The 111778-nt window shown below is 75.6% G+C and carries 99 protein-coding genes (2 of these 99 running past the window's edge); 43 read left to right on the plus strand and 56 right to left on the minus strand.

Annotated elements, in window-relative coordinates:
* The 3 genes from ACIP60_RS18930 to ACIP60_RS18940 form a co-directional block, all read right to left on the minus strand.
* On the minus strand, window positions 1-1059 hold the 5' portion of the coding sequence (locus ACIP60_RS18930) for a GAF domain-containing protein (RefSeq protein WP_400685737.1). Its footprint begins 627 nt before the window's first position; the window shows 1059 of its 1686 coding nt (coding positions 1-1059); its start codon is at window positions 1057-1059; its stop codon lies off the left edge, out of view.
* Between the two features lie 238 nt (window positions 1060-1297).
* Window positions 1298-1957: a RimK family alpha-L-glutamate ligase gene (locus ACIP60_RS18935; protein WP_400685739.1), complete on the minus strand. Its 660-nt coding sequence runs from the start codon at window positions 1955-1957 to the stop codon at window positions 1298-1300.
* 131 nt (window positions 1958-2088) lie between these two features.
* A complete protein-coding gene (locus tag ACIP60_RS18940) occupies window positions 2089-2970 on the minus strand; it encodes a RimK family alpha-L-glutamate ligase (RefSeq protein ID WP_100834979.1) in 882 nt (293 codons plus the stop codon).
* A 230-nt stretch (window positions 2971-3200) separates the two neighbouring features.
* Here ACIP60_RS18940 and ACIP60_RS18945 point away from each other — a divergent pair, with 230 nt between their 5' ends.
* From ACIP60_RS18945 to ACIP60_RS18955, 3 genes are all read left to right on the plus strand, one after another.
* Window positions 3201-3863, plus strand: coding sequence for an AAA family ATPase (locus tag ACIP60_RS18945; RefSeq protein WP_400685741.1), 663 nt, complete (start codon window positions 3201-3203; stop codon window positions 3861-3863).
* 872 nt (window positions 3864-4735) lie between these two features.
* Window positions 4736-5695: a hypothetical protein gene (locus ACIP60_RS18950; RefSeq protein WP_400685743.1), complete on the plus strand. Its 960-nt coding sequence runs from the start codon at window positions 4736-4738 to the stop codon at window positions 5693-5695.
* Window positions 5696-5860: 165 nt separating this feature from the next.
* On the plus strand, window positions 5861-6196 hold the full coding sequence (locus ACIP60_RS18955; protein WP_400685745.1) for a hypothetical protein: 336 nt from the start codon (window positions 5861-5863) through the stop codon (window positions 6194-6196).
* A gap of 7 nt (window positions 6197-6203) precedes the next feature.
* Here ACIP60_RS18955 and ACIP60_RS18960 read toward each other — a convergent pair whose 3' ends face one another.
* The 3 genes from ACIP60_RS18960 to ACIP60_RS18970 form a co-directional block, all read right to left on the minus strand.
* The gene (locus tag ACIP60_RS18960; RefSeq protein ID WP_100838309.1) at window positions 6204-6851 is read right to left on the minus strand and encodes a response regulator transcription factor; all 648 of its coding nucleotides are present in this window, start codon (window positions 6849-6851) and stop codon (window positions 6204-6206) included.
* Window positions 6852-6890: 39 nt separating this feature from the next.
* Entirely contained in the window at window positions 6891-8471 is a 1581-nt protein-coding gene (locus ACIP60_RS18965; RefSeq protein WP_400686372.1) for a sensor histidine kinase, read from the minus strand.
* 153 nt (window positions 8472-8624) lie between these two features.
* Window positions 8625-10136: an alpha/beta hydrolase family protein gene (locus ACIP60_RS18970; RefSeq protein WP_400685748.1), complete on the minus strand. Its 1512-nt coding sequence runs from the start codon at window positions 10134-10136 to the stop codon at window positions 8625-8627.
* Between the two features lie 242 nt (window positions 10137-10378).
* Between ACIP60_RS18970 and ACIP60_RS18975 the strand changes: the two genes are divergently transcribed.
* Both ACIP60_RS18975 and ACIP60_RS18980 read left to right on the plus strand, forming a co-directional pair.
* Window positions 10379-11725 (plus strand): sensor histidine kinase, encoded by a 1347-nt coding sequence (locus ACIP60_RS18975; RefSeq protein ID WP_400685750.1) that lies wholly within the window; start codon window positions 10379-10381, stop codon window positions 11723-11725.
* Complete coding sequence (locus tag ACIP60_RS18980; RefSeq protein WP_400685753.1) at window positions 11722-12384, plus strand: response regulator; 663 nt, start codon at window positions 11722-11724, stop codon at window positions 12382-12384. The genes ACIP60_RS18975 and ACIP60_RS18980 overlap by 4 nt, the downstream gene beginning before the upstream one ends.
* 176 nt (window positions 12385-12560) lie before the next feature.
* Here ACIP60_RS18980 and ACIP60_RS18985 read toward each other — a convergent pair whose 3' ends face one another.
* Window positions 12561-15041 (minus strand): SpoIIE family protein phosphatase, encoded by a 2481-nt coding sequence (locus ACIP60_RS18985; RefSeq protein WP_400685756.1) that lies wholly within the window; start codon window positions 15039-15041, stop codon window positions 12561-12563.
* A gap of 118 nt (window positions 15042-15159) precedes the next feature.
* Between ACIP60_RS18985 and ACIP60_RS18990 the strand changes: the two genes are divergently transcribed.
* Together ACIP60_RS18990 and ACIP60_RS18995 are read left to right on the plus strand one after the other, a co-directional pair.
* A complete protein-coding gene (locus tag ACIP60_RS18990) occupies window positions 15160-16308 on the plus strand; it encodes a polysaccharide deacetylase family protein (protein ID WP_400685758.1) in 1149 nt (382 codons plus the stop codon).
* Between the two features lie 73 nt (window positions 16309-16381).
* The gene (locus ACIP60_RS18995) at window positions 16382-16918 is read left to right on the plus strand and encodes a hypothetical protein (RefSeq protein WP_400685760.1); all 537 of its coding nucleotides are present in this window, start codon (window positions 16382-16384) and stop codon (window positions 16916-16918) included.
* Window positions 16919-16964: 46 nt separating this feature from the next.
* On the opposite strand, the gene ACIP60_RS19000 is transcribed toward ACIP60_RS18995, so the two are convergent.
* Window positions 16965-18077, minus strand: a complete 1113-nt coding sequence (locus tag ACIP60_RS19000) for a mechanosensitive ion channel family protein (protein WP_400685762.1) — start codon at window positions 18075-18077, stop codon at window positions 16965-16967.
* A gap of 122 nt (window positions 18078-18199) precedes the next feature.
* Here ACIP60_RS19000 and ACIP60_RS19005 point away from each other — a divergent pair, with 122 nt between their 5' ends.
* The 3 genes from ACIP60_RS19005 (at window position 18200) to ACIP60_RS19015 (ending at window position 20191) form a co-directional block, all read left to right on the plus strand.
* On the plus strand, window positions 18200-19327 hold the full coding sequence (locus ACIP60_RS19005) for a YhjD/YihY/BrkB family envelope integrity protein (protein ID WP_400685764.1): 1128 nt from the start codon (window positions 18200-18202) through the stop codon (window positions 19325-19327).
* Window positions 19328-19423: 96 nt separating this feature from the next.
* Window positions 19424-19777: a hypothetical protein gene (locus ACIP60_RS19010; protein ID WP_100834991.1), complete on the plus strand. Its 354-nt coding sequence runs from the start codon at window positions 19424-19426 to the stop codon at window positions 19775-19777.
* Between the two features lie 57 nt (window positions 19778-19834).
* Window positions 19835-20191, plus strand: coding sequence for an immunity 51 family protein (locus ACIP60_RS19015; protein ID WP_400685767.1), 357 nt, complete (start codon window positions 19835-19837; stop codon window positions 20189-20191).
* 116 nt (window positions 20192-20307) lie between these two features.
* Here ACIP60_RS19015 and ACIP60_RS19020 read toward each other — a convergent pair whose 3' ends face one another.
* The 4 genes from ACIP60_RS19020 to ACIP60_RS19035 form a co-directional block, all read right to left on the minus strand.
* A complete protein-coding gene (locus ACIP60_RS19020) occupies window positions 20308-21138 on the minus strand; it encodes a transglycosylase family protein (RefSeq protein ID WP_400685770.1) in 831 nt (276 codons plus the stop codon).
* 523 nt (window positions 21139-21661) lie between these two features.
* Window positions 21662-22429 carry a type I methionyl aminopeptidase gene (gene map, locus ACIP60_RS19025; protein ID WP_400685772.1) on the minus strand — a complete coding sequence of 256 codons (768 nt, stop codon included), beginning with the start codon at window positions 22427-22429 and terminating at the stop codon, window positions 21662-21664.
* 541 nt (window positions 22430-22970) lie between these two features.
* A complete protein-coding gene (locus ACIP60_RS19030) occupies window positions 22971-23141 on the minus strand; it encodes a hydrophobic protein (protein WP_100835002.1) in 171 nt (56 codons plus the stop codon).
* Window positions 23142-23268: 127 nt separating this feature from the next.
* Window positions 23269-23847 (minus strand): TetR/AcrR family transcriptional regulator, encoded by a 579-nt coding sequence (locus ACIP60_RS19035; protein WP_400685776.1) that lies wholly within the window; start codon window positions 23845-23847, stop codon window positions 23269-23271.
* 156 nt (window positions 23848-24003) lie between these two features.
* On the opposite strand from ACIP60_RS19035, the gene ACIP60_RS19040 reads away from it, so the two are divergent.
* Window positions 24004-24468, plus strand: coding sequence for a nuclear transport factor 2 family protein (locus tag ACIP60_RS19040; RefSeq protein ID WP_400685778.1), 465 nt, complete (start codon window positions 24004-24006; stop codon window positions 24466-24468).
* Window positions 24469-24527: 59 nt separating this feature from the next.
* A complete protein-coding gene (locus ACIP60_RS19045) occupies window positions 24528-24815 on the plus strand; it encodes a helix-turn-helix transcriptional regulator (protein ID WP_111552720.1) in 288 nt (95 codons plus the stop codon).
* A 45-nt stretch (window positions 24816-24860) separates the two neighbouring features.
* Here the strand turns inward: ACIP60_RS19045 and ACIP60_RS19050 are convergent, their stop codons facing one another.
* The 4 genes from ACIP60_RS19050 to ACIP60_RS19065 form a co-directional block, all read right to left on the minus strand.
* Complete coding sequence (locus ACIP60_RS19050) at window positions 24861-25358, minus strand: DinB family protein (RefSeq protein ID WP_400685781.1); 498 nt, start codon at window positions 25356-25358, stop codon at window positions 24861-24863.
* Between the two features lie 48 nt (window positions 25359-25406).
* On the minus strand, window positions 25407-26066 hold the full coding sequence (locus ACIP60_RS19055; RefSeq protein WP_400685784.1) for a class I SAM-dependent methyltransferase: 660 nt from the start codon (window positions 26064-26066) through the stop codon (window positions 25407-25409).
* A gap of 65 nt (window positions 26067-26131) precedes the next feature.
* Complete coding sequence (locus ACIP60_RS19060) at window positions 26132-26962, minus strand: LysE family transporter (protein ID WP_400685787.1); 831 nt, start codon at window positions 26960-26962, stop codon at window positions 26132-26134.
* 106 nt (window positions 26963-27068) lie between these two features.
* Window positions 27069-27398, minus strand: a complete 330-nt coding sequence (locus ACIP60_RS19065) for a hypothetical protein (RefSeq protein ID WP_400685790.1) — start codon at window positions 27396-27398, stop codon at window positions 27069-27071.
* 210 nt (window positions 27399-27608) lie between these two features.
* Here ACIP60_RS19065 and ACIP60_RS19070 point away from each other — a divergent pair, with 210 nt between their 5' ends.
* The 3 genes from ACIP60_RS19070 to ACIP60_RS19080 all read left to right on the plus strand — a co-directional run bounded on the left by ACIP60_RS19070 (window position 27609) and on the right by ACIP60_RS19080 (window position 31982).
* On the plus strand, window positions 27609-28862 hold the full coding sequence (locus ACIP60_RS19070; protein WP_400685792.1) for an SLC13 family permease: 1254 nt from the start codon (window positions 27609-27611) through the stop codon (window positions 28860-28862).
* Between the two features lie 444 nt (window positions 28863-29306).
* Window positions 29307-30032 (plus strand): transglycosylase SLT domain-containing protein, encoded by a 726-nt coding sequence (locus ACIP60_RS19075; RefSeq protein ID WP_400685795.1) that lies wholly within the window; start codon window positions 29307-29309, stop codon window positions 30030-30032.
* A 258-nt stretch (window positions 30033-30290) separates the two neighbouring features.
* Entirely contained in the window at window positions 30291-31982 is a 1692-nt protein-coding gene (locus ACIP60_RS19080; RefSeq protein WP_400685798.1) for a sigma-70 family RNA polymerase sigma factor, read from the plus strand.
* Window positions 31983-32052: 70 nt separating this feature from the next.
* On the opposite strand, the gene ACIP60_RS19085 is transcribed toward ACIP60_RS19080, so the two are convergent.
* Window positions 32053-32472: an STAS domain-containing protein gene (locus tag ACIP60_RS19085; RefSeq protein ID WP_159072992.1), complete on the minus strand. Its 420-nt coding sequence runs from the start codon at window positions 32470-32472 to the stop codon at window positions 32053-32055.
* A gap of 231 nt (window positions 32473-32703) precedes the next feature.
* Window positions 32704-34047, minus strand: a complete 1344-nt coding sequence (locus ACIP60_RS19090) for a cryptochrome/photolyase family protein (RefSeq protein WP_400685801.1) — start codon at window positions 34045-34047, stop codon at window positions 32704-32706.
* Between the two features lie 292 nt (window positions 34048-34339).
* On the opposite strand from ACIP60_RS19090, the gene ACIP60_RS19095 reads away from it, so the two are divergent.
* From ACIP60_RS19095 to ACIP60_RS19105, 3 genes are all read left to right on the plus strand, one after another.
* Window positions 34340-35305: a serine/threonine dehydratase gene (locus ACIP60_RS19095; RefSeq protein WP_400685804.1), complete on the plus strand. Its 966-nt coding sequence runs from the start codon at window positions 34340-34342 to the stop codon at window positions 35303-35305.
* Window positions 35306-35396: 91 nt separating this feature from the next.
* Complete coding sequence (locus tag ACIP60_RS19100; RefSeq protein WP_400685807.1) at window positions 35397-37754, plus strand: CRISPR-associated endonuclease Cas3''; 2358 nt, start codon at window positions 35397-35399, stop codon at window positions 37752-37754.
* 57 nt (window positions 37755-37811) lie between these two features.
* Window positions 37812-39764 (plus strand): hypothetical protein, encoded by a 1953-nt coding sequence (locus ACIP60_RS19105; protein ID WP_400685810.1) that lies wholly within the window; start codon window positions 37812-37814, stop codon window positions 39762-39764.
* A gap of 33 nt (window positions 39765-39797) precedes the next feature.
* Here ACIP60_RS19105 and ACIP60_RS19110 read toward each other — a convergent pair whose 3' ends face one another.
* The 3 genes from ACIP60_RS19110 to ACIP60_RS19120 form a co-directional block, all read right to left on the minus strand.
* Complete coding sequence (locus ACIP60_RS19110; protein WP_400685813.1) at window positions 39798-40805, minus strand: NADP-dependent oxidoreductase; 1008 nt, start codon at window positions 40803-40805, stop codon at window positions 39798-39800.
* Window positions 40806-40967: 162 nt separating this feature from the next.
* Entirely contained in the window at window positions 40968-41519 is a 552-nt protein-coding gene (locus tag ACIP60_RS19115; RefSeq protein ID WP_400685816.1) for a DUF3291 domain-containing protein, read from the minus strand.
* 32 nt (window positions 41520-41551) lie between these two features.
* Window positions 41552-42181: a helix-turn-helix domain-containing protein gene (locus tag ACIP60_RS19120; protein WP_400685819.1), complete on the minus strand. Its 630-nt coding sequence runs from the start codon at window positions 42179-42181 to the stop codon at window positions 41552-41554.
* 189 nt (window positions 42182-42370) lie between these two features.
* Here ACIP60_RS19120 and ACIP60_RS19125 point away from each other — a divergent pair, with 189 nt between their 5' ends.
* On the plus strand, window positions 42371-42622 hold the full coding sequence (locus tag ACIP60_RS19125) for a hypothetical protein (RefSeq protein WP_400685822.1): 252 nt from the start codon (window positions 42371-42373) through the stop codon (window positions 42620-42622).
* Window positions 42623-42698: 76 nt separating this feature from the next.
* Here ACIP60_RS19125 and ACIP60_RS19130 read toward each other — a convergent pair whose 3' ends face one another.
* The 3 genes from ACIP60_RS19130 to ACIP60_RS19140 all read right to left on the minus strand — a co-directional run bounded on the left by ACIP60_RS19130 (window position 42699) and on the right by ACIP60_RS19140 (window position 45901).
* A complete protein-coding gene (locus ACIP60_RS19130; RefSeq protein WP_400685825.1) occupies window positions 42699-43358 on the minus strand; it encodes a zinc ribbon domain-containing protein in 660 nt (219 codons plus the stop codon).
* A gap of 146 nt (window positions 43359-43504) precedes the next feature.
* Window positions 43505-44845 carry an NAD(P)/FAD-dependent oxidoreductase gene (locus ACIP60_RS19135; protein WP_400685828.1) on the minus strand — a complete coding sequence of 447 codons (1341 nt, stop codon included), beginning with the start codon at window positions 44843-44845 and terminating at the stop codon, window positions 43505-43507.
* A 150-nt stretch (window positions 44846-44995) separates the two neighbouring features.
* Window positions 44996-45901, minus strand: coding sequence for an alpha/beta hydrolase (locus tag ACIP60_RS19140; RefSeq protein WP_400685831.1), 906 nt, complete (start codon window positions 45899-45901; stop codon window positions 44996-44998).
* A gap of 42 nt (window positions 45902-45943) precedes the next feature.
* Between ACIP60_RS19140 and ACIP60_RS19145 the strand changes: the two genes are divergently transcribed.
* The 3 genes from ACIP60_RS19145 (at window position 45944) to ACIP60_RS19155 (ending at window position 48065) form a co-directional block, all read left to right on the plus strand.
* On the plus strand, window positions 45944-46483 hold the full coding sequence (locus ACIP60_RS19145) for a MarR family winged helix-turn-helix transcriptional regulator (RefSeq protein WP_400685834.1): 540 nt from the start codon (window positions 45944-45946) through the stop codon (window positions 46481-46483).
* A gap of 107 nt (window positions 46484-46590) precedes the next feature.
* The gene (locus ACIP60_RS19150) at window positions 46591-46917 is read left to right on the plus strand and encodes a deoxyxylulose-5-phosphate synthase (RefSeq protein ID WP_400685837.1); all 327 of its coding nucleotides are present in this window, start codon (window positions 46591-46593) and stop codon (window positions 46915-46917) included.
* Between the two features lie 215 nt (window positions 46918-47132).
* Window positions 47133-48065 carry a hypothetical protein gene (locus ACIP60_RS19155; protein ID WP_400685840.1) on the plus strand — a complete coding sequence of 311 codons (933 nt, stop codon included), beginning with the start codon at window positions 47133-47135 and terminating at the stop codon, window positions 48063-48065.
* An 80-nt stretch (window positions 48066-48145) separates the two neighbouring features.
* On the opposite strand, the gene ACIP60_RS19160 is transcribed toward ACIP60_RS19155, so the two are convergent.
* Window positions 48146-49078, minus strand: coding sequence for an aldo/keto reductase (locus ACIP60_RS19160; RefSeq protein ID WP_400685843.1), 933 nt, complete (start codon window positions 49076-49078; stop codon window positions 48146-48148).
* A gap of 95 nt (window positions 49079-49173) precedes the next feature.
* Here ACIP60_RS19160 and ACIP60_RS19165 point away from each other — a divergent pair, with 95 nt between their 5' ends.
* Window positions 49174-49803 (plus strand): TetR/AcrR family transcriptional regulator, encoded by a 630-nt coding sequence (locus ACIP60_RS19165; RefSeq protein WP_400685846.1) that lies wholly within the window; start codon window positions 49174-49176, stop codon window positions 49801-49803.
* 106 nt (window positions 49804-49909) lie between these two features.
* Here ACIP60_RS19165 and ACIP60_RS19170 read toward each other — a convergent pair whose 3' ends face one another.
* Window positions 49910-52522, minus strand: a complete 2613-nt coding sequence (locus tag ACIP60_RS19170) for a hypothetical protein (RefSeq protein ID WP_400685849.1) — start codon at window positions 52520-52522, stop codon at window positions 49910-49912.
* Between the two features lie 171 nt (window positions 52523-52693).
* Between ACIP60_RS19170 and ACIP60_RS19175 the strand changes: the two genes are divergently transcribed.
* Window positions 52694-54445, plus strand: a complete 1752-nt coding sequence (locus ACIP60_RS19175) for a sodium:proton exchanger (RefSeq protein ID WP_400685852.1) — start codon at window positions 52694-52696, stop codon at window positions 54443-54445.
* 64 nt (window positions 54446-54509) lie between these two features.
* Here ACIP60_RS19175 and ACIP60_RS19180 read toward each other — a convergent pair whose 3' ends face one another.
* From ACIP60_RS19180 to ACIP60_RS19190, 3 genes are all read right to left on the minus strand, one after another.
* Window positions 54510-55265, minus strand: a complete 756-nt coding sequence (locus ACIP60_RS19180) for a TetR/AcrR family transcriptional regulator (RefSeq protein WP_400685855.1) — start codon at window positions 55263-55265, stop codon at window positions 54510-54512.
* 236 nt (window positions 55266-55501) lie between these two features.
* Window positions 55502-57172, minus strand: a complete 1671-nt coding sequence (locus tag ACIP60_RS19185; protein ID WP_400685858.1) for a ricin-type beta-trefoil lectin domain protein — start codon at window positions 57170-57172, stop codon at window positions 55502-55504.
* 193 nt (window positions 57173-57365) lie between these two features.
* Window positions 57366-58526, minus strand: coding sequence for an FAD-dependent oxidoreductase (locus ACIP60_RS19190; protein ID WP_400685860.1), 1161 nt, complete (start codon window positions 58524-58526; stop codon window positions 57366-57368).
* Window positions 58527-58709: 183 nt separating this feature from the next.
* Here ACIP60_RS19190 and ACIP60_RS19195 point away from each other — a divergent pair, with 183 nt between their 5' ends.
* Window positions 58710-59138: a GNAT family N-acetyltransferase gene (locus ACIP60_RS19195; RefSeq protein ID WP_400685864.1), complete on the plus strand. Its 429-nt coding sequence runs from the start codon at window positions 58710-58712 to the stop codon at window positions 59136-59138.
* 98 nt (window positions 59139-59236) lie between these two features.
* Window positions 59237-59773 (plus strand): GNAT family N-acetyltransferase, encoded by a 537-nt coding sequence (locus ACIP60_RS19200; RefSeq protein ID WP_400685867.1) that lies wholly within the window; start codon window positions 59237-59239, stop codon window positions 59771-59773.
* A gap of 41 nt (window positions 59774-59814) precedes the next feature.
* Here ACIP60_RS19200 and ACIP60_RS19205 read toward each other — a convergent pair whose 3' ends face one another.
* The 3 genes from ACIP60_RS19205 to ACIP60_RS19215 form a co-directional block, all read right to left on the minus strand.
* Window positions 59815-60285: an NUDIX hydrolase gene (locus ACIP60_RS19205; protein WP_400685870.1), complete on the minus strand. Its 471-nt coding sequence runs from the start codon at window positions 60283-60285 to the stop codon at window positions 59815-59817.
* 96 nt (window positions 60286-60381) lie between these two features.
* Window positions 60382-62601, minus strand: coding sequence for an NADP-dependent isocitrate dehydrogenase (locus ACIP60_RS19210; RefSeq protein WP_400685872.1), 2220 nt, complete (start codon window positions 62599-62601; stop codon window positions 60382-60384).
* Window positions 62602-62854: 253 nt separating this feature from the next.
* Window positions 62855-63508, minus strand: a complete 654-nt coding sequence (locus ACIP60_RS19215) for a pyridoxamine 5'-phosphate oxidase family protein (RefSeq protein WP_400685874.1) — start codon at window positions 63506-63508, stop codon at window positions 62855-62857.
* 313 nt (window positions 63509-63821) lie between these two features.
* On the opposite strand from ACIP60_RS19215, the gene ACIP60_RS19220 reads away from it, so the two are divergent.
* Window positions 63822-64685: a universal stress protein gene (locus tag ACIP60_RS19220; RefSeq protein WP_400685876.1), complete on the plus strand. Its 864-nt coding sequence runs from the start codon at window positions 63822-63824 to the stop codon at window positions 64683-64685.
* A 65-nt stretch (window positions 64686-64750) separates the two neighbouring features.
* On the opposite strand, the gene ACIP60_RS19225 is transcribed toward ACIP60_RS19220, so the two are convergent.
* Both ACIP60_RS19225 and ACIP60_RS19230 read right to left on the minus strand, forming a co-directional pair.
* Window positions 64751-66442 carry a PP2C family protein-serine/threonine phosphatase gene (locus ACIP60_RS19225; RefSeq protein ID WP_400685878.1) on the minus strand — a complete coding sequence of 564 codons (1692 nt, stop codon included), beginning with the start codon at window positions 66440-66442 and terminating at the stop codon, window positions 64751-64753.
* Between the two features lie 255 nt (window positions 66443-66697).
* The gene (locus ACIP60_RS19230) at window positions 66698-68734 is read right to left on the minus strand and encodes a BTAD domain-containing putative transcriptional regulator (RefSeq protein ID WP_400685880.1); all 2037 of its coding nucleotides are present in this window, start codon (window positions 68732-68734) and stop codon (window positions 66698-66700) included.
* Window positions 68735-68913: 179 nt separating this feature from the next.
* On the opposite strand from ACIP60_RS19230, the gene ACIP60_RS19235 reads away from it, so the two are divergent.
* From ACIP60_RS19235 to ACIP60_RS19250, 4 genes are all read left to right on the plus strand, one after another.
* Window positions 68914-69861: an alpha/beta fold hydrolase gene (locus tag ACIP60_RS19235; RefSeq protein WP_400685882.1), complete on the plus strand. Its 948-nt coding sequence runs from the start codon at window positions 68914-68916 to the stop codon at window positions 69859-69861.
* Between the two features lie 219 nt (window positions 69862-70080).
* On the plus strand, window positions 70081-71160 hold the full coding sequence (locus tag ACIP60_RS19240) for a LacI family DNA-binding transcriptional regulator (protein ID WP_400685884.1): 1080 nt from the start codon (window positions 70081-70083) through the stop codon (window positions 71158-71160).
* A 284-nt stretch (window positions 71161-71444) separates the two neighbouring features.
* Window positions 71445-74300, plus strand: a complete 2856-nt coding sequence (locus ACIP60_RS19245; protein ID WP_400685886.1) for a cellulose binding domain-containing protein — start codon at window positions 71445-71447, stop codon at window positions 74298-74300.
* Between the two features lie 466 nt (window positions 74301-74766).
* Window positions 74767-75636 carry a LysR family transcriptional regulator gene (locus ACIP60_RS19250; RefSeq protein WP_400685888.1) on the plus strand — a complete coding sequence of 290 codons (870 nt, stop codon included), beginning with the start codon at window positions 74767-74769 and terminating at the stop codon, window positions 75634-75636.
* A gap of 180 nt (window positions 75637-75816) precedes the next feature.
* On the opposite strand, the gene ACIP60_RS19255 is transcribed toward ACIP60_RS19250, so the two are convergent.
* Genes ACIP60_RS19255 through ACIP60_RS19270 form a run of 4 tightly spaced genes read right to left on the minus strand, consistent with a single transcriptional unit; the run spans window position 75817 to window position 79472 of the window.
* Entirely contained in the window at window positions 75817-77151 is a 1335-nt protein-coding gene (locus tag ACIP60_RS19255; RefSeq protein ID WP_400685891.1) for an FAD-dependent oxidoreductase, read from the minus strand.
* Window positions 77148-77402 (minus strand): hypothetical protein, encoded by a 255-nt coding sequence (locus tag ACIP60_RS19260; RefSeq protein WP_400685893.1) that lies wholly within the window; start codon window positions 77400-77402, stop codon window positions 77148-77150. The genes ACIP60_RS19255 and ACIP60_RS19260 overlap by 4 nt, the downstream gene beginning before the upstream one ends.
* Complete coding sequence (locus ACIP60_RS19265; protein WP_400685895.1) at window positions 77399-78007, minus strand: VOC family protein; 609 nt, start codon at window positions 78005-78007, stop codon at window positions 77399-77401. Before ACIP60_RS19265 ends, ACIP60_RS19260 begins: the two co-directional genes overlap by 4 nt.
* Before the next feature lie 52 nt (window positions 78008-78059).
* Window positions 78060-79472, minus strand: coding sequence for an MFS transporter (locus ACIP60_RS19270; RefSeq protein WP_100835046.1), 1413 nt, complete (start codon window positions 79470-79472; stop codon window positions 78060-78062).
* A gap of 170 nt (window positions 79473-79642) precedes the next feature.
* On the opposite strand from ACIP60_RS19270, the gene ACIP60_RS19275 reads away from it, so the two are divergent.
* Window positions 79643-80518 (plus strand): LysR family transcriptional regulator, encoded by an 876-nt coding sequence (locus ACIP60_RS19275; RefSeq protein ID WP_111552683.1) that lies wholly within the window; start codon window positions 79643-79645, stop codon window positions 80516-80518.
* A gap of 107 nt (window positions 80519-80625) precedes the next feature.
* Here ACIP60_RS19275 and ACIP60_RS19280 read toward each other — a convergent pair whose 3' ends face one another.
* Window positions 80626-82383: an AMP-binding protein gene (locus ACIP60_RS19280; RefSeq protein WP_400685898.1), complete on the minus strand. Its 1758-nt coding sequence runs from the start codon at window positions 82381-82383 to the stop codon at window positions 80626-80628.
* Between the two features lie 685 nt (window positions 82384-83068).
* Here ACIP60_RS19280 and ACIP60_RS19285 point away from each other — a divergent pair.
* The 4 genes from ACIP60_RS19285 to ACIP60_RS19300 all read left to right on the plus strand — a co-directional run bounded on the left by ACIP60_RS19285 (window position 83069) and on the right by ACIP60_RS19300 (window position 86431).
* Entirely contained in the window at window positions 83069-83797 is a 729-nt protein-coding gene (locus tag ACIP60_RS19285; protein WP_400685900.1) for a hypothetical protein, read from the plus strand.
* Between the two features lie 241 nt (window positions 83798-84038).
* The gene (locus ACIP60_RS19290) at window positions 84039-84683 is read left to right on the plus strand and encodes an O-methyltransferase (protein ID WP_400686375.1); all 645 of its coding nucleotides are present in this window, start codon (window positions 84039-84041) and stop codon (window positions 84681-84683) included.
* A 38-nt stretch (window positions 84684-84721) separates the two neighbouring features.
* Window positions 84722-85960, plus strand: a complete 1239-nt coding sequence (locus tag ACIP60_RS19295) for a 3-deoxy-7-phosphoheptulonate synthase (RefSeq protein ID WP_400686378.1) — start codon at window positions 84722-84724, stop codon at window positions 85958-85960.
* Between the two features lie 114 nt (window positions 85961-86074).
* Window positions 86075-86431: a putative quinol monooxygenase gene (locus ACIP60_RS19300; protein WP_100835050.1), complete on the plus strand. Its 357-nt coding sequence runs from the start codon at window positions 86075-86077 to the stop codon at window positions 86429-86431.
* 51 nt (window positions 86432-86482) lie between these two features.
* Here ACIP60_RS19300 and ACIP60_RS19305 read toward each other — a convergent pair whose 3' ends face one another.
* The gene (locus ACIP60_RS19305) at window positions 86483-87502 is read right to left on the minus strand and encodes an LLM class flavin-dependent oxidoreductase (RefSeq protein WP_400685903.1); all 1020 of its coding nucleotides are present in this window, start codon (window positions 87500-87502) and stop codon (window positions 86483-86485) included.
* Window positions 87503-87712: 210 nt separating this feature from the next.
* Here ACIP60_RS19305 and ACIP60_RS19310 point away from each other — a divergent pair, with 210 nt between their 5' ends.
* On the plus strand, window positions 87713-88396 hold the full coding sequence (locus ACIP60_RS19310) for a hypothetical protein (protein ID WP_400685905.1): 684 nt from the start codon (window positions 87713-87715) through the stop codon (window positions 88394-88396).
* Between the two features lie 19 nt (window positions 88397-88415).
* Here the strand turns inward: ACIP60_RS19310 and ACIP60_RS19315 are convergent, their stop codons facing one another.
* The 9 genes from ACIP60_RS19315 to ACIP60_RS19355 form a co-directional block, all read right to left on the minus strand.
* Window positions 88416-89864: a dihydrolipoyl dehydrogenase family protein gene (locus tag ACIP60_RS19315; RefSeq protein ID WP_400685907.1), complete on the minus strand. Its 1449-nt coding sequence runs from the start codon at window positions 89862-89864 to the stop codon at window positions 88416-88418.
* Between the two features lie 160 nt (window positions 89865-90024).
* Complete coding sequence (locus tag ACIP60_RS19320; RefSeq protein ID WP_400685909.1) at window positions 90025-90576, minus strand: YceI family protein; 552 nt, start codon at window positions 90574-90576, stop codon at window positions 90025-90027.
* 165 nt (window positions 90577-90741) lie between these two features.
* Window positions 90742-91623, minus strand: a complete 882-nt coding sequence (locus ACIP60_RS19325) for a phosphate ABC transporter ATP-binding protein (protein ID WP_400685911.1) — start codon at window positions 91621-91623, stop codon at window positions 90742-90744.
* A 35-nt stretch (window positions 91624-91658) separates the two neighbouring features.
* The gene (locus ACIP60_RS19330; protein WP_400685913.1) at window positions 91659-92612 is read right to left on the minus strand and encodes a sortase; all 954 of its coding nucleotides are present in this window, start codon (window positions 92610-92612) and stop codon (window positions 91659-91661) included.
* Window positions 92613-92850: 238 nt separating this feature from the next.
* The gene (locus ACIP60_RS19335) at window positions 92851-94563 is read right to left on the minus strand and encodes a substrate-binding domain-containing protein (protein WP_400685915.1); all 1713 of its coding nucleotides are present in this window, start codon (window positions 94561-94563) and stop codon (window positions 92851-92853) included.
* 26 nt (window positions 94564-94589) lie between these two features.
* Window positions 94590-95897, minus strand: coding sequence for a phosphate ABC transporter permease PstA (gene pstA, locus ACIP60_RS19340; RefSeq protein ID WP_400685918.1), 1308 nt, complete (start codon window positions 95895-95897; stop codon window positions 94590-94592).
* A 13-nt stretch (window positions 95898-95910) separates the two neighbouring features.
* On the minus strand, window positions 95911-96927 hold the full coding sequence (gene pstC, locus ACIP60_RS19345; RefSeq protein ID WP_100835057.1) for a phosphate ABC transporter permease subunit PstC: 1017 nt from the start codon (window positions 96925-96927) through the stop codon (window positions 95911-95913).
* 145 nt (window positions 96928-97072) lie between these two features.
* Window positions 97073-99571, minus strand: coding sequence for a hypothetical protein (locus ACIP60_RS19350; RefSeq protein WP_400685921.1), 2499 nt, complete (start codon window positions 99569-99571; stop codon window positions 97073-97075).
* Between the two features lie 240 nt (window positions 99572-99811).
* The gene (locus tag ACIP60_RS19355; RefSeq protein ID WP_400685924.1) at window positions 99812-100408 is read right to left on the minus strand and encodes a hypothetical protein; all 597 of its coding nucleotides are present in this window, start codon (window positions 100406-100408) and stop codon (window positions 99812-99814) included.
* Between the two features lie 235 nt (window positions 100409-100643).
* On the opposite strand from ACIP60_RS19355, the gene ACIP60_RS19360 reads away from it, so the two are divergent.
* Window positions 100644-100994 (plus strand): PRC-barrel domain-containing protein, encoded by a 351-nt coding sequence (locus ACIP60_RS19360; RefSeq protein WP_111552672.1) that lies wholly within the window; start codon window positions 100644-100646, stop codon window positions 100992-100994.
* A 103-nt stretch (window positions 100995-101097) separates the two neighbouring features.
* Here the strand turns inward: ACIP60_RS19360 and ACIP60_RS19365 are convergent, their stop codons facing one another.
* From ACIP60_RS19365 to ACIP60_RS19380, 4 genes are all read right to left on the minus strand, one after another.
* On the minus strand, window positions 101098-101682 hold the full coding sequence (locus ACIP60_RS19365; RefSeq protein WP_400685928.1) for a hypothetical protein: 585 nt from the start codon (window positions 101680-101682) through the stop codon (window positions 101098-101100).
* 249 nt (window positions 101683-101931) lie between these two features.
* A complete protein-coding gene (locus ACIP60_RS19370) occupies window positions 101932-102963 on the minus strand; it encodes a substrate-binding domain-containing protein (RefSeq protein ID WP_400685931.1) in 1032 nt (343 codons plus the stop codon).
* Window positions 102964-103399: 436 nt separating this feature from the next.
* On the minus strand, window positions 103400-103813 hold the full coding sequence (locus tag ACIP60_RS19375; RefSeq protein ID WP_400685933.1) for a hypothetical protein: 414 nt from the start codon (window positions 103811-103813) through the stop codon (window positions 103400-103402).
* The gene (locus ACIP60_RS19380) at window positions 103810-104199 is read right to left on the minus strand and encodes a DUF1508 domain-containing protein (RefSeq protein WP_400685935.1); all 390 of its coding nucleotides are present in this window, start codon (window positions 104197-104199) and stop codon (window positions 103810-103812) included. Before ACIP60_RS19380 ends, ACIP60_RS19375 begins: the two co-directional genes overlap by 4 nt.
* 471 nt (window positions 104200-104670) lie before the next feature.
* On the opposite strand from ACIP60_RS19380, the gene ACIP60_RS19385 reads away from it, so the two are divergent.
* Window positions 104671-105081 carry a spore-associated protein A gene (locus tag ACIP60_RS19385; RefSeq protein WP_400685938.1) on the plus strand — a complete coding sequence of 137 codons (411 nt, stop codon included), beginning with the start codon at window positions 104671-104673 and terminating at the stop codon, window positions 105079-105081.
* A gap of 229 nt (window positions 105082-105310) precedes the next feature.
* On the opposite strand, the gene ACIP60_RS19390 is transcribed toward ACIP60_RS19385, so the two are convergent.
* The 3 genes from ACIP60_RS19390 to ACIP60_RS19400 are packed head-to-tail and all read right to left on the minus strand — an operon-like array spanning window position 105311 to window position 108104.
* Window positions 105311-106063: a transposase gene (locus ACIP60_RS19390; protein ID WP_400685941.1), complete on the minus strand. Its 753-nt coding sequence runs from the start codon at window positions 106061-106063 to the stop codon at window positions 105311-105313.
* Window positions 106060-106632, minus strand: coding sequence for a YbhB/YbcL family Raf kinase inhibitor-like protein (locus ACIP60_RS19395; RefSeq protein WP_400685944.1), 573 nt, complete (start codon window positions 106630-106632; stop codon window positions 106060-106062). Before ACIP60_RS19395 ends, ACIP60_RS19390 begins: the two co-directional genes overlap by 4 nt.
* Before the next feature lie 35 nt (window positions 106633-106667).
* Window positions 106668-108104, minus strand: coding sequence for an MFS transporter (locus ACIP60_RS19400; protein ID WP_400685947.1), 1437 nt, complete (start codon window positions 108102-108104; stop codon window positions 106668-106670).
* 88 nt (window positions 108105-108192) lie between these two features.
* Between ACIP60_RS19400 and ACIP60_RS19405 the strand changes: the two genes are divergently transcribed.
* The 4 genes from ACIP60_RS19405 to ACIP60_RS19420 all read left to right on the plus strand — a co-directional run.
* Complete coding sequence (locus ACIP60_RS19405) at window positions 108193-108666, plus strand: MarR family winged helix-turn-helix transcriptional regulator (RefSeq protein ID WP_400685950.1); 474 nt, start codon at window positions 108193-108195, stop codon at window positions 108664-108666.
* A gap of 970 nt (window positions 108667-109636) precedes the next feature.
* Window positions 109637-109786, plus strand: a complete 150-nt coding sequence (locus ACIP60_RS19410; protein ID WP_400685953.1) for a hypothetical protein — start codon at window positions 109637-109639, stop codon at window positions 109784-109786.
* Between the two features lie 181 nt (window positions 109787-109967).
* Window positions 109968-110999, plus strand: coding sequence for a LacI family DNA-binding transcriptional regulator (locus ACIP60_RS19415; protein WP_100835064.1), 1032 nt, complete (start codon window positions 109968-109970; stop codon window positions 110997-110999).
* Window positions 111000-111181: 182 nt separating this feature from the next.
* Window positions 111182-111778 carry the 5' portion of a polysaccharide deacetylase family protein gene (locus ACIP60_RS19420; protein WP_400685956.1) on the plus strand. Its footprint extends 9 nt past the window's final position, so the window shows 597 of its 606 coding nt (coding positions 1-597); the start codon lies at window positions 111182-111184; its stop codon lies beyond the right edge, outside the window.

Here is a 111778-nt window from a genome sequence, read left to right on the forward strand (position 1 = left end):
TTCGGCAAGTTCCAGGGCGAGCGCGGCCTGGTCGGCGAAGCCCAGCAGCGGGTCGGTCTCGCGCTCGGTGAACTCCGGCTCGCCACTGCCGCGCACCAGCAGCAGCACCCCCTCGGTGTGGCCCTCGGCCCGCCCCAGCGGCACCGCGACGGCCGGGCCCATGCCCTCGAAGCGCGGCACGCAGCCGGGGTAGCGCGGGTCCTGCGCCAGGTCGGGCGAGGTGACCGGGAAGCCGGTCGCGCAGGCCGCGCCGGAGATCGTGCCGTCCAGCGCCACCGCCACCCCGACCCGCCCGTTGACGTCCCCGCCGAGGGCCAGTTCGACCCGCAGGCCGCTGTCGTCGGGCAGCGCGGTCAACACCTCGGCCAGTTTCGCGCCGGAGATGTCGCAGGCCCGCTGGGCGATCAGCTCCACCACCTGGGTGCGCGAACTCCCGGACAGCAGACGGCGGTTGATCTCGGCGGTAGCGGTCAGCCAGCGCTGCCGGCGCTGCGCCTCCTCGTACAGGCGGGCGTTGTCGATGGCCACGCCCGCGGCGACCGCGAGGGTGGCGATCACCGACTCGTCGTCGTCGTCGAACCCGGCCGCGCCACGCTTGTCAGTCAGGTAGATGTTGCCGAACACCTCGTCGCGCACCCGCACCGGCAGGCCCAGGAAGGTCCGCATCTCGGGGTGGTGGGCGGGGCAGCCGGTGGACGCCGGGTGCTCCGTGAGGTTCTCCAGCCGCAGCGGCTGCGGGTGCCGGATCAGCTCGCCGAGCAGGCCCTTGCCGGTCGGGTAGGGGCCGATCCGGGCGATCTCCTCCTCGTCCAGGCCGACGGTCAGGAACTGCGAGAGGGTGTCGCCGTCGGGGCCGATGATGCCGAGCGCCGCGTACTTGGCGTCGGCGAGGACGGCCGCCGCCTCCACGATCCGGCGCAGCACCTGGGTGAGTTCCAGCTCCCGGCCGACCGACAGGACGGCCTCCAGCAGGCTGTGCACCCGGTCCCGGGTGCCCCGGGCCACGTCGATCCGGGCCTGCAGCTCGGCCAGCAGCTCGTCCAGCCTCAGCTGCGGCATCCGCGACCGCGGTCCCTCCTCGCGCACCGCGTTCCTCCCTCGTCCGTGGCTCCGCCGCGCACCGATTCTCGCAGACGCCCGGGGGCGGGTGGACCGACGGGGTGCGGATGCGGTAGGCGCTCCGCGCGCCGGGAACCGGCAGGTCACGACGGGAACGGGCGGGCCGGGCAACGGTTTCGGCGGGACGGGCGGCGGTCTCGGCGGTGGGGGCGGCTCAGCGTCCGGCGGGGCGGGCGGCTCAGCGTCCGGCGGTGCGCAGCACGAGCGCGGCGAGCGCCTCGGGGGCGCCGGCCTGGTGGCGGACGCCGGGGAAGGCGTTGACGTCGACGGCGACCGGGCCGTCCGGGCCCGGCAGCAGGTCGACGCCGTACACCTGGAGCCCGAACGCCTCCCCGGCGGCCAGGGCGACGGCGCGCTCGCCCGGGTCGGGCGTCCAGGGGCGGCGCTCCGGCCCGCCGGGCTCCAGCTCGGAGCGGCGCAGCTCGGCGAAGACCTGCCCGCCGACCACCCACAGCTTGCGGTCCCAGCCGTCGCCGGACACCGGCCGCTGGAGCAGCACCGGCTCCCCCGGCCACCGCTCGGCGAGCGCGCGCCACTGCGCAGGGGTGTCGGCCCGGGCCACCAGGTCCTCCTTGCGGCTGTGCCGGCTCTTCACCACCACCGGTCCGGGCCAGGCGAGTTCGGCGAGGACGCCGCCGCCGAGGGTGGCGGCGAACGGCAGTCCGGCGGCCCGGGCGGTGCGCTCCATCCAGGCGCGGTCCTGGCAACGGGCGGTGACGGCAGCCGAGTTGAGCACGGGCGTGCCCGCCCGCTCGTACCGCTCGGCCCGCCGCAGCGCGTGCGGATCGCGCGCCTTGAGCAGCACCACGTCCGCCGGTTCGTCCTGACCGACCGCCACGCGCCCTTCTCGCCGGAGCAGTTGAAGGGCCCCGGCGAGCAGCGGGTGGTCTGGTTCGCGGGCGATCAGGGCGATCCGCAGCGGTCGGGGCGTCGGGGCCGGCCGGGACGGTCGGGGCGGCCGGGGCGGCGTCACCGGGCGGCCCGGGCCTCGGGGACCCCGGCGTCGGTGAGCAGCGGGCCCGCGCCGGGGGTGGGCCAGGAGGAGCCGGTGCGGGCCAGCCGGACCACGGCGTCGGCCACCCGCTCGACGGCGTCCGGGACTTGGCGGAAGCTCGGGAAGTCGTTGATGTCGACGACCACCGGGCCGTCCGGGCCGATCAGCACGTCCAGCCCGTACAGGTCGAGGCCGAACACCTCGCCGACCTGCGCGGCGAGCGCGGCGACCTCGCGCGGCAGCGGGACGGGCCGCTCCACGGCGGGGCGGTTCGGGTGCAGCGGCGAGGTGCGCCGGGTGGCGAACAGCTCGCCGCCCGCGCAGTACACCTTCAGGTCGCAGCCGTCGTTGCGGACGTACGGCTGGGCGATCAGCAGTCCGCCGTCCGCGGGCGCGGCCAACTCGGCCAGCTGCTCGGGCCGTTCGACCAGGTGGACGGCGCGCCCCGAGGACCCGTCGGCGGGCTTGACGACCAGCGGGTAGCGGCGGGCGTCGATCGCGGCGAACGCGGCCGGGTCGGCGGCGGCCCAGGTCCGCGGCATCGGCAGGCCGTGCAGCGCGGCGACCACAGCGGCCTGCGCCTTGTCGCGGACCGGACGGATCGCCCGGGCGTCGTTGACGGTGGTCAGACCGGCCGCGGCGGCGGACTCCAGCAGCCCCAGACCCGGGCCGCCGGAGACGGTCTTGAGCACCCACGCGTCGTGCTCGCCCGCGCGCACCAGCTCGGCGAGGTCGAGCAGGTCGGCGCCCGGACGCAGCACGTCCACCCGGTGGCCGGTGGCCCGCAGGTGCTCGACCACGGCCAGCGGCATCCCGTCGTTGCGGTAGTGCTCCTCGACCAGGAAGCAGAACCTCATGCGCCCCACCCCATTCCCACTGTTCCCACTGTTCCCCTCCGCCCCCGTCGGACTCCCCCGGGGCGAATCGCGTCCGCCCACCCTGCCATGGATCATCCGCCGCATTTCACCCAGGGTGTCCGGGAACGGATACAGCCGCGTCACAGCCGCCCCGACGAGGGCTGGAACCGACTTCCCTGGGCATGACGTTCACATGACGCCCCCTTGGCAGACCCTTTGAGGAGGACCGTGTGTCCCCGCAGCTGCGCCCGCACGCCCGGCACGACCTGACCGGCCGTCCCGCCCCGGCCCGACTGGCCTACCCGGCGGACGACGTCCTGGTGGTCTCCGGGCTGCCCGGCAGCGGCAAGAGCACCCTGATGCGGCGCTGCGCCCGCGCCCGGGTGATCGACTCCCAGCACACCCGGGCCCGGTTCGCCCGCGCCCTGCCCGGCGTCCCGTACGCGCTCTACCGGCCGCTGGTCCGGCTCGCCCACTACCTGCGGCTGCGCGCGGCGATACGGGCCGGCGGCCCGCTGGTCGTCCACGACTGCGGCACCCTGCCCTGGGTGCGCCGCGCCCTGGCCCGCACCGCCGCCCGGCAGGGCCGCCGCCTGCACCTGCTGCTGCTCGACGCCAGCCCCGCGCAGGCCGCCGACGGACAGCGCCGCCGCGGCCGCCGGGTCTCCCGCTACGCCTTCGCCCGCCACCGCCGCGCCGCCGCCGCACTGCGCACCCTGGTCACCGCCGACGGCCCGCTGCCCCCCGGCGTGGCCTCCGCCGTCCTGCTGCCCCGCGCGTCCGCCGCCCACCTCACCACCATCGAGTTCACCCCGGCCCCGGCCCCGCAACACCCCCTCCCGGCACCCCGCACCGCCCCGGCCGCGCCCATGGCCGTCCCGGCCAACGGCTGAAGGCACCTGACGGCCCGCCAACAGGTCGAGGCCACCGGCCGACCATCCCTCGCCGCCGGACAGACCACCAACCACCCCGGCGAGCCACGCCCAACCCCTGGCTGAGGCCACCAATCGACCCAGCTCCGCCACCTGACGGCCCGCCGAGCACCCACGGCCCGGCCCGGCCTGCCGACGGGCTGAGACCACCGGCCAACCCGCACGCGCGACCTGACAGACCACCGACCGTTCCCCGCCACCACCGCCCCGACCACCGGCAGGCCCGGTTCCGCCACCTGACGGCTTGCACCGGTCGAATCGTTCACGCACCCGCACCACCCGGCGGCCCGCCGAGCACCCACGGCCCGGCCGGGTCCCGCCTGCCGACGGGCAGAAGCCACCGGCCAACCCGCACGCGCGACCTGACAGACCACCAACCGTTCCCCGCCACCACCGGCCCGACCACCGGCTGAGACCACCAGCAGACCTGCCCGCGCCGCCGAACGGACCGCCGAACGGCCACGGCCCGGCACGGCCCGCCGACAGGCTGAGGCCACCGGCCTGAGCGATCTGAGCGACCTGACAGACCGCCGACCACCCCCGGCCCGACCACCAGCAGGCCCGGTTCCGCCACCCGACGGCTTGCACCTGCCGAGTCGTTCACCCGCCCGCGCCACCCGGCGGCCCGCCGGGCACCCACGGTCGGCCCCGCCCCGGCCGAATCGCTGCCCCGCCCCCACCGGCTGAGGCCGGCGGCCGGTCGGCCCGCGCCGTCTGACGGACCGCCGACCGGCCGCGCCTCTCGCGTCGCGGGTTGCGGCGAACGGCTGAGCCGCTCCGCGCGTCGCCCGTCGGCACCGTGACCTGGGGTCGGCCGTGGCTAGTCTCCGGCCATGGTCACCCCCGAACGCACCCCGGAGCGCGCCGCCGCGCCCGCGCCCGGGTCCGCGCACAGTGCGCCGGCGGCTTCGCAGCCGCAGGCCCCGCGGCCTCCGCAGGCCCCCCGGTCCCCGTCGCACGGCCCGCTGGCCCGGCGGGTCGCCGATCGGCTGTCCGTGCAGTTCCGCGTCCCGGTCGAGCCGCAGTACGAACCGGTCGGGCAGCGCTGGACGCTGCGCTGGTACGACGGGCCGACGGTGGACGCCGTCCGGTGCGCGTTGGAGCGGCTGTTCCCGGACGGGGCGGCCGGTGCCTTCGCGGTACGCCGGGACCTGACCACCCGGGCGCTGGCGCTGGCCGCGATCCGGGAGACCCGGGCCGGGGCGATGCACCGCTCGGTGGGCAGTTGGGGCCAGCGCTACCACCTGGAGCAGTTGCTGGCCGGGCAGGAGCACCCCGACCGGCCGACCGACCCGCGCGAAGCGGCCATGCTGGAGCGGCTGTTGGCGGCGGCGACCATCGAGTCGGCGCGCGGCCCGGCGGCCCCGGACCTGTCCCGGGCGTTCGACCTGGTGGCCCGGGACGGGGTGGCCTGGCTGCTGCCCGAGCACCGGCTCGCCGGGCCCGCCGACCGGGACGCGCTCGCCCTCGCCCCGCTGGAGTACCTGACCTCCCGCTACGCCACCGGCGTGCACCGCACCGCGTGGGAGACCGCGCTGGCCGTCCTGCCGCTGCGCACCGCCGTCGCCGCCGCCCACCGCGACCCGCACCCCGACCCGGACGCCGCCCGCGCGGCCCTCGCCCTGCTGCCCGCGCTGCGCGCCCAGGTGTCCGCGGAACTCGACCTGATCGGCGAACGCCTCGCCGCCTCAACCACCCAACCAGCCGCCGAACCGGCCACCGCAACGGACGCCGACCCGGGCGCGGAATCGGACCCCGCCGTCACCGGAGCCGTCACCGCCGCCACCGCCTGAGCCCCCGCCCGGCAGCGTATCGATCCACATTCTGCCTGTTCACGGCCGTTTCCGGTAGGACCGAGCGCACGTCCGTCCTCCCTTGTCCGACCCGCCCCGCGGGCCGCAGACTCGTCCGCATTCCCCCCTTTGGACGAGATCGATGGGAGCCGTGTGTCCTCACACGTGGATCAGGAACTGGCGTTGCGGGCGCGGGTGCTGCTGGCGGGCAGCGAGCCGCCCACCCCGTGGCAGGCGTACCGGGCGCACCGCCTGCTGGCCGGGGACAACCCGGCGGTGCACCTGCCGAGGCTGGCGCTGGCGGCGATCGAACTGACCGTCCACCACCCTGTGTTGCTCCGGCCGGACCTGCAACGGGAGCTGCTGGCCGAGGCGTTGGCCGTCGCGTCGGCCATCGCGCCGGACGACCCGTACCGGCCCGAGGCGCTGCGGCGGATCCGGAAGGCGTACGTCGAGCGGGCCGAGCAGCTCGGCCTCCCGCTGCCGGAGGAGTGGGCCTGACGGTGCGTCAGAGTTCCGCGTCGCGGGCCAGCAGGGCGGCCTGCACCCGGTTCTCGCAGTCGAGTTTGGCCAGGATGCGGCTGACGTAGGTCTTCACCGTCGCCTCGCTCATGTGCAGGCGGGCGCCGGTGTCGGCGTTCGACAGCCCCTCGCCGAGCAGCTCGACCACGGCGCGTTCGCGGGCGGTGAGCACGGCCAGTCGGCGTCTGGCCTGTTCGCCGCGCGCGGCCGCCGGGCCGTCGGCGAGGCTGTCCACGATGTGCCGGGTGGCGGCCGGGGAGAGGAAGGCGTGGCCGGTGGCGGCGGCCCGGACCGCCTGGATCAGCTCGCCCGGCGCGGTGTCCTTGAGCAGGAAGCCGGCGCCGCCGGAGGTGATCGCCCGCAGGACGTTCTCCCGTTCGCCGAAGGTGGTGAGCACGATGGCCCGGGTGCCGGGCGCGGCGCGGGGCAGTTCGGCGAGCGCGCTCAGCCCGTCCAGGACCGGCATCCGGATGTCCAGCAGCAGGACGTCCGCGGCGAGTTCGCGGGCCAGCCGCAGCGCCTGCGCCCCGTCGGGGGCCTCGCCGACCACCTCGACGTCCGGGGCGGAGGTGAGGATCATCCGGATGCCGGCCCGGATCAGCGGCTCGTCGTCGGCCACCAGGACACGGATCACGACCCGTCCTCCCCTCCTGCGCCTGCGCCCGTTCTCGGCTCACACCTTGCCATGGAAGTGCTGCTTCTCCACCAGCAGGCCGTCCTCGAAGCAGAACCGGACCACGTCCTGGTCGCCGTCCAGTCCGCTCTCCCGGTCCCCGGCGAACCAGCGGCAGTGCGCGCCCGCCGGCACCGGCGGGCCGATCTTCCGGAAGTCGTGGGTGAGGAACTCGCTGCCGACCGGCAGCCGTTCGTTGACGGACTGCTCGCTCTGGCCGACCTCGATGCTGTCGTACAGCCGGGCCGGGACGGTGGCGTCCCGCATCGAGCTGACGAACATGACCGCGCCGAGCACGGCGACCGCGGCCACCACCCCGAGCACCGCGAGCGCGCCGAGCGCGCAGCCCACCGCGGGGCTCCGGCGGCGCTTCTCCGGTTCGGCCGACTCGACGGCCAGCAGGGCGAGTTCCTCGTCCTCGGGTTCGGCGGCGCGGGCCCCCTCCGCGGTGTAGGGCAGCATCCCGGCCAGCCGGAAGCCGCCGTCCGGCAGCGGCCCGCTGTGCACCATCCCGCCCAGCAGCCGGGCCCGTTCGCGCAGCCCGGTCAGGCCCTGCCCGCCGGAGACCGCCGCGGCGCCGTCCCCGCCGGGGCCGTTGACCACCTCCACCACCAGGGCGTCCGGCTCGTAGCGGACGGTCAGCTCGATCGCCGCGCCCGGGGCGTGCTTGTGCGCGTTGGTCAGGCCCTCCTGGGCGATCCGGTACGCGGCGTGGCCGGTGGGCGCGGGCAGCGGGCGGGGCGGGCCCAGGTGGCGCAGCTCGATCCGGGCGCCGGCCGCGCCGGAGGTCTCGACCAGGCGGTCGACGGCGTCGACGCCGCCGGGGGCGGTCGCGGTGTCCTCGCGCAGCAGGCCGACCACCTCGCGCAGTTCGCGCATCGCGCCGGTCGCGGCCTGCCGCAGCACGGCGACGGCCTCGCGCTGCTGCTCGCCGAGGGTGCGGTCGACCTCCAGGGCGCCGGTGTGCACGGCGATCAGGGCGAGCTGGTGGCCGAGGCTGTCGTGCATGTCCTGGGCGATCCGGTGGCGTTCGCGCAGCCGGGCCTGCCGGGCGATCATCACGCGTTCGCGCAGCAGTTGCGCGTTGTGCTCGCGCAGGCTGGCGAGCAGGGCGACGCGCTGGGCCCGGTAGCGGCCGATGACGGCGGGCAGCACGCCGATCAGCAGGTACCCGGCGACGCACAGGCCGAGCAGGACGGGCAGCGGGAAGTGGTCGCGCCGGTTCTGCAGGACGCCGACGCCGACGGTGCCCAGGAAGCCCAGCGCCAGCACCGCCGGGGCCCGCCACGGGCGGCCGATCCGGCGGCCGGCCGAGTACCCGGCGGCGACCAGCAGCGGCAGGAACCCGGTCGGCCCGCCGACCCCGGCCGCCGACGCCACCAGCACCGTTCCGGGCAGCCCGCGCCGCAGCGCGAACAGCACCGCGCACGCCCCCACCACCAGCCCGGACGGCCACCCGCCGCTGTCGCCCGCCTGCAACAGCGCCGCGAGCCCGCACACCAGCAGCCCGCCGAGCACCTCCCGGCCCGCCGCCGCCCATCCCCAGGGCCCGGGGAACGCCCGCCCGATCCACGTCCGCATCCTCACCCGCCCGACCCTAGCCACCCCGCCCCGGCCCCCGATGCCCCCGAAAGTCGCCCGCCCGCCCCGACCATCGTCGCTCCGGGCCCTCTGCGGGCGGCCGGGGCGCGGGGGCCGGGGGCGCGGGGCCGGGGGCGCGGGGGCCGGGGCCGGTCAGCCGTCCGTGCTCGGGGGGTGGACGGTGAGGTGGCCGTAGGGCGAGAGGGTGGCGGGGAGGTCGCCGGGGGCGTGTCGGAGGGTGGCGTCCAGGAAGGCGAGGGTGGTCGCGGCGACGAGGTGGGGGGCGGCGGTGCGGCCCAGGGTGCCGACGATCGAGGGGACCGGCGGCAGGTAGAGGGGGGCGTCGGTGAAGCTGAGGTGGGCGGTGTCGGGGACGGTGAGGCGGTAGCTCGTCGCGGTGTCGGCGGCGAGGGCCTCGGTGAGGCGGGGCAGGTAGCGCGGGTCGGTGCTCGGGGTGAGGTCCTGGGTGAGGGCCAGTACCGGCTGGTGCAGGGCGGGGGTCGCGGGGCCGTGCGGGAAGCCGTCCAGGTCGATGACGGCGTCGATCCGGGGGTCCCGCCGGGCCGCCTGGAGGGCGGCGGCGCCGCCCATGGAGTGGCCGGTCGCGGCGACCCGGCCGGTGTCCAGGCGGCCGGCCAGCGGGTCGGTGCCGCCGGCCCGGTCCAGGTCCTCCAGCCGGGTGAGGACGAAGCCGAGGTCGGCGGCCCGGACGGCCGTCCAGTCGGCCGCGAGCCGCTCGTCGGTGTCCCGGTCGCCGCTGGAGGCGGTCGCGGCGCGGACCGTCCGGCCGTCGTCGAGGACCACCGCCGCGGAGTCATACGGGTGGTCGACGGCGGCCACCAGGTAGCCGTGGCCGGCCAGTTCCTCGGCCCAGGCGGTGTTCTGGGTGCGCGCCCCGCCCGAGCCGGGGGAGAACAGCACCACCGGGAACCGCTCGTCCCCGCCGGCCACCGGGGCGTCGGCGACGGCCCGGGTCCGGGCGTGCGCGGCGCCGTCGAACAGGAAGCCGGGCAGCCCGACGCCGTCGGCGAGCGCGTCGGCCACGGTGCGCGCCTCCTGCGGCGTGCGCCCGAGGTACGGGGCCCGCGGTGTGCCCGCGGGGCTGGGCTGCGCGGGGTACCAGAGCTGGACGACGACCGTGCGCCGGTCGTCCGGGTCGGCGGTGAAGGTCTCCGGGCGGTCCTGGTCGGTCCACTGCACCACCCGGGTGCCGACCGCGAAGGGGCCCGACGGTTCGGGGAACACCGGCACCGGGAACGCCCAGGCGGCCACCGGCCCCGCCGCGATCAGCCCGAGGCAGGCCGCCGACCCCGGCAGCGCCAGCCACCACGGGGCCCTCCGGGCCGACCGGGCGGGGCGACGGCGCAGCCGCCGCAGCGGCGGGGCCAGGACGGACGACAGCGCGAACGGCAGCGCGACGGCGCCGCCCGCCAGCACCGGCAGCAGTTGCCAGCGGACGCCCAGCCCGCCCAGCACGGCGGCGGACAGCGCGAACACCGCCCCCGCCGCGACGGCGGCCCGGGGGCGGGCGGCCGGGGGAAGCCAGCGGGCCGCCACCAGCGCGACGGCGCTCAGGACGGCCAGGAACTCCGGGAGGGACAGCGAAAGCCCCGTGATGGTCTCGGTCACGCCGCCATCCTCGGCGCGGGCCGCCCCCCGCCACATCGCCCCCGGGTCGCCTCCGCACTGCCCCCGCGGTCGCAGCCGAACACCCCTGGCGGGCGGCCGTTCTGCGACCCCGGGAGGTACCGGGACTCCTCCTGCGGTCGTACCCCGGCCCGCCGCCCTCCGACGCCGGGTGCATGTGCGCCGCCGCCCCCGCGGCCTACCGTGGCAGCACCGCGCGACGCGACGCGGCGCACCCAGGCACCAGAGCACCAGAGCACCAGAGGACGGGAACGCGTGTGATGACCGAGGCCGCCGCAGGGCCCGGCAGGGCCCACCCCGGACCCCGCCGGGAGACCGCACGGCGGGCGGGGACGGCCCTGCGCCGCCGGATCGAGCAGCTCCAACTCCCCTCCCCCGTAAGGGAGTCGCTGCCGACGGCACTGCTCCTTTCCCTGCTGCTGCTCCACGTCGCCGCCACCCACGCGCCGCGCGAACTCCCGGTGGCCGCCGCCCTCACCACCGCGCTCGTGCTGCCGCTGCGGTGGCGGCGCCGGGCCCCGCGCGCGGTGTTCGCCGCGGTGGCCGCCGCGGCCGGCGTCCAGTGGCTGGTCGGCATCCAACTGCCGGCGGACGCCGCCCTGTTGGTGGCCCTGTACGCGGTGGCCGCGCACGCCGGACGGCCCGACCGGGCGCGACCCGACACGGCGCGACCCGATACGGCGGGGCCCGACACGGCGGTACGGCTCGACACGGCGGCGCGGCGCGACACGCTGCTCGCCTGCGCCGTCCTGACCGGCGGGGCCCTGCTGGCCTGCCTGCGCTGGACGACCGGAGGGGCGTTCCAGGCCCCCTTCCTCGCCCTGACCGCGACGGTGGTCGCCACCGCCACCCTGGGCACCAACGCGCGGACCGGCCGCGCCTACCTCGCGGTCCTGGCGGAACGGGCCGCGCGCCTGGAGCAGCAGCAGGACCAGCAGGCCCGGCTGGCCGTCGCCGAGGAGCGGACCCGGATCGCCCGGGAGGTGCACGACATCGTCACCCACAACCTGTCCGTCATGGTCGCGCTCACCGACGCCGCCGTCCACGCCCGGCACCACTCGCCCGACAAGGCCACCGCCGCGATGCTCCGGGCCGCCGAGACCGGTCGGCAGGCCCTGGCCGACATGCGGCGCTCGCTCGGCCTGCTGCGCACCGACGAACCGGACGCGCAGCGCCACCCGCTGCCCGGCATCGCCGAGCTGGCGGACCTGGCCGACCGGATGCGCGCCGCCGGGCTGCCGACCCGCGTCGACGTCCGGGGCGAGCCCGCCCGGCTGCCCGCCACCGTCCAACTGACCGTCCACCGCCTGGTGCAGGAAGCCTTGACCAACACCTTCAAGCACGCCCCCGCCGGCACCCGCGCCGAGGTCCGGATCCGCTGCACGGCCACCGCCGTCACCGTGGACGTCACCGACGACAACCCGGGCCCGCCCCCGTCCTCGGGACACGGCGCCCCCGGCCACGAGACCCCCGGCCACGGCATCGCGGGCATGCGCGAACGCGTGGCCGCCCACGGCGGGACGCTGCGGGCCGGACCGCTCCCGGGCGGCGGCTGGGCGGTCCGCGCCCGCCTCCGGCTCGACGGCGTCCCGGCGGCGTCCGCATGACGATCCGGGTCCTGATCGCCGACGACGAAGCCCTGCTCCGGCTGGCCTTCGGCACCATCCTGGACGCCCAGCCCGACCTGACCCCGGTCGGCGAGGCGGCGGACGGCGCCGAGGCCGTGCGCCTCGCCCGGGAACTGCGCCCCGACGTCGTCCTGATGGACGTCCGGATGCCCGGCACCGACGGGATCGAGGCGACCCGGCAGATCACCCGGCTCCGTCCGCGCAGCAAGGTGCTGATCCTCACCACCTTCGACCTGGACGCGTACGCCTTCGCCGGGCTCGGCGCCGGCGCCTCGGGCTTCCTGCTCAAGAACACCAGGCCCGAGGAACTGCTCACCGCGATCCGCAACGTCGCTGCGGGCGACGCCGTCCTCTCCCCCCGGATCACCCGCCGCCTGCTGGAGGACTTCCGCCCGTACCTCCCCGACGGCGCGGGCACCGACCGCGACGAACGGCTCGCCCGCCTCAGCGCCCGCGAACGCGAGGTGCTCGTCCAGGTGGGCCGCGGCCTGTCCAACGCCGAGATCGCCGCCGCCCTGCACCTCGCGGAAGCCACCGTGAAGTCCCACCTGGGCCGCGTCCTGCACAAACTCGACCTCCGCGACCGCGTCCAGGCCGTGGTCTTCGCCTACGACTGCCACCTCGTCCGCCCGACCTGACCAACCCCGGCCACCGCCCGCCAGGAGGACGTCCGGCCCGCCAGGACGCCCCGGTCAGGGCGCCCCCGCCAGCCGCGCGATCAGCACCGCGATGTCGTCCGCCCCGGCCCGTCCCTCCACTCCCCCTCTCCGCCCCTCCCTTCCCCCGGCCACCCCCGCCCTCCAGGACGCCCCGGTCAGGGCGCCCCCGCCAGCCGCGCGATCAGCACCGCGATGTCGTCCGCCCGGTGGCCGTCGTGGCGGGCCTGGCCGAGGAGGAGGTCGGCGAGTGGTTCGAGGGCGGAGGTGGGGGCGTGGGCGAGGGTGGTGCGGAGGCGGTCGATGCCCTCGGCGAGGGGGGCGGCGGCGGATTCGACCAGGCCGTCGGTGTAGAGGACGAGGGTGGCCCCCGGCGGCAGCCGGATCTCGGTGGCGGGGAAGTCGAGGCCGTCGTCGATGCCCAGCAGCGGTCCGCCGTCCAGGTCGAGGACGGTGGTGCGGCCGTCGGGTGCGCGCAGCAGCGGCGGGGGGTGACCGGCCCGGACGGCGTGCAGGGTGCGGGTGGCGGGGTCCAGGCGCAGCAGGCAGCAGGAGGCGAGCAGTCCGGCGTCGAGGTCGACGAGCAGGTGGTTGGTGCGGCGGGCGACCGTCTCGACGGGGTCGTCCCCGCTGGCGAACGCCCTCACCGCGCTGCGGAGTTGGCCCATGAGCGCGGCGGCCTTGACGCTGTGCCCCTCGACGTCGCCGATGATCAGGACGACGCCGCCGTCGGGGGTGGGCAGGACGTCGTACCAGTCGCCGCCGATCTCCATGCCGCGGGTGCCGGGCAGGTAGCGGGCGGTGATGTCGAGGCCGGGGACGGCGGGCAGCCGGTGCGGCAGCAGGGCCTGTTGGAGGCCGCGGGCGACGGCGGACTCGGCGTCGTAGAGGCGGGCGCGTTCGAGGGCCTGGGCGATCAGGCCGCCGAGGGCGGTGAGGACGGAGCGGTCCTCGGAGGTGAACACCCGGGGGCGGTCGAAGCCGAGGATGAGGCTGCCGACGGGGTGGCCGGAGGCGATCAGCGGGAGGAAGGCCCAGGCGGCCATCTCGTCGCGCGGGATGCCGGGGTAGGCGGCGGAGAGTTCGTTCCCGGACTCGAAGAAGATCGGCGCGCCGGTGGTGAACACCTCGGTGCCGGGCAGCCGGGCCCGGATCGGGGTGCCCTCGAACGGGTCGAGGAAGCCGGCGGGGTAGCCGGTCTCGGCGACCAGGTGCATCCGTCCGCCGCGGGCCAGGTAGAGGGCGAGTTCCTGGCCGCCGAAGCCGGGCAGGATCTGCTCGGCGACGGCGTCGGCGACCTCGCGGACGGTGACCGCCTCGGTGAGCGCGGAGGCGAGTTGCAGCAGGTGGTAGACGCCGCCGAGGGAGGCCGGGACGGCGGGCGGGGCCTCGGGGAGCGGGGTGTCCTCGGTGGGGGCGGCGGGCACGATCCGGCCGGTGAGGCCGTGCGCGTCGGGGTAGAGCGAGAAGGCCAGCCAGTGGCCGGGCGGGCGGCGGGCGAGGAACGCGGTGGGCTGCTGGGCGAGCATCGCGGAGCGGTAGCGGTCCTCGTAGGCGGGGTCGGCGAGCCAGGACAGCGCGTCCCAGGGGCGCCGGCCGAGCAGTTCGGCGCGGGGGGCGTGCAGCAGCAGTTCGGCGCTGTGGTTGACGTAGCCGATCCGGCCGTCCGGGTCGAGGGCGAAGACGCCGTCGCGCAGGCGTTCCACGGCGGCGGCGGTGGCCGCGGCGGCGCTCGCGTCGACCACGGCGACGACCAGCCGGGCGGAGCCGGTGACGGGGTGCCCGGACAGGTCGAGCTGCCGGGTGCCGCCGCCGGGGTCGCGCAGCCGGACCCGGTGGGTGAACGGCTGGCCCTGCCGGGCGGCCCGCCGGGCGGCTTCGCGCAGCGGGGCGACGTCCTCGGGGACGATCCGGTCCAGCAGGGCGGCGGCGCGGCCGTCGTACGGGCCGGTGCCGAGGATCTCGCGCAGCCGTTCGTCGGCGGTGAGCCGGCCCTCCGCCAGGTCCCAGTCGAGGAAGCCGAGCCGGATGCCGTCGCCGCCGGGCGCCGGCAGCGGCACCACGACGGGCGGGCGCTCCCCGCGGACCCGGTCGCCGTACGGCAGCAGGCCGGTGGCCAGGCGGTTCCCGGCGGTGCGCAGCTGGCGGCGGGTGGCGGCGGGCGGGCGGGCGCCGCCGGCGGGCCAGAAGACGGCGATCACGCCGAAGGTCCGGTCGCCGACGGTGACGGGCGTGGTGGCGGAGGCGTACGCGTACGGGAGCCCGACGGCGAGGCGGGGGTAGCGGCGCATGGTGTCGTCGGCGTCGGCGAGCACGACGGTGCGGCCGGCCCGGTAGGAGTCGGCGACCGGCAGGGGCGCGGCGACGGCGATCCGCCGGAACGGTTCGATCAGGCTGAGCGGGATGCCGACGACGGCGGCGACGGCCAGCGAGCGGCGGTCGGCGGAGTGCAGGTAGAGCACGCCCCCGTACGCGGCGGTGGCCCGGACGGCGCGCAGCAGGCCGTCGGCGAGCAGCGCCTCCGCGGCCGCGCCCCAGCGCGGGCGGGCGGCGCCGGGCGGGGGGCCGGTGCGCGTCGCCGGTTCGGGGTCGGTCCGTGGGGGCGGGCCGGACGGGTCCGCCGGGACACCCGGGCGCATGTCTCACTCTGTACGCCGCCGTCGGGGTCGAGTCAAACGGGGGACGGTGTCGCTCCGTCCGGGTGACGCTCCACGGCGTGTCGGTACGACAGGTACGGCAAGGGGATCATCTGCCGGTATGGCGATCCCCTCCACCGTGCCCTCCAGCGCTCCCGGCACCCCCGGCACCCCCGGTGCCCACGGCACCCGCACCCGCGCCCGCCGCTCCGGGCCGGGACGCCGCCACCGCCGGGGCCTGGCCGCCCTCACCGCGCTCGCCACCCTCACCGTCGGCTGCTCCGCCCTGCACGCCCAGGACCCCGCCCGCACCTCCGCCCCGGCCGCCCCGCCCGCCACCGGCGCAGCCGCCGTACAGGCCGTCCCGGCGGCCCAGGCCCAGGCCCAGGCCCAGGCGGGCCAAGCGGCGCAGGCCCAGGCAGCGCAAGCCGCCCAGGCAGCGCAGGCCGTTCTCGCCGCCCAGGCCGCGCTCGCCGCGATGCCCGCCGCCCGCCCGCAGGCCGCCGCCGGGCAGGAGCTGAACGCCCGGGTGTCCGCCGCCGAGCAGCAGGCGGGCATGCAGCAGGCCCTCGCCGCCGCCCGCCGCTGGGGCCTCGCCGCGCTCCCGCTGCGCGCCCCCGCCCCGCCCGCCGTCAAGCCCGAGCTGGCCGACGGGCCGGGCGTCAAGCGCGCCCCGGGCCTGCCGCCGGTGGTCTACCGCGTCCCGACCACCGACAAGGTGGTGTTCCTGACCGTCGACGACGGCGCCGAGAAGGACCCGCAGTTCGCCGCGATGGCCGCCGAGCTGGGCGTCCCGATGTCCGCGTTCCTCTCCGACTACCTGGCCCGCTCCGACTACGGCTACTTCCGCGCCCTCCAGGCCCACGGCGTCACGCTCAACAACCACACCCTCACCCACCCCGACCTGCGCCGCCTGGACGCCGACGCCCTCCGGCGCGAGATCTGCGACCAGCAGGACTACCTCCAGCAGGTGTCCGGCACCCGCCCCCGCCTGTTCCGGCCCCCCTACGGCGAGTACACCGAGGCCGCCCTGCGCACCGCCGCCTCCTGCGGCGTCACCGCCTTCCCGCTGTGGAACGAGGAAGCCTTCCCCGACCACCTGGAGTGGCGCTACGCCGACCAGAAGTTCCACCCCGGCGACATCGTCCTCACCCACTTCCGCGCCCCCTCCACCGACTGGAAGGGCACCATGCCCGACATGCTGCGCCGGGTCGTCGACGCCGCCACCGCCCAGGGCTTCGCCATCGCCCGCCTGGAGGACTACCTCTGAGACCCCGGCCCCGCACGGACCGCTACGATGCCGACCATTCGTCATCGGACCTGTTCCGGACCGGGGGGCCGCCATGAGGACCGAACTGCGCCTGGTGCGCGTCGTCGCTTTCCTGCGCGTCACGGGGGCGCAGCTGCTCCTGCTGTCGGTGATGGGCTCCATGCCGGCCCTCCTGTGGCGCCCGAGCCGGTACGCACCGACGACTCTCGCGGTGCTGTACCCCGCGATGTTCGCCGTCGGCCTGCTGGGCACCGCGGGGTACGGGATCGCCTTCTCCGCCAGGCGCCTGGCGAAGGAGCCGGACGACCTCCCCGCCCGGTTCGAACCGCTGCCGGAGGAGCAGGAGTCGAAGCTGATCTCGCTCCGGGCGACGTCCCTGCTGCTCCCGTTCGTGCTGGTCTTCGGCACGATCGGCGCGGCGCAGCGGTTCCCCTCCTGCCTGTTGGCGGTGGGCGGGGCCGCCGGGCTGCTCGTGGTCTCCCGGTGGACGGCGGCACGGGAGCGCGAGCGCGGCGGCCGGCTCGTCTACCTGCTCGTCCCCGGCGCGGACCACACCGGTACCCGGCTGTGGATCGACCGCACCCCGCGTCCTGACCGCCCCGCGTCCTGACCGCGCCGCGTCCTGACCGCGCCCCGGTGAGGCCCCCGTCCCGCCGTCAGGCCCGCGTCCTCGCCTCCGCCGTTTCCGCGTCCGCCACGTGTGCCGTGTCCGCCACGTGCGCCGTGTCCGTCGCGGTGGTCGGGTCCGTCCGGTCGCCGGGTGCGGGGGCGACCGCGACCCGGGGGAGGGCGTGCGGGTGGTGTTCGCGGAGGAAGCCGATCAGGTGTTCGCGCAGTTCGCAGCGGAGCTCGAAGGCGTCGCCCGCGTTGGCGGCGGTGGCCAGGGCGCGCACCACCAGGGTGGTGGGGGTGGTGTCGACGACCTGGAGGGCGCTGCCCTCGCCGTCCCAGTGCGGGTTCTTGGCCAGGTAGGTCTCGAACTCGGCGCGCAGCAGGTCGACGGGGGTGCTGTGGTCGAGGTGCAGCAGCGCGGTGCCGGTGATCCGGTCGGAGCGGCGCGACCAGTTCTCGAACGGGCGGCCGGCGAAGTACGACATCGGCATCACGATCCGCCGCTGGTCCCAGGTGGCGATCACCACCGCGGTCAGGGTGATCTCCTCGACGGTGCCCCACTCGCCGCCGACCACCACCACGTCGCCGATCCGGGCCAGGTCGCCGAAGGCCATCTGGATGCCCGCGAACAGGTTGGACAGCGCGCTCTGCGCGGCGATGCCCGCGACCACGCCGACCAGCCCGGCCGAGGCCAGCAGACTGGTGCCGACCACCCGGACCGCCGGGAAGGTCATCAGCATCCCGGCCAGCGCCAGCAGCGCGATCGCCGCCTGGAGGATCCGGCTGAGCAGCCCCACCTGGGTGCGGGCCCGCCCGGCCCAGGCGGCGTCCCGGCGCCGCACCGCGAGCCGCACCGCCCCGTCCAGCACCAGCGCGGCGGCCCGCGCGGCCAGCCAGGCGCACGAGCCGATGGTGGCGAGCACCAGCAGGTGCCCGATCCCGCCGGGCGCCCGCACCCACGGCATCGCGGCCAGCAGCAGCCCGCAGCCGGTCACGGCGAGGATCGGGCGGCGGCAGCCGCGCAGCACCCGGGGCACGTTCCCCGCCCGCACCGAGAGCCGACGCGTCGTCACCTCCACGACCCGGTCGACCCCGTACAGCACCAGGGCCACCGCCGCACCGACCACCACCAGCCGCACCGCGCTCCACCACCACACCTGCCCTGCCTCCTCACCACTCGGCTCCGGGTCCTCCGCCCGCCTTTCCGTCCCCCGTGCGTTCACACCCCCGGGCGGGGCATACGCACGAGTGCCGTCCGTCACTGTGAGGAGTCCGAGCCGTGAACCCGTTCGAACGCGCCCTGCGCGCCGTCGACCGCACCCAGCAGCGCCGCCGACCACTGGCCGTCGTGGTCGGGGTGGTCAAGAAGTACGGCGACGACCGGGGCGGGCTGCTGGCCGCGCTGATCACCTACTACGGCTTCGTCTCACTGATCCCGCTGCTGCTCCTGCTCTCCACCGTGCTCGGCTTCGTCCTGCACGGGCACCCGGACGCGCAGCAGGCCGTGGTCGACTCGGCGCTCGCCGACTTCCCGATCATCGGCGACCAACTGCGGGAGAACGTGCACTCGGTGCAGGGCAGCGGGCTGGCGCTGGTGATCGGTGCGGCGGGCCTGCTCTACGGCGCGCTCGGCATCGCGCAGGTGCTGCAGCACGCGATGGCCGAGGTGTGGAACGTCCCCAACTTCCAGCGCCCCGGCTACTGGTCCCGGCTCTGGCGCAGCCTGGCGCTGTTCGCCACGCTCGGCACCGGCCTGCTGCTGAGCACGGCCGCGGCGGCCCTGGTCGGCGCCGCGCTGGGCGGACCGGCCGCCCGGATCGGCGGGCTGCTGCTCGCGGCGGTCCTCAACACCCTGCTGTTCCTGGCCTGCCTGTGGATCCTCACCCCGAAGGAGGTCCCGGTCCGCTCGCTGTGGCCGGGCAGCTTCCTCGCCGGCCCGCTCTTCACCCTGCTCCAGGCGTTCGGCGCCGCCCTGGTGACCCACCAACTGCGGCACGCCACCGCCGTCTACGGCTTCTTCGCCACCGTGATCGGCCTGCTCTCCTGGCTGTACCTGGCCGCCCAGGTCACCGTGTACGCCGCCGAGACCAACACCGTCCTGGCCCGCCGCCTGTGGCCCCGCTCCCTGCTCCAGCCGCCGATGACCGGCCCGGACGAGCAGGTGCTGGGGGACATCGCCCGCCAGGAGGAGCGCCGCCCCGAGCAGCGCGTCGACGTCGACTTCACGGACGAACCCCGGGAGGACGGACCCCGCGAGGACGGGCCCCGGGAGGGCGCGCCCGCGAAGGACTCCCTCTCGAAGGACGCCCCCACGGAGGAGGCACCGGCGAAGGACGCTCCGGCGAAGGACGAGTCCGCCAAGAACGCCCCGACGCAGGGTCGTCGGGGCGGTTCGACCGCCGCCTGAGCACCGGCTGTCCATGATGCGGATGCCCCGGTGGACGCGGGCCCCGGCGTGGTCGACTGGGCGTCACACCCGCTGCCCGGCCCAAGGAGCCCCGCCATGCTGTCCGCGCTGCCCTCGCTCGACGGGCTGGAGTTCGCCCCGGTGTCCCGTCCCGAGCAGGGCGAGGTCGACCCCGGCACCCGGTTCGCGTACCACGAGGACGAGGGCCTGGTGTGGGCCGACTACCAGGGCGGCGAGGTGGTGCACGGGCACCTGGTCGGCACCCGCACCGGGGACACCGTCGACTTCCGGTACGTGCAGCTCAACCGGGCCGGGGAGACCAACTCCGGCCACTGCACCAGCGTCCTGACCCGGCTCGCCGACGGCCGGCTGCGGCTGGACGAGACCTGGCGGTGGGAGTCCCGCCCCGGCTCGGGCACCAGCGCGGTCGAGGAGGTCCTCCCCTACTGACGGCCCCGCTCCCCCGGCCGTCCCCGGCTGTCGGTGGCCACCGGTAGCGTCCGGGCCATGACTGATCGTGAGACCTTCGCCCCGCTGGTGTTCATCGAGTACGACCACAAGCCCGGCTCGTACGGCCTGCTGCTGACCGACGACCGGATGGTCGAGGTGGACGAGGTGTTCGAGGCGGCGGGGCAGCAGAACGGCGGCTACGGCTGGGAGGCGGTGGCCCGCTCCGCCGTCCGCTCGCGGGCGCCGCAGCTGGAGGGCCGGTTCCGGTACGACCCGGAGGCCGGCATGTTCGTCGCCTACGGGGAGGACGCGGCGGCGCTGCGCGAGCTCGGCGCGCTGCTCTCGGGGGCCTTCCACGACCGGCCGGGCCTGCGCGAGTTGATCGACGCCGCCGAGCCCGACTGGTTCGACTGACGGCCCCTGGCCGTCCCGCACGCGGGAACGCCGACGGCCGCCCCTCCCGACATGAGGGGCGGCCGTCGGCGTCGTGCGCGGGGTCCGGTCCTACCGGAGTCCGATCGGGGGTCCGATCAGACGGTCAGGACCTGGCCCGGGTAGATGACATCGGCGGAGGAGCCGATGGTCTGGGCGTTGGCGCTGAACAGCGCGTCCACGGTGGTGCCGTTGGCGGCCGCGATGGCGCCCAGGGTGTCACCGGACTTGACGGTGTAGGTGCTGCCACCGGTGGTGTTGCCGCCGCCGGTGTGGCCGCCCTTCTTCCAGGACTGGTGGCCCTGGTAGGAGGACTTGCCGCTGTCAGCGGTGGTGTTGGTGGAGGCCGAGTCGGAGTCGGTGGTGGCCGACTTCGCGGACTTGGTGCCGGTGGTGCTGCTCGCGGAGTCGCTGGTGGCGCTCGACTTGCTGCTGCCGGTGCCGGTGCTGGTGGTGCTCGACTTGCTGGTGCTGCCGGTGCTGCTGCCGGACGAGGTGTCGACCTGCGCGGCGGCGCCGCCCTGGGTCAGACCGGCCTGCACGGAGCAGACGGGCCAGGCACCCGGGCCCTGCGAGGCCAGGACCTTCTCGGCGACCGCGATCTGCTGCGCCTTGGTGGCCTGGTCGGCCTGCGGGGCGTAGGCGGTGCCACCGAAGGCGGCCCAGGTGGAGGAGGTGAACTGCAGGCCACCGTAGAAGCCGTTGCCGGTGTTGATCGACCAGTTGCCGGTCGACTCGCACTGGGCGACCTTGTCCCAGGTGGACACGTCCGCGGCCGAGGCCGAGGTCGCCGTCACGAGGCCGGCCACCGGGAGGACGGCCACCGCACTGCCCGCGACGATGGCGGCCCGGACGCGGTTGCGCTTCCGGTTGCCCCGCTCGGCGGTGGTGGCGGTCTCGGTGGCGGCAGTCTCGTTACGGAAGATCATGCGATTCCTTTCGGATGCCCCGGGCAGGCAAGGCGGAACCAGGGGCCCGACGGGCCCTGCGGTCTCTCGCGCTTGTGGATCGGACGGTGCGGTCGAGGTCCGACCTGCTCTCCGTCGCGGTCACCCTGCCCGTCGGGCGGCTCGGTTGCCGCACCGGGGCGTTGGTTTCGGGTGATCCCGGGTAGTGCGCCCTGCACTGGTTACGAAGTTACGGGCGCCCGGGCCGAACTCCAAGCATTCGAAGGTTTACGCAGGTCAGGACCCCGTTACCGCCAGTACAGCGCCCTCCGCGGCCCGGCCCGGCCGCCATTTTCCGGGCCCGGGCGGGGCGGGACCGGCGGCGGCTGTGACCGGGCTCACCGGTTCGGACCGCCTCCGGCCGGGGAACCGCACACCCTCCGTGGCCTCCCGCTGACGGCGCGCCGACTGTCCAGCGATCCGCCTATGGGACGGGCCACAGCGGCCACCCACCGTCCACCCGGCCGTCACCCGCCGTGGCCGGACCCGGCTCCGAACTCCCCCGTCAGGACAGTGCGGTGAGCACCCGCGGCCCGCCCTCGGTGACCGCCACGGTGTGCTCGGAGTGCGCCCCGCGCGAGCCGTCCGCCGAACGCAGCGTCCAGCCGTCCGCGTCCACCCGCAGCTTCGCCGAACCGGTGCACCACCACGGCTCCAGCGCCAGCGTCAGCCCGGGCCGCAGCTCCAGCCCGCGCCCGGGCCGCCCGACGTTCGCCACGTGCGGGTCCTCGTGCATGGTGCGGCCCAGGCCGTGCCCGCCGAAGTCGGTGTTGATCCGGTAGCCCGCGCCCTGGCCGACCGCCGCGATCGCCGCCGAGATGTCCCCGATCCGGTTGCCCGGCACGGCGGCCGCGATCGCCGCGTCCAGCGCGGTACGGGTCGACTCCGCCAGCCGGACGTCCCGCTCGTCCGGGGTGCCCACGATGACGGTGACCGCCGCGTCGGCCACCCAGCCGTCGATCGACACCGCGAAGTCCAGGCTCAGCACGTCGCCGTCGCCCAGCACGTAGGGGTGCGGCTGACCGTGCAGCACCGCGTCGTTCACCGACAGGCAGATCACGTTGCGGAACGGCCCGCGCCCGAAGGACGGCGCGTAGTCCCAGTAGCAGGACTCGGCCCCCCGCCGGTCCACCAGCTTCCGGGCCCGCAACTCCAGGTCCATCACGTCCCGCCCCACCTCGGCCAGCCCCGCCAGCTCGGCCAGCGTCTCGGCGACGAACCGGCCGGTGACGGCCATCTTCTCGATCGCCTGCGGAGTCTTCAGCTCGATCACGGCACCGCTCCCTGCACGACGACCACCCGGCCGCCCGGTCGAAAGAACCGCCGGTATTCAAATACCGGCAGCGGACAGCGACACGCTAGCAGCCCCCGGTATTCAAATACCGCCCACCCCCGAGAACGCCCCACGAAGGCCACCTCGGCGGAGCACCGCAGCCCACGAGCCGGCGGAGGCCCCCGACCCGCCCCGGCCCGCCGACTGCCGGGCCGGCACCGGACACGTCGGGCACCTACTGCCTTGACCGAAGCGCCACACGAGCGCAGGGAACAGTCCTGGTCGCCACCGAGGGCGGTGATCGCGCAGGGACCGTCCCCGCGCCCGCGGGGATGGTCCCGCCCCGCCGCGCGGACGCCTGAGCCGCGAACTGCCCTCCCACACTTGGGAGTCCCGTCCAGCCGGCCGGAGCGGAGGACCGTCGGCGCAGCCTCCGGTGGCGGTAGTGGTGGAGCGGGTGGGCGCACGGGAGCGGGGCCCGCGCTGATGCGCGGGCCCCGCTCGGTGTCCGGTCGCTCCGGGGTGCTGTCCTGGCCGTCGGCTACCAGCGGTACCAGCGGCCGCGGCTGCCACCGGCGTTGGTGCCGCGGGCGACGAAGCCCACCACCCACACCACCAGCACGATGATGGCCACCCACCACAGGGCCTTGAGCGCGAACCCGGCGCCGAACAGGATCAGCGCCAGCAGCAGAACCAGAAGAAGGGGAACCATGATGACCTCCACGCAGTCGGTGTCGGACCGCCGTATGCCCCTGAGCTGGCCGAATATTCACATGAATCCGTGAGGGCCGCCGGGGCACGCGGTCGCGGGCCGGCCTGCCCGGGGCGGGGGCGGGGTTTCAGCGGGCGGTGGCGTCGAGGAGTGCCTCCACGGCGGCGCGGGCCCGGGTGGCCGGGGCGGGGTCTCCGTCGATCGCGGCGGTCACGATGGCGCCCTCGGCGAGGAGTTGGACGGGGGCCGGGTCGGTGAGGCCCGCTGCGCGGGCCCAGTCGGCGAGTTGGGCGTGGAAGGCCGCCTTGTGGGCGCGCACCTCGGCGAGGACGGCCGGGGAGGTCGGGCCGAGTTCGCCGAAGGCGTTGATCCAGGCGCAGCCCCGGTATCCGGGCTCGGCGAACCAGTGGCCCAGCCAGTCGAACGCGGCGAGCAGCCGGGCGCGGGGGGTGGAGGCCGCGGTGGTCTCGACGGCGGCGGTCAGGCCGGCCCGCCAGCGCAGGTCGCGGCGGCGCAGGACGGCCACCACCAGGTCGTCCTTCGCGGGGTGCAGGCGGTAGATCCGCTTGAGCGGCAGGCCCGAGGCGGCCCGCACCTCGTCCATGCCGACGGCGCGGATGCCCTTCTCGTAGAACAGGGCTTCGGCGGCGTCGAGCAGGGCCTCGCCGTCCTGGCGGGTCTGCTCCTCGGTGCGCGGGGCGGGCATCGGCGGCTCCGGTTCGGCGGTGCTTGAGGTCGCTTGAGGTTGCTTGACTGTGCTTGACATGGAGAACGGTCGTTCCCTAGCGTAGGCCCCGGCCGGATGGGGAACGGTCGTTCTCGATCCGGCGACCGGCACGACGACGCACCCGCAGGAGGCACCATGCCCGAGGACCGCCCGCCGCTCCCCCCGTTCACCCGTGCCACCGCCCTCGCCAAGGTCCGGGCCGCCGAGGACGCCTGGAACACCCGTGACCCGGCCCGGGTCGCCCTCGCGTACACACCCGACACGGTCTGGCGCAACCGCGACACCTTCCTCACCGGCCGCGCCGAGGTCACCGCCTTCCTCGCCGCCAAGTGGCGGCGCGAGCGGGAGTACGCCCTGCGCAAGGACCTCTGGGCGTTCGAGGACGACCGGATCGCCGTCCGGTTCCAGTACGAGTGGCACGACGCGGACGGCCAGTGGTGGCGCAGCTACGGGAACGAGCTGTGGGAGTTCGACCGCCACGGCCTGATGCGGCGGCGCGAGGCCGGCATCAACGACGTCCGCATCGACGCCGCCGACCGCCGCATCCACGGCCCGCGACCGGCCGCGGAGCGGGACGGACCGGAACTGCCGCTGCGCTGAGCTGCCCGCCTGAGCTGCCCGCCTGGGCGGCGGGCCGGGCGGTTCAGTAGCGTGTCCGCATGGTGCGAGTCCCCCTGACCCCCGAGCAGATCGAGGCCGGCCGCCGCCTGGGTGCGCTGTTCCGCGAGACCCGGGCCGGTCGCGACCCCGCCACCGTCGCCCACAGCGCCGGGATCTCCCCCGAGACGCTGCGCAAGATCGAGATGGGCCGCCTGCCCAGTCCGGGCTTCGGCACCGTCGTCGGCCTCTGCGCCGCGCTCGGCCTGCCGCTCGACACCGCGGCCCACGTCTGGCTCGGCGAACCCGCGGGCTGCCCCCCGCTCAGCGGGAGCGGGGCGCACGAGTAGCCGCCCCGGGGCCCGGGGCGGCAACCGGCAACCAGGGGTGGGTGGTCAGGCGAGGACCAGGTACTGGCGGCCGTCGAGGAGTTCGCGGACGGCGTCCAGGTGGCCGGCGTGGGTGGCGGTCTCGGTGATCACGTGCAGGACGACCTCGCGCAGGGTGTCGTAGCGCCAGCCGTCGAAGAAGTCCGGCCACCAGGCGGGGGACGCGTCGAGGGAGGCGGTGGAGAGGAGGACGTCGGAGAGCGCCGCCTGCCCGCGGTAGAGGGCGAAGACCTCCTCGGCCGTCAACTCCGGAGCGGGCTGCCAGGCGTCGCCCCCGGCATCGAGGATCTCGTCGATCGCGGTCCGGTCCCCCGCCGCGACCGCGCGGAACCAGAGCTTCTCGACGTCCAGGGCGAGGTGGTGCACCAGCCCGAGGCAGCTCCAGCCGGAGGGGAGGACCGGGCGGCGCAGTGCCTCCTCGTCCAATCCCTCCAGGATGTCCAGGACGTGCTTGCGCTTGCCGTTCAAAACACCCAGCAGCGTGGTCAGTTCGGTGTCGGCCATGGGCCGGACCGTACCCCGTCCCGCCGACAGCCCGCACCCGAACGGGACTCAGACCAGGGCCAGGACCGCGTAGCGCTCGTCGTGGACCGGGCCGCCCCACAGCGCCGGGTCGGCTTCGAGGGGCTCGACCCGCAGGTCGCGGACCAGGGGGCGCAGCGCGGCGGCCAGGACGGACGCGGTGACGCCGCCCGCCCAGGGCAGGCCCTCGGTGCCCGGGGCGTAGGGCTCGACGGGCGTGTCGGCCTCGCGCCAGCGGCCCTCGACCAGCAGCAGGCGGCCGCCGGGGCGCAGCAGGTCGGTCCAGGCGCGGAGGGCGGCGTGCGGGTCGGGGAGGGTCCAGAGCAGGTGGCGGGAGAGCACCGCGTCGTACCGGCCGTCACCGGTCGGGGGGAGGCTCGCGTCACCGACCAGGAAGCGCCCGTCCCGCCCGGCGGCGGCCAGCTTGGCCCGGGCCCGGTCGACCATCGCGGGGGCGAGGTCGACGCCCGTCACCCGGTGCCCGGCCTCGGCGAGGAGCAGGGAGAGCGAACCCGTGCCGCAGCCGACGTCCAGCACGTCGAGCCCCGCACCGGGCAGCCACCCCGCGAGGCGCCGCCGCCAGGCCCGCCGGGTGACGTCGTCACGCAGGCCGTGGTCGGGCTCCCGGTCGAACGAGGGGGCGGCGGCGTTCCAGTAGGCGGCGATCGGGCCGAGCGGAGGTTCGTCCATCCGGACAAGATCCCACCCGCCGGTGACAGTCGGCGGTCTCGGCTCCCTCGGCCGTCTCTGCCGTCTCAGCCGGCCAGCACGAGACGTACCGCGAACACCGCGACCAGGCCGTACCCGGCGGCGTGGGTGAGACGGCGGGCCCGGGGGCCGAGCCGCGACCCGGCCAGTGCCCCGGCCGCGGCGAGCACCTGCTGCCAGACCAGGGAGGCCAGGAAGACGCCGACGACGAACGCGGTGGAGCCGTCACCGGCGGCGCTGCCCCGGCCGGTGATCAGGGCGGTGAAGTAGAGGGCGGTGGTCGGGTTGACGGCCGTGAGCAGCGCGAACCGGAGGAAGGAGCGGGCCACCACGGACGCCCGACCGGACGCGGCGGACGCGGCGGACGCGGCAGGCTCGGCAGGTGCGGCGGGCACGGCAGGTACGACGGGTGCGGCGGGCACGGCAGGTACGACGGGTGCGGCGGGCACGGCGGGAGCGGCGGGAGCCACGGGCCCGGCAGGCTCGGCGAGGACGGCAGGGGCGACAGACACGCCGGGCACGGCGGGAGCCACGGGCCCGGCAGGCTCGGCAGGCATGGCAGGGACGGCAGGCCCCGCAGGTGCGGTGGCGGCGGAGCGGCGTAGGCCGAGCAGTCCGTGGGCGGCGATCGCGGCGAGCAGGAGGGCGGAGGCGGCCCGTACTGCGGTCTCGTGTCCGGTCAGGAGGGTGGCGACCTGTGGTCCGGCCAGCACGGCGGCTGCCGCGTACGCGCCGTCGACGGTGGCCACGGCGGTGGCGGCGCCCGCGGCGGGGGCCCAGCCCCGGCGGCCCTCCTGGAGGAGGAGCACGCCGATCGCGCCGAGCGGCAGCGCCACTCCGAGCCCGGCCAGTGCGCCCGCGACCAGCGTCCGTGTCATTCCGACACGATGGCGCTCGCGCCCCGTCCGGCGCACCGCATTTTCTGCGGGCACCGGGCACCGGGCACCGGTCACCGGGCGCCGAACACCGACCGCCGGGTCCCGGTCAGCCGTGCCGGGTTCCGCCGTGCCGGGTTCCGCCGCGGCGGCGGTGGGCCGCGGCGACGGCCCGGACCGAGCGGTAGGAGAGCACCGCGAGGGCCGATTCGGCGGACAGCACGGAGGCGGTGCTGCGCCAGGAGCCGAGGGAGAGGACGGACAGCGCCGAGCCGACCGAGCCGATCGACAGGAAGGACCCGACCGAGCCGACGGACAGGAACGAGCCGATCGAACCGATCGAGAGGAACGAGGCGGTCGAGCCGAGCGAGAAGCCGCCGGCCGCTGCCGCGCGCAGCCGTTGCGCGCGGATCTTCGGGGTAGGTGGTCGGACGGACATGCCCCCTCCTTCTGCATCTGCTGGGCTGCTGGCCTGCTGGCCTGCTGGCCTGCTCCCTGCCCCCAGCCTTCCGCCGGGTCCCCGTCCGCGCAAAGGCGCCGGTCGCCGGGGGTGCCGGGTCGGGTGGCGGCGGGGGCGGAGCTGCTTGGATGGGGTGTTCGTCGGACCCGCCGGGTCCGGTGCGTCGGGTGTGAGGGAGGAGCGGGTCCGGTGAGTACGGTGTCCGCCGAGGTGCTGTCGTTGGTGCTGCTGGCGGCGGTGCTGGTGGGTGCGGTCCGGCGGCCGTTCGGGTGGCCGGAGGCGGTGGTGGCGGTGCCGGCGGCGGGGGTGCTGGTGGCGGTGGGGGCGGTGTCGCCGGCCGCGGCGTGGGCCGAGGTGGGGCGGCTGGCGCCGGTGGTGGGGTTCCTGGCGGCGGTGCTGGTGCTGGCGCAGCTGTGCGACGACGAGGGGCTGTTCGAGGCGTGCGGCCGCTGGATGGCGGGGGCTTCGGGCGGGCGGCCGGTGCGGCTGCTGGGGCAGGTGTTCGCGGTGGCGGCGGTGGTCACGGCGGTGCTCAGCCTGGACGCGACGGTGGTGCTGCTGACCCCGGTGGTGATCGCCACGGCGGGGACGCTGGGGGTGCGGCCCCGGCCGCACGTGTACGCGTGCGGGCACCTGGCGAATACGGCCTCGCTGCTGCTGCCGGTCTCCAACCTGACCAACCTGCTGGCGTTCACCGCCAGCGGCCTGGGGTTCGGCCGGTTCACGGCGCTGATGGCGCTGCCCTGGCTGGCCGCGGTGGGGGTCGAGTACCTGGTGCTGCGGCGGTGGTTCGCGGCCGAGCTGGCGGTGCCCGCCGAGCGGCCGGTGGCGGCGGGCGGGGTGCGGCTGCCCCGGTTCGCGCTGTGGACGGTCGCGGGGACGCTGGCGGGTTTCGTGCTGGCCTCGGCGGTCGGCGTCTCCCCGGCGTGGGCCGCGGCGGCGGGCGCGCTGGTGCTGGCGGTGCGGGCGCTGGCCGGTCGGCGCAGCACGCCGCGCCGGATCCTGTCGGCGGCGGCCGTCCCGTTCCTGGCCTTCGTGCTGGCGCTGGGCGTGGTGGTGCGGGCGGTGGTGGACAACGGGCTGGCCGACCGGCTGGCGGCGGTGGTCCCGGCGGGCGACACGCTGCCGGTGCTGTTCGCGCTGGCCGGGCTGGCGGCGGTGCTGGCCAACCTGGTCAACAACCTCCCGGCGACGCTGCTGCTGGTCCCGCTGGCCGCCCCGTCCGGTCCGGGCCCGGTGCTGGCCGTGCTGCTCGGCGTGAACCTCGGCCCGAACCTGACGTACGCGGGCTCCCTCGCCACCCTGCTGTGGCGCCGGATCACCCGGGAGCGGGAGGTCGACGACGGCGGTCCGCGGCTGTTCACCGCGCTGGGCGCGCTCACCGTGCCGACCACCCTGGCGGCGTCCGTGCTGGCCCTCTGGGTCTCGCTGCGCCTGTTCTGAGCGGTGGCGGCGGCCGTCCGGCGGCGGCCGTCCGGCGGGCCGACGCCCTGGCGCCGCCCGGACACCGCACGCACGCCGCACGCACACCGCCCGGGTGGCGGGCGAACTGACCGGGCGTCAGCTCCCGTTCGCCGGGTTTTCCGATGATCGGCGGTGTGAGATCCGCCACGGCCGGGGGAATTGCGTAGACACGGCCGGGTGAGGCAGGGTGAATCGGCGTCAGGCCCTGCGTACGGCCCCGCACACCCACCAACTCCGGTCGGCGGGCCGATGACTTGCACGACCGCGAGGCCGTACGCCGCTCGATCCACCCGCCGCTCCGGGTCCGCCCGGGGCGGCGGCCGAGTCCGCGTCTCCCGTGACCAGCGTTCGACGGAGGCCAGCGCCAGGGGCAGATAACGCGCCCGTGCGGTCACAGGACGGGCGACGCCGGAAGGAAACCATGTGACTCGGATCTCGGTCCGGGGCGTCGCTGTCGCCTCCGCCACCGCCGTGACCGCCGTCGGAGCGGTCGTGGGTGCGGCCGCCGGCAGCGAGGGCAAGGCCGTCCAGACGGTCGACGTCGCGAGCGCCACGCTGCTCGCCGACGCGCCCACCGGTGCGCAGGCCCAGAACGTCAGCGACGGCATCGGCCGGCAGGCCGACGCCCAGCAGGTGTCCGCCGACACCGCCGCCAGGAAGGCCGCCGCCGAGGCCGCCCGGCAGAAGGCCGCGGCCGACGCCCAGGCCAAGGCCGACGCGGACAAGGCCGCCGAAGCCGCCAAGGCGGCCGCGGAGAAGGCGGCCAAGGACGCCAAGGCCGCCGAGGAGGCGGAGGCGAAGCGGGCCACCGAGCAGGCGAACCGCGACTCCTCGCGCAGCGTGCTGGCCAGCGTCCCGGCCGGTTCGGTCCAGGACATCGCCCGGGGGATCATCGGCAGCGACACCCAGTTCCAGTGCTTCAGCCAGATCGTCACCCGCGAGAGCGGCTGGAACTACACGGCGAGCAACGCCTCCTCCGGCGCCTACGGCCTGGTCCAGGCGCTGCCGGGCTCCAAGATGGCCTCGGCCGGCGCGGACTGGCGCACCAACCCCGCCACCCAGATCAAGTGGGGCCTCAACTACATGAACAGCCGCTACGGCAGCCCCTGCGGCGCCTGGTCGTTCTGGCAGTCGCACCACTGGTACTGACCGGCCCCGACCGCGGCCCCGCGGTGGCGGAGCACGGCACACGACGTACGGCCCGAGGCCCGCGCGACCCCCGTGGTGGCGCGGGCCTCGCCGTTCCCGCACGTCACCTTCACCTCCCCCGTCCCGGGAGTTCCCTCCCGGCTCACTATGCTTCGCCTCTGCCGAAGGTTCCCTCCCGTTTTTGCGTTATCCGCCGCTGGCCGGTGGATCTCCAAGGGTGTGAGGGCAGGACGCGAGAACACGAGGACGGGCCGGGCTGTGGACAGTGGACGGACGGCGGCGCTGGTCGGACGGGCGCAGTGCGGTGACCGGCAGGCGGTGGCGGAGCTGGTCGGCGGGCACCTGCCGCTGGTCTACAACGTGGTGGGGCGGGCCCTGTCGGGGCACCCGGACACCGACGACGTGGTGCAGGAGACGATGCTGCGGGCCGTGGACGGCCTGGCCGGGCTGCGCGATCCGGCCGGGTTCCGGAGCTGGCTGGTGGCGATCGCGCTGAACCAGGTGCGGCGCCGGTTCCGGAACGCGGACGCGGTGGACGCGGTGCCGGACCCGGCCGCGGTGGCCGATCCGGCGGCGGACTTCGTGGGCCTGACGATCGTCCGGCTGGGCCTGTCGGAGCAGCGCCGCGAGGTCGCGGAGGCGACCCGCTGGCTGGACGACGGGGACCGCGAACTGCTGGCGCTGTGGTGGCTGGAGGCGGCGGGCGAGCTGTCGCGGACGGAGCTGGCGGCGGCGCTGGAGATATCGCCGCAGCACGCGGCGGTGCGGGTGCAGCGGATGAAGGGCCAGTTGGAGGCGGCCCGGGTGGTGGTGCGGGCGCTGGCCGCGGTGCCGGGCTGCCCGTGGCTGGCGGAGGTGACGGCCGGTTGGGACGGCGTGCCGGGCGCGCTGTGGCGCAAGCGGATCGGGCGGCACGCCCGGGAGTGCGCGGTGTGCGGGGAGCAGCGCCGCGGCCTGGTCCCGGCGGAGGGGCTGCTGGCGGGCCTGGCGCTGGTGCCGCTGCCGAACGGGGCGCGGTTCGCCCAGGAGCTCGCCGCCGCGTCCTCCCACAGCGGCAGCGACGGCACCGGCGACGGCACCGGCGGCGGGTCCGCGCCGCGGGCCGGGCGGGCGGCGCACCGGCGGGGCCCGTCCGCGAGCGGTGCGCACCGGGCGGGGGCGCGGCGCGGTCACCGGCGGGCCCGGCGGCGCGGTCCGGCCCCGGTGGTGCTGGGCGGCGGGGTGGTGGCCGCGGTGGCGGTGGTGGCCGGGCTGCTGGTGGTGGTCGGCGGGACGGACACGCCGCCGGCGGTGGGCGCGGCCGAGCAGCCGCCGCCGTCCGTGGCGGCGCTGGTGGACCCGGCGCAGGGCACCGCCCCGGCGGCCGACGGGGACGCCTCGCCGTCCGCCGCGCCGTCCGCGTCCCCGTCCGCCGCGGCCTCCCCCTCGCCGAGCGCGCCGGTCTCCTCCGCCGCCCCCTCCCCGTCCGCGTCGGCTTCCGCCAAGCCGTCCGCTCCGGCGGCGCCCGGGTCCGGGTCGGCCGCAGCGTCGGCGAACCCGGCCGCGGCCTCCGCCGCGAAGCGGTCGACGGATCTGGCGCAGCAGGTGGTGGACCTGGTCAACACGCAGCGCGCGCAGGCGGGTTGCGGGCCGGTGCGGGCCAACGCGAAGCTGGCGACGGCGGCGCTGCGGCACTCCGAGGACATGGCGGCGCGCAACTTCTTCGACCACACCAACCCGGACGGGGCCGGTCCGCAGCAGCGGATCGACGCCGTCGGGTACGCGTGGAGCGGCTGGGGCGAGAACATCGCGCGCGGGCAGAAGGACGCGGCCGCGGTGATGGAGAGCTGGATGAACAGCCCGGGCCACCGGGCGAACATCCTGAACTGCAAGTTCACCGAGCTGGGTGTGGGGGTCCACCTGGGCACGGGTGGACCCTGGTGGACGCAGGACTTCGGCACGCCGCGCTGAGGCCGGAGCCGCGGACGGCGCGGAGACCGTCGTCCCGCCCACGCCCCCGTCTCCGTCTCCGGTCGAGCGGTCAGTCGGTGGTGGCGTGGGTCCCTTCCCGCGGGCGGGGGACGGCGTCGGCGGCGTCCGCGGTCAGTACGGTCTCGCGCAGGTCGGCGAGTGCCTCGTCCACCGAGTCGTGGACGTCGAAGATCCGCTCGATCCCGAAGAGCTGGAGGATCTTGCGGGTGTGGACGTCGGGTCCGGGCAGGACCAGCCGCAGTTGTCCGTCGCGGGAGGACAGCATCCGGCGGGTGGCCACCAGGACGGCGAAACCCGTGGAGTCGCAGAAGTCGACCCGGCTGATGTCGACCACCATCCGCAGGCAGCCGTCGGTGACCAGTCGCTGGAGGCGTTCGCGGAGGGCAGCGACTCCGCTGATGTCCACCTCCCCGGCCACCTGGACCACTGTCCAGCCGTATCGCTCCCCGTAGCTCACGCTCAGTGCCACGCTGTTGCCTTTCTCTGGTGCCGCTGGGGGTATGCGGCCCCCTGCCCGTTTCCTCCGGCGGCAACCCTGTTCCAGGTGACGATTTGGCGGTCGAGCGGAGTAATTTCCGCGAAATGTCATGGCCAGGGACCGTTGAACGGTCGAATTCGCTGGCCGACCCGATGATCTGCACAGGATTTCCTCCGGTTGGCGGTACCACGGGGGCGGCCTCCCGGTGCGGACCCGGGGGGACTAGCCGGGCGTGTTCTCCCGCTCCTGGAGGACCTGGCGCATGCGCTGCCCGGTGGCGTCCGGGGCGATCAGGGGGGCCGGGTAGGAGGCGGGGCGGCGCGGGGACTGCCAGGGGCGGTGGATCTCGCGGCCGGGGAGGTCGGCGAGTTCGGGGAGCCAGCGGCGGACGTAGTCGCCGGACGGGTCGTAGCGGTCGGCCTGGGTGAGCGGGTTGAGGACGCGGTTGGGGCGGGTGTCGGTGCCGGTGCCGGCCACCCACTGCCAGTTCATCTGGTTGTTGGCGAGGTCGCCGTCGACCAGGTGGTGCAGGAAGTGCGCGGCGCCGGGCCGCCAGTCCTGGCGGAGCGACTTGGTGAGGAAGCTGGCGGTGAGCAGCCGGGCCCGGTTGTGCATCCAGCCGGTCTCGGCGAGCTGCCGCATCCCGGCGTCGATGATCGGGAAGCCGGTGCGGCCCTCCCGCCAGGCGGCCAGTTCCTCCGGGTCCTCGCGCCAGTGGCCGGGCCGGTGGCGGTAGTCGGCGCGGGCGGCGTCGGGGCGGGCGGCGAGCACCTGGTAGTGGAAGTCGCGCCAGACGAGCTGCCGGACGAAGGCGTCCGCGCCGTGGCCGCCGCGCCGTTCGGCGAGGTGGGCGAGTTCGTTGGCGGACAGGCAGCCGAAGTGCAGGTAGGGCGAGAGGTGGGAGGTGCCGTCGGCGGCGAGGTCGTCGTGCAGGGCCGCGTAGTCGTCGGTGTGCCAGCGCTGCCAGGCGCGGCGGGCGGCGGCCTCGCCGGGGTCGGGGAGGCTGCGGGCGGTGGGGGCGGCGGTGGGCAGCGGGGCGCCGGTCAGGTCCTCGGGGGTGTGCAGGGCGGACGGGGCCGGCAGCGGGGTGCGGCGGGGGGTCTGCTGCCAGGCCCGGTGGTAGGGGGTGAAGACGGCGTAGTGGTCGCGCCCGGCGGGCCGCACGGCCCCGGGCGGGACGGCGGTCAGCGACGCGTCGTGCACCCGCAGCCGTTCGCCGAGCGCGGCGCTCAGCCGCTGTTCGCGGCGGTGCGCGTAGCCGCTGACCCCGGCGGCGACGTGGACGCTCGCCGCGCCGGTCTCGGCGGCGAGTTGCGCGGTCCGTTCGGCGGTGTCGCCCTCGCGCACCAGCAGTCGGCCGCCGGCCCCGCGCAGTGCGGCGTCCAGTTCGGCCAGGCAGCCGGCCAGGAACGCGGCCCGGTTGGGAGCGGCGAAGCCGGCGGCGGCGATCGCCGGGTCGGTGACGAACAGCGGCACCACCCGGTCGGCCCCGGCGCGGGCGGCGTGCAGGGCGGGGTTGTCGTGCAGGCGCAGGTCCTGGGTGAACAGGACGATGGCGAGAGTCATGGTGCTGGTTTCCGTACGGGGCTCGCGGTGTCGACTTGGCGACCTGTCGGTGTTCCGGGCGGCGCGGTGGCCGCGCCGGGCGGTGGTCGGGCCGACGGCCTGGGCGGTCTGGTCGGTCTGGTCGGTCTGGCGCTGTGGTGTTGTGGGGTTCTGCGGCGGGGACGGGTGCCCCGTACGTCTTCGGAGCGGTCGCCGCACCGGATGGGGCCGACGGGGCCGATGGGGCCGGGGCGGGCCTCGGCGGTACTGTCGGCCCGTCCCCCTCACCGATCACACCACCGGGAGCCGTACCGTGCACCAGCTCAGCCACGCCGACGTCCAGGCCGCCGCCGACCGGATCGCGGGCCTGGTCCGCCCCGTGCGGGTGGTTCCGGGAGGGCCGGGCGGGGTGTGGCTGGCGCTGGAGTACATGCAGCACACCGGCTCGTTCAAGGCCCGCGGCGCGGTCAACTTCCTGCGCGCGCACCGGGAGGCGGGCACCCTGCCGGACGCAGGCGTGACCATCGCCTCGGGCGGCAACGCGGGCCTGGCCTGCGCGTGGGCCGCCCGGCAGCAGGGCGTGCGGGCCACCGTGTTCCTGCCGGTGAACGCGCCCGCGGTGAAGGTGGCCCGGCTGCGCGGCTACGGGGCGGACGTCCGGTTGGCGGGCGGCGAGTACGCGGAGGCGCTGGCGGCCTGCGAGGAGTTCGCGGCGGCGAGCGGCGCGCTGGCCTCGCACGCCTACGACCACCCGCTGGTGGCGGCCGGGGCGGGCACCCTGCTCGGGGAGGTCCACCGCCAGGTGCCGGGCCTGGACACGGTGGTGGTCTCGGTCGGCGGCGGCGGCCTGTTCGCGGGCGTGGCCACCGCGGCCCGCGCGCACGGGGTGCGCACCGTCGCCGTCGAACCGGAGAACTGCCGGGCCCTGCACGCCGCGCTGGCCGCCGACGCGCCCGTGGACGTGCCCGTCGACTCGGTCGCCGCCGACTCGCTGGGCGCCCGCCGCGCCTCCGCCACCGCCCTGGCCGCCGCCCGCCACCGGGACGTGCGCACCGTCCTGGTCCCGGACGCGGCGATCGTCCGGGCCCGCCGCGACCTGTGGGAGGAGCACCGGATCGCCGTCGAGCACGCCGCCGCCACCGCCCTGGCCGCCCTCGGCACCGGCTACCGCCCCGCGCAGGACGAGCGGGTGTGCGTGGTGCTGTGCGGCGCCAACACCGACCTGACGACCCTGGCCGGGGCCGACGGGTCCGACGGGGACGACCGGGACGACGCCTGACCCCGTTCCCCTTGCCGTACCCGTGAACTGACGGCCCGTCGTCCGCGCCGCGCCCTAGAGTCGGTGGCCGGTCCGACGGAGGGGAACGGGGATGGCGCAGGGGTTCGAGGAGTTCTTCCGCACGGCGACCGGCCACCGGCCGTACGACTACCAGCGGACGCTCGCGGCGGACGGGCTGCCGCGTACGGTGCGGGTGCCGTCGGGGGGCGGGAAGACCGCCGGGGCCGTGCTGGCCTGGCTGTACCGGCGGACGGCGTCCGCACCGGGGACGACCGCGCGGCGGCTGGTGTACGCGCTGCCGCAGGGCAGCCTCCCGCACTGGACGCACCGGCGGATCGACGGATGGCTGCACCGGCTGGGCCTGGCGGACGCGGTGGGCCTGCACCTGCTCGCCGGGCCGGAGGCGCAGAACGGCGCCTGGCGGCGCCACCCGGAGCGGACCGCGATCCTGGTCGGCACCCACGACGTGCTGCTGAGCCGGGCCCTGATGCGCGGCTTCGCCGACACCCGGACGATGGCGCCGGTCTCGTTCGGGCTGCTCAACAACGACGCGCACTGGGTGTTCGACGAGGCGCACCTGCTGGGCCCCGGCCTGCCGACCGGCGAGCGGCTACAGGCGCTGCGCGAGGCGCTGGGCACGACCGCGCCCACCGGCAGCACCTGGATGTCCGCGGTCGGCGACGGCACCGCTCCCCCGGCGGGGCCCGCCGCGACCGGGGTCCGGCGGGTCCGCCGCCTGCACCCGGACCCCGACCCGAACCGGTACGTGGCCGACCTGGTCGCGGCCCTGAGCGCGGCCCACCGGCCCGGCACCCGGACCGTCGCCGCGCTCGGCTCACCGGCCCGGGCCCGCGCGGTCCACGCCGCGCTGCGCGCCGCGCACCCGGACCGGCCGGTCGTGCTGCTGCACCCGTACCTGCGCGCGGCGGAGCGCTCGGCCGAGCGGTACGGCGACCGGTACGACGACCGGTACGGCCCGGTGGCGGAGTCGGCGGGCGGGGACGGCCGGGACGGCTTCCTGGTGGTGACGCGGGCGCTGGACGCCGGGTCCGACTTCTCCGCGCGCACGGTGCTGACCGAACTCGCCCCGTGGAGCGCCCTCGTCCAGCGGGCCGGGCGCTGCAACCGGCACGGCGAGCACCCGGAGGGCGGCGACCTGCTGTGGTGCGTCCCACCGGACGGGGACGGGGGCGGGGACGGCCCCGGGGACGCGGGCGGCGCTGCGGCGCGCTGGCTGGCGGCGCACGAGGGGGCGGCCGTCACCGTCGCGGACCTGTTCCGGGCCCGGGTCGAGCCGGAGGTGCCGCAGGCCCCCGGGCTGGGCGTGCCCGAGCTGGTGGCGCTGTTCGACAACGCGCCCGGTGCCGAGCCGGTCGACGCGAGCCGGTGGCTGCTGCCCGACCGGGAGCGGACGGTCTTCGTCGCCTGGCGCGCCCTGGCACCGGAGGGCCCCGCCCCGGACGAGCCCGGGCCCGGCCGCGCCGAGCAGTGCGAGGCGCCGTTGGACGAGGTGCGCGCCCGGCTGGCGGCGGCGGACGGCGGCGGCGGGGCCTGGCTGCGGGACGCCGCCGACGGGCGGTGGCGGCCCGCCACCGCCGCGGACCTGCGCTCCGGCACCTTCCTGCTGTTGGACGCGGCGCGCGGCGGCCACCTGCCCGGCACCGGCTGGACGCCCGGCAGCCGCGTCCCCGTCCCCCCGCTCTTCACCGGCCGCACGCCCCCGGCCACCGCGTGCGCCGCCTGGGTCCCGCTGGAGCAGCACCTGCGCGAGACCGAGGAGGAGGCCCGCGCCCTCACCGCCGGGCTGCCCGGCCTGAGCGCGGCCCAGCGGGAGGCGGTGGCCCTGGCCGGGCGGCTGCACGACCTCGGCAAGTGCCACGACGTGTTCCAGGCGATGCTCCGCGGCGGCGGGGGCGACCCGCCGCCGGGGCTGCTCGCCAAGTCCAGGTCGCCGTGGAGCACCGGGGTTTCGTCCCGCCCGTCCTTCCGGCACGAGCTGGTGAGCGCGCTCCTGCTGCTGGCCGGCCCGCACTGGCACGCCCCCGGTGCCGACCCGTCCCTGGTCACCTACCTGGCCGCCGCCCACCACGGCCGGGTGCGGGTCACCGTCCGCCCGGAGAGCGGCGAGCCGGCCCCCGCGCTGCTCGGCGTCCACCCCGGCGACCGCACCCCGGCGCTGGCCCTGCCCACCGGTGAGCGCTTCCCCGCCCGGGTGCTCGACCCCGCCGCCCCGTTCCGCCCGGACGGCCGCTGGGCGCCGCTGCTGGCCGCCCTGCTCACCGCCCCCGACCTGGGGCCGTTCCGGCTCGCCCACCTGGAGTCCCTGGTCCGCACCGCCGACTGGCGCTCCAGCGCCCGGCACGACGGCCCGGTCCCGCCCGCCGAGCAGGCGGCCCCCGGCCCCACGGCCCCCGGCTGCCCGGACGGGCCCCGCGCAACTATCCGATGATCCACTCGTTGGTCCGTCCGACGTACCCCGGTCGCGTGCCGAGCCTTGGAGGGGCCGATGGATCTCAGGACACTGCCACGGCCCCGGGCGGCCGGTTCCGGCGGGCGGCCGGAGTCCGCGGAGGCCCTGCTGGTGCGGCACTACCGGCACCTGGTGGGGATGGCGTACCTGACGCTGCCCGCCGACCGGGGGCGGCACGCCCGGGTGGTGGCGGCGCACGCGGTGGTGCAGCGGGCGCTGCCGGTGCTCGGCGGGAAGGCCGCGGGCCGGTCCGGGGACGCGTCGGGGTACGAGGCGGTGCGGGCCCGGGTGCTGCGCGGGGCGCTGCGTCGGCGGCGCTGGCCGGGGGCGGTGTTCCCCCGGGTGTGGGGGGTGCGGCTGTTCACGCCGCCGGACGACGGGGACGCCGAACTGGACGTCCGGCTGGCCGAGTTGCCCGCCCCGGCGCGGGCCGGTTTCGCACTCCGGGTGCTGGACGGCCTGGACCGGGCCGAGGCCGCCGAGGCGCTGGCCTGGGCCGGGGTGGAGGCGCCGGCCGAGGCGGCCCGGGCCGGGGACGAGCTGCTGCGCTCGCTGGGCGGCGCGGGCTGGTCGGAGCTCCCGCCCGGCTACGACGCCTGCACGGTGCACCTGCGGCCGGGCGACCTGCTGCGCCGCCGACGCCGCTGGGCCCTGGTGGCCGCGGCGGTGGCGGTGGCGCTGACCGCCGCGGTCCTGCCGGTGCCGGGCCCGCCCGGTGGCGGCACCGGCGGGTCGAGCGCGCCGCCGCCCGCCGCGCGGGCCGTCCCGCCCGAGCGCCGCGCCGCGGACCTGTGGCGGCGGACCGCGAAGCTGGACCTCGCCGTCTGGCCCGCCCGCGGCGAACTGGTGGACGATACCGCCCTGGTCGGCCGCGCGGTCACCGCCTGGCAGCAGGCCGGGCCGTCCGCCGCCGCCGAGCCCGGCAGCACCCCGGGTCCGCCCGCCGCCGCGCCCCAACTGCTGTACGCGGGACGGCTGGACGGCACGGCGGTGGTGCTGCTGACGGACGGCCGGAGCCTGGCCCGGTACACCGACGGCCCGACGTCCGGCGGACCGGCACGCAGCGGATCGGCACGCAGCGGACCGACGTCCGGATCGGCGTCCGGACCGACGTCCGGGGCGGCGGCCGGGACCGGCGGACCGGTGCTGGCGCTGGCGGCGGCCGGGGACAGCGACGTGACGGCCGGTGCGGCGGTGGTGCTGCGGCGCGACGAGCGCGGGGCCCGGTACCTGCTGGCGCCGTGGGTGGCGTCCGCGGCGACCCGGCGGCTGGACCGGCCGGACGAGGCGGAGCGCCCGCTGGCCTTCGCCGACGGGGTGACCGACCCGGTGCCGGGGACGGCCGCGCCGGGCTGCCCGGGTCCGGTGCTGCAACTGCGGTCGGACCCGGTGGTCGCCGAGCAGCACGCCTTCCTGCTGGCCGACCTCGGCGGGCTCGCCCCCGCGCACCTCACCTACACCCCGCCGCCGGACGGCTCCGCACCGGCCCGCCCGCCCCGGGAGGCGGTCGGCGCGCAGGCGCTGCGCCGGTGGGCGGCGGGCGCCTGCGCGGTGCCCGAAGCGGGGCCGGGCGTACGGCAGTTGAACCTGTGGGAGTTCGCCGACCAGCGGCTCCCGCAGAACGCCGGGGAGTTGGCCTGGGCCTGCCTGCGGGCCGACCGCTGGGACGGCTCGGGCAGCGCGGCGGCGGCGGTGCTGCCCCCGAACGGCGGCCGGGCCGAACGGCTGGCCCGCGCGGACGGCCGGGCCTGTAGCCGCTACGAGCAGGACACCGTCGCCCAGTACCGCTGGCGCGCCCCGAACGGCACCGCCTACCTGCTGGTCGCCGCCAGCCGCCGGGTCTCCCGCCTGCTGGTCACCACCCCGTCCCGCAGGCTGGACCAGCCCGCCCCGCCCGGCCGGACCCTGGCCCTCGACGACCCGGGCACCGGCCCGGCCGGCGTCGAGGCCGTCACCGCCTCCGGCACCCGGCTGCGCCCGATCGGCTGACCCCGCGGGTGCCTGCGCCGACGGCGTTCCGGGTCAGGTGAGTTCGAGGATCAGCTTGCCGGTGTTGGCGCCGCGGAACAGCATCTGGAAGGTCTCCGGGAAGGCGTCGACGCCGCCCTGGACCAGGTGTTCGCGGGTGGTGAGGCGGCCGTCGGCGATCCAGCCGGCGATCTCCCGGGCGGCCTCCCGGTAGCGGGCGGCGTGGTCGAAGACGACGAAGCCCTCCATCCGGGCCCGGCGCACCAGCAGGGACAGGTAGTTGGAGGGGCCCTGGACGGCCTGCTCGTTGTTGTACTGGCTGATCGCGCCGCAGATCACCACCCGGGCGTGCATGGCCAGCCGGGTGAGCGCGGCGTCCAGGACGGGGCCGCCGACGTTGTCGAAGTAGACGTCGATGCCGTCGGGGGCGTGGGTGCGCAGGGCCTTGCGGACGTCCTCGGTCTGGTAGTCGACGGCCGCGTCGAAGCCCAACTCCCCGGTCAGCCAGGCGCACTTGGCGGCGCCACCGGCGATGCCGACCACCCGGCAGCCCTTCACCTTGGCGATCTGGCCGACCAGGCTGCCGACCGCGCCGGCCGCGCCGGAGACCACGACCGTCTCGCCCTCGCGCAGCGCGCCGACCTCCAGGAGGCCGAAGTAGGCGGTCATGCCGGGCATGCCGAGCGCGCCGAGGTAGGTGGGCAGCGGGGCGATCGCCGGGTCGACCCGGTGGGCGCCGCGGCCGTCGGACAGCGCGTACTCCTGGACGCCGAAGGTGCCGGTGACGAACTCGCCGACCCGGAAGCCGGGGTGGGCGGACTCGACCACCTCGACGATCGAGCCGGCCCGCATCACCTCGCCGAGCGCGACGGGCGGCAGGTAGGAGGGGCGGTCGTCCAGCCAGCCGCGCATCGCCGGGTCGAGGGAGAGGTAGCGGGTGCGGCCGAGGAACCAGCCTTCGGACGGTCCGGTGACCGGCTCCTCGGTCAGCGTCCAGTCCTCCGGGCGGACCGGGCCGACGGGGCGGCGGGCGAGTCGGATCTGGCGGTTGGTGGCCGGCATGGCGCTCTCCTGCGAGGGGGCGGGACGGGACGCGGGGCCGCCGGCGCTCGGGGGATGGGCCGGCGACCCCACCCGGCCGAGTCTAAGCAAGCGCTTAGTCAAAACACCAGGGGCACGCCGCCCGGCCGTCCGCAGCCGTCCGGGTGGTCGGGGGCGGGCGGCTCAGCGGGCGTCCGGCGCCGGGTGCGGTTCGCGGAAGGTGAACGCCTCCGGGCCGGGTCCGTGGTCGCGGATCAGGGCGATCCGCGCCATCGCCTCGGCCACACTCGGACGGTGCCCGGCCGGGACCCACCACATCGCCTGGTGCGCCCCCGTCGGCCGCCGGAACCACTCGCGGCGGCGGGCCAGCACCCGCAGGTGGTCGCTGCGGTAGACGTACGCGCGCAGCGCCTCGACCGACTCCCAGACCGAGCAGTTGATCTGCAGCAGGCCGTCGTCCGGGTCGGGGCGCAGGCCCGTCGCGTCCGCGCCGGCCGCGTCGACCAGCCGCCAGACGAAGCCGGGGCTGCGTTCGGCGAGTTCGTTGATCTCCGCCAACTGGGCCATGAAACCGGCGAGTTCGGGGCTGTCCAGCGGGGCCACGGTACGGCCGACGTTGACCTGGGCCAGTTGGTGGCCGGAGGGGGCGGGCGCGACGGCGGCGGGGGCGGGAGCAGCGGGCGCGGCGACGGCGGGCGCGGCGGGGACGGCGGCAGCGGCCTGAGGGGCAGTCATGCGGCAAGCATGGCCCGGACCGGCTTCTAACGTCAATGGTTATTGTTTTTAGAGAGCGACACGCAGCAGCCGCCCGCGCACGGGTCCATCGCGGGCGTCCACCCCTCCCCCGCCAGGCCCTCCAGCAGCGCCAGGTTCATCCCGCACACCAGCGCCGGGAACTCGTCCGCCAGCGCGTGGAACGGGCAGTTGCGCAGCCGCACCACCTCCCCGTCCAGGAACGGCGCGTAGCCGCGCTCGCGCAGCGCCGCCAGCACGTCCGGGGGCTGCTCGGCCGACCCCGCCGAGCGGGCCGCCGCCTGCAACTCGCGGTCCAGGCCCGCCCGTTCGACCACCTCGGCGAGCAGCCGGCCGGCCGCGCCGTACTCCCGGGGCGGCAGTGCCACCGCGAACTCCGCCTCCGCCCGGCGGTACACCTTGGCGGGCCGCCCCGCGCCGGGGCCGCCGCGTCCCGGCGGCCGCCGGTAGGAGACCGCGAGCAGGCCCGCGTCCACCAGCTTGTCCAGGTGGAACGCCGCCAGCGACCGGGAGACGCCGGCCGCCGCCGCGGCGGCGTCCCGCCCGACCTCCTCCGCCGCGTCGGCCACGTGCCGGTAGAGGGCGCGCCGCACCGGGTCGGCGAGGGCGCCCAGCGCCTCGATCGAGGAGTCCTCAGCAGTCATCCGTCGAGTCTATGACCGGCCCGCCCGACGCGAACGCGCCACCGGGGCGGCAGCGTTGCGCCACACTGCCCGGATTGCCGACGATTCGTTTCTACACCTCTGTAGAGTGTTCCCGACCGCCACCAGCCGGGTCGTTCGGGCACCCCGCACCCGTCCACCCCCGCCGACCGGACTCGAAGGAGGCCCGCAGTGCTCCCTCCGCAGCTGCAGACCGACCCCGCCTGGTCCCCGCCGGAACCGGACGTCCGGCCCGCCTACCAGCCCGTCGAAGTCCTGCTCGACGACTCCGACACCTGGGCCCTCGGCCGCATCAACGCCTGGTGGCACTCCCCCGAGGGCACCCCGTGGTGCCGCCTCCGCCTGATCGGCGCCACCGCACCCCCCGCCTGGCACCGCTACGACCCCGAACGCATCCTGCTGCTCCCCACCCACGGCACCTGACGCCGGGCCGGGCCCGGAAAGGCCCGGCCCGGCGTCCGCGCGCGGTGCGGGTGCCCGCGCCCGATCAGCGTCAGCGTCAGCGGCGGGTGCCGCAGCCGGGGCAGAACGCGGAGCCGGCGGGCACCTCGGCGTGGCAGGAGGTGCACTGCGGGGGCTGGGCGAGGCGGAAGCCGCAGCCGGGGCAGAACGGGGTGCCGTGGGTCTCGGCGCGGCACTGCGGGCAGACCAGTTGGCGGTCGGTGGTGACGTCGAACTGCGGGGCCCGGGACTGGCCGTGGGTGTACGCGTTCTGCGTGACGGCGTCGTTGAGGCCGCGCTGGCGGGCGGCGGCGGCCTCGGCGGCGGTGTCGGGGGCGCAGCCGAGGCAGAGGCCCTGGGTGGCGTTCCAGCAGCGGCCGCAGACGTAGTGGGTGCAGCGGGCGCAGCGGTTGAAGTGCTGCTGGGCGTTGCCGATGGCGCGCTGGAAGGCGGCGTCGCGGCCGCTGCCCCAGCTGGCGCCGGCCAGGCCGTCGGCGGCGTTGGTGAGCCCGTTGGAGGCGCTGCCGCCGAGCAGGCTCCAGGCGGCGCTGACGCCCTTGTTGATCCAGCCGGCCGCCTGGCCGGTGCGGAAGGGTTCGAACTCGGAGCGCCAGGTGTCGTAGCAGCGCGCGCAGGAGAACTCGAACTGGAAGCCCGCGCCGGTGCCGTGCTGCTCGCTGAGGTCTCGGTAGTTGTTGCTGAACTGGATCTCGCTCATGTCCGCCGCCCAACCCTTTACAGGTGCTCCACAGGTGCCGTCTGGATTCGTCACACAGGCTCCCACACCCGGGGGCGGGGGCCGGTGCGGGGCCGGTGGCCCGGCCGCCGGTGCGGTCCGGCGGCCGGTGCGGTCGGTCGGTGTGGTCAGCCGCCGAACAGGACCGGTCCCAGCACGGAGGGACGGAACAGCAGGGTGGGCGGTTCCACCATCGCGGCGACCCGGTGGAACGCGCCGGCGACCCGGGCGTCGGTGACGGCGCGGGCCAGCACCCGGTCCAGCATCCGCTGTTGGACGCGGACCTGGAGGCCGGAGGGGCCACCGGTGGTGCCGGCGAAGCGGACGTCCTCGCCGGCCGCCATCTGCCAGGGGTTCCTGGTGACGCCGGCGATGGCGTCCCGGGTCTCCCGGACGGCGGCGTGGCCGAGGTCGCCGCGGTGGTGGACGGCGTCGCGCAGGGCGCGGGCGGCGAGCGCGGCGACGGTCATGCCCTGGCCGTAGACCGGGTTGAAGGTGCAGGAGGCGTCGCCGAGGGCGAGGAAGCCGTGGGTGGCGGAGCGTTCGTAGTGCCGCCAGACGCTCGGTCCGGGGACGAAGCCGCGGGCCGGGCCGGTGGGCTTGGCGCCGATCACCGTCTCGGCGATGACGGGGTCGCGGAGCAGGCCGAGCTGCTTCTCGAACTCCTCGGGCTGGAGGGAGGGTTCGAAGCCGCGCATGCCGCCCATGCCGACGATCCAGCGCTCGCCCTCGACGGGCAGCAGGACGCCGAAGCGGCCCTGGTCGGGGGCGTGGCTCTGCAGGTAGACGGCGGAGTCGGCGGGGGCGTCGGCGGGGCGGTGGTAGAAGCGGGTGGCGTAGGAGACGCCGGCGTCGACCCGGTCGCGCGGGACGGCGGGCGCGCCGAGCACCGAGAGCCACTTGGCGGCGCGGGTGGCGCGCCCGGCGGCGTCGACGACCAGCTCGGCGGGTATCGCCTCGGTCTCCTCGCCGTGCCGGCCGCGGCGGTTGACCTGCACGCCGGTGACGGCGTGCCGGTCGCCGAGCAGGCCGATCACCTCGGTGCCGGTGCGGAACTCGACGTTGGGCGCGGCGCGGACCCGCTCCAGCACGACCTGGTCGATCAGCGGGCGGCTGCAGGTGAGGACGGCCAGGTCGCTGTCGTAGGGGGCGAGCCAGCCGGCCGAGGTGAGCCAGCGCAGGCCGCCGGAGAGCGGGACCCGGGTGGCCCCGGCGGCGAGGAGTTCGGCGAGGGCGCCGGGCAGCAGTTCGTCGATGGTGCGCTGGCCGGCCTCCAGCAGCAGGTGGCCGTGCTTGGCCTGCGGGACGCCCGGGCGGAAGTCCACCCCGTCCGGGTAGCGGTCGCGTTCGACCACCACGACCCGTTCCGCGACGCCGTGCAGCGCCCAGGCCGCCAGGCATCCGGCCAGTCCGCCGCCGATCACCACTGCCGTGCCGCGGTCACCGGCCGCGGTCCCCCTAGAACTCATGTCCGTACAGTAAGGGACGCGGCGCGCTCGGTCACCGGGAGTCCGGGGTTCGGCTGCCTTTTCGTGACGGGCAACTCCCCTCCGGGCGGGGCGGTTTCACCGCTTCCGCCCGGAGGTGCCCGCCTTGTCCGGGGTGCGCGGGAGGACTCGTCACCGGTCGGCGGCGGTGCGCTGGCGCAGGAACAGGGCGGCCCGTTCCAGCGCCTCGTCGGCCTCGTCGAGGACGCCGGCGTAGCACTGGAAGACGTGCGGCACGTCCGCGGTGACGTCGAGGACGACGTCCACGCCCGCGTCGCGCGCCCGGGCGGCCAGCCGGGTGGAGTCGTCCAGCAGCACCTCGTTGGCGCCGACCTGGATCAGCATCGGGGGCAGGCCGGTGAGGTCGGCGTGCACGGCCGGGCTGAGCAGGGGGTGGCGCGGGTCGGCTCCGGCCAGGTACATGGCGCCGGTGCGGTCGAAGGAGGAGCGGGTGAAGATCGGGTCGATGCCGTCCTTGGTCTCCATGCTGGCGCCGGTGCGGGTGGCGTCGGCGCCCGGGGAGAAGGCCAGGATGCCGGCGGGCAGCGGGAGTCCGGCGTCCCGGGCGGCGAGGGCGGTGGTGACGGCGAGGCCGCCGCCCGCGGAGTCGCCCGCGAGGACGGTGCGGGCCGGGTCCGCGCCGCGCTCCAGCAGGGCGCGGTAGGCGGCCAGGGTGTCCTCGACGGCGGCCGGGAAGGGGTGTTCGGGGGCGAGCCGGTAGTCCAGCGAGTACGCGGGCAGGCCGCTGCCGGCGACCAGGTGACCGGTCAGCGACAGGGCGGTCTCGGGCGAGCCGAACACCCAGCTCCCGCCGTGGAAGTACAGGATCGTCCCGTCCCGCGCCTCCCCGACCGGGTCGACCCGCAGGGCGGGACGGCCGCCGAGTTCGGCCGGGGCGGTGCGGATGCGCTCGTGCGGGACGATCATCTCGGCCATCAGCTCCCGGAACCCGGCCCGGATCTGCTCGACCGTCGGCTCCCCCTCGGGGGCCGGCTTCCGCAGCCTCCGGTCGATCTCGGCGCGCTGTTCCCTGCTCATGGCACACTCCTGTCAGAAGTAGCTTCCGCCACACTATATGCCATGGAATATACATTGCCCGACGACCGCACCGCGACGGATTTCCCCGCGGACTCCCCCGACCCCGCCCGCCGTCCCGAACTCCCCGAACTCCCGGACCTCCCCGCGCTCTTCGCCGACCTGATCCGCTGCGAGACCCGCCTCTACAACGCCCTCGGCGACCGGCTGCGCGAACGGCACGGCATCGTCACCTCGCAGTACGAGTTCCTGCACTACCTGCGCGAACACCCCGGCTGCCGGGTGGCCGACCTGGCCGCCGAGTTCGCCATCGGCGTCGGCGCGACCAGCAAGGGCGTCGACCGCCTGGAGAAGCAGGGCTGGGCCGTCCGGCACCCGAACCCCGACGACCGCCGCTCCTCCCTGCTGACCCTCACCCCCGAGGGCGAACGACTGACCGCCCGGGCCGAACGGACCTACACCGAGGCCCTGACCGAACTCCTCACCCCCACCCTGGACGCCCCCGCCCTCACCACCCTCGCCCGCACCCTCGCCACCCTGCGCACCACCCTCGAACACCACCGCACCGGCACCCCGGCGGGCTGACCCCCCGTCACCCCGGAGCGGGCCGCTCCGGACGGACCGCCCCCGCCCGTCCGCACCCCCTGGAAATCCGGTCGAACTCGCCACGGGCGATGCCCATCCTGGTGGGCATGGCCCACGCGAAGACCTCGTACGTCTGCCTGCCCTGCCGGGCCTCGTACAAGCAGCCCTACGACCGGGAGCGGCCGCGGACCTGCCCGCGCTGCTCGGAGCCGCTGGTCCACGCGGGGTCGGCCTTCGCCGCGCCCCGGCGGCGGGACACCGCGGCCTGGCGGACCCTCACGGTGCTGCTGAACGCGGGTGTGGGTTTCCACAAGAACTGCTGCGGCGGCCCCGGATACCGCCCCCGCACGCTGCGCGAGGTGCGGGAGCGGATGGCGTGCGCGCGGCGCACCGGCGAGCCCGTGGCCGAGGCGCTCGTCCGGCAAGTGATCTGATCGGGGGCCGCGGCCCGGCGCACCCCGCCGCCCCGAAATCCGCCGGCTCCCCCGCCCCGGACGGAGCACGATCCCGGTGGACCAGGGTGGAGGAGCTTGTTTGGACGTGTTCGCGTGTGCCGGGTGCGGTACCGGGCTGACGGCACCGGTGTCGCGGGGTCGCCCTCCCCGTCCACACCCACTACGGCGCCTGGGAGGAGCTCCACCCTCCGCCGATGGAGCCGGCCACGTACGCCGTCGAGCGGTTGCCCACCGGACCGCCGTGGCGGCTGTGGGCGGAGGTCGGGGAGGAGGCGGCGGCCCGGCAGGGGGTGTACGCGCCGGTGCACTCCGTCTCCTTCGGCGCCCGGGGCAAGATCGTCATCGCTCCCGGTGACTCCCGGTCGACGACCCTGATCCGGGAGAAGTGCGCGGGTTACTGCCGGGGCGTGGACGGCCGGGACGGGCCCAATCCGGCCTGCACGGGCTGCGGGCGCGCCGTGGCGACCCGGATCGACGACTGCGGCTCGTGGCAGACGGTGTGGCTGGAGCCCGACGCGGTCGTCCGCCGTCCCTCGGGGCTCCCGACCGCTCCGCTCCCCGACCGGGCGGACCTGGAGCACGCCGGGCACCGCGTCCCGCCCGTCGAACCCGACGGGTCGTGGAGCCGCCGCTGGGAGGCCGCGTTCGGCGTCGCGCCGGCCCACCTCGTGGTGGCCACCGGGAACCGCCCGGTGACCCTCCCGGCGGGCCCCGTGGCCGAGTTGCTCGGCCACGCCGTGGCCCGCCGCCTCCCCTCCGGGCCCGACCCCCGTTCGGTGGAACTGGCCGGCCCGGGCGTCCCCGTGCCCCGGCCCCGACCCGACGTCCTCCTCGTCCCCCGCCACCCCGGCACGGGCGAGCCGTGGCGACCGTCCGACCGGCGGGCGACGGTCGTGCCGCTGGACGGCGGAGTCTGGGCGTACCTCACCGGCGCCGGGGAGACGTCGCCGGTGCCCGCCACCGGGACGCTCCCGGCGGGTGTGCTGCGCGACGACTACCCGCTGCCGGCGCGCCCCCGGTATCCGCTGGAGCCCCACGGCGGCGCCTTCCGGGAGACCCTGGTCCGCCTGCCCGGGATCCGCCGCCCCGAACTGCGCGGGTACCGCGGCGCCACGCACCCCTCGTGAGCCCGTGAGCGCCCGGCGGTGGCGGGGCCGCGCCGAACCGCTCCGGCGCCCGTGACCGCTCCTCGGGGTGCGGGGCCGGGTCAGGAGTGTTCGATGTCGCCGGAGCGCGAGGGGACGGCGTCCAGGGCGGCCAGGGTCGGGGCGTCGAGGACGATGGCGCCGGCCTCGGCGTTGGCCCGGAGGTGGTCGGGGTCGGCGGTGCCGGGGATGAGGAGGGTGTGGGGGGCGTGGTGGAGCAGCCAGGCCAGGCCGACCTGGGCGGGGGAGGCGCCGAGCGCCCGGGCCGCGGCGAGGACGGCGGGCTCGTCGGCGACCTTCGGGATGCCGGGGTACGCGCCGCCGAGCGGGAAGTACGGGACCCAGGCGACGTCCTCGGCGAGGCAGAGCCGCAGGACGTCCTCGTCGTCGCGCGACACCAGGCTGTAGGCGTTCTGCACGCAGGCGATGCCCGCCGGGAGGGCCCGGCGCAGTTCGTCGGCGCCGACGCTGCTGAGGCCGAGGGCGCCGATCTTGCCCGCGTCGCGCAGCTCGGTCAGGACGGCGAGCTGGTCGTCCAGGTCGACCACCTGGTCGCCCTCGGCGCGCAGCCCCGGGCCGTGGCCCGCGCGGCGCAGGTTGACCAGCGGGATCCGCTCCCAGCCGAGGCTGCGGAGGTTGCCCTCGACGGCGGCGCGGAGCTGTTCGGGGCGCTGGGCCAGCCGCAGCGGGAGCGGGCCGGCGGCGGGTTCGGCGCCGACCTTGCTGGCGACCAGGACGTCGTCCTCGGCGGTGAACGCGGCGCCGATCGCCTCGTTGGCGGAGCCCGCGCCGTAGAACTGGGCGGTGTCGACGTGGTCGATGCCCAGCTCGGCGGCGGTGCGCAGCAGGGCGACCGAGGCGGCGTGGTCCAGGCGGCGCAGCTGCATGGCGCCGAAGCCGACCCGGGAGACGGTGCGGCCCGCGAGCGTGCCGGGCCCGCCGGCCCGTTCCGCGCCGGTGGCGGTGAACTGCGGGGATCGGACCGTGGAGGTCATGGCGAGGTCACTCCCGTGAGACGATGGAGGTAAACGGAGGGACTCCGTTACCGGCCACCGTAGCACCGATCAGCACTAACCGGAGGGACTCCGTTTTGACCGCCCCCGACCCCCGCGCCTCCGACTCCCCCGCGGCCGGACCGTCCGGGTCCGATGCCCCCGCGGCCGGGCGTCCGCCCCGGGCCGACGCGCAGCGCAACCGCGAGCGGCTGCTCGCCGTCGCCCGGGACGCCTTCGCCGCGACCGGCGGCCAGGCCACCCTCGACGCCATCGCCCGCGAGGCGGGTGTCGGCATCGGCACGCTCTACCGCCACTTCCCCACCCGCGAAGCGCTCGTCGAGGCCATCTACGCGACCGAGCTCGACGCCGTGGTCACCAGCGCGCCCGCGCTGCTCGCCCAGCTCCCGCCCGACGCGGCGCTGCGCGCCTGGATGGACCGCTACGCCGCGTTCTTCGCGGCCAAGCGCGGCATCTCCGAGACCCTGCGGGCCGGTTGGGCCTCCGGCGCGATCGCGACCCCGGCCACCCGGGAGCGGATCACCGCGGCGATCGCGGCGATCCTCGACGCCGGGGCGGAGGCCGGTTCACTGCGGGACGACGTGCCGGCCGAGACGGTCACGATGATGCTCCTGGGCGTCTTCCTCTCCACGACGGCCGGTAACGACCCCGAGCTGACCGGGCCGCTCCTCGACCTCGTGGCGGACGCCCTCCGGCCCACCGCCTGACCGGCCCGCCGGGTCGCTTCCCCGCACGGGCCGGGCCGGTCCTCAGCCGGGCCGGTCCTCAGCCGGGCCGGTCCTCAGCCGGGCCGGTCCTCAGCCGACCCCGGCCTCAGCCGAGACGGTCGAGGAGGGACGCCAGCACGGTGCGCAGCTGTTCGTCCTCGCGGATCACCGCGTCCTCGGCCCCGAAGACGGGCAGGCGGCGGTCGCCGGTGGCGAGGGCGGCCAGCCGGTCGCGCTGCCGCGGCGTCAGGACGGCGGGGCCCAGGGCCCGCAGCGCGTCGCAGGCGGTGTCGAGGTCGGCGCGGGTCTCGGCCGAGTGCAGCGCCGCCTCGGCGAGCCGGGCGCGGTCGAGGTCGGCCGGGTCGGCGACGGCGAGCAGCCCGAGGACGGCCGAGGGTGCCTGGGCCGGGTGGTCGAGGAGGGCGTGCAGCCGGGCGGTCAGCGGGCGCCCGGCCGGGCCGAGCACGGCGATCTCGCGGGCGGCCCGGGCGGCCGTCCAGTGGAACCACCGCCGGCCTTCGCAGCGGTCGAACACCGCGTCCAGCACCGCGACGGCCTCGGCCGCCTCCCCGGTGATCCGCCACAGGGCGAGCGCGAGCGCGAGGTCGGCGTCGACCTCCGGCGTGGTGTCGCGTGCGGTGTCGCGGTCGACGGCGCGGCCGAGCGCCGCCCGCAGCGCCGGGACGAGGGGTCCGGCCGCCGGTCCGAGGGCGGCCGCGGCGCGGGCACCCTCCGCGACGCCGCGCGCCCCGCCGGCGAGCGCCGCCTCGACGGCGGTGAACAGCGGCCCGGTCTCACCGGTCAGCACGTACAGCGCCTGCGCCACGAGCAGCTTCCCGGCCCCGGCCCGCAGGGCGGTCGCGGCCTGCTCGCGCCACTGCGGCCCGGCGGCGATAGCGACGGTGGTGCCCGCGCCGAAGGCAGTGACAGGGGCATCCGTGCGGACGGCAACGTCCACGACACCCCCGGCGGCAGCGCCCGCAGCCACAGCCGCAGCGATGTCCACGACGCCCACAGCGACGGCGGCATCCGCGCCGACGGCAACGTCCGCAGTGACGGCAACGTCCACAACATCCCCGGCGGCAGCGTCCGCAGCCACAGCGGTACCCACAACGCCCCCGGTGACGGCGGTGATCGCGGTGGCGGTAACGTCCGCGCCGACGGCAATGTTCACGACACCCCCGGCGGCAGCGCCCGCAGCCACAGCCGCAGCGGTGCCCACGACGCCCACAGCGACGGCGGCATCCGCGCCGACGGCAACGTCCGCAGTGACGGCAACGTCCACAACATTCCCGGCGGCAGCATCCGCAGCCACAGCGGTACCCACAACGCCCCCGGTGACGGCGGTGATCGCGGTGGCGGCGTACGGGAACTGCGGTAGGACGGCGCACAGTTCGGGCAGCGCCTCGACGGCCTGCGGGCCCCACTGTCGCAGCAGGTGGACCAGCCCGGCGGTGTCGCCCTGGTCCCCGGTCGGCGGGCAGCCGCAGGGTTCGGGACGCTCCGGCGTCCTGGCGGCCAGGCGGGCGCGGACCGCGGCGAACAGCTCGGGGTCGAACGGGAAGGGGGCGTCGGCCGGGGCGTGGGACCCGGCGGCGCACTGTAGGGCGCGCGGGCGACGGCCGAGCGCCCGGGCCAGCAGCGGGGCGGCGGCCTGCGGGGCCACCAGGACGAGCGCGGCGAGCGCCCGGTCGGCCGCCTCATCGTCCGACTCGTCGTCCGCCCGCACGGCGGGTTCGGCGAGTGCGGCGAGGACCGGAGCGGCCTCGGCGGCGGCCGGGCCGAGCTTGCCCAGCAGGCGGGCGGCCGTCGCGTCGGCGGCGAGCGGGACGAGCGCGGGGATCAGCCGTCGCGGGGCGCTGCGGGACCGGGCGCAGGCGAGGTCGGCCGCCCAGAGGGCCTCGGCCCGCGCCTCGGGGCGCTCGTCGTGCAGGGCGGCGTCGAGCAGGGCGAGGGCGCTCTCGCGGTCGGCCTCGGTGTCCCGTTCCAGCAGCGCCCCGACGATCGCGCGCAGCGGCTCCCGGTGCTCGTACGTGTGGCCGGACCCGGCCGTCCCGGCTGCGGGCAGCAGGCCGAGGACGGCGTCGTGGTGCGCGGCGCGCCACGGTTCCCCGGCGTCCAGTGCGGCGAACACGGCGGCCAGGCGCAGCGGCGCGGGCGTGCCCGGGCCGAGCAGCGCGCGGGCCTCGGCGGCGGCGCCCGCCCGGTCCAACCGGCCGTACGCGGTGAGGAGTTCGGCCCGGACGACGGGCTCGGTCTCGACGGCCAGCCGGGCCCGGACGGCGGGCAGCGCGGGGCCAGCGTCCCGGGTGTGGCCGACCGTCCAGCCGGCCGCCTGCCGGACCGCGGCGTCCTGATCGGCCAACAGTGGCAGGAGCAGCGGCAGTTGGGCGGCGACGGCGGCCCGGACGGCGCCCGGCGCGACCTCGTACTCGTCCTCGCTCTCGGCGAGGCAGCCGAGCAGCCGGAGCGCGTCGAGGCTCCGTCGGCCGGAGGCGGCGATCCGGGCGAGGTACGGGGCGGCGTCGGCGCTGGCCGCGTACACGGTGCCCTGGTGCACGATCGAGCCGTACAGCTCGTCCAGCGCCTCCTCGGCGTCCGCGCCGTCCTCGGCGAGGGCCCGCAGCAGCCCGGGCAGGTCCTCGGCCGGGCCGTAGGCGTGGTTGACGGCGGCCCAGGGGTGGGCGTCGAGTCCGGCGAGGACGGTGCGGAGTTCCATGGCCGTGATCTTCCCGGGAGCCTCCGACATCCGCCCGGACCGAACCGCCCGAACCGGACCGCGCGGGAGCGGCTGGCGCGGGAACGGCGGTGCGGGCCGGGCTGGGCCGGACGGGTGACCCGCCGGGCGCGTGGCGGGGTGGGGCGGTGGTCGGCGGCTTGGGATGGGCGGATGACCTCTGAGCAGATCCTGATCGGGTCCGGGCTGACCTTGGTGCTGGCCGTCGCCTCCCAGCTGCTGGCCGCCCGGCTGCGCGTCCCGGCGATCATCGTGCTGCTGCCGGTGGGCTTCGCGGCGGGCGCGCTCACCGACGACGTGCACCCCGACCGGCTGCTCGGTCCGGCCTTCTCGCCGCTGGTCTCGCTCGCCGTCGCGGTCATCCTGTACGACGCCGGGCTCGGCCTGGACCTGCGCGAACTGACCGGCCACGCCCGGCACACGGTGGTGCGGCTGGTGTGGGTCGGCACCCTGCTGACCGCCCCGGCCGCCGCGTTCGCGGCCGCCCCGCTGCTGGGCGTCTCGGGGAAGGCGGCGGCGATGCTCGGCGCGATCCTGGTGGTCTCCGGGCCGACGGTGGTCGGGCCGCTGCTGGACTTCGTCCGCCCCACCGAGCGGGTGCGGCGCGTGCTGCTGTGGGAGGGCTCGCTGATCGACGCGGTCGGCGGCATCCTCGGCGCGCTGGTCTTCCACGCGCTGGTGAGCGAGGAGCACCGGAGGCTGGGCGCCGGGCTGCTGGAGTTCGCCGCCAGCGTCGGCCTGGGCCTGCTCGGCGGGCTGCTCGGCGCGGCCCTGCTGTGGCTGCTGCTGGTGCGGGCGCGGCTGAACGAAGTACTGGGCACCAGCGCCCAGTTGGCGGTGGTGGTCGGCGTGGCCGCGGTCTGCGACGCGCTGCGCGACGACACCGGGCTGATCGCCGCGATCGTGCTGGGCGTGGTGGTCGCCACCGTCCCGGCCTTCGACCCGCCCGCCCGGCGGATCTTCCTGGAGACGCTGGTCCCGCTGATCGTCGGCGTGCTGTTCGTGTCGATCTCCTCGACCGTCACCTGGTCGTCGGTGCGCCCGGTGCTGCTGCCCGTGCTCGGGCTGGTCGCGGTGCTGGCGGTCGTGGTGCGGCCGGTGGTCGCGGCGCTGTCCACGGCCGGGACGGACCTGGCGGAGGGCGAACGGGCGTTCCTGGGCTGGATGGCGCCGCGCGGCATCGTCGCCGCCTCCACCGCCGCGACCTTCTCCACCGGCCTGGCCGCGGCGGGCGTCGGCGGCGCGGAGAAGATCCTCCCGGCCACCTTCCTGGTGATCGTGTTCACCGTCACGCTGTACGGCCTGAGCGCCGTCCCGGTGGCCCGGCTGCTGCGGGTGACCCGCCCGGCCCGCTCCCGCCCGCTGCTGGTGGGCGGCGAGCCGTGGACGGTCGAGCTGGCCGCCGTGCTCCGCTCGGCCGGGCTGGACGTGCTGCTGTGGGCCGGGCGGGACGAGCAGCGGGCCCGGATCTCGGCCGCCGGGCTCGAACTCGCCGACGGCGAACTGCTGGCCGCCGCGAGCGGCGAGGGCGCCGAGCGGGAGGGCGTCACCGCGGTGTACCTGCTGACCGCCGAGGACGAGTTCAACGCGCTGGCGGCGGCCGTCCTGCACGAGGTGTCCGAACTGCCGGTGTTCCGGCTGCCCGCCACCGCGCCCGGCCCCGGCGCGGTCGGCGGCCCGCCCGCCGCGACGGTCCTCCCGGCCGCCCTGACCGGCCCCGAACTGGCCCGCCGGCACGCCGCCGGAGCCCGCATCCTGCGCCGCCCCGCCGACGGCGAACTGCCGCCCGGCCACGACCTGCTGTTCACCCTCGATCGAGCCGGCCACCTGCACCCGGCCACCCCGCACGGCGCCCCGCCCCGCCGCGACCGGGTCACCGAACGGATCGTCCTCGGCCCGCCCTGACCGACCGCCACCCACCCCCGACGGCCCCTCCCGACGGCCCCTCCCTCCGCCGAGGAACGGGACGTCAACGCGGCGTGGCGGCCACCCCGTTGACCAGCATCCGGAACGTCCAGGCGAGCCGTTCGGTGGGGCGGCCGGAGACCAGTTCCCCGGCGGTCGCGGCCACCTTCGGGTAGCGGGACGGATCGGCCTCGCGCAGGGCGCGGACCATCGCGCCGTGCTCGGCCTCGGCCGCCGCGCCGGTGCGGGCGGAGTGCTCGGCGGCGGTGGCGGTGGCCACCTGGAGCAGGGTGTCGACGCCCCAGGCGGCCTGCCCGGCGGGGACGCCGCCCTCCTCCAGCAGGGTCAGCAGGGTCTCCACCAGTGCCAGGTAGTGCGGCCCGGCGGGGCGGGCGAGCAGCGCGGAGTGGGCCAGCGCCGGGTGTTCGAGCAGCACGGCGGTGTAGGACTCCAGCACCGCGGCGAGCCGCCCGCGCCAGTCCCGGCCCGGGTCGGCGGCGGCGCCCGGATCGGCGGCTGCGCCCGGGTCTCCGGCGGTGCCCGGCTCGGCAGCCCCCGCGCCGGCGGCGGCGCCCAGGTCGACCCGTCCGAGGTGGTGCTCCAGGATCGCGGCGTGGAGTTCGGCCGTGTTGGCCACGTAGACGTACAGCGAGGCCGGGCCGGTGTCGAGTTCCTGGGCCAGGCGCCGCATGGTGACCCGCTGGAGCCCCTCGGTCTCCATCAGGCGGACGGCCGCCGCCACGATGCCGGCCTGGGTGAGCGCGGGCTTGGCGGGCCGCTCCCGGCGGCTGCGCGGGGCGGGGGCGGGGCTGTCGTCCATGGCCCCCAACATAGATGATCGGCGCCGGGGGCCCGGGGCGCGGGCCGGGACGGTCGACGCGGCCTTGAAAGCGCTCTCAGAGCGCGCCGCACACCGAACCCCGCTCCGGCCCCCGCACCGCACCGGGTGCGGCGGCACGACCCCCGCGCCGCCGCACCCGCCGCACCCGCCGCGCTCACCGCTCACGCTGGCGCTGGCGCTGACGCTGGCGCTGACGCTGACGCTGGCGCTGACGCTCAGGCCAGGGCGAACTTCTGGGCGCCGGAGCCGTTGCAGTCCCAGATCTGCAGCCGGGTGCCGTTCGCGGTGGCGCCCGACGGGGAGTCGACGCACCGTCCGCTGGTCGGGTTCGACAGCGAACCGTCGCCGTTGGCCACCCAGTTCTGGTAGCCGCCGCCGTTGCAGGTGGCGAGTTGGAGCTTCGTCCCGGCCGCGCTGTTGCCGCCCGCGATGTCCAGGCACTTGCCGAGGGTCTGGAGGGTCTGGCCGCTCCAGGTCCACTTCTGGTCCTTGGCGCCCGACTGGCAGTCCCAGAGCTGCACCGCCGTGCCGTCGCCGCCGTTGTCGTCACCGGCCACGTCCACGCACTTGCCGCCGGGGCCGTAGATCGGCGCGCCGATGGCGAACTTCTGCGCGCCGGAGCCGTTGCAGTCCCAGATCTGGAGCCGGGTGCCGTTGGCGGTGGCGCCCGACGGGGAGTCGACGCACCGGCCGCTGGCGGGGTTGCGCAGCGAACCGTCGCCGTTGGCGACCCAGTTCTGGTAGCCGCCGTTGTTGCAGGTGGCGAGTTGGAGCTTCGTCCCGGCGGCGCTGTTGCCCCCGGCGATGTCCAGGCACTTGCCGAGGGTCTGCAGGGTCTGGCCGCTCCAGGTCCAGTGCTGGTCCTTGGCCCCGGACTGGCAGTCCCAGAGCTGCACCGCCGTGCCGTCGCCGCCGTTGTCGTCGCCCGCCACGTCCACGCACTTGCCGCCGGGGCCGGTGATGGCCTGGCCGGAGACCGTGCCACCGCCGCCCCCGGAGCCCGGGCCCTTGTTGTAGACGGCGACCGAGTCGATGATCAGCTTGCCGCCCGAGACGGTGGCCGCGTTCGGGCCGCCGCCGAAGGCGTCCGGGAAGCCGCCGCCGATCGCCAGGTCGTAGATGATGAAGAACGGGTGGTCGACGGCGTTGGCCCAGGTCGTGGCGTCCACCTGGTTGGCGTTGACGGTGTAGAAGTTGCCGCCGTCCAGGTAGAACCGGATCTGCTCGGGCGACACCGAGCGGTCGATCTCCACCGCGTAGTCGTGGAAGCCGGTCTGGCAGCCCGGACAGGCGCGCTCGCCGGAGCCGATGCCGGTGGACTCGTTGCACGGGCCGCCCGGGTTCACCCCGCAGTGGATCGTGCTGAAGACGGAGCTGCGGCCGTTGATGTCCTCCATGATGTCGATCTCGCCGGACTTCGGCCAGGTCACCCCGTCGCGCAGCGGCGCGCCGAGCATCCAGAACGCCGGCCAGTACCCGGCGCCGTTGGAGGTGTTGACGTTGGGCTGCTGGAGGACGGACTCCATCCGCACCACCCCGCCCGCCGGGGCGCCGAAGGACGCCGACTGGGTCTCCACCCGGCCGGAGGTCCAACCGGCGCGCGGGTCGGAGCCGGAGTGCAGCGCCTGGAGCACCAGGTGGCCCTGGCCGTCGTAGTAGACGTTGGAGGTGCTGCTGGTCATGGTCTCGATCTCGCCGGTGCCGAAGTTGCTGCCCGGCCCGGTGTCGTACTTCCACAGGCTCTGGTCGATGCCCGTCCCGGACGCGCCGTTGAAGTCATCGCTCCAGGTGAGCGAGAAACCGGACGGCGGCGCGGGGGCCGCGACCGCGGTGTCCGTCGTCGCGGTGACGGTGGCGGCCACCGTGAGCGCGACGACGGGCAGCAATGAGAGCGCTCTCTTCCACGCGCGGCGCATCGGCCGTGCACTCAGGGATGTCATGTATGCAGCATGGCGATCAGTCCCGCGCTCGACAAGAAGTTGGACGCGTTCGACTTCGAACTCCGCTACAACGTTTACCTTCTGAAGGCTCCGCGGGAGCTTCCGCGGAGCCCCGCACCCGACGCGGCCGGGCCGGCGTTCACTCCTCGACGGCCCCCGCGAACATGGCGAGCATCCCGGCGACCGGGTCGGGGCCGAACATCAGCTCCAGGCTGGCGGCGGACTCGGCGGCGGAGGCTTCGGCGCGGGCGAACATGGCCTGCTCGTAGGCGTCCAGGGCGGCCTCCGGGTCGCCGGGGCGGGCGGCCAGGGCGAGGCCGAGCTCGGCGCCGTCCTGCATGGCGAGGTTGGCGCCCTCGCCCGCGAACGGGGACATCAGGTGCGCGGCGTCGCCGAGCAGGGTGACGCCGGGGCGGCGCTCCCAGCGGTGGCCGACCGGCAGCGCGTGGATCCGGCGCAGCGTCAACTCCCCGTCGGCGTCGGCGAGCAGGGCGCGCAGCCGCTCGCTCCAGCCGTCGAAGGCGGCGAGCGCGGCCTCGCGGAGCGCGGCCGGCCCGGCGGCGGGCGGCCAGTTCTCGTCGGCGCGGACGGCGGCGTAGACGTGGATGCTGCCGTCGGACTCCAGGTGGCCGAGGAAGCCGCGCCCGCCGCCGAGGGCCATGAACATCCCGCCGCCGACCAGGGCGGCGGCGCCGGGGTGGCGGCGGGCGGCGTCGTGCAGGTCGGCCTCGACGAAGGAGACGCCGGTGTAGGCGGGCCGGGCGTCGGAGAGCAGCGGGCGGACCTTCGACCAGGCGCCGTCCGCGCCGACCAGCAGGTCGGTGGTGATCGCGCCGCCGTCGGCGAACTCGACCCGGTGGCGGCCGTCGCCGAGCGCCCGGACGTCCACCGCCTTGCGGCCCCAGTGCACGGCGTCGGCAGGCAGCGCGGAGAGCAGCAGGTCGCGCAGGTCGCCGCGGTCGACCTCGGGGCGGCCGCCGGTGCCGTCGTCCTCCTCGGCGAGGTGGACGGTGGCGTCGGGGCCGAGCAGGCGCAGGGCCTGGCCGCCGGGGTGGACGATCCGCCGGAAGTCCTCGTGCAGCCCGGCGGCCTCGAGCGCGGGCTGGCCGGAGTCGTGGTGGATGTCGAGCATGCCGCCCTGGGTGCGGGCGGCGGCGTCGGGTTCGAGGTCGAAGACGGCGGCGGGGATGCCGTGCGCGTGCAGGACCCGGGCCAGGGTGAGGCCGCCGAGGCCGCCGCCCAGGACGGCGAGGGGGTGGTGGGCGGTGCGGCCGGTGGCGTGGTGGGCGGTGGTGGTCACGGCGGGCTCCTCGGGTTCGTCCGGTGGCTGCCCTTCGAGCGTAACGAACACGTTCGTGACGAACAAGTTCGGCACGCAGGGTTCACACGCCCGACACGGCGGCGCGTCACTCTGCGTAACAGCCCTCGGGTACCGTTCCCACCGCCGCCCCGGCCACTGCACGCACCGGAAGGACCCCGCTCGGTGACCACCGCCCCCGACATCACCGCTTTCCTGCACGCCCAGGGACTCGACCCGCACGGCCTGGACGACCCCGACACCCTGCTGTGGACCACCCGCGACGCCAACGGGCCGATCGCCAGCGCCGCCCTGGAACTCGCCCGGCCGGCCGCCCTGTTGCGCAGCGTCGCCGTCCGCCCGGACCGGCGCGGCCACGGGGCCGGACGCCGCCTGGTCGAGGACGTCCTCGCCGAGGCCACCGCCGGCGGCATCCGCCGGGTCTACCTGTTCTCCACCGACGCGGGCTCCTTCTGGCAGCACATGGGCTTCCGCGAGGTGCCCGTCCCGGAGGCCGCCGCCGCCCTCGCCGGCGCCCCGCAGGTCCGCCGGTACCTCGCGGACGGCTCGCTGGCCACCGAGGTCGCCTGGCGCCGCGACCTGGACGCCCCCTGACGTCCCCTGACGCCCCCTGACGACCCGTCGGCACCGCCCGCACCGCGGCCCGGCCGCCCCTTGACCGGACATCGGCCGTGCACGATACGTTGACGGGCATGACCGAAGCCCCGGCGCTGCCCTGGCCGCCCGCCCCGATCCGGACCGCCCGCCTGCTGCTGCGCGAGCCGCTGCCCGGCGACCGGCCCGCGATCGTCGAGCTGTTCACCTCCCCCGAGGTCGGCACCCACATCGGCGGCGCCCGCCCGCGCGAGGAGTTCGAACGCACCCTGCCCGACGTCCCCCGGGGCCGCCCCGGCCTGCTGGTGGTCGACCTGGACGGCGCGATGATCGGCCTGGTCACACTCGACCCGCGCGGCCCCGAACGCCCGGGCCACCTGCGCCCCGAGGGCGGCGAACGCGAACTCGGCTACCTCTTCCTCCCGCACGCCTGGGGCCACGGCTACGCCACCGAAGCCGCCACCGCCGCCCTCGACTGGCTGGCCACCGCCCTCCCCGGCGAACCCGTCGTCCTCTCCGCCCGGACCGCCAACACCCCCTCCCTCCGCGTCGCCCGACGCCTCGGCTTCACCGAGGTCGAACGCTTCCACGAGTACGGCGCCGAACAGTGGTTCGGCGTCCGCCACCCGCGCTGACCCTCCCCCGGCAGCCGTGCGCGGCAACGGAGTTGACGCGATCAGCCCAGGGCGAACCAGGGGGCGGGGTGGTCGGTGAGGGCCTTCTCCAGGAGGAGGGTGTCGTTGGGGGCCAGCGGGGGGAGGGCGTCAAGGGGGAACCAGGCGACGGCGAGGGACTCGTCGTCGTTGACGGTGGCCTCGCCGGACAGCGGGCGGCAGCGGAAGGCGAGGTCCAGGTACTGGACGCGGTCGCCGTTGGCGCAGGCGAAGGCGGGCAGGGTGAGGACGCTGGTGATCCGCTCGGGGCGGACGGTGACACCGGTCTCCTCCCGCACCTCGCGGACCACGGTGTCGGCGGGCTGCTCGCCCGGTTCGACGATGCCGTGCAGCAGGGCCCAACGGCCGGTGTCGGAGCGGCGGTTGAGCAGGATGCGGCCGTCCTCGACCACCACCGCGGTGATGCCGGAGAGCCAGAGCGGGCCGTGGCCGACGTGTTCGCGCAGGTCCAGGATGAAGTGCGGGGTGGGCATACCGGGCACTGTAGTGCGCGCCCGCCCGGGGAGCGCGGAACGCCGCCGCGCCCCGGAGGGCGGTGCGCGACGGCGTCCGGGCGGTCCGACGGAGCGTCAGGCCAGCGTGGCGAGCGCGTCGTTGAGGGTCTTCGACGGGCGCATCACGGCGGCGGCCTTGGCCGGGTCGGGCTGGTAGTAGCCGCCGAGCTCGACGGGCTGGCCCTGGACGGCGATCAGCTCGTCGACGATGGCCTGCTCCTGCTCGGCCAGGGTCGCGGCGAGCGGGGCGAACGCGGCGGCCAGCGCGGCGTCCTCGGTCTGGGCGGCCAGCTCCTGGGCCCAGTACAGGGCCAGGTAGAAGTGGCTGCCGCGGTTGTCGATGCCGCCGAGGCGGCGCGAGGGCGACTTGTCCTCGTTGAGGAAGGTGCCGGTGGCGCGGTCCAGGGTGTCGGCGAGGACCTTGGCGCCGGCGTTGCCGGTGGTGCCGGCCAGGTGCTCGAAGGAGGCGGCCAGCGCGAAGAACTCGCCGAGCGAGTCCCAGCGCAGGTAGTTCTCCTTGACCAGCTGCTGGACGTGCTTCGGGGCGGAGCCGCCGGCGCCGGTCTCGAACAGGCCGCCGCCCGCCATCAGCGGGACGACCGACAGCATCTTGGCGCTGGTGCCCAGCTCCAGGATCGGGAACAGGTCGGTGAGGTAGTCGCGCAGCACGTTGCCGGTGACCGAGATGGTGTTCTCGCCGCGGCGGATGCGCTCCAGCGAGAGCTTGGTGGCCTCGACCGGGGAGAGCACCCGGATGTCCAGGCCCTCGGTGTCGTGCTCGGGCAGGTACGTCTTGACCTTCTCGATCAGCACGGCGTCGTGGGCGCGCTCGGCGTCCAGCCAGAACACGGCAGGGTCGCCGGTGGCGCGGGCGCGGGTGACGGCCAGCTTGACCCAGTCCTGGATCGGCAGGTCCTTGGTCTGGCAGGCGCGGAAGACGTCGCCGGGCTGGACGGCCTGCTCCAGGACGGTCTCGCCGTTCGCGTCGACCAGGCGGACGGTGCCGGCGGCGCCGATCTCGAAGGTCTTGTCGTGGCTGCCGTACTCCTCGGCGGCCTGGGCCATCAGGCCGACGTTCGGGACGGAGCCGATGGTGGCCGGGTCGAGGGCGCCGTGGGCGCGGCAGTCCTCGATGACGGCCTGGTAGACGCCCGCGTAGGAGCTGTCGGGCAGGACGGCCAGGGTGTCGGCCTCCTTGCCGTCCGGGCCCCACATGTGGCCGGAGGTGCGGATCATGGCCGGCATCGAGGCGTCCACGATGACGTCGCTGGGGACGTGCAGGTTGGTGATGCCCTTGTCGGAGTCGACCATGGCCAGGGCCGGGCCGTCGGCGATCTCGGCGTCGAAGGAGGCCTTGATCTCGGCGCCGTTGGGGAGCTTGTCCAGACCGGCCAGGATGCCGCCGAGGCCGTTGTTCGGGTTGAGGCCCGCGGCGGCCAGGTCGGTGCCGAACGCGGCGAAGGTCTTCGGGAAGAAGGCGCGCACCACGTGGCCGAACAGGATCGGGTCGGAGACCTTCATCATGGTGGCCTTGAGGTGCACCGAGAACAGCACGCCCTCGGCCTTGGCCCGGGCGACCTGCGCGGCCAGGAACTCGTTGAGCGCGGCGGCCCGCATCACGGAGGCGTCGACCACCTCGCCGGCCAGCACCGGGACCTTCTCGCGCAGCACGGTGACGGTGCCGTCCTCGGCGACCAGCTCGATGCGCAGCGCGCCGTCGGCGGCGATCACGGTGGACTTCTCGGTGGAGCGGAAGTCGTCGACGCCCATGGTGGCGACGTTGGTCTTGGAGTCGGCCGACCAGGCGCCCATCCGGTGCGGGTGGGTCTTGGCGTAGTTCTTGACCGACAGCGGGGCGCGGCGGTCGGAGTTGCCCTCGCGCAGCACCGGGTTGACGGCGGAGCCCTTGACCTTGTCGTAGCGGGCGCGGATGTCGCGCTCCTCGTCGGTCTTCGGCTCGTCCGGGTAGTCGGGCAGCGCGTAGCCCTGGGCCTGGAGCTCGGCGACGGCGGCCTTGAGCTGCGGGATGGAGGCCGAGATGTTCGGCAGCTTGATGATGTTGGCGCCGGGGGTCTTGGCCAGCTCGCCCAGCTCGGTGAGGGCGTCCGCGATGCGCTGGTCCTCCTGGAGGTACTCCGGGAAGACGGCGATGATCCGACCGGCCAGCGAGATGTCGCGGGTCTCCACGCTCACACCGGCGGTGGCGGCGTACGCCTGGACGACCGGCAGGAACGAGTACGTGGCGAGGGCGGGGGCCTCGTCCGTGTGGGTGTAGATGATGGTCGAGTCAGTCACCGTAGCTCCAGCTTCCACGTCTGAACGTCTTGACGTCAAGATATCTCGTCCCGGGGGGATCTCCGCAACCAACCCCCCGACCGGCGGTCACTCCGACTCGGTCCGGGCGGCGCCCGGGTCGGCGGCGTCGGCACGGGAGGTCCAGGCCGCGGTCGCCTCGGTCGCGGTCGCCTCGGCGCGGGCGGTGAGGTTGCGGGCCGTCCCGCCGAAGACGACCGCGTGGAACGGGGCGCGCCGGCCCGCGCCCGCGGGCTCAGCTCCCGGGGGCGTCGGCCGTCCGGATGCTCCGCCCGGTGACGGTGGTCGGGGTCAGCCGCACCCAGCGGCCGTGTCCGGCGGGCCGGGGCAGTTCGGCGAGCAGGGCCGGTTCGGTGACGTACTCGAGCGGGCCGACCATCAGCACGCTCCAGCCCTCGCGCAGGTCACCGTCGGCGCGGTCCACCTCGAACGCGGCGTCGCCGCCCGCCCCGGGGGCCAGCGGGCCGTGCTCGGCGGTGCGGTAGAGGACGGTGCGGCCGTGCACCAGGTAGCCGACGGGGCGCACCACGGGGCCGTCCGGGCCGGTGCGGGCGATCCGGCCCAGGCCGTTGGCGCCCAGGCGCCGCCAGCACTCGGCGCCGTCGAGCTCGCCCAGGACGGGCGGTCCGACCAGCACGGGGCCGGCCGGACGGCTCACCCGTTCGGCGGGGCGGCCGGCCACCAGCTCCTCGTACTCCAGGCCGAGGACGGCGGCCAGCCGGAGCAGCGCGAGCGGGTCGAAGTCGGGCCCGAGTTCCAGGACGCGGTGCAGGTACGCCGTCGACATGCCGGCCCGTGCGGCTGCCTGCGCCTCGGTGAGTCCGAGGTCGGCGAGGCGGTCGGCGAAGCGGCGGGCGAGCGCGGTCGGAGCCGCGTGGTCGGTGGTCACTCCGGTCACCTCCCGTGGATCGTCGGTCCGGGCCGGTGCGCGGGACGGGTTGCTCCCGGCGCCTGGTACTGCGTACTGCGTCCGGCCGGTACCCCCATGGTCCGCGACCCGGGCCCGGCCCGGCAGGGGCCTTGGACCTGTCTTCGCCGCCGGAGCGCCGGGGCGCGGGTGCGGGGGCGGGCCCGGGACCAACGGCCCCGGGCGGCCGGGCCCGCCGGCCCTGGCGGGCCCGGCCGGGCCGGAGCAGAGTGGGCCACGACCCCGGTGCCGGGCGATGGGGGCCCACGGGGATTCGTACAGGGAAGGCACTGCCATGACTCGTCCCGTTCTCGCCGCAGTCGATGCGTCCGTCCGCAGCCGCGCCGCCGCGCACTGGGCCGCCCAGGAGGCCGGCCGCCGGGGTGCGCCGCTGCGGCTGCTGCACGCCTGGCCGTACCTGGGCCGCACGTCCGACGGCCGGGTCGGGACCGGGGACCTGGAGGGCGGCGGGCGGGCGATGCTGGACGACGTCGCCCGGGAGCTGACCGCCGCGTACCCGGGCCTGGAGGTCTCCGGCGAGCTGGTGCCGGACGCCGCGGTCGACGGGCTGACCGCCGCCGCCGAGCAGGGGGAGCTGCTGGTGATCGGCACCCGCGGGCTGGGCGGCTTCCGCGGGCTGCTGGTCGGCTCGGTCAGCCTGGGCGTGGCGGGCCGCTCGGCGGCGCCGGTGGTGCTGGTCCGCGAGGGCGGGCCGGAGCCCGAGCGGCACGAGCCGGAGGTCACCGTCGGCCTGGACGCGCTCGAACCGAACGACGCCGTCCTGGAGTTCGCCTTCGAGGCGGCCCGGCTGCGCGGCGCCCGGGTACGGGTGGTGCACGGCTGGGAGCTGCCGCCGGCCTACGGGTACGCCGGGTGGATCCCGGTCGAGACCGAGCAGCAGGAGCTGGGCGCGCTGGCGGTCGGCATGGTCGCCGAGGCGGTCGCCCCGTGGCGGGAGAAGTACCCGCGCACGCTGGTGCTGGAGGACGTCCGCACCGGTGGCGGCGCGGCGGCCCTGGTCGAGGCGTCCGAGCAGTCGGACCTGGTGGTGGTCGGCCGCCGCCGGCGCACCCTGGGCCTGGGCAGCAAGCTCGGCTCGGTGGCCCACGCGGTGATCCACCACGCGCAGGCCCCGGTCGCGGTGATACCGCACGACTGACCCCCGCACCCACCGGCCCCGGCCGCTGAGCCCCCAGCGTCTCCGCATCCCCGCGGCTCAGCGGCTCAGCGGTCGAAGCGGAAGGCCAGCAGCGTCGCGTCGTCCTCCGACAGCGGGCCGGACATGTCGCGCACCACGGCGTCCACCAGTTCCTGGAGGTCCGGTCCGGTCGCGCAGTCCTCGGTGGCGTGCCGGTGGACGGCCGCGCAGAGCGCGGCGAGGCGGGCGTCGATGTCCTGGTCGCGGCGCTCGATCAGGCCGTCGGTGTACAGCAGGACGGTGTCACCGGGGCGGACGTAGGTCTCCACCGCCCGGTAGGAGACGTCGGGCAGCACGCCCAGCGGCGGGCCGGTCTCGGGGGTCATCGGGGCGGCCCGGCCGTCGCGCAGCAGGACCGGCGGGGGGTGACCGGCGCAGATCCAGCGCAGCAGGCGCCGGTGGGGGTAGTAGCGGGAGACGATCGCGGTGGCGGTGGCCTCGTCGCCCTCGTCGCAGGCGATCCGGTTGAGCCAGCCGCCCAGGGACTCGACCAGCGCGCCGGTGAACGCCAGTCCGGCCAGCGCGTGCCGCAGCATCGACATCAGGGCGACCGCGTCCAGGCCGTGCCCGCGCGCGTCGCCGACCGCCAACAGCACCTGGCCGTCCGGGAGTTGACGGACCTTGAACCAGTCGCCGCCGACCCCGCCCTCGGCCGGGCGGTAGGCCACCGCGGTGCTGACGCCGGTCCCGACCAGGGCCGCGGAGCGCGGTTGCAGCGCCTCCTGGAGGCGCTGCACCACGTAGTGCTCGGTGTCGGCGCGGCGGGCCTGGCGCTCGGTCTCCTCCTGCTGCTCGCGCAGCCGCCGCCGGCTCTCCCACAGTTCGGTGACGTCCTGGAGCACCACCCGCAGGCCCTCGATCGGCCCGCCGTCCTCGCGCACCGCCTCGGCCACCAGCCGGACCCGGCGCGGCCGGCCGGGCCCGTACAGCTCGGTCAGCACGTCGATGTCCTCGCCGGTGGCCAGCAGCCGGTCGAGCTCGCGGTACAGGGCGGGACGGGCGGTCTCGGTGACCCGGCGCAGCGCCCGGCCCGGGGGGAGGGCGGCGGTGTCGGGGGGCAGGCCGAGCAGGACGGCCAGGCCGGGCGAGACGTCCAGCCGGTCCTCGTGCAGGTCCCACTCGGCCCAGCCGACCCGGGCGATCCGCTGCGCGGCGCGGGCGATCTCCTCGGTCCGGTCGTCGGGCCACACCAGCAGCAGCCGCCGGCCCAGCCGGTGCGCGGTGACGTGCTCGCGGCGGGTGCGGGTGCCGCCGTCGGACACCGGGTAGCGCCGCCGCACCGGCACCGAACGGGCCGCGTGCCCCGTGCGCAGCACCTCGCCGACGGTGTCCGCGAACGCCGCGCTCCACAGCCCCGGGTACGCCTCGCGCAGCGAGACGCCGCGCCCCTCCTCGGCGGCCTGCCGGTGCGCCTGGCCGGGGTGGTGCGGGTGCCGGAGCACGGCCTCGTTGACGATCACCGCGGCGAGGTCGCGGACGTCGCCCGCCGCGTCGAGCACCGGCTCGGCCAGCACCGCGGCCTGCGGGAGGGCGTCCAGCAGGTGGTGCAGGTCGCGGTCCGGCGGGCGGGCCAGGTCCGGGTCGAGCGCGGCGTCCGGGACGACCGGCGGCGGCCCGGACGGCTCGGCGGGCGCGGCCCGGCTCTGCTCCTCGCGCAGCCGCTCGACGGTGCGGCGCAGGGCCTCGCCCCAATCGGCCCGCTGCGGTCGCCCGTACACGGCAGCCCCTCTCCGGTCGGCGTTCTCCGCCACTTTTCCGGCGGCCCGGCCGGGCGGCGACCTCGGCGGACCGGACGGGTGAGCCGCGGGGCGGGCCGGGCCGCCGGGGGCCGGCGCCCCCGTCTCCGGGGGTCTCCGGCGGGCTGGGGCGGCCGGGGCGGCGTCACCCCGGGCGCGGACGCGGGCGCAGCGAGGGCGGTCGGCGGTGCGCGGCGTTCGACGACTCCGCCGCGGACGGAGCCCGCCCCGTTCTCCCTATGCCTCCCCGCTCCCCCCGTTCCCCCCGGCGCAGGCGCGGGCCTCGGCCAGGTAGCGGGCCACCGGGCCCAGGGTCAGCAGGCCGCTGGCGGCTCCGGCGTGTTCGGCGGAGGCGGCGTGCAGGGCCCGGGCGGCCCGGGCCGCGGGGGCGGGCTGTCCGAGCAGGGCGGCGGCGCGGGCGGTCAGGCACCACAGGGCTTCCTGGAGGTGGTCGGACGGGGGGTCGGGCAGGGCGGCGAGCGCGGCGGCGGCCTCCGTCCGGCGGCCCTGGGCGTGCAGCAGCAGCGGGCGCGCCCAGGGCAGGTACGGGCCCCAGTCCAGGCGCGGGTCGGTGGGGGCGGGCCGGTCGTGCAGCAGGCGCAGGCCGAGCAGGGCGAGCGGGAGCAGGCCGCGCCGCAGGCCGGGCATCCCGGCGGTGCGCAGGGTCGCTTCGGCGTCCCGGTAGCGGGCGGCGGCCTCGGCGGCGGTCGGCCCGCCGGGGCGGGTGCTGCGGTCGGCCACGGCCCGGGCCCGGAACCAGCCGGTGAGGACGCCGACCAGGGGCGCCTCGGTGCTGGCGGCGAGCCGTTCGGCGGCCCGGGCGTGCGCGGCGGCGGCGTCCAGGTCGCCGAGCGCGGAGGCGGACTGGAGGCGGACGAGTCGGCCGAGGACGGCGAAGTGCGGCAGGTCGTGCCGGGTGGCCAGGTCGAGGATCTCGGCGCCGGTGCGGTCCCGGTCGGGGGCCAGGCCGGGGCGGCCGAAGGACTGCAGGAAGACCCCGTTGAGGGCGAACGCCAGCAGCGCGGGGTCGCCCAGGCCGCGGGCCAGCGACTCGGCCCGCCGGGCGGCCCGCCCGGCGCGGCGCAGCCGGTCGGGCGTCAGGTCGGCGCTGCGGCTCTCGACCGCGACGGTGGCCAGCAGCCGGGCGGCCAGCGCGTCGGGGGCGGCCGGGCCGAGCGCGGCGAGGGTCCGTTCGGCGGCCTCGACCACGGCGCGGGACTGTTCGGCGTCGTCGGCGCGGCTCCACAGCGCGGGGACGTCGTAGGCGCCGATGACCCGGGCGGTCAGCTCGGCGTCGCCGGTGCGTTCGGCCGCGTGGATCGCGGCGAGGCGGTCGCGGCGGGCGTGCAGCAGGGCGTCGCCGCCCGCGAGCGAGAGGGTGCGGGCGAGGTCGACGGTGGTGCGCGGGCCGAGCCGGCCGCCGGGCACGCTCCAGGCGGCGGGCGGCTGCCCGTACGGGGCGGCGCCGGTGAGGATGTCCGCCTCCAGGCGCTGGAGTTCCGCGCCCGGGTCCAGGCCGAGCCGCTCGCCGAGCAGGGTGCGGGCGCGGCGCAGGGCGGCCAGCGCGTCGGCCTGCCGGCCGGCCCGCTGCAGGGCGCGGGCGAGCAGGGCCCAGGCCGGTTCGCGCCAGGGGTGCTCGTCGACGTGGGCGCCCAGTTCGGCGGCGAGGGCGGCGAGTTGGGCGGTCGGGGTGGGGACTGGGGCGAGGTCGGGGGCGGGGTCGGGGGTGCTGCTCGCCCGGGTGTCGTCCGTGGCGGTCGGGGCCGCGTCGAGGAGCAGGCGGGCGCGCAGTTCGATCGCGTCCAGCCGCAGTTCCTCCAGTCTGGTCCGCTCGCGCCGGGCCCACGGCCGGTCGGGCAGGTCGGCGTAGGCGGGGCCGCGCCAGTCGGCGAGCGCGGCGGTGAGTTCGGGCACGGTGGCGGGGTCGTGCCGGGCGCGGGCGAGGACGTCCTGGAAGCGGTGGGCGTCGACGTCCGCCCGGGGCAGGCGCAGGGCGTAGCCGGGGCCCTCGGTGACCAGCAGGCGCGGCGGGGTGCGGGGCGGCCGGTCGGGTTCGAGGGCCCGGCGCAGGGCGGCGACGAAGGTCCGCAGGGCGCCGACGGCGCGGGGCGGCGGGTCGTCCCACAGCGCGTCGACCAGGGTGTCGGTGGGGACCATCCGCCCCTCGGCGGCCACCAGCCGGGCCAGCACTTCGCGGTGGCGGGGGCCGCCCAGTCCCACCGGGGTCCCGTCCGCGCGCCGGGCCCGGACGGAACCGAGCACGTCGATTCGCATGGCCCCATCCTGCCCCGGAGCGGCGCGCGGACGGCGGGGGCGGCGGGGGCTGCGGCGTGGCCGGGCGGTCGCCGGGCGGTCGCCGATCCGGATGCTGATCGGTTGCTGATCGGCGTCGCCGAGGCTGGTGCGGTCGGTTCCCGATCCGGGGAACCCGGTCCGAGGAAGAGGTCCCTGTCATGACGTCCTTGACATCCGGTGGCACGTCCGGCACGCCCGGTCCCGCAGCAGGCCCCGCAGGTTTCGAGAGCTTCGAGGACTTCGAGGGCTTCGAGGACGTCCGGCTGCCGGGCGCGGACGGGGTGGAGCTGGCCGCGTGGGTGGGCGGCAGCGGCAGCCCGGTGGTGCTGCTGCACGGTTTCCCGCAGACCCGCCTGATGTGGCGGCACGTCGCCGGGCGGCTCGCCGCCGAGCACACGGTGGTCTGCCCCGACCTGCGGGGCTACGGCGCCAGCGGGAAGCCCGCGGCCACCGGCCCCGAGGTGTACGCGAAGCGCACGATGGCCGCCGACGTGGTGGCGCTGGCGGCGGCGCTCGGCCACCGGCGGTTCGCGCTGGTGGGGCACGACCGGGGCGCGCTGGTCGCCTTCCGCGCCGGGCTGGACCACCCCGGGACGGTCACCCACCTGGGCATCCTCGACGTGGTGCCGACCCTCGACATGTGGGACGTCCTGCACGGCACCTCGGCGGCGGTCGGCTACCACCTGTACCTGATGGCCCAGCCGCCCGGCCTGCCGGAGACGATGATCGCCAACAGCGCGGACGCGTTCTTCGGCTCCTTCCTCGACACCTGGGCGAACGACCCGGCCGCCCTGCCCCCGCGGGTCCGCGCCGAGTACCTCCGCGCGAGCGCCGCCGCGGTCCCCTCGATCGTCGCGGACTACCGCGCCTCCGCGGGCATCGACGTGCTGCACGACCGAGCCGACCTGGACGCCGGGTCGCAGCTGGCCGTGCCCGTCACCGTCGTCCAGCAGGACTGGGGCGCGCAGTTGGGCTACGACGCCGCCGGAGTCTGGCGCGCCTGGGCCCCCGACCTGGACCACCGCCTGACCCGCGCGGGCCACTTCATGGCCGAGGAGTCCCCCGACGAGATCACGGCGGCCGTCCGGGAGCTGCTGGCCCGCTGACCGTCGGCGGTGGCCTTCGGGACCGGATGTTCCGACGGTGCGTCAGGGAGGTTTCGGGCGGGGGCAGGTGGGGAGCGGGGCCCGGCTCGGGCGGGGCGGGGAGAAGGTCGTGTCGGAGCTCTTGACGGTCCACCGACCAGGACCCTACGGTGCGGACACCGATGGCCCCGGGCGGGTGGCCATGGGCTCCCCCACCCCGTGCCAGGAAGGGCGACCGCGTTGCCCGTTCACCCGCTCCCCCAGCCGATCGGCGCCACCCGCCAGCCGGGTCGCGCCGTCCCGTTCCCGATCTCCGGGCCGGACGGGGCGCCGAGCGCGTCCCCCGGCCCGACGCTGGCCCAGGTCGCGGCCCGCGCGGGCGTGTCGAGCGCCACCGCGTCCCGGGTGCTGAACCGGTCCGCGCCGGTGTCCGCCGAGGTCGCCGCCCGCGTCGAGCGCGCGGCCCGCGAGTTGAGCTACGTCCGCCGGCGGGCGCCCGCCGCGACGGCCCGGGACACCGGGGCGATCGCCGTGGTGGCGTTCGCGGACGTGCTGCGCTTCCACGCCGACCCGTTCCCGGTGCGGCTGCTGGCGGGCGCGCAGCGCGTCGTCCCGGACCGGGAGCTGGTGGTGCTGACGGCGGGCCCCGGGCCGGCCCGGCCGTCGCTGGTGCGCTACCTGTGCGGCGGGCACGTGGACGGCGTGCTGCTGGTCGGGCGGTGGGGCGACCCCGCGCTGCCCGGGCTGGTGCAGGCCGCGGGCGTGCCGGTGGTGTCGCTGGGCCGGCCGCCGCAGTCGCAGCGCCTGGCGCACGTGGACGCCGACAACCTGAGCGGTGCCCGCGCCGCCGTCCACCTGCTGCACCGGGCCGGGCGGCGGCGGATCGCCACCATCGCCGGGCCGCCGGACACCGCCGCGGGCGCCGACCGGCTGGCCGGCTACCGGCGGGCGCTGGCCGACCGGGGCGACCCGGCCCGCTGCGCGGTGGCCTACGGCGACTTCGGGTCGCGCTCCGGCGAGCACGCGATGCTCCGGCTGCTCGACCAGTACCCGGACGTGGACGCGGTGTTCGCCGCCTCGGACGCGATGGCGGTGGGCGCGCTGCGGGCGCTGCGCCGGCTCGGGCGGCGGGTGCCGGACGACGTCGCGGTGATCGGCTTCGACGACTCCCCGGCCGCCGCGACCTCCCGGCCCGGCCTGACCACCGTCCGCCAGCCGGTGGAGGACCTGGGCGCCCGCGCGGTGGAGCTGCTCCAGGACGCGGCGCCGGGCCGCTCCGTGGTGCTGCCGACCCACCTGGTGGTGCGCCAGTCCTGCTGACCGGGGCCCCGCCCGCCGCCCGGTGGAGGCCGTCCGGGCGGCGGGGACGCGTACGGGCCGGCGGCGGGCCGTCGAACGGCTGTCGAACGCGGCCCGCCGCAGGTGCGCGACGCTCCGTCAGGGCCGGTTCCCGGGGCGCCGGTCGGCCCTGGAGCCGATGTAACTTCCACCGCGGGCGCGGCACCGACCTGCGGTTTCACCCCCGTGCGGAACCCGGCCGCTGTCGGCCGGGCGGACCGGGCGGCTTTTCTGGTCCTCCGCACCCGTGACCGAGGAGAGCCCCCATGACCCCTGTCCCCCCGGAGCGCCGGGCCGCCTCGCGGCCCTCGGTGCGCGGACGCCGGCCGGTGCTGGCGGTGGTGGCCGCCGTCGCCGCCTTCGCCGCCTGCGTGGCGACCACGGTGCTGCCCCGGCCGACCGCCAGTGCCGCCGAGCCGACGGGTGCGGCGGCCGTCGGGAGCCAGCCGTACAGCTGGAACAACGTGCAGATCGGCGGTGGCGGGTTCATCCCGGGCATCGTGTTCAACCAGGGGCAGCAGGGCCTGGTGTACGCCCGCACCGACATCGGCGGCGCGTACCGGCAGGACCCGGCGACCAAGCAGTGGATCCCGCTGCTGGACTCGCTGGGCTGGGACGACTGGGGCCTGACCGGGGTGGCCAGCCTGGCCACCGACGCCAGGGACCCGAAGCGGGTGTACGTCGCGGCGGGCACCTACACCAACAGCTGGGACCCGGCGAACGGCGCGATCCTGCGCTCCTCCGACCAGGGGAGGACCTGGCAGCGCACCACCCTCCCGTTCAAGATCGGCGGCAACATGCCGGGCCGCGGCATGGGCGAGCGCCTCACCATCGACCCGAACAACGACGCGGTGCTCTGGTTCGGCGCGCCGAGCGGCAAGGGGCTGTGGCGCAGCACCGACTACGGCGTGACCTGGTCGCGGGTCAGCGCCTTCCCGGTGACCGGCACGTACGCGCCGGACCCGACCGACACCTCCGGCTACCAGAACGACCCGCTGGGCATCCTGTGGGAGGTGTTCGACCAGGGCAGCGGCACCGTCAACGGCGTCACCAGGACGGTGTTCGTCGGCGTCGCGGACCAGCAGAACAGCGTCTACCGCTCGGACGACGGCGGGGCGACCTGGACCAGGATCGGCGGCCAGCCGACCGGCTTCGTCCCGCACAAGGCGGTGCTGGACGCGTCCGGCGGCAACCTGTTCGTCTCGTACTCGGACACCGGCGGCCCGTACGACGGCGCGCACGGCGACGTGTGGAAGTACGCGACGGACACCGGCGCCTGGACGAACGTCAGCCCGGTGCCGTCCTCGAACAGCAGCGACAACTACTTCGGCTACTCGGGCCTGACCGTCGACCGCCGGCACCCGAACGTGCTGATGGTGACGGGCTACAGCTCGTGGTGGCCGGACACCCAGATCTGGCGCTCGACCGACTCGGGCGCGACCTGGAAGCCGTTCTGGTCGTACGACGGCTACCCGAACCGGGTCGACCGGTACACCATGGACGTCTCCGCGGTGCCGTGGCTGACCTTCCACGCGAACGCCTCCGCGCCGGAGGAGGCGCCGAAGCTCGGCTGGATGACCGAGGCCCTGGAGATCGACCCGTTCGACTCCGACCGGATGCTGTACGGCACCGGCGCGACGCTGTACGGCTCCTCCAACCTGACCGACTTCGACAAGGGCGCCAAGCTCACCATCACCCCGGTGGTCAAGGGCCTCGAGGAGACCGCCGCCAACGAGCTGATCTCGCCGCCGACCGGCGCGCCGCTGCTCAGCTCGCTGAGCGACCTCGGCGGCTTCCGGCACGACGACCCGACGAAGGTCCCGTCGCAGACCTTCGCCCAGCCGGACCTGACCTCCGGCACCTCGATGGACTTCGCCGAGGCCGCGCCGGCCACCATGGTGCGGGTCGGCGAGACCGCGTCCGGTTCGACCGAGAAGCACATCGGCTACTCGACGGACGGCGGCTCCCACTGGTTCGCCGCCTCCGCCGAACCGGCCGGCGTGACCGGCGGCGGGCAGGTCGCCCTCGCGGCGGACGGCTCGGCCACCGTGTGGAGCCCGAAGGGCACCGGCGTGTACCGCTCCGCCGGGACGGGCAACTCCTGGACGGCCGCCACCGGCATCCCGGCGGGCGCGAGCGTGCAGGCCGACCGGGTCGACCCGAAGACCTTCTACGGCTGGTCCGGCGGCACCTTCTACGTCTCCACCGACGCGGGCGCCACCTTCACCGCCAAGGCGAGCGGCCTGCCCGCCGAGTCGGTGCGCTTCAAGGCCGTCCCGGGCACCAGGGGCGACGTCTGGCTGGCCGGCGGCACCGCCACCACCAGCTACGGCCTGTGGCACTCCACCGACGGCGGCGCGACCTTCGCCAAGCAGCCGGGCGTCGACCAGGCCGACAACATCGGCTTCGGCAAGGCCGCCCCCGGCCGGACCCACCCGGCGATGTACACCTCCGCGAAGATCGGCGGCGTGCGCGGCCTGTTCCGCTCGGACGACGCGGGCGCGAGCTGGGTCCGGATCAACGACGACGCCCACCAGTGGGGTTGGACCGGCGGCGCGATCACCGGCGACCCGCGGATCTACGGCCGGGTCTACGTCGGCACCAACGGCCGGGGCGTCCTGTACGGCGACACGGCGGGCGGCGTTTCGCCCTCCCCGTCCGCCTCGACCTCCGCCTCCCCGTCCCCCTCCACCTCCTCGTCCCCGTCGCCGTCCCCCTCCGCCTCCTCGTCCCCGTCGCCGTCCCCCTCCGCCTCCCCGTCCCCGTCGCCGTCCTCCTCGCCGAGCAGCGGCACCTCCTCCTGCGAGGTCACCTACGCGGTGAGCAGCCAGTGGGGCGGCGGCTTCGGCGCCAACGTGACGGTCGCGAACAGGGGCACCGCGCCGGTCAACGGCTGGACGGTGGCGTGGACCTTCCCGAGCGGCCAGAGCGTCACCTCGCTGTGGAACGGCAGTGTCGCGCAGAGCGGCGCGAAGGTGACCGTCACCGACGCGGGCTACAACAGGACGATCGCCCCGGGGAGTTCGGTCTCCTTCGGCTTCAACGGCAGCTGGAGCACCGCGAACACCGCCCCCACCGCGTTCACCCTGAACGGCGCCGCGTGCGCCGTGAAGACCGGCTGACGCACCGGCAGACCGACCACCCCGCGCCCGGAGCCCGGGGCGTCCTCCTCACGGAGGAGGCGCCCCGGGCTCCGTCGTGCCCGGGCCCACCCCTCGCACCGGCAGTCCCACTGACGGATTCCGGACGCACCGTTCACAGGAAGCGCGCGATCCGGTCACGTCACGCTCGCCCCGTTTAATAATCGATCGGGCATGCGAGTATTCAGGAATGGCGGGCACCGCTTCGGGCCCGCCGGCGGGTGGGGCGGCCGTGTCCGGGCGGTGTCCCACCCCTGCCCCGGCCGTCTCTCCCGTCCGCTTCCCGAAGGAGATTCCACCCGAAAACAGGCCCTGCTGACTCCTTCGCGAAACGGCCGGCACTGACCGGTTTCCCTGCCCTCCGGGCCACTCGGAAGCCCCTTTCCGTGCCCGGTCCCCCACATGGCCATCGGCGTGGCCGTGTCTACCGAGAAGCAGGTGCGTGAAAGTGTCTTTACGCGACATCGAGGTCAAGTTGCTGCGCGCGCTCGTGGCGATTGTCGACGAAGGCGGATTCGCCTGTGCCGCCCGTTCCCTGCACGTCACCCAGCCGACCATAAGCCAGCAGATCCAGCGGCTGGAATCCATTGTCCAGGCACCGCTGTTCGAACGCACCAGACGCCCGCTGCTGCTGACCCCCGTCGGCCGCGAGGTGCTGGCGCACGCCCGCCGGGTGATCCTGCTCAACAACGAGGTGCTCGGCCGGATATCGACGCTGGGCTCGCTGGACTCGCTCAGCCTGGGCTGCTCGGTCCACTTCGCCGACGGTCTGCGCACGATGCTCAGCGAACTGGCGGCGGAGAGACCGCAGTTGAAGTGCTCGATCGCCACCGGCCTGAGCGCCGCGCTGGCCGACCGGGTCGCCCAGGGGGAGCTGGAGGCGGCGATCCTGCTGGGCATCGAGACGCCGCGCTGCGAGATGCTGGGACGGCTGCGGGTGGCCTGGTACGGGCCGGACTCGCCGCTGCCCGAGGAACCCGTCCCGGTGGCCCTGGTCAGTGAGCGCTCGGCCCTGAGCCGGCGGATCATCGAGACCCTGGCCGAGCACAACGTCCCCTGGCGGTCGGCCCCCTGGTGCTCGGACCCGCTGGCGGTGCGGGCCTCGGTCCGGGCCGGGCTCGCCTACACCGTGCTGACCGCGAACGTGCACCACACCGACCCCTCGCTGCGTCCGGTGCCGTCCGGCACCCTCTGTCCGGACCCGGAGCCCCTCCCGGTCTACCTCGCCTTCTCCCCCTCCGCCCGCGAACCGGTGATCGGGGCCGCCCGCTCGGCGGCCCGGGCCGCGCTCCGGGACGTCCCGCTCGGCCCGCCCTGACCGTGACCGTGGCCGGACGGGACCCGGCGGGGCGGAGCGGGAACCCGCCCCGGCCGACCGTCCCGCCCCCGCCCCCACCCGGGCGGACAGGCGGACGGGCGGACGGGCACCCGGACGGACGGGCGGAGGGGCACCCGGACGGACGGGCGGAGGGGCGGAGGGGCGGGACCGGACGGTCCGTCAGTAGTTGTTGCGGGCGGCCCCCTTGGCGGCCAGCTTCGGCCCGTACGGCGCCGAGTCCAGCCAGGCGCCCGCCTTCTGCCCGGCCAGCGCCACCGCGACGGCCATCCGCCGCCGCAGCCGGACCGCGGGCCGCTGCGCCACCATGTGCTCCAGCGCGGTGCTGGCGCAGCCCCGGTTGTACAGCGCCGCCTCCTTGCGCTCGGCGGCGAACCGGGCGATCTGCGCGGTGGCCGCGGCCCGCCCGTCGGCCGACAGCGCGTCGTGCACCGCCTCCACCGCCCGGACCGCGTCCGGGATGCTGGAGTTCATGCCGCGCGCGCCGAACGGGGCGAACAGGTGGGACGCCTCGCCGGTCAGCAGCACCCGGTGGTGGGTGTCGGTGAACTCGGTGGCCACCTGCTGGGCGAACTTGTAGGTCGACACCCAGCTGACCCGCTCCCCGTACGCGGCGGGCATCACCCGGGAGATCCAGCGGCTCAGCCCCTCGGGGGAGACGAAGCGCTCCGGGTCGTCGTCGACCGCCAGGTTGAGGTCGACCCGCCAGCCGCCCGCGAACGGGACGATCAGCACGTTCCGGCCGCCGGCCTTGGGGTGCTTGTAGTGGAAGACCCGCTCGATCGGCACCGGGTGGGCCGGGTCGTCCTTGAGGTCGACCACCACGAAGGTGTTGCGCGAGCGCGGGCCCTCCAGCGGGACGCCGATCGCGTCGCGCAGCGGCGAGCGGGCGCCGTCGGCCGCGATGACGTAGTCGGCCTCCCAGGCCCGCCCGGTGGAGTCGACCAGCCGGACGCCGTCGGGGGTGGTCTCGGCGGACTTCACCTCGACGCCGTGGTGGAACTCGACGCCGTGCTCGCGGCAGGCCGCGGCCATCAGGTCCTCGGTGTCCACCTGGGGCAGGCTGGTGAACGGGGGCAGGCCGTCCTTGGCGAAGCGGGGGTAGGTGCGGGTGTAGATCTCGTGCCCGGCCCAGAAGGAGCGCTTGGTGGCCCACATCACGCCGCGGCCGGCCACCCGCTGCCCGAGTCCGGGGCTGAGCCGCTCCAGTTCGCGCAGCGAGGCGCCGTGGACGTACGCGGCGCGGCTGCCGGGCCGGACGGTCTCGGCGGTGCGCCGTTCCAGGACGACGGCGGGCATCCCGGCGGCGCGCAGCGCGAGCGCCGCGGCGAGCCCGGCCGGGCCCGCGCCGACCACCAGGACGGGGTGGCGGGTGGTGCGGCGGTCGGCGGCGCGGTCCACGGGGTGCTCCTGACTGCTCGTCGGCCCGTCTCCGGTCGGCCGGTCGCCGATCGGCTCGCTGCTCGTCGGCCGGCTGCTCGTCGGCTCGCTGCTCATCGGCCGTCCCCCGTCAGGTGGAGCGTGTCGGCGGTGAAGAGGACGATGCGGCCGGCGAGGCCGCCGGTCAGGGCGGCGTGCCAGAGCGCGGTGCGGATGCCGGTGCCCTCGCGGCGCAGCACCACCTCGTCGGTGGGCGAGGTCAGTTCGAGGTAGTCGCCGGCGGACCGGGCGTCCATGCCCGCCTGGCGGGCGGCGGCCACCACCGTTTCGAACTCCGGCACGTCGAGTACGTACAGGGCGAGCGTCATGGCGCGGGCACCTCCAGGTTCTTCCGGATGAGTTCCGCCTTGCGCTGCCACATCGCCTGCACCGAGGGCCGGGGCGCGCCCGTGACGTCGATCAGCGCCTGGAGCGTCAGTTCGGCGTCGCGGGCGTCGATCCCCGACATCTCGCGCAGCGGCCGGGTGATCTCCAGTTGGAGACCGTTGGGGTCGTCGAAGTAGATCGACTCGATCAGCTCGTGGGCGAGCGGCGTGGTGACCCGTACTCCGTGGGCCTTCAACCGGTCGCGCCAGGCCAGCAGTTCCTCCTCGGTCTCGACGTGGAAGGCGACGTGCCGCGAGCGGTGCATGAGGTCGCTGGGGGGCGCCTCCTCGGGCAGGTCGAAGTAGTAGAAGAACGCGATCCGGTTGCCCCGGCCCATGTCGAAGAAGAAGTGCACGAAGTCCGGGTAGTCGTCGGTGACCCACCCGGTGGCCGTGATGGCGTGCACCAGCGGCATGCCGAGGGCCCGGGTGTAGAACTCGTACGTCTCGCGCGGTCGCCAGGTGACGAAGGCCAGGTGGTCGACCCCGTCGACGCTCAGCCCCTGGGACGGGGCCGGCGGCCGGATGGGCGGTGGTGCGGTAGCCAATGTTCCTCCTGGAGACGGGTAGGGCGGAACCGGGCGCGCGCTCGGGGGTGGGTCAGGACTTGGCGGGTGCCTTCCCGCGCAGTCCGGTACTGGTGACGACGGCCCCGAGCAGCAGGACCAGTCCGCCCACGATCAGCGCCCAACGGGTGCCGTCGGCGCTGGACGAGGACAGGTTGAGGATCACGCCGAGGACGGCGACGCCGAGCGAGGCGCCGACCTGGCGGGCCGAGTTGAGGACGCCGGCGCCCATGCCGGCGAACTCGGCGGGGACGGTGCTCGCCATGCCGGCGACCAGCGCGGGCAGGGCGAAGGAGACGCCGAAGCCGAAGGCCAGCAGGCCCACCACGGTCGCCACCAGGGCGAGCGCCGAGTCGTCGGTGAACGGCGCCTGGAGCAGCGCGCCGACGCCCATCAGGCTGAAACCGATGGTGGCGGGCTTGCGCGGCCCGATCCGGCCGACCAGCCGGCCGGTGTAGATCGGGTTGAAGGCGGTCGGCAGGGTCAGCGGCAGGAAGACCAGGCCGGCGACCACCGGGGAGTAGCCGCGGCCGTCCTGGAAGAACAGCGACAGCACGAACAGCAGGCCGGAGAGGCCGAAGTTGGCCAGCAGGCCCGCCGCGACCGCGGGCGAGAAGCCCGGGCTGCGGAACATCCGCAGCGGGACCATGGCCGCGTCCCCGGCCCGCAGCTCGGCGGCGAGGAAGACGATCGCGCCGAGCACGGTGAGCCCGAAGGCGACCAGCACCCCGGGGGCGCCCCAGCCCTTGTCCGGGCCCTCGATCAGCGCGTACACCAGGGCCGCCAGGGCGACCACGGAGCTGATCTGGCCGGGCAGGTCGAGGCCGCTGCGCTGCTTGCGGGCGGTCTCCGGGGCCAGCCGGAGCGTGATGACCAGGCTGATCACCGCCAGCGGGACGTTGATCAGGAAGATCGCGCGCCAGCCGACGGTGTCGGTCAGCACGCCGCCGACCACCGGTCCGGCGGCCAGCGCCGCGCCGGTGATCGCGGCCCAGGAGCCCACCGCCCGGGCCCGCAGCGCGGGGTCGGTGTAGGCGTTGGTGATCACCGCGAGCGAGGAGGGCAGCAGCAGCGCGCCCGCCGCGCCCAGCGCCAGCCGCAGCGCGACCAGCACCGGCAGGGTGGTGGCCAGCGCCGAGACGCCGGACAGCACGCCGAACGCGACCAGGCCCCAGACGAAGACCCGGCGCCCGCCGAAGCGGTCGGAGAGCCAGCCCGCGGTGAGCAGCAGGGCGGCGAAGGTGATGGTGTAGCCGTTGGTGACCCACTGCAGGCCGCTCAGGCCCACGTGGAGGTAGTCGGCCATCGCCGGCAGGGCCACCGAGACGATGGTCATGTCCAGCAGCACCATGAAGTAGCCGAGCGAGAGCCCGATCAGCAGGGTGCGGGGTGGTCCTTCGGGGCCGGTGGGAGTGACGGCGGCCTGGACGCCGGCCTGGGTAGCCATGTGTGCTCCTCGTTCAAGAATGGCATGCCTCGCCCCCGGATCATCGGTTGGTCGGAGGCGGGAAGTGCCATTCTTCCGGACCCGGAAGGGGAGTTGACGGTACTGACGACGGGAATGGCCTATGGATACAATCGGCCCAGCCGATAGATCGTCAGAGGGGTACCACCATCATGGAGTTACGACACCTTCGCACGTTCGAGGTGGTTGCCCGGACGCTCAGCGTGACACAGGCGGCGCGCGAGTTGCACTACGCCCAGTCCAGCGTGAGCGATCAGATCCAGTCATTGGAACGCGAGTTGGGCGTCGAACTGATCAACCGCTCGCAGCGCAGGATCCGGCTGACCCCGCAGGGCGAGGTGCTCTCCTCCTACACCGACCGGATCCTCAAGCTGATCGAGGAGGCCCGGTTCGCGGTCTCCCGGCCCACCACGGAGCTGGCCCTCGGCGCCCTGGAGACCCTGGGCCTGTACCTGCTGCCCGAGGTGCTCTCGTACTACCGCGAGCTGTACCCGCAGACCAGGGTCCGGGTCTCCCAGTTCAACCGCGGCGAGCTCTACCAGTCGGTGCGCCGCGGCGACCTCGACCTCTGCCTGACCTTCGGCACGCCGCCGGAGGACAGCGGCCTGCGCGCGGAGACGCTGGCCGAGGAGCCCCTGGTGATCATCGTGCCGCCCGGGCACCCGCTGGCCGCCCGCGGCCGGGCCGACCTGGCGGAGCTGGCCGCCGAGCCGTTCCTGGCCACCCAGCAGGGCTGCGGGTTCCGGGAGATGTACGACGGCGCGTTCGGGGGCGCCGGCGGCAAGGAGCCGGTCGCCGAGGTGGACAGCATCGGCACGCTCGGCGCCTGCGTCTCGGCCGGGATGGGCTGCGCGCTGCTGCCGCTGGTCTCGGTCCGCAACCAGGCCGACCGGGGCGAGGTGGCGGTGGTGGAGATCGGCGGCAGCGAACTGCGGACGGCGATCACCATGACCTGGCTGGACCGCAACTCGGCCAACCCGAGCCTGATCGGCTTCCAGACCGCGATCCGCAAGCAGCTGGCGGGCTGAGCGCGGGCCGTTCGCGGAGCCGTTCGCGGAGCCAGCCCCGGAGCCGTTCGCCGGACGGCCGACCGGGAGGCCGACCGGGAGGCTGACGGGGAGACGGGTCCGGGGGCTCATCGGGCCGTGTCCAGGTCCGCCCGCCGCTGCCCGTCCCGGGGGCGGGGCACGAACGGGGCCGCCGGGGCCGACGGCTGCACGGGAAGCGGCGGGACCGGCGGGACCGTCGGCTGCGCGGGGTCCGCCGCGGGCGGCGGGTCCAGCGGGATCTCCTTCAGCCGGGCCCGGGCGATCTTGCCGGTGACGGTGGTCGGCAGCCGGTCGACCACGACCAGCTGCTCGGGCAGCTTGTAGGTGGCCAGGCCCTTGCCGGACAGGTGCCCGGTCACCTCGTCGAGGGTCAGCCGGGCGCCCTCGCGCAGGGCGACCAGCAGGCAGGAGCGCTGGCCCAGCCGCGGGTCGGGCCGCGCCACCACCGCGTGCTGGGCCAACTGCGGCAGGTCGTTGAGGAGTTCCTCCACCTCCAGGGCGCTGAACTTGAGCCCGCCCCGGTTGATCAGCTCGTCGCCGCGCCCCCGGTAGCCGACCGAGCCGTCGGGGTGGAGGGCGGCCAGGTCGCCGGAGCGCAGCCAGCCGTCCGCCGTGAACGCGGCCCGGGTCAGCTCCGGCGCGTGCAGGTAGCCGCGGAACAGGTACGGGCTGCGGTACTGGAGCTCCCCGGTCTCGCCGGAGGCGGCCGGGACGCCCGCGGCGTCCACCACCCGGACCTCGCCGCCGGACACCGGGCGGCCGATGGTGGCCGCCGCCTCGGGCGGGTCGCCGGGGCGGGTGAAGGTGCCCGCGCCCACCTCGGTCATCCCCCACTGGACGATCAGCCGGGCGCCCAGCCGTCGGCGCACGCCCTCGGCCAGTTCCCGGGGCACCGGCGCGCCGCCGGTGCGGACCTCCCGCAGCCCGGCGACCGGACGCTCCGGCCCGGCCGCCGCCTCCTGCTCCAACAGGGCCATCAGGTCCCGCAGTTGGGCCGGTACGGCGAACGCGGCGGTGGCGCCGGCGGTGCGCAGCGCGGCCAGGAAGCGGCGCGGCTCCCAGCTCTCGAAGAGCCCGACCGCGCCCGCGCCGACCAGTGCCAGGTGCACCGAGAGCATGCCGAAGGCGTGGCTGAGCGGGCTGGCCGAGACCACGGTGTCCCCGGCGCCGAGGCCGCCGTCGGCCGCCACGGCCGCGGCGTTGCCGAGCAGTCCGGCGTGGCTGTGGACGCAGAGCTTGGGGCGCCGGGAGGTGGTCCCGGAGGAGGCGAGCAGCATCAGCGGCGCGTCCGGGTCGCGCGGGGGCTCGGGCAGGTCGCCGGTCGACTCCGGCGCCCCGTCCAGCAGTTCGGCCGAGCTGCGCAGCCCGTCCGGGCCGTCCGCCGACCGGGGCACGGCGCCGCCGGAGACCCAGACCTCCCGCAGCGCGGGGAGGTGCTCGCGCAGGGCGCGGATCTCCGCGGTCCGGTCCCGGCCGCGGTAGGAGTCCCGGGCCACCAGCGCGCTCGCCTGGGACTGTTCGAGCAGCGAGCGGACCTCGTGCGCGCCGTACCCGGAGTGCAGCGGCAGCAGCAGGACGCCGAGCCGGGCGGTGGCCGCGTGCAGGACCACCAGCTCCCAGCCGTTGGGCAGTTGGGCCGCCAGTACCTCGCCGGCCCGCAGTCCCCGCCGGTGCAGGGCGGCGGCGGTCCGTTCGGCCTGGCGCAGGCAGTCCTGCCAGCTGTACCAGCGGTCGCCGTCCAGGACGGCCGGCCCCGGGCGGCGGTCGGCGGCCCGCTCCAGGGCTTCGCCGAAGGTGCGGGAGACCGGGGAGACCGTTGTCGATTCCTCGGGGGGAGCTTTCACGGAGGTCCTCCATCGGCGTCGGCGCAAACATCCGGTGCTTTCCGACCGGGATTCTGCTCATGCCGCCGACCGCCCGTCCAGGGCGCCCCGATAAGGGATTCCAATTCACCCGGACCGGTCGGTCCGAATAAGGAGCCCTTATATCCGGACCGCCCGGGCGGTGGCGCCCACCGCGGTCCGGCGGATTCGCCCCGGAAGCTTCGGCCGTTCCGATGTGATCCATCGGCGGCACCGGTCGAAGGGCCCCGGCGGTGCCCAAAAGGGGCACGGACCAGGCGGCACGCGTTAAGAACAATCAATCGGGGGGCGCGGGCCGGCCGCTTCCGGACGGGCTCGGGGTGGGGGCGCAACACGCCGGAAAACCGTTCGGCCGGGCCGATGGACACCATCGAGAAAACCGAATCCGCCCGTTTGCCCAGGCCACGGGGCCGGACCGGTGGGAATCCGGCCACTTCGGCCGGCCGGTCCGGCCCGATCGGCCCTGGAAAGGCTTGCCGAACGGTCCGCGGCCACTACAGAATTCCGGTCGTCCCCGTTGCAGGAGGTATCGATGTCGATTGCACGACGTTTCGAGAAAGCGAATGCAGAGCCGGGGTCGGTCCACGGAATTCCGGAGACCGGTGGCTTTTCCGGGGCCGGGACGCGCCCCGGGTCCGAGGTCTTCTCGGCGGCCGGGCTGCGCCAGTTGGACGACGTCGTCCGCAGCGCCCGGCTCGCCTCCGCGGCGGTCGCCTCGTCCCTGCTGGCCCCCGTCCCGGCCGGCGGCGACGCCGCCGCGCTGACCGAGCAGCACTGCGTGTTCGACCACTGCGGCCTGCTGCTGTTCCCCCGCACCCTGGACGAGGGCCTGCACGGGCTCCAGCAGCTCGGCCTCGCGCCGTCGCCCGTGGTGCCCAGCACGGTGGTGCGCCGCCGGCTGGCCGAGCGCCACGGGCTCGACCCCGCCGACTGCGACGTCCGGATCACCCGGCTGCGGCTCGGCCTGCCCAACGGGCGCCGCCACGCCGCCGTGGAGGTGTTCCTCTTCCCGCGCGACAGCCGGGCGTACGCCCCGCAGGTCGAGGAGGCCGAGGTGGTCAACGGCTTCGAGCAGCACACCGCGTTCGTGGTGGCCCGCCCCAGCACCGGGCTGCTGACCCGGCTGGTCGCCTCCTGGCGGGTCGAGGCCGGGCTGCTCACCGAGGGGGGCGGGCACAACCCCCACGAGGGCGGCCCCGACGGCTCGACCGTCATGTACTTCGTCCGCGAGCACGACCACCCGGGGCTGCGCCGCCGGTTCGAGCTGCACTGTCCCGGCGACCTGACCGCGTTCATCGCCGGACTGCCCGAACAGACCGCGGCGGTCCGGCACGCCTACGCCGCCTGGCACCCCGTCGACCCGGTGCTCGCCGCCCCGCCGGCCCGCTCCGTCTGAGACCCGCCCGCACCGCACCGCACCACACTGTCCCGCGCCACTCTGCACCGCACCACCCTGCACCGCGCCGTCCCGTCCGGGCCGGACCGCTCGGCCGGCTCGACCGCTCCGCCCGCTCAGCCCGCTCCGCCCACCGCCCCACCTCACTCGGGAGAATCCTGTGCTGCGCAACGACACACTCACCCCCCGAGGCGTGGCCCTCACGCCCGAGCTGCACGACTACCTCCTGGCCCAGGGCCGGATGACGCCGGACCCGCTGCTGGCCGAGCTGATCGAGCGGACCCACGCGGCGATCCCCGACCAGGCGCACATGTCCGTCGCCCCCGAGGAGGGCGCGCTGCTGACCTTCCTGGTCCGGCTGCTGGGCGCCCGCCGGATCGTCGAGGTCGGCACCTTCACCGGCTACTCCTCGCTCTGCCTGGCCCGCGGCCTGCCCGCCGACGGCTCGCTGATCACCTTCGACGTCTCGGCCGAGTGGACCGAGCTGGCCCGCGAGTTCTGGGTCCGCGACGGCGTGGCCGACCGGATCGAGCTGCGGCTGGGCGACGCGCTGCAGACGCTGCGCGCGCTGCCCGCCGAGCCCCACCTCGACCTGGCCTTCATCGACGCGGACAAGCCCGGCTACGTCGGCTACTGGGAGGAACTGGTGCCCCGGCTGCGCCCCGGCGGCCTGCTGCTGGTCGACAACACGCTGTTCAGCGGCCAGGTGATCGAGGAGGACCCGGGCCCCAAGCCGGCCGCCGTCCGGGCGTTCAACGAGCACGCCCGGCGCGACGAGCGGGTCGAGCTGGTCATGCTGCCGATCGCCGACGGGCTGACCGCGGCCCGGCGGCTGGCCCCCGGCGAGCGCGCCTCCCGCGGCCCGTGGAACGAGGGCCCGCGGTGACCGGCACCGCCCGCCCCGGCCACCCGCCGCAGCACCTGCTGCCCGCCGAGCGGCCGTTCACCGACCTCGACGAGGAGTGGACCCGGCAGGCCGCCACCGCCGAGCAGCAGCCCGACTGGAGCGACCCCGTCCGGGCCGCCGCCGCCCGCGCCGAACTGGCCCGGCTGCCCGGCCTGGTCACCTGGGCCGAGGTCCGCCACCTGCGGACCCTGCTCGCGGAGGCCGCGGCCGGCCAGTACCAGGTCGTCCAGGCCGGGGACTGCGCGGAGGACCCGCAGGAGTGCGAGCCGTCCACCGTGGTCCGCAAGGCCGCGCTGCTGGACGCGCTGGCGGGCGTGATGACCACCGGCACCGGCCGGCCGGTGCTGCGGATCGGCCGGATCGCCGGGCAGTTCGCCAAGCCGCGCAGCGCCCCGACCGAGACCGTCGACGGCCTCGAACTGCCGGTCTACCGCGGCCACCTGGTGAACGCGCCGGAGCCCACCGCGGCCGCCCGGCGGGCCGACCCGGGGCGGATGGTCGACTGCTACCACGCGGCCCGCTCCGCCGTGGCCTGCCTGCGCCAGCGCGGCGGCGCCTGGGGGCTGCCCGCCGGGGCCCCGGTGTGGACCAGCCACGAGGCACTGGTCCTGGACTACGAGCTGCCGCTGCTGCGCCGGACCGCCACCGACGACATCCTGCTGACCTCCACCCACCTGCCGTGGATCGGCGAGCGGACCAGGAACCCGGACGGCCCGCACGCGATGATGCTGGCCCAGGTCGCCAACCCGGTCGCCTGCAAGATCGGGCCGACCACCCGCCCGCAGGACCTGCTCGCGCTCTGCGACCGCCTGGACCCCGGCCGCGAGCCGGGCCGGCTGACGCTGATCGTCCGGATGGGCGCGGCCGCGGTGGCCGCCGCGCTGCCGCCGCTGGTGGCCGCCGTCCAGCGGGCCGGCCACCGGGTGGTGTGGCTGTGCGACCCGATGCACGGCAACACCGTCAAGGCACCCAACGGGGTCAAGGTCCGCTCGGTGCGGACGCTGGTCGCCGAGGTGCACGCCTTCCAGGAGGCGGTCGCCGCGGCGGGCGGCATCCCGGCGGGCCTGCACCTGGAGACCACCCCGCACGAGGTCGCCGAGTGCGTCTGGGCCGACCCGGCGGAGCTCGGCACCGGGCCCGGCACCGCGCCGCCCGGCACCGCCTCGCACTGCGACCCCCGCCTCAACCCGGCCCAGGCCGTCGAGGTGGCCCGCGCCTGGGCGGGCCCGCCCGGGCCGCTCACCGCCCACCGGTGACCGCCGGTGACCGCCGGTGCCCTCCGACGTCCGCCACCGCCCACCGATGTCCACCACCGCCCACCACTGTCCACCAGTGAATGAACCGAACCCGAGGGAAAGGGAACGATCCTGATGAGCGAGACCATCCTGCGCACCGACGACGGCGCCATCTTCATGATCAACGTCTTCGACGTCGAGCCGGAGAACCAGAAGGAACTCGCCGAGGTGATGAGCGAGGGCGCCGAGAAGTACATCCGCAACCGGCCGGGCTGCCTGTCGGTGAACATCCTCACCAGCCGGGACGGCAAGCGGCTGCTCTACGTCGCGCAGTGGAGCCACAAGGACGGCATCAAGGCCGCCATGGGCGACCCCGACATCCAGCGGGTCCGGGACCGCGCGGCCGAGCTGGCCAAGCCGGACCCGCACGCCTACACCGTCTACTCCCTGCACCACCCGGACCCGGCCCCGGCCGACGCCGAGCAGGGCTGACCCCGGACCGGACCCGGACCGACCCCGGCCGCCCGGCCCGCTGACCCCCCGTCAGCGGGCCGGGCTCCAGCCGAGCAGCGGGCCGAGCCGGGTGGCGAGGTCGGTGAGGATCTGGGTGTAGTCCTCCGGCGCGAAGGTGAACGGGAGCGCGAACGCGACCTCGTCGCTCTCCCGGAACGCGGCGTGCGCGTACAGCCGTTCGGCGAGCTGCTCGCTGGTGCCGACCAGGTCGGGGGCGAACAGCAGCCGGCCGGGGCCCTGCGGGGCGCGGGTGCGGGCGAGCCGGGACGCGGCGTACGCCTCGTACTTGGCGCGCTGTTCGGGGGTGGCGCCGTCGGTGGGGACGACCACCAGTCCGTGCGAGACCCGGGCCGCCTCGCCCGCGGGGTGGGCGGCGCGGAACGCCCGGATCAGGGCGAGCTGGTTGGCCTCGAAGTCCTCGCTCTCCTCGGCCCGCACCACGCTGCTGGTGAGCAGGTTCAGCCCGTGCTCGCCGGCCCAGCGCACCGAGCGCAGGCTGCCGCCGCCGTACCAGACCCGCCCGGCCAGGCCGGGCACGTGCGGCTGGACGCGCTCGGAGTACGCCTCGATGCCCTCGGTGCCGCGGAAGCTGCTGGCCCGCTCCCCGCGCAGCAGGCCGAGCAGCCGCTCGACCCGCCCGTAGCCGAAGTCTTCGCGGTCGGCGGTGTCCGGGTACAGCGCGTCCTTGACCTCCTCGTAGTGGATCGGCACGCCGACGCTGACGCCGGGGTTGAGCCGTCCGCCGGACAGCACGTCGACCGTCGCCAGGTCCTCCGCGTAGCGCAGCGGGTTCTCCCAGCCGAGCGGGGTGACGGCGGTGCCGAGGGCGATCCGGCGGGTGCGCTGGCTGGCGGCGGCGAGCACCGTCAGCGGCGAGGAGATGCCGTACTGGAGGTGCCGGTGGCGCAACCAGGCGCTGTCGAAGCCGAGTTGCTCGCCGAGTTCGATCAGCCGCAGGGTGGCCTCGTGGCCGCCCGCCGGGTCGTGCTCGTCGAACAGGCCGATGGTCAGGAATCCCAGCGAGCGCAGCGGCCGGTCGGGGGTGGGCACCGGGTTCCTCCTCGGTCCGTTCGGTCTCCGTCCCGCCACGCTCACACACCGGGGCCGGGATGATCAACCGTCGGCCGGGATTGTGACCTGGCGTCACGCTCCCGCAACACCGCCGGTTCCCCGGTTCCGTCCCGGCCCGCCGTCCGGCCCGGCTACGGTGGCTGCTGCCACCGGACGCGCCGGACGTCGGGTGCTCCGGGAGGGACGACGATGTTCGCCAGGGTGTTCCCCGTCCCCGTGTTCGCCGGTCCGCTCCCCCGCGGGCGGCGCGCCCTGCTGGTGGCGGCCGTGGCGCTGGCCGCGGCGGGCTGCGGCTCCTCGGGCGGCAGCCCGGACGCCGCGGCCCCGGCCCCGGCCCCGGCCCCGACCTCCGCCGTCTCCCCGACCTCCGCCGCCTCCGCCTCCCCGACCGCCTCCGTTCCCGGCTCGGTCAGCGTCACCGTCACCGTCAGCGGCGACCCGTCCGCGGCCGGGCCGGCGGGCCGCCCGGCCGACCCCTGCACGGTGTGGACGGACGAGCAGGTCAGCGCGGCGATGGGCGGCGGCTCCCGGCTGCTCGCGGAGGGCCCGTCCACGGAGCGCCCGTGGTCGTGCACCTGGGGCTCGCGCCGCTCGTACCTGTCGCTGCGGCTGGTCGACGACGCGGTCTTCGCCCGGACCACCGCGGACCCGGCCTTCACCTCGGTGGCCGTCCCCGGCGTCGGTGACGGCGCGGTGCTGCTGACCCGCGCCGAGGACGGCGGCGACCCGGAGCTCCTCTTCACCGTCGGCGCCTCGCACTACGCGATCGAGGCGGTCGCCGACCGCGCCGGGACCGGCGCCGCCGACGCGCCCGCCGAGGCCGCCGCCGAGCAGTCCCTCGGCAGGCTGGCCGCCGGGAGACTGCGCGGCTGACGCCCCGCCGCCGGGCCGGTCAGCCCCGGTAGGTCTCCAGCAGCCGGAGCCAGACCTCGCTGATGGTCGGGTAGGCGGGCACGGCGTGCCAGAGCCGGGCGAGCGGGACCTCCCCGGCGACGGCGACGGTCGCGGAGTGCAGGAGTTCGGCGACGCCGGGCCCGACGAAGGTGACGCCGACCAGGACCTCGCGGTCGAGGTCGACGACGGCCCGGGCCCGGCCCCGGTAGCCATCGGCGTACAGGGCGGCGCCGGAGACGCTGCCGAGGTCGTAGTCGACGGCGCGCACCCGCAGCCCGGCGTCCCGGGCCTCCTGGAGGGTGCGGCCGACGGCGGCGACCTCGGGGTCGGCGAAGACCACCTGCGGGACGGCGGCGTGGTCGGCGGTGGCCACCGAGCGGCCCCAGGGGGCGAGGTCGAGGGGGCGGCCGGCGGCCCGGTCGGCGATCACGCCGCCGAAGACCCGGCCCTGGTACTTGCCCTGGTGGGTGAGGAGCGCGCGGTGGTTGACGTCGCCCGCGGCGTACAGCCAGCCGGCCGGGACGCCGGTGGCGCGGCCGGTGTCGTCGGTCTCGATCCAGCCGCCGGGTTCGAGCCCGACGGTGTCGAGGCCGAGGTCGGCGGTGGCGGGGCGGCGGCCGGTGGCGAACAGGACCTCGTCGGCGGGCAGCCGGGTGCCGTCGGACAGGTCGAGGGCGAGCGCGCCGGCCCCGGCGGACTCGCGGTGCACGGCGGTGACCGAGACGCCGAGCCGGACGTCCACCCCGGCGGCCCGCAGGCCGTCGGAGACCAGCTGCCCGGCGAAGTCCTCGGTGCGGTCCAGCAGCCCGCCGCCGCGCACCAGCAGGGTCACCTCGCTGCCCAGCGCCCGCCAGGCGGTGGCCATCTCGACCGCGACGACGCCGCCGCCGACCACCGCGAGCCGCCCGGGCACCTCCTGCGCGGAGGTGGCCTCCCGGCTGGTCCACACCCGGGCCCCGGCCAGCCCCGGCAGGTCGGGCAGCGCGGCCCGGGTGCCGGTGCACACGGCGACGGCGTGCCGGGCGGTCAGGGTGCGCCGCCCGCCGCCGGGCGTGTCCACGGTGACCCGCCGTTCGCCGTCCAGCCGCCCGTGCCCGCGGACCAGGTCGATCCCGGCCGAGGCCAGCCACCCCACCTGCCCCTCGTCGTGCCAGTGCGAGGCGAACCCGTCCCGGCGCGCCAGCACCGCCGCCGCGTCCAGCCGTCCCGCGGCGGCCTCCCGGCTGCCCGCCACCCGCCGGGCGTCGGCGAGCGCCGCGACCGGGCGCAGCAGCGCCTTGCTCGGCATGCACGCCCAGTACGAGCACTCGCCGCCCACCAGTTCGCTCTCCACCAGGGCCACGCTCAGCCCTCCGGCGCGCGCCCGGTCCGCCAGGTTCTCCCCGGTCGGCCCGCCCCCGATCACCACCAGGTCGTAGTCGTCACGCCCGCCGCCCTCGGCACCCATCCGCGTCCACCCGCCCTTTCCGACTCGTCCGCCGCCCGGTGACGGCACATCAGCCCCATCGTGCACCACACCCGGCCGTCCGCCGTCCCGGCCCGGCGGGGTGTCACGTCACGTCGGGGCCGCCCCCGTCCGGGTGGGCGGGGGCGGCCCCGGGGTGCCGTCAGCTCTGCTTGATCGCGGAGACGTCGAACTCCAGCACCACCTTGTCGCCGACCAGCACGCCGCCGCCCTCCAGCGCGGCGTTCCAGGTGATGCCGAACTCCTTGCGGCTGATGGTGACCGAGCCCTCCAGGCCGACCCGGAGGTTGCCGTAGGGGTCGACGGCGTTGCCGGTGTAGTCGAAGTCGATGCTGACCGGCTTGGTGGTGCTCTTGATGGTGAGGTCGCCGGTGACCCGGTACTCGCTGTCGGACTTCTGCTCGACCCGGGTGGTGCGGAAGGTGATGTCGGGGAAGTTCGGCGCGTCCAGGAAGTCGTTGGTGCGCAGGTGCTGGTCGCGCTGCTCGACGCCGGTGTCGATGCTCTGGGTCTTGATCACCACCTGGCCGGTGGACTCGGCCGGGTCGGCGCCGTCCAGGTGGGCGCTGCCCTCGAACTGGTGGAAGGCGCCGCGCACCTTGGTGACCATGGCGTGGCGGGCGACGAACCCGATCCGGGTGTGGGTCGGGTCGAGGACGTAGTCCCCGGTGAGCTCGGGCAGGCTGACGGTCATGGTCTGCGCTCTCTTCTCGCGGCGGTGCGTTTGCGGGGGGCCGGCGGCTGCTCGCCCCGGTCCCCCGCAAACGCTAGGCGTTCGGCCCGGCTCGGCTCCTCGTGACACGCGGTCGGCGGGCCGACGAGGGACCGCCGGAGGTTCGCCGACGGCTCGTCAGCGGGCTCAGCCGAAGCGGCCGTTGACGTAGTCGGCGGTGCGCTGGTCGGCCGGGTCGGTGAAGAGGCGTTCGGTGGGGCCGGACTCGACGATCCGGCCGGGGGTGTCGTGGGTGGCGAGGAAGAACGCGCAGGACTGGGAGACGCGTTGGGCCTGCTGCATGTTGTGGGTGACGATGACGATGGTGACCCGGTGGCGCAGTTCGGCGATGGTCTCCTCGATCCGGCGGGTGGAGGTCGGGTCGAGGGCGGAGCAGGGTTCGTCCATCAGCAGGATCTCCGGGGAGACCGCGAGCGAACGGGCGATGCACAGGCGCTGCTGCTGGCCGCCGGAGAGCGCGCCGCCGGGGGTGCCCAGGCGGCTGCTGACCTCGTCCCAGAGCCCGGCCTGCCGCAGACTGGACTCGACCAGGTGGTCGCGCTCCTCGCGGCCCGCCCTGATGCCGGCCAGCTTGAGCCCGCTGACCACGTTGTCGTACAGCGACATGGTGGGGAACGGGTTGGGGCGCTGGAAGACCATGCCGATCCGGCGGCGGACCTCGGCGGGGCGGCGGCCGGGGGCGTAGACGTCCTCCCCGGCGAGCAGCACCTCCCCGGCCAGCGCGGCGCCGCGCACCATCTCGTGCATCCGGTTGAGGATCCGCAGGTAGGTGGACTTGCCGCAGCCGGACGGGCCGATCAGCGCGGTGATCTCACCGGCCCGCATCGCGAACGAGACCCGTTCGAGGACCTTGCGCTGCCCGAACCAGGCGGTGACCTCGCGGGTCTCCAGCCCGGACAGCGGGCGCTCCGGCGGCGCGGCGGCCACCGGCGGCAGCGGCACCGTGGGCGGGTCGTCCTGGTCTCCGAACTTCTGCACGGGGAAGGGGGGTTGGGCGGTCTCGGTCATCGGGGGGCGGTCCTTTCCCGGAAAGCCGGAGGGTGTCAGTAGACGTTGGGGAGCAGCGCGGCGGCGTTCTCGTACACCGACCAGAGCAGGGCGGCGACCACCGGCGCGAAGCACAGGTAGGCGGCGGCGCGGCGCCAGCGGCGAGTCGTGACGACGGCCGCGACGACGGCCAGCAGCAGGGCCAGCGACCAGAGTTGGAGCGCGGACAGGGCGCCCTTGTCGGCGGCCAGCGCCTTGTCGGCGGCGGTGGTGGCGGGCCGCTTCGCGCCGGCCGGTTCGGGGTCGCCGTCCAGCCGGGCGCCGACCAGCACGGTGCTGGTGGGGATCCAGTCGGAGTCGCCGGTGACCAGCACCAGCCGGTTGGGCGCGGCGTCCTGGATCGGGTGGTCGCCGTCGCCGTGGGCGTTGACGGTGTAGTGGAAGCTGCCCTGGCCGGTGGTGACGTCGATCCGGTCGCCGACCCGGAGCCGGCCGAGGTCGGCGAACGGCGCGCCGAACGCGGTGGAGCGGCCGAACAGGACGGCCACGCCGGGCTGTCCGGGCAGCACGGTGTCGCGCCGGTGCCCGGGGCCGCGCATCAGGTCGCGGCCGGTGGTGCCCTCGACCACCACGGCCTGGCGCAGGCCGAGCGCCGGGATGTCGAGGACGGCCAGCGGCGCGCCGTCCTCGGTGGGGCCGGTCGGCGCGGTGGCGTTGGCCAGCCGGTCGCGCAGGGTCGCGTAGGCGGTGGACTGGTGGCGGGCCTCCTGGAGGCCGGACAGCGCGAAGAGGTAGCCCGCGAAGCCGAGCAGCAGCACGGCCGCCAGCGTCACCGCCCGGGCGACGGCCGGCAGCAGGCGCCACCGGGGCCCGCCGGGGACCGGCTCGGAGCCGGACCCCCTGGCGTTCTTCTCCGGCGCGGACGCGGATGCGGGCGCGGGCGCGGACGCGGACGCGGGCAGCGGTCCCGGTACGGCCGCGGACGGCCGTTCGAGGGCGGGCGCGGTCATCTGCTGGTCTCCTCGACTGCGGCGGATGCGACGGATACGGCGGATGCGGAACGTGCGGGGACCGCGGCACCTGCGGCGGGCACCACCGGCGCGGCAGACCCAGCCGGTACGGCAGGCACCACCGACGCGGCAGACCCAGCCGGTACGGCAGGCACCACCGGTGCGGCGGACCCCACGGGTACGGCAGGCACCACCGGTACGGCGTCCGCGGCGCGGATGGCGGTCCTCGTGGCGGGGTTCACCGGCTGCCGCCCGCCGACCGGTCGCGGCGGCGCCACCAGGCGGCCAGCAGCGGGGGGACGGCGACCACGCCGAGCAGTTCGAGCGCGGTGAGGGTGGAGAGCAGCCAGTCCTGCGGCCGTCCGCCGAGCGCGACCACCGCGGCGGGCGCGGCGCCGCCGGTGCCCCCGCCGGTGCCGGAGCCGCCGCTGCCGGCGTCGAGCACCTCGCCGGTCTGCGGGTCGATCACCGGCTGGGCGCCCTCGGCCCCGCCGGTGCCCGTCCCGCCGGTGTCGCCCGTCCCGCCGGTGCCGCCGCCCGTCCCACCGGCACCGGCGCCGCCGCTGCCGGAACCGGCTTTGCCGGAGCCGGAGTTGGCGCTGCCGGTCTTGACCGGCTGGCCGTTCTGCACGGTGCAGTCCAGCGGGCTGCCCTTCCTGTCGCAGGGGCTGGGCTGCGGGGCGTTCTTGAGCACGGTCAGCTCGCCGGCGGAGTTGAACGTCGGGTTGGGGCAGTTGGTGAGGGTGTTCGGGTCGACGGGGCTGGCGTTGCCGGGGATGTGCTGGGTCTGGAGCAGTCCGCCGCGCACCAGGTTGCGCGGGATCGGCGAGTAGCCGAGGTCGTCGGCCTCGCCCTGTCCGGCGCACAGCACGTACGCGAGGTAGCGGCTGAGCGCGCTGCCCTTGGCGTCGTTGAAGCGCGGCGGCACCGGGCGGGAGGCGTTCGCCCGGGGCACGATCAGGTAGCTGTAGGAGGAGATCGGGTAGGAGCGGGCGTCGCCGTTGTTGTAGACGCCGTCGAGGTTCTGCTGGAGGTAGTCCGGGTCGTCGGGCGAAGTGCTGTCGTCGACGCCGCGGATCTTCGCGGCGGTCAGCGCCACCGCGACGTTGGAGGCGGTCGGCAGGGTGTAGTACCCGGCCGGGTTGAGCATCTTGACGACGGGCCAGTTGCTGCGCTTGGCGAAGGCGTACTCGTCGTAGCCGATCGCGCCGATGCCGGTCGGCGACTGGATGTAGCCGGCGACCACGTCGGAGCCGTTCTGCGCGGTCATCCGGCCGGACGGCGGGAAGAACTCGGTGTAGTCGCCGCAGCTGACGCCGTTGACCTTGGTGCAGTACGCGTCCCACTCGGCCTGGTGGGTGTGCTCCATCCAGCGGGTGAACTGGGCGGTGGCGCCGGAGCCGTCGGAGCGCACCACCGGGGTGATCGGGATCTTCGGCAGCGCCTTGCCGTAGTCGGCGGTGATCTTCGGGTCGTCCCAGGAGGTGATCCGGTTGGTGAAGATCCCGACGACGGTGTCGGGCGACAGCCGCAGGTCGGTGATCTTCTTGCCGCCGAGCTCCAGGTGGTACATCAGCGCGGTGCCGCCGGCCGTGATCGGGACGTAGGAGAAGCCGTACTGCGGGTTCTCCGCGCCGCCCAGGCCGCTGCCCTGCTTGCCGGGGTCCACCCCGCTGTCGCCCTTGCTGCGGAACGGCACGTCGGAGGCGGTGAAGTCGTCCTGGCCGATGGACCACTGGACGCGCCCGGCGGCCGAGCCGACCGGGTTGAAGTCGATCTCGATGCCCATCGGGCCGACGTCGCGCCGCCACTGGTCGATGGCCGGCCCGGCCCAGCTGGAGCCGTCCGCGTTCAGCGAGGTCGCGGCGTGCGCGGGGGTCGCGCCGAGCAGCGCGGTGGGCAGGGCCAGCGCGGCGGTGAGCAGCGCCGAGGCCAGGTGACGGAGTCGCACGGGACGGGTCTTCCTTCTGTGACGTGTCATCGGTTCTCCACCGCCGGCGCGGTCGTGGCCAGGACGGGTGCGGCTGCCGGTACGGGTACGGCTGCGGGTACGGCCACGGACGCGGTGTCCGCGGTGCGGGCCCGGCGCGGCGGGCGGCGGGTGGGCCGGTCGGCGGGGGCGCGGTGGCGGCCCAGCACCCGGGCGGTGACGAACAGCACCAGCACCACGGCCATCAGGGTCAGCGCGCCGGCGAACGCCCGGGCCACCATGTCGGGGTAGGGCTGCTTGACGTAGTTCCAGACGTACAGCGGCAGGCTGGCCTGGTTGCCGTGCAGCGGGTCGAGGTTCATCCGGGCGGTGAACCCGGCGGTGAGCAGCACCGGGGAGGTCTCGCCGACGCCGCGGGCCATGCCGAGCACCACGGCGGTGGTCAGTCCGGGCCGGGCGGTGGGCAGCACCACGTGCCACACGGTGCGCCACTGGGAGGCGCCGAGCGCGTAGGACGCCTCCTTGAGGGTGCCGGGGACGAGCCGGACGACGACCTCGGCGGCGCGGGTGACGATCGGCGTCATCATCACGGTGAGGGCGAGCGAGGCGGCCAGTCCGCTCTTCTCGGCGCCCAGGGTGAGGATGACCACGCCGAGCACGAACAGGCCGGCCACGATGGACGGCAGCGCGGTCATCGCCTCGACCAGCACCCGCACCGGCTTGACCACCCGGGCGCCGCGCCGGGTGGTCCCGGCCTCGACCAGGAAGACGGCGGTGAGGATGCCCAGCGGCACCGAGAACAGGGTGGCCAGGCCGAGCTGTTCGAGCGAGCCGACCACGGCGTGCAGGCAGCCGCCGGAGGTGATCGGCGACAGCGGGGCGGTGGTGCGCATGGTCTCGGTGAAGAAGTTCCAGTGCCGGGCGGCGTCCAGGCCGCGGACGGCGACGTAGCCGATCTGCTCGACGATGACGGCGAGCACCAGCAGGCCGGAGCTCCAGGCCAGCGCGGTGGCCAGCCGCTCGCGGACGGTCAGGGCGTCCCACTGGAGCCGCCCGGCGGCGGTGTACACCGCCAGGAACAGCAGGTACCAGCAGAGCAGGAAGCCGAACGCGCCGCTGAACGGCAGCACCCGCTCGTACAGCACCCAGTCCAGGGCGAGCGAGCCGGTGGCGGCGCCCAGCAGGGTGAGCACCTCCTCGCGGGTGGTGCCGCCGAGCCTGATCCGCCGCTGCTCGGGCGGGGCGGTGGCGGCGGCCGTGTCGGTGTCGGTGTCGGTGTCGGTGTCGGTGTCGGCGGTGACAGTGGCGGCGGCGGGAGCGGCGTCGGTGGCGGTGTCGGGGGGTGTGGGGTGCATCGGGGTCCTCCGGTCAGTCCGAGGTCGAGGCGCCGGACCGGGACCGGCTGATGACGAACCCGGCGGCCACGTTGACCAGCAGGGTGAGGGCGAACAGCACCAGGCCGGCGGCCATCAGCGCGGACAGCGAGAGGCCGTCGGACTCGCTGAAGCGCAGCGCGATCAGCGAGGAGATCGAGCCGCCGCCGTTCTCCAGCACGTGCCAGGAGATCCGGAACACCGGGGAGATGATCAGCGCGACGGCGATGGTCTCGCCCATCGCCCGGCCGAAGCCGAGCATCACCGCGCCGATCACGCCGCCGCGCCCGAACGGCAGCACCACGGTGCGCACCATGCCCCAGCGGGTCGAGCCGAGCGCGTAGGCGCCCTCCCGTTCGCCCGCCGGGGCCTGCGAGAACACCTCGCGGCTGAGCGAGGTGATGATCGGGATGATCATCAGCGAGACCACCGTCCCGGCGATGAACGTCGAGGAGGTGTACGAGGTCGGGGTGTCGCCGGTGCGCACCTCCAGGAACGGCAGCGGCCCGCCGAGGTGGTTGGCCAGCCAGCGGCACAGGCCGACGAACCGCGGCTGGAGGAAGAACAGGCCCCACAGCCCGTACACGATGCTGGGGATGGCGGCCATCAGGTCGACCAGCGAGACCAGCGCGGGCCGCAGCCGCACCGGCGCGTACTCGGAGATGAACAGCGCGGCGGTGAGCGAGACCGGCACCGCGATGCACAGCGCGATCACCGCGATCAGGATGCCGTTGGGCAGCACGGCGGCGATGCCGAAGGTGTGCGCGGCGGTGCGCCAGTTCTGCTCGGTGAGGAAGGACCAGCCGACCGCGCGCAGCGCCTCGGTGCCGCGCATCAGCAGGAAGAAGGCGATCAGCCCCATCAGGACGAACACCGACAGGCCGGCGGCGCGCAGCACGCCGCGGAAGGCGCGGTCGGCGGGCGAGGCGGGGGCGCTGATCGGGCGGGGCCGGTCGGGGTCGGGCGTCGGCGGTGGGACGCGGGTGTCCGTCGGCTGGACGGCGGCTGTCATGGTGTCAACTCTCGGCGCGGTGAGGGTTCCTGGGGTGTTCCGGACGGGCCGGTGGTCGCCGGACGGGCGCGCGGGGCGCCCGTCCGGCGGGGCGGGGTCGTCTGCGGGGCGGGGTCGTCCGCGGAGCGGGGTCGTCCGCGGCGGGTCAGCTACGGCGGGTCAGCCGCGACCAGAGCCGCCCGGTGCCGCGCCGGAGGTTCGCGCCGGCGGCGGTGCCGCCGAGGAACAGCGCGGCGGGCCCGCCGACCAGCAGGACGGCGCCGACGGCGAGGATCACGGGCAGCAGCAGCCGGGCCGTCCCGGCCCGGTCGGCGGCGGCCTGTCCGACCGGGGCGGCGGCCAGGCCGGGCGAGGGGCTGCCGCCGGGCGTGCCGGGGGCGGCGGCGCTCTGCGCGGGGGTGCCGCCGGAGCCGTCCGCACCGCCCGTACCGCCGCCGGCGGTGGTGCCGCCGACGCTGCCGTTGCCGCCCGAACTCCCGCCGGAGCCACCGCCGTTGGAGCCGGAACCGGAGCCGGAGCCGTCCCCGGTGCCGGTGTCGGCGGGCTTGCTCGGCGTGCCGCCGTCCTGCGCGGCGACGTGGGCGGCGGCGGCCTTCGCCTGGGCGAGCTGGGCCTTGGTCAGGCCCGCGTACCCGAGGGCGAGCTGTCCGGCGGCCCGCCCGTAGACCTGGCCCTTGGCGGGGTCGGTGACGTCGCGCACGAAGGTGCTCACCGCGGCGCTCCTGGCCTGGCCGAGGCCGTCGGTGGGCAGCATCGCGTACTGCACCATGGTCAGCGGGTACGCCTTCGGGTCCTTGGCGTAGGCGGAGCCCGCGTCGCCGTACGGGAGCTGCTGGGTGCCGGTGGCCTCGTCGAACGGCATGTCGTCCGCGGCGGCCTGCATCGCGGTGATCGTCGGCGTGGTGAACCCGCCCGCCGGGTTGGGCAGTTCGGCCTCGGGCAGGCTCATCGCCTGGGCGTTGCCGCTGTCCATGACGGCGAACAGCGCCCGGCTGCCGGGGGCCATGGCGGAGCACTTCTCGTGCTGGCCGTCCGCGTTGACGTAGGGCAGCTGGCAGGACAGCCGGTTCTCCAGCACCATCCGCAGCACCTGGCCGAGGCCGCCCAGCACGGGGTTCCACTCGTACTGCTTGTGGTTGTTCTGGCCGGTGTAGTCCAGCGCCTGGAACGAGTCGACCGGGTAGCCGGTGAAGTTCGACGGCAGGAACTTCGTGTTGACGTGGGTGCCCCACCGGTCGGGGGCGCCCTGGAGGAACTGCGCGGCGTCCGGGTCGGCGACGATCCACTCGGTCAGCCGGTGCACCAGGTCGGTGGTCCCGCCGACCACCACCGGCTCGGTGTTGGCGAGGTTGCCGCAGCCGGGCCAGGTCACGCCGGGCGAGACGTCGGCGTTGAGCTCGCGGAACTCCTCGTCGTCGAACAGGCAGAGCGGGTTGCCCCGGACGGTGTCGGTGTCGTCGTCGTTGTAGTAGCGGTAGGTCTGGGTGAGCATCTTCGCCAGCAGCCGCTGGTTGAGCCGCACCCGGCGGACCTGCCGGTGGGTGGCGCTGTCGTCGATGACGAAGACCACCGAGATGGCGCTGTTGGCGAGCGGCGCGTAGACGTACGGGCGGGTCGGCGGGTCGGTGCTCGGCACCGAGGTCAGCGCGACGTCCGCGCCGGACCTGCGCAGGAAGGCCGCCCGGGCCTGCGGCTCGCCGTTGCCGACGGAGTACTGCACCCGCAGCGGGTCGCGGTCCAGGCAGCTGCCGGTGCGCCACTGCTGCATGGCCCGGTCGGCCATCTCCAGGCCGATCGCGGAGAAGTCCGCGTCACCGGCGGTGCAGGCGTCGGGGGTCGGCGCGAACTCCAGCGGGATGGTGACGTGCCGCTTCCAGGCGCAGGACTCGCCGGAGAGGAAGCTGGTGCCGCTCGGGCGGAGCAGGAACGAGGCGTCCGTGGCGGTGTCGAAGCTGAAGTCCATGTCGAGCGAGTGGTCGTCGCAGTTGATCACCACGTCGGGGTAGCTGTTGGCGCCGATCGAGTCGCCGCCGTAGTTCGGCTCGACCACCAGCGAGCACCTGTGGGTGGCGTCGCAGCCGAGGCCCTGGCTCTGCGCCGCGGTCCAGAGCTCGATGTCCGCCTCGCCGGTGCCGTCCGGGTGGGTCGCCGCGATCACCGCGTTCGACGGGAACTCCGGGGCCGGACCGGCCGCGGGCGGCTCCTGCAGGAAGCCACCGGCCGGGTCACCGCCGTACAGGGTGGAGCCGTAGCAGTCGGTGACCTTCGGGTCCTCGCCCCGGCACTGGTAGATCCGGACCGGGTAGTAGGCGTCCCGGGCCAGCGGGGCGATGACCTGGACGGGCTGGCCCATGTAGTCGACGGTCGGCGTGAGGCCCGTCCAACTGACGTGCACCACCTGGTTCCTGAGGTCGTTGACCTGCGAGACGGTGACGGTCCCCCGCGGGCCGTCGGTCCAGGTGTTCGGGTCGAACCGGGCCGGGCCCTCCACCGTCTTCCCCGAGGCCGCCAGGGCGGGCTGGACCCCCGGTCCGCCGAGCGGCAGGAAGACCACGGCGGCGGCCACCGCCCAGGCCAGCACGGCCGCCAGGTAGGTCCGCGACGGACGCGATCCGGTTCTCGGCCCCCAAGGGCGGGTTCTCATCGGCGCAGCACCTCCGGCGACGGCGCGCCGAATCGGGCACGCACGGGTGACAGGGAGCGGAGCCGCCGTCCGGCCGCCCCGACGCCATTCGGCCAGTCCCGCCTGGCCGCTCGCTGTCCACCAGGTGTACGAGACCCCAATTAGTGCTCGAATCAAGCCAATTGGCGTACCGTCAGAAACGCGGGCCGCCCGTCCGGAATCCGTCGGACGGGCGGGGAGCGCTGCGCTTGCCGCCCGGCGTCAGTCCTTCCCCTCCCCGTCCGCCGCTCCGTCTCCCACCCTGTCTCCCGCCCCGTCGGGGCCGGTCTCGTCCCGGTGGGTGAGGGCCAGGGCGCTGCCCGCGATGCCGATGACGATCAGCGCGACGGCGATGCTGACCCAGCCGGCGTCCTCCCAGTAGACGTCGTTCAGGTCGATCAGGTTGGCGGTCTCGTCGATGACCAGGGCGGTGCCGATGCCGTAGGCCAGGCCCATCCAGGTCCGCCAGCGCGCCGACCGCTCGACCAGGCCCAGCGCGCCGACCACCATCAGGATGAGGATGCCCCAGACGTAATGGTGGATGTGGACGCCGCCCGCCGAGACGTTGCCCACCCCGGCGGCGTCGATGTGGATCAGCCAGGTCAGCAGCCGCAGGAAGCCGAACGTGAGGGTGAAGCCCCACCACGCCAGCACCAGGCCGCGCCGGGTCGGGGAGACCTCCCGCCAGCGGCGGGGGCGGTGCCCGCTCCGCTCCGGCGCGGGCGGCCGGTCCCGCGCGTGCTGCTGTCCGTGCCGCTGCGCGTGCTCCTGCCCAGGCTCCCGCTCGTGCTGCTGTCCGTGCTCCGGGGATGCGTCCACCCGGCGACCCTAAGCCCGTCGCACCGCCGCACCGATCCGGCACGCCACGGGCCGCCGCCGTCCCGTCCTCTCCCGGCGCCCCCGGCACCCCCTCCCGGCGCCCCGTACGTTCCGTCCGTCCTGTCCGTCCTGTCCGTCCTGTCCGTCCTGTCCGTCCCGCGGAGGCATGATCGACCGGGTCCGGGGCAGTCGAGTGTCCAGCAGACGATCGACGCACACCGACGAGGAGGCAGCTGTGACCAGCGGACTGTGGGGCTACGAGGGCGCCGAGGGCTACACCGCGGGCTCGGACCTGACCGGCTACCGGGTCGAGGCCACCGACGGCCACATCGGCAAGGTCGACAAGCACACCGAGGACGTCGACGCGGGTTACATCGTGGTCGACACCGGCCCGTGGATCTTCGGCCACGAGGTGCTGCTCCCGGCCGGCACCATCACCCGGATCGACCACGAGGACCAGGCGGTGTACGTGAACCGCTCCAAGGACGAGGTGAAGAACTCGCCCGCCCGCGACGCGGGCCACCACACCGACGATCCGGCCTACCGCGACCAGCTCGGCGGCTACTACAGCGGCGGAACCATCTGACCCGGCCCGTCCCCCCACCCGCCGGGGCCCCGCGCGTGATACGCGCGGGGCCCCGGCGTTGCCGTGCCGTCGGACCGACCTGACGAATCGGCCTGGCGGAGCGTCAGGAGGCGGGCGTGTAGGCCACCGTGAAGGAGCCGACGCTCTGGCCCGCCGCGAAGAAGGCGGTGTGCAGCCTGGTGTCGAGGTACTGGGCCCCCGCGGCGTCCAGGACCAGCGAGGTGGCGGTCAGGTTCTGCGTGGTGCCGCTGTAGTTGATGGCGTTGTCACCGGCCGGGTCGAACAGCGCCACCGGGGTGGTCGAGCCGTCCGGGACGGCGGTCAGCGTCCAGTCCTCGAAGGAGAAGGCCAACTGGTGGAAGGAGACCGCGCTGCCGGTCTTCGCGTCGACGAACAGCAGGCCGCCGCCGAGCTGGACGCCGCCGAAGAAGTCGCGCAGGCCGCCGGTGCCGTCGGTCACCGGGAAGCTCGCCGACAGGCCGGTGGTCGCGTTGTAGCCCGCGGTGGCGGTGGGCAGCGGCACGGCCACGATGCCGGCCTGGGCGGCCTGCTGGAAGAAGGCGTTGCTCTCGTTGATCACCGCGTTGCCGGCCGCCGGGGCGGCGGAGGCGGAAGTGGCGGAGGCGGCGGTGGCGACGAGGGCGAGGCCGGCGGCCGCGGCGGCGATCCGGACGGTGAGACGGGACATCGTGGCTCCTTCGGACGGGGTGCGCGGTGGCACCCGGTGCATGGTGGCGCGTGGTGCGTGGCGGCGCGTGGCGCGGGACGGTGCTGCGTGATGGCACGTGGTGCGTGCTGACACGTGGTGCTTGATGAGGCGTGGCGCGTGATTGGTGCGTGGTCGTACCTGGTGCCGCCAAGGGCCGCCGCCCGTCCCGGGGTGTGGCCGGGACGGGCGGCGGGTGGTGCGGGGGGCGACGGACCTGGTGCGGGAGCGTCAGATGGTCGAGCCGCAGGACGCGGCGGCCAGGTTGAGGTAGCCGTAGCTGGTGATGCTGGCGCGGCCGGCGGTGGAGCAGATGTAGCCGGTCGGGCCGAAGATCGCGCGCAGGGCGGTGCTCTGGGTGGTGGCCGGGCTGGCGTTCCACTCGCCGGCGCGGACCACGTTGTAGAGCACCCGGCCGTAGGTCGGGTTGGCGAAGGCGGCGTTCAGGGTGCCGGTGCCGGTCAGCGGGGCGACGCCGTTGATGCTGCGCAGGGTCAGGCTGCCCTTGTCGTCGGTGGCGGTGGTGTGGCCGTTGGCCTGGCCCACCCAGTGGCCGACGGAGTACGGGAAGATGACGTTCGGGTCGTTCAGCGCGGCGTCGGTGCCCTCGTTCTCCTCCGGGCCGCTGACGACGCAGGCGCCCAGGACCGGGTTGCCGATGGCGCCCAGGAAGAAGGAGCGGGTGCCGGAGCTGAGCTGCGGCAGGTAGGGCTTGATGGTGCCGGCGGTGCCGCCGAAGTTCGACCAGTTGGTCTTGCCGGCCTTGCAGGAGTAGATGTCGTTCAGGTCCTGGGTGGTCAGGTTGGTCGGGGCGTTGCCGCCGGACTTCGCCGACCAGGTCACCGCGTCCTTGGCGAACGCCACGAACAGGATGGTGGCCGGGTCGGTGCCCTGCCGGGTGCGGGAGGAGCGCGCGAAGTCCAGGGTGGTGCTGGTGGTGGCGTTCAGCGTGGAGATGCCGGCGCCGGAGCCGTTCGGGCGGGTGATGGTGCCGGCACCGGCCTTCGGGGTGATGGTGGCCGAACCGGTCGCGTCCCAGCTGTACAGGTGCGGCAGAGTGGAACCCGCGCCCAGGGTGGCGTTGTAGTCGACCGAGAACTGGTTGAGCAGAGCCTGCGTGGTGTCCGAGCCGGCACCGACGATGTCCTGGGCAGCCGGGGTGACACCCGTGGCCGGGTCAGCCATCGCCGGGACGGCGACGGTGGCGAGAGCGGCGGCGGTCATCGCGGCGGCCGCGAACGCCTTGGCAGCGGTGTGACGCATGGTCCTGTTCCTCCATCAAGGAAAGTCCTAGCTGGACCGGGCCTGGCGGGGCCCGGTGCCGGAGAGCTCCGCGGCTTCCCGGCGGAGTGATCCTCGCCGCGACCGCCCGCCGTCCGGAAGCACCGCCTCCCCCGGCCGCCCCGCCGCCGACGATCCGCCTGCTCTCGTAAATACCCTGCTCAGCAAGGTGTTTGACGGTCCGTCGACCGTCCTTCGCACCACGGAGGCGTTCTTCTCCAGGTGTGCCCACGGGGTCACCCCGGCCATCTCCGCTTCACTCCCGCTGCACCAGTCCCGCGCAACCCTCCACCACTGGCCCGCATCCGTCCGGGCGGCCTCCGGCCCGGCGCCGGAGGCCGAGGACGACTCCGGCCGACCACCCTCGGGGCACGCCAATCGGCCCCCTTCGCAAGGGGGTTGATGGACCCTGGTACGCCTACCAGCCGGGTGACAGGGCCGAGCCGCCGCCCAGGCGGCGCAGCCGCTGGACGTGGTCGGCGCCCTGGAGGAAGGCGGTCACGCTCTGCCGGCACTGGTCGCGGCGCAGGTAGCCCCGGGCGCTGCGGGCGATCGCCTCGCCGCCGCCCGCGCCGGCCCGGGTGCTACGGGCGGGCAGGTGCGCCGTCCAGACCCAGAGCCGGTCCTCGCGCTGGCCGAGGACGAACCGCAGGGCCGCCCGTTCGGCCAGCAACTCCCCTATTCCGTCCGCCAGTTCACGGTCGTTGCGGTAGGCGCGGACGGCCGAGGCGAGCCGCCTGCCGTTCGCGGCCACCAGCGACCAGCCCACCCGGCCGTCCGCCCCGCGCACCGGCACCAGCCGGGGGCCGCGGCCGGTCTCCACCGTGCTCACGAACCGTCCCCGGACCCGGCGGGGGCGGGGGCGGGGGCCTCCGCCGCTACCGCCTCCTCCGCCGCCATCCGGGCCACCAGCGCCATGAACCGCCGGAACGCGTTCTGGCAGGTCGCGTAACGCTCGTACGCCCGGCTCGACTTGACCAACGGATTACCGCGCGGCCCGGGCACCACCCAGGTCCAGCCCAGCCCGTCGCGGACATGGGTGATCCGCGCCACCAGCGCCGGCCCCAGGGCGACCAGCTCCGCGAACGCCCGTTCGGCGTCGGCGGACGACTCGTGGACGGAGGAGGACACCGCCACCACCCGGCCGTTCATCGCCTTGAGCTGCCACTGGAACCGCCCGTTCGGCGCCCGCTCCGTGAACAGGCCCTCCCCGCGCACCGCCGCTACCCCCGGATCGTCTGCCGGACCACGACCGTTCCCCGGCCGCGCCACCGAACGCCCTGCCGCCCCGCGTGGACCACGGACCGGACGCACATCGTCACGCCGCGAACGCTATGTGTGCACAGAGGAGGTCCGGAAGTGGAATCCCTCCCACGCCGACGCTGTTCGCCCCGAAGTTCTCCCTCGTTAATGCGGGACGCTCCGGGCCGGGCCCCCTTGCGCGCCGCGCGCCACCGCCGCCCGGCCCTCTCGTCCACCCGCCGGGCCCCGGCCGGTACCGGGCCCGGTACCGGGCTCGGGAGTCCTCTCATCGGGCGGTGACCGTCCCGGCGGACCGGCGATACGCGGACGCCACCGTGACGATACGCCGGTCCAGCAGCATGACCGCGGGGGCCGGGAGCGATCACCCCACCGGTACGACGTCGGCCGCCCGCCGGATCACAGCAGCGGACAAGGACAGGTGGAATCATGAAGAAGCTCCTCAAGCGGGCCGCCCTCACGACGGCGGTCACCGCGCTCGCGGCCACCGGAGTCGCCGTCACCCCCTCGGTGGCCGCAGCGGCCACCTACAACGGCGTGTGCGGTTCCGGCTACGGCGTCATCGACACCCTGCCGCTGGCCGACGGGACGGTCTTCCTCACGTACAACAGCTCCAACGGCTACAACTGTGTCGTGACGGTCCGCACCCACCCCAGCTCCTACCTGGTGGACATCGGGGCGTCGATCAAGAAGAGCGGCACCACCCAGTGGAAGCAGGACCTGGACTTCTACACCACCTACGCCGGTCCCGTGTACCTGTACGCGCCGGGGACGTGCATCGACTGGGAGGGTGAAATCAACGGCGAGATCAACAACCAGTTCCACTCCCACTGCAGCTGACCCCCTGCAACCGGCTCCGCTCGCCGGCGTGGTCCCGGGCGCCGGCCCGGGGACTTCGCCACTACCACCTCCCCGGGGACGGCTGCCTCGACGGTGAGGCGGATCGCCCCGGGCCGAAGCTCGCGGGCGCGGTGATTCTGCGTCCCAGGGCGATGCCGGACCGCATGGAGGAGACCTAGTGCTGCTCCGCGCAAGTCCGTGGGGGGCGTCGGGACTGGTCAAGTGGCCTTCAACGGGTGCCGTCGTAGCTCCACCTGTACGGCGCCGCGGTCTCGTCGCGGCCGATGACGCAGGTCTCCAGTCTGCCGATGAGGTCGTCGCGGCTGGAGAAGTCTCCGTGGCGCAGGACTCGGCGGGTCGTGACAGAGAAGTACAGCTCGATCTGGTTCAACCACGAGGCATGCGGCGGGGTCCAGTGCGCGGTCCAGCGGGGGTGCGCGGCCAGCCGCTTCTCGGTGTGCTTGGCGGTCCGGGAGGAGCCGTTGTCCAGGACCACGTGAATGGTCCGGTCTGCGGCGATGACCGCCTCGAGTTGGTCGAGGAAGGCGGTGAAGGTCACCGCGTTGTTCCGGGCGATGACCTCGGTGAGGACCTCTCCAGTACGCACGTTCAGGGCTGCCGAGGACACCGTGCCGTGGCGGCGGTATTCGACCAGGTCGCCTCTGGATACAGGGGTGGGCTGGTAGCCGCCGCTACGATTGCCACCCGTACCTGTGGGCCGTAGGTCTTGGGGCGTCCCGAGCGATTGGCGTCCTTGAGACCGTCCGGCCCGTGGAGCGCGAACCGGCCACGTCACTTGCGGACCGTGTTCACAGTGACTGCGAGCTCCCGTACGGTGGCGCCGTTGCTCAGTCCCTCGGCGGCGGCCACCACCGCATCCACGCTCGGCGCCCCGCCCGACCGCGCCGACGAAAGACGCTCTCATGAAACGCGGACCCCGCCGTCCTTCCCCGGGCGCGGCGGGTCGTCCCTGTGGGGTCATCCGCGCATGGTGCCTTCGAGGTGTCCGGAGGCCAGGACGTGTCCGGACAGGTGCGGGAGGAGGGCGTCGAAGGTGGACGCACCCGTCAGTGGGGCGATCCGGTCGAGGGCGTAGAGGTGGAAGCCGTAGTGGTGTGTTCCGTGGCCGGGCAAGGGGCGCGGTCCCTGGTACCCGGTGCGGCCGCGGCGGTCGGGCAGGTAGGTGAAGCGGGCGTTGTCCGCCGTGAGTTCGCCTTCTTCGATCCGTCGGGGCGTCGGGGCGAAGGTGACGATCACGTGGTGGGCGGGCTTGGCCGTGGGGGTGTCGGTGTCTTCCATGACGAGCAGCATCTGGACGGTGCCGGCGGGCGGCTCGCTCCACTCCAGAGCGGGCGAGATGTTGGGGCCCATGTCCATGGTGGCGTGGCGGTACGGGATCGGCGCTCGGTGGGTGAACGATGCGGAGGTGACCTCCAGCGGTGCGGCGGTCGTTGCCAGTTCGGGAGTGTGGCGGACGCTGTTGGCGGCCCCGGCGCGCTTACGGCGCAGCAGGATTCCGAGCGGGGTGAGGAGCAGGGCGAGCAGTTTCATCGGGCAACTCCGGTCGGTGTGTGCTGGTCCCGGGTTCAGTTGGTGTCGGCGTGCCGGTCGGGCCCGGCGACGCTGGCGGGCACGGTGCGGTCCAGGAGGGTGATCAGGGTGGTCAGGGCGCCGAGGGCGGCGACCACCCAGCCCATGTGGTGGAAGCCGGCGTCGGTGACGCGATCGCCGAAGGCCAGCGAGATCACGCTGGAGGAGAAGATCGCGCCGATGTAGCCGAAGGTGCGGAAAAGGCCGGAGGCGACGGCGATGTCGTCGCCGGTGGTCTGGACGTACAAGGTGGTCTGGTTGGCGAAGTTGCACAGGCCGTTGGTGAAGCCGAGGGCCGCGGTCATCACCAGCGGGAGCACGAGGCCGCCGTCGCTGTCGGCGGCGGCCATGGTGGCACCGGCCAGCGCCAGGGCCACGGCGCCGGTCACCAGGGGCCGGCGCACCCAGCCGCGGGTGGAGACGATCCTGGCCAGGGCCATGCTGACCACGGACAGCGGGAGCATGATCAGTCCCGACTGGAACGAGGAGTAGCCGGCGCTGCCCTCCAGCCACTGGGTGATGGCGTACATCGAGGTGTACACCCCGAGTCCGACCAGCATCTGGCGTACATAGGTGCGGCGCAGCGCCGCGCTGCGTGCGAGGGCGCGCACGTCGATCAGCGGTGATCCGGCACGGCGCTCCCAGACGGTCAGTGCGATGGCCGCGAGCAGCGCGACCAGGCCCAGCGGCCAGGCGGGGTGCTCGAGGTCGTTGAGGAAGAGCAGCAGGCCGACCACGGACACCGCAAACAGGGTGATCCCGGCCGGGTCGAGAGCGGCCAGGGTGCGCCGGACTCCCCGGCCGCGGGTGGGGGCGTCCTTCTCGACGTTGCGGGCGGTGAACAGGAACGCAAGCAGGGCCAGGGGGACGTTGACGAAGAACAGCGCCCGCCAGCCGAAGGCGCCCGCGAGGACACCGCCCAGCGGCAGGCCGAGCACCGCGACGATCTGCGAGGCGATGGAGAAGTTGCCGAGCACTGTGCTGGGCACACCGGTTTTCAGGCGCTCCGCCCGCCGCCGCACCAGCGCCATCGAGGCGGGGTAGCACGCGGAGGAGCCGATCCCGATCAGCGCGCGCGAGAGCAGCAGCACCTGGAAGTCGGGGGCCAGGGTACCCAGCAGTCCGCCGGCGAGGAGGATCGTGACGCCGGTCAGGAGCACCTTGCGCGGGCCGAAGAGCGTTGCCAGCTTGCCCATCGTCGGCTGCATGACGGCGCCGCACAGATAGAGCACGGATACGAGGCTCGCGGCCTGACCGGGGCCGAGGTGGTAGTCGGCCGCGATCCCCGCGAGACCGGTGGCGATCATCGAGCTGTTTACCGGGTTGAGCGTCGTGCCGAGCATCAGCGGGAAGGTGAATCGCAGGCCGAAGCCGTCCTTCGAGACGGAGTCGGCCGCCTGCGGCGCGGGGGTCCTGACCGGAGGGGATGTCATGGGGGGCCTCGTGATCTGGTTCGGTGCACCACGGAAAGAGCAGGTCTTTCGTATTACGAAAGACTTCCTTTGGGTATACTAAGCAATCGTGAGTGCGCAGGCAAAACCCACCGGACCGGACCGCAGCGACGAAGCCGGCGGCGACCTGGACGCAGTACTCGGCAACGAGCTGAAAGTGGCCGTGGCCAGGCTCTACAGCCGCTTCCGCTCCGAACGCGGCGAGGGGGAGCTGGGCGACGCGGCCATGGGCGTTCTCGTCAAGCTCCACAACCACGGCCCGCAGAGCCTCACGGAGCTGAGCCGCCGTGCCCACGTCACACCAAGCACCATGAGTCAGACCGTGAACCGTCTCGTCAGCGGCGGGCACGCACTACGGGACAAGGACCCGTCGGACGGCCGGCGCGTGCTGTTTCATGTCACGCCGGCGGGAACCGAGCTCGCCCGGGCCGCACTTGCCGTGCGCTCCGGCTGGCTAGACGACCAACTCGCCCGACTCACCGAAGGCGAGCGCGAAACCCTCCTCAAGGCGTCGCACATCATGCGACGCGTCGCCGACTCATAGAGTCCGACAGGACATGGCGCCGCTTTGGCCCAGCTCCGGCCGCGCGAGCCCGGTATCGCATCGCCCTGGTGGCGATTGCCTTGACTTCGCGTTCTCCGCGGTCCTGTTCACGGTACGGAGGTTCCCCAAGCCGGAAGTCCGCAGGCCCACGAGCGGGCGGACAACGCCGCTGTCCGGAAGCCGGATCAGCCCGGCAAACAGGGCGTAACCGAAGACGAGCAGCAGCCCGCAGAGCGCGGGAGCCCCCACGCAATGCCGATGTCAGATCCTCCACGGACCTGTGCGGAGCAGCACCAGGAGGAGGCGTGCGCCCGCCTCGGGGGCGAGGCCCGGCCCGAGCGGTGGGCCCCGTGGAACACATGGGGCGACGGGAAGCTCCAGGTGACGGTGGTCGTCACCACCGTCGACACCACCGAGGGCCTGCTCGCGAACTGGTCGCGAGGCAAAGCCGTCCATCCGCTGACGCCAGTGCCTTCCCGGATCGCACTCGTCCACCACGGCTGGGCTGCCCCCCCACGGTCTCCTCCCCGTTCGGGGTGAAGAAGCTCGGGCTCGGCGGACAACCGTGACGTCGCACCGCCTCGACCGCCGGTCCTCCGCTCCCGGCTCGGCCGGTCAGTGGCCCGGCTGGTGCTCGGCTTCGGTGGCAGCCAGCCGAAAGGAGTGGTGTAGCGGACGGTCATGCCGGCTTCCGCAATGGCGGTGCCGATCCCGCCGATCCGTTCCCGCCGTGGTCCGAGACGCCGTCGGCCTGGCAAGCTCCACGGCGACAAGGCCTGCGGCCACCGTTTCATCCGCTCCTGCCTGCGGAGACGGCAGACCATCCACCGCGTCTCCGCCGCAGCAGCACCGAGTCCCCCGACTCGTCCCGGCCGCACCGCCGGGCCATCGAGCGGACCGTCGCCCGGCTCGGCGGACTGCGCCGGCTCCACCGCCGCCCTCGCCCGCCACCACAGGCCCACCACATGACATGACTTCTCACTCGGTTGCGGCCGGGGCCGACCGCCTGCTGCCGCGGGACTTCCGGGGCCGCACGGCGTCCTTCGCGGGGTCGTTCCCGGCCGGGCTGCGGCAGCGGGTGCTGGACGACTGGACGGCGTCCAGCTTCCCGGCGCACTGAGCGCGCGCCCGGCGGGCCACCGAAGCGCGCCGCAACAGCCAGCCGCCATGTTTCGTTCGGCTGCCGAATGTTGCGATGGCACTACGCCGTGCAATCGCCCGGACCGGGGCCGCCCGCCGGGGACGGCCCCCGGTTCGCGCGCCGTCCCGCCGCGTCTCGCAGGGGCGCTACTATCCGTGCCATGAGCGCTGCAGAACTCGAACCCGACCCCGCACCGACGCTGTCGGAGATCGCCCGGGCGGCCGGCGTCTCGGCGCCGACAGTTTCGAAAGTGCTGAACGGTCGGGCCGACGTCGCGCCCGCCACCCGGGCCAAGGTCGAGGAGATCCTGCGCCGCACCGGCTACCAGCGCCGCCGCACCGCCGCGCCGCCGTCCCGGCTGCTCGACCTGGTCTTCCACCAGCTCGACAGCGCCTGGGCGATGGAGGTGATCCGGGGGGTGGAGAACGTCGCCCGGGACGAGGGGCTGAGCGTGGTGCTCTCCGAGTCCGCGGGGCGGCTCACCCCGGGACAGACCTGGGTGGACGGCGTGCTGGCCCGCCGACCGGCCGGGGTGGTGCTGGTGCTGTCCGAGCTGGACGCCGCCCAGCGCGACCAACTCACCAGCCGCGACATCCCGTTCGTGGTGCTGGACCCGGCCGGCGACCCGGCCGAGGGGGTGCCCGCCGTCGGCACCGGCAACTGGCAGGGCGGCCTCGCCGCCACCCGCCACCTGCTCGACCTGGGCCACCGCCGGATCGCGATGATCTCCGGGCCGTCCGGCATGATGTGCAGCCGCGCCCGGATCGACGGCTACCGCACCGCGCTGGGGACCGCCCGGCTGCCGGTGGACCCGGAGCTGATCCACGAGGGCGACTTCCACCACGAGGCCGGGTACGCCGCGGCCCGCGCCCTGCTCACCCGGCCCGACCGGCCCACCGCGATCTTCGCGGGCAACGACCTGCAGGCCCTCGGCGTGTACGAGGCCGCCCGCGAACTGGGCCTGCGGGTGCCGGAGGACCTCTCGGTGGTCGGCTTCGACGACCTGCCGCTGGCCCGCTGGGTCGGGCCGCCGCTCACCACGGTGCGCCAGCCGCTGGTGGAAATGGCCGAGACCGCGGCCCGGCTGGCCATCGGCCTGGGCCGCGGCGAGCACCCCTCCGCCACCCGGGTCGACCTCGCCACCAGCCTGGTCGTCCGCGCCAGCACCGCCCCGCCGCCCGCCGACGCCTGAGCGGCACCCCGCCCACCCTCGCCCACCCTCATTCATCCGCCTCATTCATCCGCGCGCGGTCCGGACCCTCCGGGCCGCGCGCGGATGGTTGACGCCCTCGCCGGGCTCCCCTACCGTCGTCCGGGTCGCGCCGTAACATTCGGCGGGAGTTCGAAATTTTCGACCCGCCAGGAGGGGGCACCATGGCCGAGCCCGCACCCGGGCCCGCACCCGACGCCGCAGGCCCGCCGGCGTCGGCCGGCACCCTCGCGCTGACCTTCGACGACGGCCCGCACCCGGACTCCACGCCCGAGCTGCTCGCCGCGCTCACCGCCGCCGGGCACCGCGCCACCTTCTTCCTGTGCGGCGCGCAGGCCGAACGCCACCCCGAACTGGTCCGCGCCCTGGACCGGGCCGGCATGGCGATCGGCAACCACAGCTGGTCGCACCCCTCCCTGCCGGGCCTGCCGCGGTCCGCCGCCCGGGACGAGATCGAGCGCACCAACCGGCTCCTGACCACGCTCACCGGCCGCCCGCCGACGCTGTTCCGACCGCCGTACGGGGACACCGACCCGGCGATCCGCTCGCTCGCCGCCGCGGCGGGCCTGACCGAGACGCTCTGGGAGGTCGACACCCGCGACTGGGACGGCACACCGCCCGCCGAGGTCGCCGCCGCGGTGGCCGCGGCCCGCCCCGGCGACACCGTACTGCTGCACGACCACGGCAACCGCAACACCGTCACCGCGCTGCCCGCCGTCCTGGCCGCCCTCACCGTCCGCGGCCTGCGCTCGACCCCGCTG

The sequence above is a fragment of the Kitasatospora sp. NPDC088783 genome (genome assembly GCF_044750705.1).
In the GTDB taxonomy this organism is placed as follows: domain Bacteria; phylum Actinomycetota; class Actinomycetes; order Streptomycetales; family Streptomycetaceae; genus Kitasatospora; species Kitasatospora fiedleri.

Excerpts from the sequence above, each read along its gene's own strand:
- ACIP60_RS18940 (WP_100834979.1), bottom strand. The coding sequence starts at position 2,970 with ATGAGGTTCTGCTTCCTGGTCGAGGAGCACTACCGCAACGACGGGATG.
- ACIP60_RS18950 (WP_400685743.1), top strand. The coding sequence starts at position 4,736 with ATGGTCACCCCCGAACGCACCCCGGAGCGCGCCGCCGCGCCCGCGCCC.
- ACIP60_RS18965 (WP_400686372.1), bottom strand. The coding sequence starts at position 8,471 with ATGCGGACGTGGATCGGGCGGGCGTTCCCCGGGCCCTGGGGATGGGCG.
- ACIP60_RS18970 (WP_400685748.1), bottom strand. The coding sequence starts at position 10,136 with ATGTGGCGGGGGGCGGCCCGCGCCGAGGATGGCGGCGTGACCGAGACC.
- ACIP60_RS18975 (WP_400685750.1), top strand. The coding sequence starts at position 10,379 with ATGACCGAGGCCGCCGCAGGGCCCGGCAGGGCCCACCCCGGACCCCGC.
- ACIP60_RS18980 (WP_400685753.1), top strand. The coding sequence starts at position 11,722 with ATGACGATCCGGGTCCTGATCGCCGACGACGAAGCCCTGCTCCGGCTG.
- ACIP60_RS18985 (WP_400685756.1), bottom strand. The coding sequence starts at position 15,041 with ATGCGCCCGGGTGTCCCGGCGGACCCGTCCGGCCCGCCCCCACGGACC.
- ACIP60_RS18990 (WP_400685758.1), top strand. The coding sequence starts at position 15,160 with ATGGCGATCCCCTCCACCGTGCCCTCCAGCGCTCCCGGCACCCCCGGC.
- ACIP60_RS18995 (WP_400685760.1), top strand. The coding sequence starts at position 16,382 with ATGAGGACCGAACTGCGCCTGGTGCGCGTCGTCGCTTTCCTGCGCGTC.
- ACIP60_RS19010 (WP_100834991.1), top strand. The coding sequence starts at position 19,424 with ATGCTGTCCGCGCTGCCCTCGCTCGACGGGCTGGAGTTCGCCCCGGTG.
- ACIP60_RS19015 (WP_400685767.1), top strand. The coding sequence starts at position 19,835 with ATGACTGATCGTGAGACCTTCGCCCCGCTGGTGTTCATCGAGTACGAC.
- ACIP60_RS19020 (WP_400685770.1), bottom strand. The coding sequence starts at position 21,138 with ATGATCTTCCGTAACGAGACTGCCGCCACCGAGACCGCCACCACCGCC.
- ACIP60_RS19030 (WP_100835002.1), bottom strand. The coding sequence starts at position 23,141 with ATGGTTCCCCTTCTTCTGGTTCTGCTGCTGGCGCTGATCCTGTTCGGC.
- ACIP60_RS19035 (WP_400685776.1), bottom strand. The coding sequence starts at position 23,847 with ATGCCCGCCCCGCGCACCGAGGAGCAGACCCGCCAGGACGGCGAGGCC.
- ACIP60_RS19040 (WP_400685778.1), top strand. The coding sequence starts at position 24,004 with ATGCCCGAGGACCGCCCGCCGCTCCCCCCGTTCACCCGTGCCACCGCC.
- ACIP60_RS19045 (WP_111552720.1), top strand. The coding sequence starts at position 24,528 with ATGGTGCGAGTCCCCCTGACCCCCGAGCAGATCGAGGCCGGCCGCCGC.
- ACIP60_RS19050 (WP_400685781.1), bottom strand. The coding sequence starts at position 25,358 with ATGGCCGACACCGAACTGACCACGCTGCTGGGTGTTTTGAACGGCAAG.
- ACIP60_RS19055 (WP_400685784.1), bottom strand. The coding sequence starts at position 26,066 with ATGGACGAACCTCCGCTCGGCCCGATCGCCGCCTACTGGAACGCCGCC.
- ACIP60_RS19060 (WP_400685787.1), bottom strand. The coding sequence starts at position 26,962 with ATGACACGGACGCTGGTCGCGGGCGCACTGGCCGGGCTCGGAGTGGCG.
- ACIP60_RS19065 (WP_400685790.1), bottom strand. The coding sequence starts at position 27,398 with ATGTCCGTCCGACCACCTACCCCGAAGATCCGCGCGCAACGGCTGCGC.
- ACIP60_RS19090 (WP_400685801.1), bottom strand. The coding sequence starts at position 34,047 with ATGACTCTCGCCATCGTCCTGTTCACCCAGGACCTGCGCCTGCACGAC.
- ACIP60_RS19100 (WP_400685807.1), top strand. The coding sequence starts at position 35,397 with ATGGCGCAGGGGTTCGAGGAGTTCTTCCGCACGGCGACCGGCCACCGG.
- ACIP60_RS19105 (WP_400685810.1), top strand. The coding sequence starts at position 37,812 with ATGGATCTCAGGACACTGCCACGGCCCCGGGCGGCCGGTTCCGGCGGG.
- ACIP60_RS19110 (WP_400685813.1), bottom strand. The coding sequence starts at position 40,805 with ATGCCGGCCACCAACCGCCAGATCCGACTCGCCCGCCGCCCCGTCGGC.
- ACIP60_RS19115 (WP_400685816.1), bottom strand. The coding sequence starts at position 41,519 with ATGACTGCCCCTCAGGCCGCTGCCGCCGTCCCCGCCGCGCCCGCCGTC.
- ACIP60_RS19120 (WP_400685819.1), bottom strand. The coding sequence starts at position 42,181 with ATGACTGCTGAGGACTCCTCGATCGAGGCGCTGGGCGCCCTCGCCGAC.
- ACIP60_RS19130 (WP_400685825.1), bottom strand. The coding sequence starts at position 43,358 with ATGAGCGAGATCCAGTTCAGCAACAACTACCGAGACCTCAGCGAGCAG.
- ACIP60_RS19135 (WP_400685828.1), bottom strand. The coding sequence starts at position 44,845 with ATGAGTTCTAGGGGGACCGCGGCCGGTGACCGCGGCACGGCAGTGGTG.
- ACIP60_RS19140 (WP_400685831.1), bottom strand. The coding sequence starts at position 45,901 with ATGAGCAGGGAACAGCGCGCCGAGATCGACCGGAGGCTGCGGAAGCCG.
- ACIP60_RS19145 (WP_400685834.1), top strand. The coding sequence starts at position 45,944 with ATGGAATATACATTGCCCGACGACCGCACCGCGACGGATTTCCCCGCG.
- ACIP60_RS19150 (WP_400685837.1), top strand. The coding sequence starts at position 46,591 with ATGGCCCACGCGAAGACCTCGTACGTCTGCCTGCCCTGCCGGGCCTCG.
- ACIP60_RS19155 (WP_400685840.1), top strand. The coding sequence starts at position 47,133 with ATGGAGCCGGCCACGTACGCCGTCGAGCGGTTGCCCACCGGACCGCCG.
- ACIP60_RS19160 (WP_400685843.1), bottom strand. The coding sequence starts at position 49,078 with ATGACCTCCACGGTCCGATCCCCGCAGTTCACCGCCACCGGCGCGGAA.
- ACIP60_RS19170 (WP_400685849.1), bottom strand. The coding sequence starts at position 52,522 with ATGGAACTCCGCACCGTCCTCGCCGGACTCGACGCCCACCCCTGGGCC.
- ACIP60_RS19175 (WP_400685852.1), top strand. The coding sequence starts at position 52,694 with ATGACCTCTGAGCAGATCCTGATCGGGTCCGGGCTGACCTTGGTGCTG.
- ACIP60_RS19180 (WP_400685855.1), bottom strand. The coding sequence starts at position 55,265 with ATGGACGACAGCCCCGCCCCCGCCCCGCGCAGCCGCCGGGAGCGGCCC.
- ACIP60_RS19200 (WP_400685867.1), top strand. The coding sequence starts at position 59,237 with ATGACCGAAGCCCCGGCGCTGCCCTGGCCGCCCGCCCCGATCCGGACC.
- ACIP60_RS19205 (WP_400685870.1), bottom strand. The coding sequence starts at position 60,285 with ATGCCCACCCCGCACTTCATCCTGGACCTGCGCGAACACGTCGGCCAC.
- ACIP60_RS19220 (WP_400685876.1), top strand. The coding sequence starts at position 63,822 with ATGACTCGTCCCGTTCTCGCCGCAGTCGATGCGTCCGTCCGCAGCCGC.
- ACIP60_RS19230 (WP_400685880.1), bottom strand. The coding sequence starts at position 68,734 with ATGCGAATCGACGTGCTCGGTTCCGTCCGGGCCCGGCGCGCGGACGGG.
- ACIP60_RS19235 (WP_400685882.1), top strand. The coding sequence starts at position 68,914 with ATGACGTCCTTGACATCCGGTGGCACGTCCGGCACGCCCGGTCCCGCA.
- ACIP60_RS19245 (WP_400685886.1), top strand. The coding sequence starts at position 71,445 with ATGACCCCTGTCCCCCCGGAGCGCCGGGCCGCCTCGCGGCCCTCGGTG.
- ACIP60_RS19255 (WP_400685891.1), bottom strand. The coding sequence starts at position 77,151 with ATGAGCAGCGAGCCGACGAGCAGCCGGCCGACGAGCAGCGAGCCGATC.
- ACIP60_RS19260 (WP_400685893.1), bottom strand. The coding sequence starts at position 77,402 with ATGACGCTCGCCCTGTACGTACTCGACGTGCCGGAGTTCGAAACGGTG.
- ACIP60_RS19270 (WP_100835046.1), bottom strand. The coding sequence starts at position 79,472 with ATGGCTACCCAGGCCGGCGTCCAGGCCGCCGTCACTCCCACCGGCCCC.
- ACIP60_RS19275 (WP_111552683.1), top strand. The coding sequence starts at position 79,643 with ATGGAGTTACGACACCTTCGCACGTTCGAGGTGGTTGCCCGGACGCTC.
- ACIP60_RS19290 (WP_400686375.1), top strand. The coding sequence starts at position 84,039 with ATGACGCCGGACCCGCTGCTGGCCGAGCTGATCGAGCGGACCCACGCG.
- ACIP60_RS19300 (WP_100835050.1), top strand. The coding sequence starts at position 86,075 with ATGAGCGAGACCATCCTGCGCACCGACGACGGCGCCATCTTCATGATC.
- ACIP60_RS19310 (WP_400685905.1), top strand. The coding sequence starts at position 87,713 with ATGTTCGCCAGGGTGTTCCCCGTCCCCGTGTTCGCCGGTCCGCTCCCC.
- ACIP60_RS19315 (WP_400685907.1), bottom strand. The coding sequence starts at position 89,864 with ATGGGTGCCGAGGGCGGCGGGCGTGACGACTACGACCTGGTGGTGATC.
- ACIP60_RS19320 (WP_400685909.1), bottom strand. The coding sequence starts at position 90,576 with ATGACCGTCAGCCTGCCCGAGCTCACCGGGGACTACGTCCTCGACCCG.
- ACIP60_RS19325 (WP_400685911.1), bottom strand. The coding sequence starts at position 91,623 with ATGACCGAGACCGCCCAACCCCCCTTCCCCGTGCAGAAGTTCGGAGAC.
- ACIP60_RS19330 (WP_400685913.1), bottom strand. The coding sequence starts at position 92,612 with ATGACCGCGCCCGCCCTCGAACGGCCGTCCGCGGCCGTACCGGGACCG.
- pstA (WP_400685918.1), bottom strand. The coding sequence starts at position 95,897 with ATGCACCCCACACCCCCCGACACCGCCACCGACGCCGCTCCCGCCGCC.
- pstC (WP_100835057.1), bottom strand. The coding sequence starts at position 96,927 with ATGACAGCCGCCGTCCAGCCGACGGACACCCGCGTCCCACCGCCGACG.
- ACIP60_RS19350 (WP_400685921.1), bottom strand. The coding sequence starts at position 99,571 with ATGAGAACCCGCCCTTGGGGGCCGAGAACCGGATCGCGTCCGTCGCGG.
- ACIP60_RS19365 (WP_400685928.1), bottom strand. The coding sequence starts at position 101,682 with ATGTCCCGTCTCACCGTCCGGATCGCCGCCGCGGCCGCCGGCCTCGCC.
- ACIP60_RS19370 (WP_400685931.1), bottom strand. The coding sequence starts at position 102,963 with ATGCGTCACACCGCTGCCAAGGCGTTCGCGGCCGCCGCGATGACCGCC.
- ACIP60_RS19385 (WP_400685938.1), top strand. The coding sequence starts at position 104,671 with ATGAAGAAGCTCCTCAAGCGGGCCGCCCTCACGACGGCGGTCACCGCG.
- ACIP60_RS19390 (WP_400685941.1), bottom strand. The coding sequence starts at position 106,063 with ATGACCCCACAGGGACGACCCGCCGCGCCCGGGGAAGGACGGCGGGGT.
- ACIP60_RS19395 (WP_400685944.1), bottom strand. The coding sequence starts at position 106,632 with ATGAAACTGCTCGCCCTGCTCCTCACCCCGCTCGGAATCCTGCTGCGC.
- ACIP60_RS19400 (WP_400685947.1), bottom strand. The coding sequence starts at position 108,104 with ATGACATCCCCTCCGGTCAGGACCCCCGCGCCGCAGGCGGCCGACTCC.
- ACIP60_RS19410 (WP_400685953.1), top strand. The coding sequence starts at position 109,637 with ATGACTTCTCACTCGGTTGCGGCCGGGGCCGACCGCCTGCTGCCGCGG.
- ACIP60_RS19415 (WP_100835064.1), top strand. The coding sequence starts at position 109,968 with ATGAGCGCTGCAGAACTCGAACCCGACCCCGCACCGACGCTGTCGGAG.